Source organism: Mesorhizobium sp. B4-1-1, from assembly GCF_006439375.1.
Classification (GTDB): Bacteria; Pseudomonadota; Alphaproteobacteria; order Rhizobiales; family Rhizobiaceae; genus Mesorhizobium.
Genome location: NZ_VFTH01000020.1, coordinates 1 through 100,964 on the forward strand (window position 1 = coordinate 1; position 100,964 = coordinate 100,964).

105 protein-coding genes, 2 tRNA genes and 1 pseudogene are annotated in these 100,964 nt (G+C 63.1%); 68 read left to right on the plus strand and 40 right to left on the minus strand.

The window, feature by feature from the left end; all coding sequences use genetic code 11:
• The 4 genes from FJW10_RS30535 to FJW10_RS23765 form a co-directional block, all read left to right on the plus strand.
• A partial coding sequence (locus FJW10_RS30535) for a type I secretion C-terminal target domain-containing protein (RefSeq protein ID WP_181177641.1) occupies positions 1-2,145 on the plus strand: 2,145 nt, incomplete at its 5' end.
• A gap of 72 nt (positions 2,146-2,217) precedes the next feature.
• Positions 2,218-2,586, plus strand: a complete 369-nt coding sequence (locus FJW10_RS23755) for a hypothetical protein (RefSeq protein WP_140901870.1) — start codon at positions 2,218-2,220, stop codon at positions 2,584-2,586.
• Positions 2,587-2,882: 296 nt separating this feature from the next.
• The gene (locus FJW10_RS23760) at positions 2,883-3,473 is read left to right on the plus strand and encodes a lytic transglycosylase domain-containing protein (RefSeq protein WP_348639765.1); all 591 of its coding nucleotides are present in this window, start codon (positions 2,883-2,885) and stop codon (positions 3,471-3,473) included.
• Positions 3,474-3,703: 230 nt separating this feature from the next.
• Positions 3,704-4,936 (plus strand): penicillin-binding protein activator, encoded by a 1,233-nt coding sequence (locus FJW10_RS23765; RefSeq protein ID WP_140901871.1) that lies wholly within the window; start codon positions 3,704-3,706, stop codon positions 4,934-4,936.
• 221 nt (positions 4,937-5,157) lie between these two features.
• Here the strand turns inward: FJW10_RS23765 and FJW10_RS23770 are convergent, their stop codons facing one another.
• The 8 genes from FJW10_RS23770 to FJW10_RS23805 all read right to left on the minus strand — a co-directional run bounded on the left by FJW10_RS23770 (position 5,158) and on the right by FJW10_RS23805 (position 12,878).
• On the minus strand, positions 5,158-6,129 hold the full coding sequence (locus tag FJW10_RS23770) for a phosphatase PAP2 family protein (RefSeq protein WP_140901872.1): 972 nt from the start codon (positions 6,127-6,129) through the stop codon (positions 5,158-5,160).
• Positions 6,130-6,302: 173 nt separating this feature from the next.
• Positions 6,303-7,355 carry a phosphatase PAP2 family protein gene (locus tag FJW10_RS23775; protein ID WP_140901873.1) on the minus strand — a complete coding sequence of 351 codons (1,053 nt, stop codon included), beginning with the start codon at positions 7,353-7,355 and terminating at the stop codon, positions 6,303-6,305.
• 31 nt (positions 7,356-7,386) lie between these two features.
• The gene (locus FJW10_RS23780) at positions 7,387-8,364 is read right to left on the minus strand and encodes a phosphatase PAP2 family protein (RefSeq protein WP_140901874.1); all 978 of its coding nucleotides are present in this window, start codon (positions 8,362-8,364) and stop codon (positions 7,387-7,389) included.
• 41 nt (positions 8,365-8,405) lie between these two features.
• Positions 8,406-8,951 (minus strand): prepilin peptidase, encoded by a 546-nt coding sequence (locus FJW10_RS23785; RefSeq protein ID WP_140901875.1) that lies wholly within the window; start codon positions 8,949-8,951, stop codon positions 8,406-8,408.
• Positions 8,948-9,502 (minus strand): tetratricopeptide repeat protein, encoded by a 555-nt coding sequence (locus tag FJW10_RS23790; RefSeq protein ID WP_181177642.1) that lies wholly within the window; start codon positions 9,500-9,502, stop codon positions 8,948-8,950. Before FJW10_RS23790 ends, FJW10_RS23785 begins: the two co-directional genes overlap by 4 nt.
• A 54-nt stretch (positions 9,503-9,556) precedes the next feature.
• On the minus strand, positions 9,557-10,513 hold the full coding sequence (locus FJW10_RS23795) for a type II secretion system F family protein (RefSeq protein WP_181177643.1): 957 nt from the start codon (positions 10,511-10,513) through the stop codon (positions 9,557-9,559).
• 8 nt (positions 10,514-10,521) lie between these two features.
• Positions 10,522-11,493 carry a type II secretion system F family protein gene (locus FJW10_RS23800; RefSeq protein ID WP_140901876.1) on the minus strand — a complete coding sequence of 324 codons (972 nt, stop codon included), beginning with the start codon at positions 11,491-11,493 and terminating at the stop codon, positions 10,522-10,524.
• Complete coding sequence (locus FJW10_RS23805; protein ID WP_140901877.1) at positions 11,493-12,878, minus strand: CpaF family protein; 1,386 nt, start codon at positions 12,876-12,878, stop codon at positions 11,493-11,495. Before FJW10_RS23805 ends, FJW10_RS23800 begins: the two co-directional genes overlap by 1 nt.
• A 494-nt stretch (positions 12,879-13,372) precedes the next feature.
• Between FJW10_RS23805 and FJW10_RS23810 the strand changes: the two genes are divergently transcribed.
• The 10 genes from FJW10_RS23810 (at position 13,373) to FJW10_RS23855 (ending at position 21,479) form a co-directional block, all read left to right on the plus strand.
• The gene (locus FJW10_RS23810; protein WP_140901878.1) at positions 13,373-13,579 is read left to right on the plus strand and encodes a Flp family type IVb pilin; all 207 of its coding nucleotides are present in this window, start codon (positions 13,373-13,375) and stop codon (positions 13,577-13,579) included.
• A gap of 110 nt (positions 13,580-13,689) precedes the next feature.
• Positions 13,690-14,700, plus strand: a complete 1,011-nt coding sequence (gene cpaB / locus FJW10_RS23815) for a Flp pilus assembly protein CpaB (protein WP_140901879.1) — start codon at positions 13,690-13,692, stop codon at positions 14,698-14,700.
• 51 nt (positions 14,701-14,751) lie between these two features.
• Complete coding sequence (locus tag FJW10_RS23820; protein ID WP_140901880.1) at positions 14,752-16,197, plus strand: type II and III secretion system protein family protein; 1,446 nt, start codon at positions 14,752-14,754, stop codon at positions 16,195-16,197.
• On the plus strand, positions 16,184-16,483 hold the full coding sequence (locus FJW10_RS23825; protein WP_246674357.1) for a hypothetical protein: 300 nt from the start codon (positions 16,184-16,186) through the stop codon (positions 16,481-16,483). The genes FJW10_RS23820 and FJW10_RS23825 overlap by 14 nt, the downstream gene beginning before the upstream one ends.
• Before the next feature lie 65 nt (positions 16,484-16,548).
• Complete coding sequence (locus FJW10_RS23830; protein ID WP_181177644.1) at positions 16,549-18,060, plus strand: pilus assembly protein TadG-related protein; 1,512 nt, start codon at positions 16,549-16,551, stop codon at positions 18,058-18,060.
• A 4-nt stretch (positions 18,061-18,064) separates the two neighbouring features.
• Entirely contained in the window at positions 18,065-18,562 is a 498-nt protein-coding gene (locus FJW10_RS30540; protein ID WP_181177645.1) for a TadE/TadG family type IV pilus assembly protein, read from the plus strand.
• Positions 18,556-19,206, plus strand: a complete 651-nt coding sequence (locus FJW10_RS23840) for a TadE/TadG family type IV pilus assembly protein (protein WP_140901882.1) — start codon at positions 18,556-18,558, stop codon at positions 19,204-19,206. Before FJW10_RS30540 ends, FJW10_RS23840 begins: the two co-directional genes overlap by 7 nt.
• Entirely contained in the window at positions 19,203-20,366 is a 1,164-nt protein-coding gene (locus FJW10_RS23845; protein ID WP_140860265.1) for an AAA family ATPase, read from the plus strand. Before FJW10_RS23840 ends, FJW10_RS23845 begins: the two co-directional genes overlap by 4 nt.
• Positions 20,353-20,922 (plus strand): L,D-transpeptidase, encoded by a 570-nt coding sequence (locus FJW10_RS23850; RefSeq protein ID WP_140901883.1) that lies wholly within the window; start codon positions 20,353-20,355, stop codon positions 20,920-20,922. The genes FJW10_RS23845 and FJW10_RS23850 overlap by 14 nt, the downstream gene beginning before the upstream one ends.
• Positions 20,919-21,479 carry a hypothetical protein gene (locus FJW10_RS23855; protein WP_140901884.1) on the plus strand — a complete coding sequence of 187 codons (561 nt, stop codon included), beginning with the start codon at positions 20,919-20,921 and terminating at the stop codon, positions 21,477-21,479. Before FJW10_RS23850 ends, FJW10_RS23855 begins: the two co-directional genes overlap by 4 nt.
• 5 nt (positions 21,480-21,484) lie before the next feature.
• Here the strand turns inward: FJW10_RS23855 and FJW10_RS23860 are convergent, their stop codons facing one another.
• Positions 21,485-22,018, minus strand: coding sequence for a hypothetical protein (locus FJW10_RS23860; RefSeq protein WP_140901885.1), 534 nt, complete (start codon positions 22,016-22,018; stop codon positions 21,485-21,487).
• 205 nt (positions 22,019-22,223) lie between these two features.
• Between FJW10_RS23860 and FJW10_RS23865 the strand changes: the two genes are divergently transcribed.
• Together FJW10_RS23865 and FJW10_RS23870 are read left to right on the plus strand one after the other, a co-directional pair.
• Complete coding sequence (locus tag FJW10_RS23865) at positions 22,224-22,925, plus strand: thermonuclease family protein (RefSeq protein ID WP_246674358.1); 702 nt, start codon at positions 22,224-22,226, stop codon at positions 22,923-22,925.
• A 255-nt stretch (positions 22,926-23,180) separates the two neighbouring features.
• Positions 23,181-23,927 (plus strand): GGDEF domain-containing protein, encoded by a 747-nt coding sequence (locus FJW10_RS23870; RefSeq protein WP_246674359.1) that lies wholly within the window; start codon positions 23,181-23,183, stop codon positions 23,925-23,927.
• 46 nt (positions 23,928-23,973) lie between these two features.
• On the opposite strand, the gene FJW10_RS23875 is transcribed toward FJW10_RS23870, so the two are convergent.
• Positions 23,974-24,048: transfer RNA gene (locus tag FJW10_RS23875), tRNA-Thr, on the minus strand.
• Positions 24,049-24,270: 222 nt separating this feature from the next.
• On the opposite strand from FJW10_RS23875, the gene FJW10_RS23880 reads away from it, so the two are divergent.
• The 10 genes from FJW10_RS23880 (at position 24,271) to FJW10_RS23925 (ending at position 30,446) form a co-directional block, all read left to right on the plus strand.
• Positions 24,271-24,471 (plus strand): hypothetical protein, encoded by a 201-nt coding sequence (locus FJW10_RS23880; RefSeq protein WP_140901886.1) that lies wholly within the window; start codon positions 24,271-24,273, stop codon positions 24,469-24,471.
• A gap of 139 nt (positions 24,472-24,610) precedes the next feature.
• The gene (murA, locus tag FJW10_RS23885; RefSeq protein WP_140835593.1) at positions 24,611-25,903 is read left to right on the plus strand and encodes a UDP-N-acetylglucosamine 1-carboxyvinyltransferase; all 1,293 of its coding nucleotides are present in this window, start codon (positions 24,611-24,613) and stop codon (positions 25,901-25,903) included.
• 92 nt (positions 25,904-25,995) lie between these two features.
• Positions 25,996-26,430, plus strand: a complete 435-nt coding sequence (locus tag FJW10_RS23890; protein ID WP_140901887.1) for a DUF2948 family protein — start codon at positions 25,996-25,998, stop codon at positions 26,428-26,430.
• A 7-nt stretch (positions 26,431-26,437) separates the two neighbouring features.
• Entirely contained in the window at positions 26,438-27,730 is a 1,293-nt protein-coding gene (gene hisD / locus FJW10_RS23895) for a histidinol dehydrogenase (RefSeq protein ID WP_140901888.1), read from the plus strand.
• 2 nt (positions 27,731-27,732) lie between these two features.
• Complete coding sequence (locus FJW10_RS23900; RefSeq protein ID WP_140648026.1) at positions 27,733-28,218, plus strand: UPF0262 family protein; 486 nt, start codon at positions 27,733-27,735, stop codon at positions 28,216-28,218.
• Between the two features lie 157 nt (positions 28,219-28,375).
• Positions 28,376-28,825: a low molecular weight phosphatase family protein gene (locus FJW10_RS23905; RefSeq protein ID WP_140901889.1), complete on the plus strand. Its 450-nt coding sequence runs from the start codon at positions 28,376-28,378 to the stop codon at positions 28,823-28,825.
• A 190-nt stretch (positions 28,826-29,015) separates the two neighbouring features.
• A complete protein-coding gene (infA, locus tag FJW10_RS23910; protein WP_006200926.1) occupies positions 29,016-29,234 on the plus strand; it encodes a translation initiation factor IF-1 in 219 nt (72 codons plus the stop codon).
• Positions 29,235-29,361: 127 nt separating this feature from the next.
• A complete protein-coding gene (locus FJW10_RS23915; RefSeq protein ID WP_140679459.1) occupies positions 29,362-29,988 on the plus strand; it encodes a Maf-like protein in 627 nt (208 codons plus the stop codon).
• A complete protein-coding gene (gene yacG, locus FJW10_RS23920; protein ID WP_140659616.1) occupies positions 29,985-30,206 on the plus strand; it encodes a DNA gyrase inhibitor YacG in 222 nt (73 codons plus the stop codon). The genes FJW10_RS23915 and yacG overlap by 4 nt, the downstream gene beginning before the upstream one ends.
• A 164-nt stretch (positions 30,207-30,370) precedes the next feature.
• Positions 30,371-30,446: transfer RNA gene (locus FJW10_RS23925), tRNA-Phe, on the plus strand.
• Positions 30,447-30,543: 97 nt separating this feature from the next.
• On the opposite strand, the gene FJW10_RS23930 is transcribed toward FJW10_RS23925, so the two are convergent.
• The 17 genes from FJW10_RS23930 to FJW10_RS24020 form a co-directional block, all read right to left on the minus strand.
• Positions 30,544-31,404, minus strand: coding sequence for an SDR family NAD(P)-dependent oxidoreductase (locus FJW10_RS23930; RefSeq protein ID WP_140901890.1), 861 nt, complete (start codon positions 31,402-31,404; stop codon positions 30,544-30,546).
• 516 nt (positions 31,405-31,920) lie between these two features.
• Positions 31,921-32,250 carry an ATP-binding protein gene (locus tag FJW10_RS23940; RefSeq protein ID WP_281405141.1) on the minus strand — a complete coding sequence of 110 codons (330 nt, stop codon included), beginning with the start codon at positions 32,248-32,250 and terminating at the stop codon, positions 31,921-31,923.
• 102 nt (positions 32,251-32,352) lie between these two features.
• On the minus strand, positions 32,353-33,096 hold the full coding sequence (locus tag FJW10_RS30870) for a HAMP domain-containing sensor histidine kinase (RefSeq protein WP_246674360.1): 744 nt from the start codon (positions 33,094-33,096) through the stop codon (positions 32,353-32,355).
• 37 nt (positions 33,097-33,133) lie between these two features.
• Complete coding sequence (locus FJW10_RS23955; RefSeq protein WP_140901893.1) at positions 33,134-33,901, minus strand: SDR family NAD(P)-dependent oxidoreductase; 768 nt, start codon at positions 33,899-33,901, stop codon at positions 33,134-33,136.
• A complete protein-coding gene (locus FJW10_RS23960; RefSeq protein ID WP_140901894.1) occupies positions 33,898-34,863 on the minus strand; it encodes a sugar kinase in 966 nt (321 codons plus the stop codon). Before FJW10_RS23960 ends, FJW10_RS23955 begins: the two co-directional genes overlap by 4 nt.
• A gap of 21 nt (positions 34,864-34,884) precedes the next feature.
• On the minus strand, positions 34,885-35,871 hold the full coding sequence (locus FJW10_RS23965; RefSeq protein ID WP_140901895.1) for an ABC transporter permease: 987 nt from the start codon (positions 35,869-35,871) through the stop codon (positions 34,885-34,887).
• Positions 35,868-36,899: an ABC transporter permease gene (locus tag FJW10_RS23970; protein WP_140901896.1), complete on the minus strand. Its 1,032-nt coding sequence runs from the start codon at positions 36,897-36,899 to the stop codon at positions 35,868-35,870. Before FJW10_RS23970 ends, FJW10_RS23965 begins: the two co-directional genes overlap by 4 nt.
• Positions 36,896-38,422 carry a sugar ABC transporter ATP-binding protein gene (locus tag FJW10_RS23975; protein WP_181177647.1) on the minus strand — a complete coding sequence of 509 codons (1,527 nt, stop codon included), beginning with the start codon at positions 38,420-38,422 and terminating at the stop codon, positions 36,896-36,898. The genes FJW10_RS23970 and FJW10_RS23975 overlap by 4 nt, the downstream gene beginning before the upstream one ends.
• A gap of 68 nt (positions 38,423-38,490) precedes the next feature.
• Entirely contained in the window at positions 38,491-39,492 is a 1,002-nt protein-coding gene (locus FJW10_RS23980; RefSeq protein WP_210239821.1) for a sugar ABC transporter substrate-binding protein, read from the minus strand.
• Positions 39,493-39,554: 62 nt separating this feature from the next.
• Entirely contained in the window at positions 39,555-40,214 is a 660-nt protein-coding gene (locus tag FJW10_RS23985) for an L-fuculose-phosphate aldolase (RefSeq protein WP_140901897.1), read from the minus strand.
• A 27-nt stretch (positions 40,215-40,241) separates the two neighbouring features.
• On the minus strand, positions 40,242-41,018 hold the full coding sequence (locus tag FJW10_RS23990) for an SDR family oxidoreductase (protein ID WP_140901898.1): 777 nt from the start codon (positions 41,016-41,018) through the stop codon (positions 40,242-40,244).
• A gap of 199 nt (positions 41,019-41,217) precedes the next feature.
• The gene (locus FJW10_RS23995) at positions 41,218-42,054 is read right to left on the minus strand and encodes a GntR family transcriptional regulator (protein ID WP_140835697.1); all 837 of its coding nucleotides are present in this window, start codon (positions 42,052-42,054) and stop codon (positions 41,218-41,220) included.
• 68 nt (positions 42,055-42,122) lie between these two features.
• Positions 42,123-43,367 carry an MFS transporter gene (locus FJW10_RS24000; protein ID WP_140901899.1) on the minus strand — a complete coding sequence of 415 codons (1,245 nt, stop codon included), beginning with the start codon at positions 43,365-43,367 and terminating at the stop codon, positions 42,123-42,125.
• Entirely contained in the window at positions 43,364-43,816 is a 453-nt protein-coding gene (locus FJW10_RS24005) for a MaoC family dehydratase (protein ID WP_140532069.1), read from the minus strand. The genes FJW10_RS24000 and FJW10_RS24005 overlap by 4 nt, the downstream gene beginning before the upstream one ends.
• Positions 43,813-44,253, minus strand: a complete 441-nt coding sequence (locus FJW10_RS24010) for a zinc ribbon domain-containing protein (RefSeq protein ID WP_140901900.1) — start codon at positions 44,251-44,253, stop codon at positions 43,813-43,815. Before FJW10_RS24010 ends, FJW10_RS24005 begins: the two co-directional genes overlap by 4 nt.
• Positions 44,253-45,404: a thiolase family protein gene (locus FJW10_RS24015; RefSeq protein ID WP_140901901.1), complete on the minus strand. Its 1,152-nt coding sequence runs from the start codon at positions 45,402-45,404 to the stop codon at positions 44,253-44,255. Before FJW10_RS24015 ends, FJW10_RS24010 begins: the two co-directional genes overlap by 1 nt.
• The gene (locus tag FJW10_RS24020; RefSeq protein ID WP_140901902.1) at positions 45,401-47,347 is read right to left on the minus strand and encodes an acetoacetate--CoA ligase; all 1,947 of its coding nucleotides are present in this window, start codon (positions 47,345-47,347) and stop codon (positions 45,401-45,403) included. The genes FJW10_RS24015 and FJW10_RS24020 overlap by 4 nt, the downstream gene beginning before the upstream one ends.
• A gap of 130 nt (positions 47,348-47,477) precedes the next feature.
• Here FJW10_RS24020 and FJW10_RS24025 point away from each other — a divergent pair, with 130 nt between their 5' ends.
• Complete coding sequence (locus FJW10_RS24025; protein WP_140901903.1) at positions 47,478-48,653, plus strand: acetyl-CoA C-acetyltransferase; 1,176 nt, start codon at positions 47,478-47,480, stop codon at positions 48,651-48,653.
• 409 nt (positions 48,654-49,062) lie between these two features.
• Here the strand turns inward: FJW10_RS24025 and FJW10_RS24030 are convergent, their stop codons facing one another.
• On the minus strand, positions 49,063-50,667 hold the full coding sequence (locus FJW10_RS24030; RefSeq protein ID WP_140901904.1) for an FAD-dependent oxidoreductase: 1,605 nt from the start codon (positions 50,665-50,667) through the stop codon (positions 49,063-49,065).
• A gap of 153 nt (positions 50,668-50,820) precedes the next feature.
• Between FJW10_RS24030 and FJW10_RS24035 the strand changes: the two genes are divergently transcribed.
• The 4 genes from FJW10_RS24035 to FJW10_RS24050 are packed head-to-tail and all read left to right on the plus strand — an operon-like array spanning position 50,821 to position 54,700.
• Positions 50,821-51,357, plus strand: coding sequence for a cupin domain-containing protein (locus tag FJW10_RS24035; protein ID WP_140835704.1), 537 nt, complete (start codon positions 50,821-50,823; stop codon positions 51,355-51,357).
• Between the two features lie 9 nt (positions 51,358-51,366).
• Positions 51,367-52,161, plus strand: a complete 795-nt coding sequence (locus FJW10_RS24040) for an aspartate dehydrogenase (protein ID WP_140901905.1) — start codon at positions 51,367-51,369, stop codon at positions 52,159-52,161.
• Complete coding sequence (locus FJW10_RS24045) at positions 52,158-52,964, plus strand: alpha/beta hydrolase (RefSeq protein WP_140901906.1); 807 nt, start codon at positions 52,158-52,160, stop codon at positions 52,962-52,964. Before FJW10_RS24040 ends, FJW10_RS24045 begins: the two co-directional genes overlap by 4 nt.
• On the plus strand, positions 52,961-54,700 hold the full coding sequence (locus FJW10_RS24050; RefSeq protein WP_140901907.1) for a cobalamin-dependent protein: 1,740 nt from the start codon (positions 52,961-52,963) through the stop codon (positions 54,698-54,700). Before FJW10_RS24045 ends, FJW10_RS24050 begins: the two co-directional genes overlap by 4 nt.
• A 41-nt stretch (positions 54,701-54,741) precedes the next feature.
• On the opposite strand, the gene FJW10_RS24055 is transcribed toward FJW10_RS24050, so the two are convergent.
• Entirely contained in the window at positions 54,742-55,488 is a 747-nt protein-coding gene (locus FJW10_RS24055; RefSeq protein WP_140835752.1) for an SDR family oxidoreductase, read from the minus strand.
• Between the two features lie 102 nt (positions 55,489-55,590).
• Here FJW10_RS24055 and FJW10_RS24060 point away from each other — a divergent pair, with 102 nt between their 5' ends.
• The 7 genes from FJW10_RS24060 to FJW10_RS24090 all read left to right on the plus strand — a co-directional run bounded on the left by FJW10_RS24060 (position 55,591) and on the right by FJW10_RS24090 (position 61,811).
• Positions 55,591-56,562 (plus strand): thiamine pyrophosphate-dependent dehydrogenase E1 component subunit alpha, encoded by a 972-nt coding sequence (locus FJW10_RS24060; protein WP_140901908.1) that lies wholly within the window; start codon positions 55,591-55,593, stop codon positions 56,560-56,562.
• 1 nt (position 56,563) lies between these two features.
• Positions 56,564-57,538: an alpha-ketoacid dehydrogenase subunit beta gene (locus tag FJW10_RS24065; RefSeq protein WP_140835709.1), complete on the plus strand. Its 975-nt coding sequence runs from the start codon at positions 56,564-56,566 to the stop codon at positions 57,536-57,538.
• A gap of 12 nt (positions 57,539-57,550) precedes the next feature.
• Complete coding sequence (locus tag FJW10_RS24070; RefSeq protein WP_140901909.1) at positions 57,551-58,828, plus strand: acetoin dehydrogenase dihydrolipoyllysine-residue acetyltransferase subunit; 1,278 nt, start codon at positions 57,551-57,553, stop codon at positions 58,826-58,828.
• Positions 58,829-58,919: 91 nt separating this feature from the next.
• The gene (locus tag FJW10_RS24075) at positions 58,920-59,243 is read left to right on the plus strand and encodes an NIPSNAP family protein (protein WP_140786079.1); all 324 of its coding nucleotides are present in this window, start codon (positions 58,920-58,922) and stop codon (positions 59,241-59,243) included.
• 1 nt (position 59,244) lies between these two features.
• Entirely contained in the window at positions 59,245-60,111 is an 867-nt protein-coding gene (locus FJW10_RS24080; protein WP_140901910.1) for a hypothetical protein, read from the plus strand.
• A complete protein-coding gene (locus FJW10_RS24085; protein ID WP_140901911.1) occupies positions 60,057-61,037 on the plus strand; it encodes a 3-hydroxyacyl-CoA dehydrogenase NAD-binding domain-containing protein in 981 nt (326 codons plus the stop codon). Before FJW10_RS24080 ends, FJW10_RS24085 begins: the two co-directional genes overlap by 55 nt.
• Before the next feature lie 24 nt (positions 61,038-61,061).
• Positions 61,062-61,811, plus strand: a complete 750-nt coding sequence (locus tag FJW10_RS24090; protein WP_140901912.1) for an SDR family oxidoreductase — start codon at positions 61,062-61,064, stop codon at positions 61,809-61,811.
• A 20-nt stretch (positions 61,812-61,831) separates the two neighbouring features.
• On the opposite strand, the gene FJW10_RS24095 is transcribed toward FJW10_RS24090, so the two are convergent.
• Positions 61,832-62,593: an NAD(P)-binding domain-containing protein gene (locus FJW10_RS24095; RefSeq protein ID WP_140901913.1), complete on the minus strand. Its 762-nt coding sequence runs from the start codon at positions 62,591-62,593 to the stop codon at positions 61,832-61,834.
• A 104-nt stretch (positions 62,594-62,697) separates the two neighbouring features.
• Between FJW10_RS24095 and FJW10_RS24100 the strand changes: the two genes are divergently transcribed.
• From FJW10_RS24100 to FJW10_RS24155, 12 genes are all read left to right on the plus strand, one after another.
• On the plus strand, positions 62,698-63,471 hold the full coding sequence (locus tag FJW10_RS24100) for a GntR family transcriptional regulator (protein WP_140901914.1): 774 nt from the start codon (positions 62,698-62,700) through the stop codon (positions 63,469-63,471).
• 140 nt (positions 63,472-63,611) lie between these two features.
• A complete protein-coding gene (locus FJW10_RS24105; RefSeq protein ID WP_140901915.1) occupies positions 63,612-64,724 on the plus strand; it encodes a branched-chain amino acid ABC transporter substrate-binding protein in 1,113 nt (370 codons plus the stop codon).
• A 139-nt stretch (positions 64,725-64,863) separates the two neighbouring features.
• Positions 64,864-65,814: a branched-chain amino acid ABC transporter permease gene (locus FJW10_RS24110; RefSeq protein WP_246674361.1), complete on the plus strand. Its 951-nt coding sequence runs from the start codon at positions 64,864-64,866 to the stop codon at positions 65,812-65,814.
• Positions 65,814-66,809, plus strand: coding sequence for a branched-chain amino acid ABC transporter permease (locus FJW10_RS24115; RefSeq protein ID WP_140901916.1), 996 nt, complete (start codon positions 65,814-65,816; stop codon positions 66,807-66,809). The genes FJW10_RS24110 and FJW10_RS24115 overlap by 1 nt, the downstream gene beginning before the upstream one ends.
• Positions 66,806-67,636, plus strand: a complete 831-nt coding sequence (locus FJW10_RS24120) for an ABC transporter ATP-binding protein (protein WP_140901917.1) — start codon at positions 66,806-66,808, stop codon at positions 67,634-67,636. The genes FJW10_RS24115 and FJW10_RS24120 overlap by 4 nt, the downstream gene beginning before the upstream one ends.
• Entirely contained in the window at positions 67,560-68,309 is a 750-nt protein-coding gene (locus tag FJW10_RS24125; RefSeq protein WP_140901918.1) for an ABC transporter ATP-binding protein, read from the plus strand. The genes FJW10_RS24120 and FJW10_RS24125 overlap by 77 nt, the downstream gene beginning before the upstream one ends.
• Positions 68,302-69,591: an FAD-dependent oxidoreductase gene (locus FJW10_RS24130; protein WP_140901919.1), complete on the plus strand. Its 1,290-nt coding sequence runs from the start codon at positions 68,302-68,304 to the stop codon at positions 69,589-69,591. Before FJW10_RS24125 ends, FJW10_RS24130 begins: the two co-directional genes overlap by 8 nt.
• Positions 69,592-69,880: 289 nt before the next feature.
• Positions 69,881-71,062, plus strand: coding sequence for a substrate-binding protein (locus FJW10_RS24135; protein ID WP_140901920.1), 1,182 nt, complete (start codon positions 69,881-69,883; stop codon positions 71,060-71,062).
• 4 nt (positions 71,063-71,066) lie between these two features.
• Positions 71,067-71,825 carry an ABC transporter ATP-binding protein gene (locus FJW10_RS24140; protein ID WP_210239823.1) on the plus strand — a complete coding sequence of 253 codons (759 nt, stop codon included), beginning with the start codon at positions 71,067-71,069 and terminating at the stop codon, positions 71,823-71,825.
• Complete coding sequence (locus tag FJW10_RS24145) at positions 71,825-72,532, plus strand: ABC transporter ATP-binding protein (RefSeq protein WP_140901921.1); 708 nt, start codon at positions 71,825-71,827, stop codon at positions 72,530-72,532. Before FJW10_RS24140 ends, FJW10_RS24145 begins: the two co-directional genes overlap by 1 nt.
• Before the next feature lie 7 nt (positions 72,533-72,539).
• Positions 72,540-73,394: a branched-chain amino acid ABC transporter permease gene (locus FJW10_RS24150; protein WP_140901922.1), complete on the plus strand. Its 855-nt coding sequence runs from the start codon at positions 72,540-72,542 to the stop codon at positions 73,392-73,394.
• Positions 73,391-74,374, plus strand: a complete 984-nt coding sequence (locus FJW10_RS24155) for a branched-chain amino acid ABC transporter permease (protein ID WP_140901923.1) — start codon at positions 73,391-73,393, stop codon at positions 74,372-74,374. The genes FJW10_RS24150 and FJW10_RS24155 overlap by 4 nt, the downstream gene beginning before the upstream one ends.
• 40 nt (positions 74,375-74,414) lie before the next feature.
• Here FJW10_RS24155 and FJW10_RS24160 read toward each other — a convergent pair whose 3' ends face one another.
• Both FJW10_RS24160 and FJW10_RS24165 read right to left on the minus strand, forming a co-directional pair.
• Entirely contained in the window at positions 74,415-75,230 is an 816-nt protein-coding gene (locus tag FJW10_RS24160; RefSeq protein ID WP_140901924.1) for an SDR family NAD(P)-dependent oxidoreductase, read from the minus strand.
• A 79-nt stretch (positions 75,231-75,309) separates the two neighbouring features.
• The gene (locus FJW10_RS24165) at positions 75,310-76,152 is read right to left on the minus strand and encodes an NAD(P)-dependent oxidoreductase (RefSeq protein WP_140901925.1); all 843 of its coding nucleotides are present in this window, start codon (positions 76,150-76,152) and stop codon (positions 75,310-75,312) included.
• Positions 76,153-76,432: 280 nt separating this feature from the next.
• Here FJW10_RS24165 and FJW10_RS24170 point away from each other — a divergent pair, with 280 nt between their 5' ends.
• The 3 genes from FJW10_RS24170 to FJW10_RS24180 all read left to right on the plus strand — a co-directional run bounded on the left by FJW10_RS24170 (position 76,433) and on the right by FJW10_RS24180 (position 78,968).
• Positions 76,433-77,077 (plus strand): isochorismatase family cysteine hydrolase, encoded by a 645-nt coding sequence (locus tag FJW10_RS24170; protein ID WP_140835726.1) that lies wholly within the window; start codon positions 76,433-76,435, stop codon positions 77,075-77,077.
• A 49-nt stretch (positions 77,078-77,126) separates the two neighbouring features.
• Entirely contained in the window at positions 77,127-77,663 is a 537-nt protein-coding gene (locus tag FJW10_RS24175) for a MarR family transcriptional regulator (protein ID WP_140901926.1), read from the plus strand.
• A gap of 105 nt (positions 77,664-77,768) precedes the next feature.
• Positions 77,769-78,968 (plus strand): amidohydrolase family protein, encoded by a 1,200-nt coding sequence (locus FJW10_RS24180; protein WP_140901927.1) that lies wholly within the window; start codon positions 77,769-77,771, stop codon positions 78,966-78,968.
• A gap of 122 nt (positions 78,969-79,090) precedes the next feature.
• Here FJW10_RS24180 and FJW10_RS24185 read toward each other — a convergent pair whose 3' ends face one another.
• Positions 79,091-79,675 (minus strand): amino acid synthesis family protein, encoded by a 585-nt coding sequence (locus tag FJW10_RS24185; RefSeq protein WP_140835729.1) that lies wholly within the window; start codon positions 79,673-79,675, stop codon positions 79,091-79,093.
• A complete protein-coding gene (locus FJW10_RS24190) occupies positions 79,672-80,256 on the minus strand; it encodes an amino acid synthesis family protein (RefSeq protein ID WP_140901928.1) in 585 nt (194 codons plus the stop codon). The genes FJW10_RS24185 and FJW10_RS24190 overlap by 4 nt, the downstream gene beginning before the upstream one ends.
• Positions 80,257-80,487: 231 nt before the next feature.
• On the opposite strand from FJW10_RS24190, the gene FJW10_RS24195 reads away from it, so the two are divergent.
• The 10 genes and pseudogenes from FJW10_RS24195 to FJW10_RS30550 all read left to right on the plus strand — a co-directional run bounded on the left by FJW10_RS24195 (position 80,488) and on the right by FJW10_RS30550 (position 92,756).
• Positions 80,488-81,492 (plus strand): BMP family ABC transporter substrate-binding protein, encoded by a 1,005-nt coding sequence (locus FJW10_RS24195; protein WP_140901929.1) that lies wholly within the window; start codon positions 80,488-80,490, stop codon positions 81,490-81,492.
• A gap of 196 nt (positions 81,493-81,688) precedes the next feature.
• Positions 81,689-83,224 (plus strand): ABC transporter ATP-binding protein, encoded by a 1,536-nt coding sequence (locus FJW10_RS24200; RefSeq protein ID WP_181177649.1) that lies wholly within the window; start codon positions 81,689-81,691, stop codon positions 83,222-83,224.
• Positions 83,221-84,261: an ABC transporter permease gene (locus FJW10_RS24205; protein WP_140901930.1), complete on the plus strand. Its 1,041-nt coding sequence runs from the start codon at positions 83,221-83,223 to the stop codon at positions 84,259-84,261. The genes FJW10_RS24200 and FJW10_RS24205 overlap by 4 nt, the downstream gene beginning before the upstream one ends.
• A complete protein-coding gene (locus FJW10_RS24210; protein WP_140901931.1) occupies positions 84,249-85,238 on the plus strand; it encodes an ABC transporter permease in 990 nt (329 codons plus the stop codon). The genes FJW10_RS24205 and FJW10_RS24210 overlap by 13 nt, the downstream gene beginning before the upstream one ends.
• Before the next feature lie 15 nt (positions 85,239-85,253).
• Entirely contained in the window at positions 85,254-86,267 is a 1,014-nt protein-coding gene (locus FJW10_RS24215; protein WP_140835734.1) for a nucleoside hydrolase, read from the plus strand.
• Entirely contained in the window at positions 86,264-87,208 is a 945-nt protein-coding gene (locus FJW10_RS24220; RefSeq protein ID WP_140901932.1) for a nucleoside hydrolase, read from the plus strand. Before FJW10_RS24215 ends, FJW10_RS24220 begins: the two co-directional genes overlap by 4 nt.
• Before the next feature lie 1,243 nt (positions 87,209-88,451).
• The gene (locus FJW10_RS24230) at positions 88,452-90,773 is read left to right on the plus strand and encodes a mechanosensitive ion channel domain-containing protein (protein WP_246674362.1); all 2,322 of its coding nucleotides are present in this window, start codon (positions 88,452-88,454) and stop codon (positions 90,771-90,773) included.
• Between the two features lie 107 nt (positions 90,774-90,880).
• Positions 90,881-91,179 (plus strand): annotated as a pseudogene (locus FJW10_RS30545) (IS481 family transposase); the annotation flags it as partial.
• Positions 91,180-91,377: 198 nt separating this feature from the next.
• On the plus strand, positions 91,378-92,328 hold the full coding sequence (locus tag FJW10_RS24240) for a DUF5996 family protein (protein ID WP_140901949.1): 951 nt from the start codon (positions 91,378-91,380) through the stop codon (positions 92,326-92,328).
• A 77-nt stretch (positions 92,329-92,405) separates the two neighbouring features.
• The gene (locus FJW10_RS30550; protein WP_181177651.1) at positions 92,406-92,756 is read left to right on the plus strand and encodes a hypothetical protein; all 351 of its coding nucleotides are present in this window, start codon (positions 92,406-92,408) and stop codon (positions 92,754-92,756) included.
• Between the two features lie 124 nt (positions 92,757-92,880).
• On the opposite strand, the gene FJW10_RS24245 is transcribed toward FJW10_RS30550, so the two are convergent.
• Both FJW10_RS24245 and FJW10_RS24250 read right to left on the minus strand, forming a co-directional pair.
• Complete coding sequence (locus tag FJW10_RS24245) at positions 92,881-93,462, minus strand: nucleoside 2-deoxyribosyltransferase (protein ID WP_140901936.1); 582 nt, start codon at positions 93,460-93,462, stop codon at positions 92,881-92,883.
• A 354-nt stretch (positions 93,463-93,816) separates the two neighbouring features.
• Positions 93,817-94,254, minus strand: coding sequence for a transcriptional repressor (locus FJW10_RS24250; protein ID WP_140835740.1), 438 nt, complete (start codon positions 94,252-94,254; stop codon positions 93,817-93,819).
• Between the two features lie 109 nt (positions 94,255-94,363).
• On the opposite strand from FJW10_RS24250, the gene FJW10_RS24255 reads away from it, so the two are divergent.
• From FJW10_RS24255 to FJW10_RS24265, 3 genes are read left to right on the plus strand one after another with little or no spacing between them, the layout of a single operon-like run.
• Entirely contained in the window at positions 94,364-95,245 is an 882-nt protein-coding gene (locus FJW10_RS24255) for a zinc ABC transporter substrate-binding protein (RefSeq protein WP_140901937.1), read from the plus strand.
• Entirely contained in the window at positions 95,242-96,036 is a 795-nt protein-coding gene (locus FJW10_RS24260) for an ABC transporter ATP-binding protein (protein ID WP_140860665.1), read from the plus strand. The genes FJW10_RS24255 and FJW10_RS24260 overlap by 4 nt, the downstream gene beginning before the upstream one ends.
• Positions 96,020-96,823 (plus strand): metal ABC transporter permease, encoded by an 804-nt coding sequence (locus FJW10_RS24265; protein ID WP_210239825.1) that lies wholly within the window; start codon positions 96,020-96,022, stop codon positions 96,821-96,823. The genes FJW10_RS24260 and FJW10_RS24265 overlap by 17 nt, the downstream gene beginning before the upstream one ends.
• 102 nt (positions 96,824-96,925) lie before the next feature.
• Here the strand turns inward: FJW10_RS24265 and FJW10_RS24270 are convergent, their stop codons facing one another.
• Both FJW10_RS24270 and FJW10_RS24275 read right to left on the minus strand, forming a co-directional pair.
• Entirely contained in the window at positions 96,926-97,630 is a 705-nt protein-coding gene (locus tag FJW10_RS24270) for a hypothetical protein (RefSeq protein ID WP_140901938.1), read from the minus strand.
• A 76-nt stretch (positions 97,631-97,706) separates the two neighbouring features.
• Positions 97,707-98,351, minus strand: a complete 645-nt coding sequence (locus FJW10_RS24275; RefSeq protein WP_348639766.1) for a HupE/UreJ family protein — start codon at positions 98,349-98,351, stop codon at positions 97,707-97,709.
• A 13-nt stretch (positions 98,352-98,364) separates the two neighbouring features.
• Between FJW10_RS24275 and FJW10_RS24280 the strand changes: the two genes are divergently transcribed.
• Both FJW10_RS24280 and FJW10_RS24285 read left to right on the plus strand, forming a co-directional pair.
• Positions 98,365-98,544 carry a hypothetical protein gene (locus tag FJW10_RS24280; protein ID WP_140901939.1) on the plus strand — a complete coding sequence of 60 codons (180 nt, stop codon included), beginning with the start codon at positions 98,365-98,367 and terminating at the stop codon, positions 98,542-98,544.
• A 703-nt stretch (positions 98,545-99,247) separates the two neighbouring features.
• Positions 99,248-99,733: a hypothetical protein gene (locus FJW10_RS24285; RefSeq protein WP_140901940.1), complete on the plus strand. Its 486-nt coding sequence runs from the start codon at positions 99,248-99,250 to the stop codon at positions 99,731-99,733.
• Here the strand turns inward: FJW10_RS24285 and FJW10_RS31000 are convergent.
• Together FJW10_RS31000 and FJW10_RS30560 are read right to left on the minus strand one after the other, a co-directional pair.
• Complete coding sequence (locus tag FJW10_RS31000; RefSeq protein ID WP_181177652.1) at positions 99,718-100,110, minus strand: hypothetical protein; 393 nt, start codon at positions 100,108-100,110, stop codon at positions 99,718-99,720. The genes FJW10_RS24285 and FJW10_RS31000 overlap by 16 nt on opposite strands.
• 135 nt (positions 100,111-100,245) lie before the next feature.
• A partial coding sequence (locus FJW10_RS30560; protein ID WP_210239826.1) for a hypothetical protein occupies positions 100,246-100,964 on the minus strand: 719 nt, incomplete at its 5' end.

The window sequence follows — 100,964 nt, forward strand, 5'->3', positions numbered from 1 at the left end:
ACGGTGCGCGTCACCGACGACAAGGGCGCCTGGGACGACCAGCAGGTCAGCGTCGTCATCCACGGCACCAACGATGTACCGACGATCACCGGGGACACCGGTAATCCTGGTGGCGCCAACGATGTGGTGTACGAAGCCGGCCTGCCGGCAGGCTCCAAGGTCGGTCCGACTACCATCGAGGTTGGCGGCACATTCAAGATTTCCGATCCGGACGGCCTGAGCGACGTTGCATCCGTCACCATCAAGGGCACGACCATCCTCATCGCCAACCTGGGCAACAACAATGTAATCAATGGCGATCACGGCACACTCACGATCACGAGTTACAATGCGTCAACCGGGGTTGCGACCTACGTCTATGACCTGACGTCCGCAACCACCGATGTGCCCAACGTTACGGAAACCGACGTCTTCGGGCTAACGGTTACCGACAAGGCCGGCGCCAACGCGTCGGCTGCGATCACCATTGAGATTGTCGACGACGTGCCGATAGCAGTCTCGCCGGACTATGCTTTGCTGGCCAATGGCGCAGGCAATCTGGTTACATTCAACCTCGATCCCGATCAAACCCTGTCCAACAACTATGGGGCGGACGGCCCGGGCACGGTCAGATTCGATGCGTCCCTCAACAACACCGATAGCGGCCTGACCTCGGGCGGTGTGCACATTATCTACACGGTGTCGGGGGACGGCCATATCCTGACGGGAACGGCCAACGGCGCAAGTGTGTTCACGGTCACGCTCGACCCCCAGAATGTGCAATATTCCGTTGACATGAATGGCACGGTCGACAGCTTTACTAACGTCGATTTCAGCGGAAATGGCTATTCATTCGTCGGCGGCAACAACGATTGGACAGGTTTCGTTCCGGCAGGAGATTCCGTCTCCAATCCGATCAACAACAACAGTTCCGACCTTCTGCTGACAGCAATCGGTGGTTCGGTCAACACCAGTTCGGTCGCAGGCGGTGTCGCCGATGGTGCCTCTGTCGGGTCGGGGGAAACGTTCCGTGTCGACTTTGTTACGGATTTGAGGAACGGGTCAGGCTCGGGCTACCTGTTCGACCAACACTACAACACCAATGGCTCGTCGGCCGTGTTCACGGCGACGAACGGATCGAAAATCCAGTTGTTGGCCTACGACGACCACGACACGAACAACAACCTCGTTGGGGAAACCACTCCCGCCGACAGGTCGCTGGACGCGATCACTCAAGTCATCGTCGGCTTTGGCACCGAAACCTTCACATTCACATCGAGCGGCAGTCACACAGTCGGCGGGCATCTATACACCGTCACGTTCAATGCCGATGGAACAGTTGCGGTCGACGGCGTTTATGGAACAAGTGGCGCTCACGCTGTCGGAACCACGATTGCGGTCACGACCGCGAATGGCTTCAACAGCATCGAGTACCACTATCTGTCTGGCGACACGTTCAAGATCGGTGACTTTGGTACGGCCGTTCAATCGAGCGATCCTGTCAGTTTCGGCCTGCCGGTCCAGATTGTAGACGGAGACGGTGATACGGCTGCAAGTTCGATCGGCATCACACTGACCGGGACCGGAACTCAGGATCATTCGACCGATCTCGTGGGCGCTTCCCACACCTACACGTCGACATTGGCCCTGCCCAACATCATCGGGTCCAACTACGATGACATTCTAAATGGCGACGGCTCCGCCAATGCGCTGTACGGCGGCGTCGGCAACGACACGATCAACGGCAATGCCGGCAATGACACGCTGATCGGCGGCGCCGGCAACGACACGCTCATCGGCGGGGCGGGCAACGACCTTCTCATCGGCGGCGCGGGGGCAGACACGCTTACGGGTGGTACCGGCGCCGATACGTTCAAGCTCGATCACCTCGATTTGAACATCAAGGATCTCATCACCGACTACAACAAAGCGGAGGGAGATCAGATCGACCTGACCGCGTTGTTCGACAAAGCCGCCGCCGGCAACATCGCGGACTATGTGCATTACGACACCGGCACCAAGACGCTGAGCGTTGACACGGACGGTACGGGCAATGCCGCCAATTTCGTGGATGTCGCCGTACTGCAGAATGGACCGGCCACGACCGGCACGATCAACATTCTCTATGACGACGCGAACCATCAACAGCACACCGCCACGATTTAGCGCTTATGCGTCACCACGCTTCCATGCTATGCATTAGCGAACCATGAATTCGCAATTCGAAGAGAGGCTTACATGAGACATTCCGCAAGGTTGCTGGCTTCGGCCACGGCGCTGCTCGTGGCCGGGTCGACGGGCTTCGCCGCTGACATCATCGGCGAGCCGGCGGTGAATTATTGCCGCACCGTCGGCACCTCGGACCTGGTGCTGACCGACAACATGGTCGAGCTCAAGGACCATGTGGTGAAGCTGATGGACGAATCGGTCGCCGTCGCCAACAGCCCGGAATGGATCAACTCGTCGCGTCCCGCCTTCGTCTGGGCGTCGGAAGCCAAGGTCGCCTGCGGCATGGCCTATGGCTACCTCAAGACGAACTACAAGGACGAAGACACGCTCAACAAATGCGAGTGCTTCCACGACCGCATGGTCGAGTACATGCACTGAGCTGACGGGCAAACGGACGCCGGCTGGCTGCGATGGTGGCCGACGGAAAATTGCCGAAGGCGATCGCGCTGGGCCGCGTCGCCGTTTCACGGAAACGGCGAAGCGATCTATCTGCTTGTTTTGACGCAATTCCGAACGGAAAACCGCTACGCACTTTTCCTGGAGTTGCTCTGGCGGTCGCCTTGCTTGGTCTCGGTCAAACATCTGTCCACGCCAACTGGCTGGAACGGCCGCAGCCGCCGGGGGCGCAGCCAGCGCACTGCGACGCGGCGCCGGAGCGGACCCGCGAGACATTCGTGGCATTCGCCACGTGCCAGGCGTCACTCTACGGCCTCAAGCCGGTGCTGGCGCATGCGGTGATGGAGATCGAAAGCGGGTTCGATCCCGGCGTGCGCGGCGCCGACGGCGAAGTCGGCCTTATGCAGGTCATGCCGGCAACGGCGCGGATGCTCGGCTTTCGCGGTTCGCTCGACGAGCTTGGCGAGCCCGCCACCAACATCGCGCTCGGCGTCAAATATCTGGCGCAGGCAAACAGGCTCGCCGCGGGCGATCTTTGCACCACTGTGATGAAATACCGGGCCGGGCACGGGGAGACCCGCTTCTCGGTCCGCTCGGTCAACTACTGCCAGCGCGCACGCGCGATCCTGGCGCGGGAAGGCCTCGATGTGGCCGGGCCGCTGCCGGTGGCGACGATCGGATCCTCCGACGTCTCGACGACCGGCTTCTCCGGCGCTTCCATGGACGGCGCGGTCACCGGCCAGGAGAAACGCGTCTGCGTGCGCCGATCGTTCGTGCCCGGGCCGCGCTACATGAAATGCGCCGAGTATCGCAGCCCGGCGCAAGCAAGCGCGATCCAGGCGCTGAGAGCGCGGCTCTTCGATGGCTAAACCATGACGCAGGAATCACGGGACGGCCAAGCAAGCAAGACGGTAAGGTCGGTTGAAGACAGACCGGCGTAAATACCTGGCGGCACATGGGTGGAAGCATCATGAAAGTTGAGCGGCACGATCCGGACCTGAAGCGCGCCGCGCCGAAGCGGATCGTTGCGGCGCGCTTCAGGTCTTTGTCAGATGCATGTCGTCTCCCCAAAACCGGGACCACTTTTGGGCGACATGCATTGGGGGCGATCGCTCTCGGGCTCGTCGCGGCGCTATGCGGATGCCAGTCCAAGAGCGGCGCGTCGGATGTGCTCGATCCATCGGCGATCGCGGCACCCGCGGGCCAGGCTGGCACTCCGGCGGCGCCCGCCCAGCAGGCAAGCGGTCAAACCTTGGCCAACGCGACCTCGGGCGGTCCGACCTCGGCCGCCGCCGCCAAAGCCCAGCTGACGCTCGGCGTGGGACCGACCAAGGTGGCCATGCTGCTGCCGCTTTCGGCCCCCGGCAGCACGGGCGAGAACGGCCGGAAGATGTATGACGGCGCGCGGCTGGCGATGGCCGATCTCGGCGACAAGCTTTTGACGCTGACGATCGAGGATACCCGCGGCGACAGCGGCTACGCCAAGGACCTCGCGGTGAAGGCGATCACGTCGGGCACCGCAAAGGTCGTCATCGGGCCGTCCGAGCTCGCGGCGGCGCAGCACCTTGCCAAGCTCTCCGGCTCGAAGCGGCCGCCAGTGCTGGCGCTGGCCGACAATTTCGCCGGCGGCCCCGGCGTCTATTCGGTAAGGCTCAGCGAAGCCGACAGCGCTGCGGCGGGCGCGGCGGCGATCGCGAGCAAGGGCGCCAGGAAATTCGTGCTGCTGGTGCCTTCGGGCGCGGATTCGAGCCCCATCGAATCCCGTGTCGCCAACGCGCTCAGCATCTATGGCGCCACGCTTGCCGTGACGCTGCCCTATTCGGCGACGGATGGCGGCGCCAAGGTGGTGTCAGACATGGGTTCGCTGGTCGAGGCGCCCGACGCCGTGGTCGTCGCCTGCGGCGACGGCAGCCCTATCGCCGTACTCGCCGCGCTGAAGGCAAAAGGCATTCCCGGCAAGGCGGTGACGCTGATCGGCACCGACCGCTGGCTCGAGCGGCCGATGGATCCGCTCTACGAGGGCGCCTATATCGCGACGCTCGACGAGGGCGAGACCGGGCCGATCGCCGACCGCTTCAAGGCGACCTACAACTACCAGCCGGACGTCAACGTGGCCTATGCCTACGACATGGTGGCGCTGAGCGCGGGCATAGCGAGCTCGGCCGGCCCCGACGGCTTCAGCAAGCAGGTGCTGGAGAACGCGACCGGCTTCCGCGGCTCGACCGGCCTGTTCCGCTTCCGCGCCGACGGCTCGAGCCAAAGGTCGATGCCGTTCTTCAAGGTGGAAAAGGGCCAGCTGAAGCTGGTGGAGAAGCAGACGTCGGGGTTTTGACTGACTTGGGCTCTGGGGGTGTCGTTGAATATTCTTAGAAAGCTTTTCGCCTTAGTTGCGATAGCCGCGGTAGTGGCAGGTGCGGTGGCCGTCATCGAACGCTTGGTATTTGTCTCGCCAAAGCCGGGCATGTCGAGCGAACCGCCACAGAAGAAGCCGGTGCCCCAACGCAGATGGCGTCTGACTTAGTTGAACAGCAGAGCCCTGCGACTTCCAGTGGTCTAAGATCGCGCCGACTTGAGTTCTCTCAAGGTGCCCATTTCGCCGCCGACCCAACGGATAAAGCTGATCGAGATGACGGCTATGATGGCCCCGCCAATGACGTCCATGAAATGGTGGCCACCTTCTGGAACGGTGGCAGCAATCATCGCAACATTGACCAGCACCGCCGGCCAGAAAAGAAATGTGCGTCGAAGGGCAAAGACGATCAGAATGCCGAGGGACGTGTGAAATGACGGGAAGGAAACCAGCCCGATCACCTTGCGCATGGTGAATTCGAAGGGGGCCAGCGTGCGAAGCTGGTGAAGGGTTTCCAAGTGGGCAAACCCACCAATTGCCGTGAAATGGCTATAAGACGACGCCTGCGGCTGGTAATAAGAATAGGCTCCGGCAGTCGGGACCAGCATTGACATTGTAGTAGTCATGAACAGGGCCACGACCAGGATGGCGGCGAATTCGAAGAATCGAGCCCGGCCCCTCATCGAGGCATGGAATATCAGCACCAGCGGCACCTGGTAGAGGACAGAGGCATAGCTGGCCACAAGAACCGAGGCCAACAACGGCGGCGAATTCGCCGCCTCGACCACGGCCGGCCAGTTAAAGCCAATCGACCGGTCCATTGCGGCCATGGCTCCATCCATCAGCGGACGCTGCGTAGCGGCGGCGAGAAACATGTACAGGCCATTGGCAGGCTGAAAGACGAAGAACAGCATCAGGAAGATGCCGACGCTCTCCAGCCCCTCCGATACTCTCGTCACTGCATCTCCAAGCGCACCAGTCGTGCGGCGCATACCCAGATAGAGCAGCTTGGACAGGCCGAAAAACATCGCGCCCAAAGCGATGCCACGCGCCGCGCCTGCCGCAATTCCGGGCGCGAGGTAAATAGCGGATCGTTGCAACAGGATGGCGTCCGAAAGTGCGAACAGGCCGATGGTGGCGACTATCACCACCAAGTATCGACTGTATGCGCTCATCAAGACCACTCCCCCGAGTGGTGGAAATTACTACCGAATTTTCCTGAAAGCGTAAACATAGCCGCCTGGCGCCTAGGTTCGTTTCAACGGGAGATGGTTGAGGGACCGGCCTGGTCGGCAAAATGCGATCCGTCCGCGCTGTGCCCCGCAAATAGCGGGCCACGCCGTATCGACTAGCCGACCTTGCTTGCTGCTTTGACTATGGGCTGGGTGTTTGCAAGCCGTCCAGCGAGTATCCAAATCATCGGGGTTCCCAGCATGGAAGCGTAGCCATCAACTGCATAGTGCCAGGCGAGATGGACGGCACCTAGTTGAATTGCGATCAGGAACCCGATGCTGGCCCAGCGGACCACGCTGCCGAAGCGCCAGAGGTAAATAGCGTTCAGCGTAACCACTGCGACATGCAACGAAGGAAAAGCAGAAATGCCGCCACCTAGGCGCGGGCCATCAAGTGCGGCGTTGGCGAGAAGCATTCCTTGTGCGTTGAGAGCCCACACCGGATAGACACCGTTGATTGTCTGAAGGTAATCCATCAGTGGTGAGAAGGTATCATCGCTGTAGAAGGGCATAATGAAGGCAGGGCCGACGGAAGCAAACATGGTCGCCGCGACATTTCCCAGAAGCACCCAAGTCAGAACAAACGCTACCAGATACTGAGAACGAAGGCGCTTATCGCCTGTCGAGAAGGTGACGCAAAACAGCACGACGAACATCACCACAAACCAAAGATTGTAGCAAAAATTTAAGGTAAAGGTCAGCGGCCCGGCGCCAAGCAAGGGGTGCAATATCCTCCATGCGTCTTGGCCTCCATGGATCATCCTGTCTACGACGATGATCGTCGAGTCGGCATAGAAGGGCACTATTCTACTGATGCCGGCCTTTAAGCTACTGAACAGAGAAAAGAATACCGGCAGTGTAGCAGCAACCGGCACGCCTATGACGAGCCGATCGCGCAAATCGGTCTCCGACAGGCGATGGAGCAGAGCAGGAAACAACTGCTCCGGCCGTTGAAGCATGACGCGCACGCCGATGATGGAAAAGTAGATAAGCGCAACTCCGAACCCGAATAGCAAGAATGGTTTGCTATAAATTCGAGGATTGACTGGAATTTGCCAATAGCTCGCGGCAAAAGCCACCGCCAATACATAGGTCGCCATCGTCAGGAAGAACGGCCGATTAGCCTGCCAGGCCGCCGAACGAGCAAATGCAAGGCCGACCATCCGCATCACTCTGCACCGTCAAATCGCATATCTGATGCTAACTCGACACAGCAGGCTGTCTGACTTCGGCCACCGGCCCGGCGCTTACGGCGCGCATGGCGGCAATGGAAACCAAAGCGATCACCGCTCCGGCCAGCACATCCGCAAAATGGTGGCCGCCTTCCGGGACCGTGGCGAGGATCATAATCGCATTGATAGCGGCCACCGGCAAAAACAGGATCGAGCGCCGCAAATTGTAGGTGATGAGGATGCCGAGCGCGGTGTGAAAGGAAGGAAAGCTGGTAAGCCCTATCGTGTTGCCAATCGCAAATGTGAATGGCGTCGAACCACGCAGTTGCGCGAGGGTCGAAAGATGAGCGAGACCTCCGACGCCGGTAAAATGGCTGAAAATACCGTGATCGGGCGCATGGAAGGAATATGCGCCCGCGGCGGGGACGGCCAGCATCAGAGCGCCTGTCATAAGGCCCGAAACCGCAATCAGGGCCACCAATTCCAGCATCCGCTCACGCCCACCCCCGATCGAATGCACCAGGAAGGCTATTGGAACCTGGTAGGCAAGGGCGGCGTAGCAGAAGACCATTACGGCCGCCACCGATGGCACCATGTTGGCAAGCTCGACAGCTCGGATCCAATTGAAGCCGACCGCGGCATCGAACGAAGCCAGGTAGGCGTCCATCAGCGGACGCGTTGTGTTCGCCGCGAGATACATAAACAGGAAACTCGCCACCGAAAGCGGTATGAAGAGCATAAGAAAGGTACCTGTGGTTTCCATGGAGCCGACAGTGCGCACCAAAAAGGTTTGCATGGCGCGTGGGAACTTGGACCGCCGCATTTCCACGATCCGCGCGGCCGCAAAGAAGAACGCCACCAGAGGCACGGCTTTCAACAGATAGAGCCAGTTGGACGGGCTGAATGTCACATCTGATCGTGGGAGCATGACGAGATCGGCTGCCACAAAGATCGCCGTCACGAAAACAATGACTGCCACGTAGCGATGGGACACTGACTGTTTCATCCCGATTCACCGTTTGCCTCATGCAGCGGACTTAAGCAGCGTTAATTGAGCTGCTCCAAAATTCCGGAACTGCTTGCCACCACAATAGCGTGGTACATTTGTAGGGCTAACGTGCAGATGGCAGCTGCGGATATCGGCACGCCAAACGGCACGACACCCTTGCGGTCCATATGCTGCACATAGTGGCGGAACATGCCGACCGGCATCAGGAAGGGATTCTTGACCAAAGCGGTCGTGCCGATCGCGAAAACCAGCAGCAACACAGCAAACACGAAGAGGTTGCTTCCGCCAATCAGCAGCGGCGCAACGCTCATCAGCTTGACGTCGCCTGCGCCAATCTTATGCAGAAGCCAGAACGGAAAAAGCGCAAGGAACAGAGCTAAACCGCCAAACGTACTGATGCCCATTTCCAACCATGAGTGAGCTTGCAAGGACTGGAATTGCAAAGCTCCGAGACCAAGGCAAAGCAAAAGCAGCACATCGCGATTTGTGATCCGCTGCGTGGAAAAATCGATCCAGGCGGTGCGACCGAGCAAAAGAATTGCTAGTCCCTTGAAGACAAGGGAAGCGGTCAGCAAAAGACTCATGACCGCTCTATGTTCCGGACGCTGGATGACAGCAGCTTCAAATTGTTGGCCACGGTCGGATCGTTCGGCGCCAGCTCGTAGGCCTTGAGGAAATTGCTGCGCGCCTCCTGCAGCTTGCCGCGCAGCAGGTATGAGTAACCGAGATTGTTGTAATATTCCGGCGTCGCGCCAAGCAGCCGATAGGCCCGGCCATAGGCCATGTCCGCCAGATCGAAGCGTCTTATACGGTCGCAGGATGCGGCGAGACCAAGCCAGGCGACGCCATCATTGGGCGCCAGTCGCGTAGCCTTGTAGAACAAAGCGCCGGCATTGCCGTAGTTTTCTGAGCGGAACTGGGTCTTGGCCTCGGTGATCGCCTGGTCCGAGGCGTAGTAATCGACGTCGCTGATCGTTTTCAGTCCATCGAAGGTGTCGCCAAAGGCGGTGTAGTCGCCTTTCGCGGGCTCGTTGGTGCGCACGACGCCGGTGCTGTTACTGTCAGTCGACTGGCAACCGGCAAGCAGGACCAGCAGCATGCTGGCTGCGGCGGCGAGGCGCATCGGCTTTATCATTTTGTGCCCCAAGGAGTCCTCCGACTCAATTTTAGAAGATAATCATATGACGGATCAGAAGAAAATGCCCTTCATGCGAATGATCACCGGCAGCATAATGATCATCAGCACCACCGGGAAAATGCAGAGGCCAAGCGGGATCGTCATCTTGACGGGCAAGGAGTTGGCACGTTCTTCCGCTTGCAGGATCCGCTGATCGCGCATCTCGGCGCTGTAAACGCGCAGCGCGTCGGTGAGACTGGTGCCCAACTCTTCCGATTGCCGGAACAGAACCGCCAACGCCTTCGCTTCGTCCAGTCCGATGCGATCGGCGAGCTCACGCAATGCCTCGCGCAACGGCTTACCCGCCCGCAATTGCAGGTTCATGATCGAAAGCTGGATGCCCAGCCATTTGTGCGTGCCCGCCAGTTCCTGGCTAACCCGCTCGACCGCCGCCTCCAAGCTCATGCCGGCGTCGGCGCAGGTTATCATCATGTCCATGAAGTCTGGAAACGAGCGACGGTAAACCTGCTTTTGAGCATTCTCGAAGCGATCGAGCATGATGCTCGGTATGACGATGCAGCCTAGGCCGATCAGGCCTGCACCGGCGAAAGCGAAGAAGCCTGGAAGTCGCGGTGGCAAAACCTTCGACAGGAGAGCATACATAAGCAGAAAGCCAATGGCGACGGCTCCCAGCCGGCAAAGCGTGTAGATGAGCGGGGCGCTCGCGCCATAAAAACCGGCACGAAAGAGCTTGGCCTCGAGAGCGTCAGGCTCGTTACGCTCCTTCTCCATGGATCTGAAGTAGGCTTCGACGGGCTTTTGCGCCGCGGCCCGGACGAGATGGTCCTGTCCCAAGATCGAGCGGCGATCCACGGACCCATCGCCGACGAGACTGTCAGTCACCAGCCTGCGCGTCTGCATCGCGGGCAGGAAAACCAGCGCGGCGAACAGGAACAAGGTCACCGCTGCCACGAAGACGGCGAGCGACACCAGAAAGGTCAGGTCGTTCGTGTTCGAAAGCAGGTTCATGGCCGTTCCTAGAAATCGAAAGTGACCATGCGATACATGATGTAAACGCCGAGCAGTGCCCAGAGCCCGAATGACAGGAACACCGGCAGGATCAACGGGTTACCCCAGATCTTGCCATAATAGGACGGCGCCACGAGCATCAGGATCAGAAACATAAAGGGAGGAAACAGCGAGATGATCCATGCCGATACACGACCCTCGGACGAGAGAGCCCTGATCTTCAATCCGAGTTTCCGCCTTTCGCGCAGCACGGATGACAGGTTCGCGAGGATCTCGGTGAGGTTACCGCCTGTCTTGGTCTGGATCGAGAGCGAAACCGACAGCAGGTGCAACCCCTCGAAGCCGACCCGTTCCGACAATTTCCGCACCGCCTGCTCCATGCTTAGCCCGAAGGTGATCTCGTCGGCGACGATGCCGAATTCCGTGCCGAGCGGATCGGGCATTTCGCGTCCGACGAGACCGATTGCGACCGAAGCCGGGTGGCCGGCGCGGAGCGAACGGACGATCATGTCGAGCGCGTCGGGCAATTGCCCGGCGAACTTCGATATCCGTTTTTTGCAGGCCCGGCGCAGGACAAGTAGCGGCAATGCCAAGCCCACCCCCAGGAAAATGAGGAAAGCCGCCGGCGTTGAGATACCAATCAGCAACCAGAGAAGCAGCGCCAGCCCTAGACCGGCGAGAGCGAACGACAGCGCGAAAGTCATCGGGTTTCCGGTTATGCCAGACCGGGTGTAGAGCCGGTTCAACCAGATAAAGCCGAACGCGAAGTCTCCTGAACCAGTCAGGCCGCGTTCGCGCAGCAGGCTTTGCAGGGTCTGCTCCGCAGGCGCCTCGTCGGCGAGGCGGCGAAGCCGGTGATTGACGGCGAACCGCTGCGAGCGCCGGCGCGTGAGAGAGAGGTAGAATGCCTCGCCGGCAAGGATAACGGAGGCGGCCGCGACCACATAGATGAAATAGAGTAGTGCCTGCCCCGTCAGCATTACAGTGCCACCTGCGGATTGAAGGCATCCTTGGCGAAATGCAGGCCGAGCGTCGCGGCCTCAGTGGCAAAGCGCGGGCGAACGCCGGTGGCGCGAAAATCGCCGATGATGGTGCCATCGGCGGCGACGTCGCGCCTGACATAATGATAGATTTCCTGCAGCTGCACGACATTGCCTTCCATGCCGGTGATCTCTGAGACGGAGACGACGCGCCGTCCGCCATCGGAGAGGCGCTGCGTCTGCACGATGATGTCGATGGCCGAAGCGATCTGCGCGCGGATCGATTCATGCGTCATCGGCAACCCGGCCATGCCGACCATCTGCTCCAGGCGCGAGATGGCATCACGCGGCGTGTTGGCGTGGATGGTGGTCATCGAGCCTTCATGGCCGGTGTTCATGGCCTGCAGCATGTCGAAGGCTTCCTCGCCGCGCACCTCGCCGACGATGATGCGGTCGGGACGCATGCGCAACGCATTCTTCACCAACTCGCGCTGGCGGATCTCGCCTTTGCCCTCGACATTGGGCGGGCGCGTTTCCAGCCGGCCGACATGCGGCTGCTGCAGCTGCAGTTCCGCCGCGTCCTCGATGGTGACCAGGCGCTCCCTCGACGGGATGTAGCTCGACAGGGCGTTGAGCAGGGTGGTCTTGCCGCTGCCCGTGCCGCCCGAAACCAGGATCGACTTGCGCGCCTGCACAGCGATCCGCAGCATATCGATCATCGGCTGGCGGATCGAATTGAACGCCATCAAGCGTTCCAATGAATAAGGATTCTTCGAGAATTTGCGGATCGAGACCAGCGGGCCGTCGATCGAAACGGGCCGCACGGCGATGTTGACGCGCGATCCGTCGTCGAGGCGCGCATCCGCCATCGGTGAGGATTCATCGACGCGACGGCCGATATTCGACACGATCTTGTTGATGATCCGCAGCAGATGCGCTTCGTCGCGAAAGCGGATCGAGGTTTGCTCGATCATGCCGCGACGTTCGATGAACACCCGCTCATGGGTGTTGATCATAATGTCGGTAATCGAGTCATCCTTGAGCAGTGGTTCGATCGGACCGAGGCCCAGCATTTCGTCGGCCGTGTCGCTGGTCAGCTGATCGAGCTCGCGGGCATTCAAAGGCACGTTTCGGCCCCGCACGAATTCGCGCACGATCGGCCGGATCTCGTTCAGGATTTCATCCTTGGACGCGCTTTCCAGCGCCGTCAGGTTGAAACGATCGATGAGATGGCGATGCAGCTCGACCTTCAAGGTCAGGAAGTCGAGACCTTGCGGCTCGACATCCGCCGCCGCGCTCACGACTGTTCCGTTCGCGGCAGCGACCACGGGCGCTACCTGCTGCGCCCGTTGCTCACCCTGCCCTTTTATGAAGCGACCCAACATGCCCCCGCCCCTTTTTATTTCCCCAGGCTCGAAACTAAGCGTTAACCACGAGGGGCACAAGCGGCCGCGAGGCAAAGTGCGCGCATTACTTGAGACATAGTTAAGAAAACGGCCGTGAGCCCACTTGACTATTTCCGACTTGCCTTTCGTGCCCAGACTAAGGTCCTAAGACCTTTGCCACAGGGCAGAAACCAAAGTCGCTAACCCCTTAGATATAATGAATTATGCCGCACTTCTAATTCGACCGCAATGAGGCTCGAGCGCGGCGCAATTGTGAATGAATGGTTAAGATGGATTGAAAAGCGAGGCGAATCAAGCCTTTGTCATAATTGAAGCGATCGCGAATCGAGTATTGAAAGGTTAAGCTTCCGTTAATCCGTTTGACACTGCTTTTTCGCACGACCTAGGATTGAACGTGACGGGGGATGCTTGGGTATGGGGTTCATCCTTAGCTCTGTCTCGTCGGGTTCAAACCTCCAAAGGGAGAAATTGGCATGAAGAAGCTCATGACGATGGCCCGGCAGTTCCGCGACGACGATAACGGCGCTGCTATGGTCGAATATTCTATTCTGATCGGCATCATCACGGCAGCGGTGATCACGTTCATCATCGCGGTTGGCGTGTATGTCACCGCCGCCTGGAGCACGCTATGCAGCAATCTCGCGACCGACACCATCAACGGCGCGAATATGAGCTGCTAAGCTAGACAGGGCTAGGCCCAGGGATGCCCTGGGCCTAGCCGAACTGACATTGCAATCTCGGGCTGAGCCCGAATTGCAAACGCCGAGGCGGGGTCCAAGGGGTTTGGGAAATGCGCGCCAATACACTCATTATGATCGTGCTCGCCGGTATATTCGGCGTGCTGGCAGTCGTGCTTGTCAACATCTGGCTGGCGGGGCAGCGCAACGCCTTGGCCAATGGCGTTCAGGCGAGTACCGTCGTGGTCGCGGCAGTGCCCTTGAAATTCGGCGACGCGCTGAGCGCAGACAAATTGCGCGAAATTGCATGGCCGGCCGGAGCGGTGCCGGCAGGGGCCTTCAAGACCGTCAAGGAAGCGATGGCCGGCAATGGCGCGCGACAGGCGCTGCAATCCATCAGCACCAATGAACCTGTTTTGGCCGCCAAGATCACCGGCCCGGGCCAGCGCGCTACGCTGTCGGCGGTGCTTGCCGAAGGCATGAAAGCAGTTTCAATCCGCGTCAACGACGTGCTCGGCGTCGCGGGCTTTGTTTTCCCGGGCGACAGGGTCGACGTGCTTCTGACCCAGAAAGTTCGTGGCGACGACGGCGCCGACAGGAGTTTCGTCGATGTGCTGCTGCAGGGCGTGAAAGTGCTCGCTGTCGACCAGGTCGCCGACGAGGCCAAGGACAACCCGCAAGTCGTGAAAGCAGTCACGGTCGAAGTCAGCACCAAGGACGCCCAGAAGCTGACGCTCGCGGCGGACGCCGGCCAGTTGTCGCTGGCGCTTCGCCAGGCTGCCGGCAGCAAGGGTGAGGCGAATGAGAGGGTCACGCTCGCGGATCTGACCGGCGAGACGCCGGACGATGTCGCCAAGCGCCAGGCCGAGCTCGACAGGCAGGCTGCCGAGGAAGCCGCGCGCAAGCAAGCCGACGAGAGGATCGATGGGCTGGCCAAGGCGGTTGAACGGGTCGGCAGTCAACTCGACCAGATAAGCAAGACAAAGCCCGCTCCGGCAGTCGCCACGCCGCAACCGGTGAAGGAAGTGGTCAAATACGTCCAGCCGGAGCCGCCCAAGCTGGCGACGATCGGGGTGTTCCGTGGTATCAAGCTGGAATCATACGAAGTGCCGCGACAAGACTGACGAGGGTCGGTGCGGCGAAGGCTGCCGTGGGCAGCAGCGGGGAGACGGGGAATGAAGGGGCTTTGGATCAGGATAGCGGCGGCCGCGCTATCCGTGTTGGGCGTATCGGCGATCTTCGGCCATCCGGCTACAGCGGCTGACCGCTTCATCGACGTGTCGAGCCCGTCGCTGCATCGCGTGTTCGTGCCCGTTTCCCAATCCGCCACGATTCAGGTGAACGCTACCTTGGGCGACATCGTCGTCGGCGACGAAAAGATCGCCGACGCACAGCCGATGACCGACAAGACGCTCTACATCATCGGCAAGAGCGTCGGCACCACCACCGTCAATCTGTTTTCCGAGGACAAGCGCTCGCTCGGCGCCATCCAGATCGAGGTCGGCCAGGACGTCAGCGACATGGCGGTAGCCATTCGTCAGGTGGCGCCCAAGGCGCGGATCGAGATCGGTTCCATCAACGGCAAGGTTCGCCTGAGCGGCCATGTCAAGGACGCTGCGACGCTGGCATCCATCGTGGAAGTCACGCAGCAATACGGGCCTGACTCCATCATCAACGCCGTGACGATCGACGACAGCGAACAGGTCAATCTTTCTGTGCGCATCCTCGAGGCCAAGCGCAATGCCGGTCGCGATCTTGGTGTCTCATTCAAAAGTACGAATAGCAGGGGCACTACCCGGGTCGGGACAGGCATCGGCACGGTAGATAAGGACGGAGCCGAACTGGGCGCGGGTGATCTGGTTTCGGGGCTTCTGTCCAATACCAACCCGTTCGCGGCGCTCATCACCCGCATCATCGACAACAACATCAAGGTCGACCTGATCATCGAGGCGCTCGAGGCAAAGGGCGTCGTTCGCACGCTCGCTGAACCGAACCTCACCACGGTTTCCGGCGAAACGGCCAGTTTCAATGCCGGCGGCGAAGTGCCGGTGCGCAGCGTCAACGCGCAAGGCGAAGTCGAGATCGTCTTCAAGCAATTCGGCGTCAATCTGAACTTCACGCCGGTGGTGCTGGACGACGGCAAGATCCACATCAAGCTGGCGCCGGAAGTCAGCGACCTGACGGGCTTCACCGCTGCCGGCGACCCGATCTTCACCAATCGCAAACTGTCGACGGCGGTCAACCTGCGCGACGGCCAGAGCTTTGCGGTCGGCGGCCTGCTTTCCAGCAAGAACACCATACAGCAAGATCAGGTGCCCTGGCTCGGCCAGGTGCCAATCGTCGGCGCACTTTTCAAGAATTCGAGCACGCAGAAGGAAGAGACCGAACTGGTCGTCATCGTCACGCCGCATCTCGTGCGGCCGGTGCGGCCCGGCGAGCAACTGGCGACGCCGTTCGATAAGACGAAGCCTGCCAACGATCCGGAGCTGATGCTGCTCGGCCAGCTCGAAGTCAACAAGGACATGATCCGCATGTACGAGCATGGCGACGGCGTCATCGGGCCTTACGGCCACATGCTGGATGTGAAATCGAAGGACAAGCTGCTCTATGTCAAAAAGTAAGCTCCTGCTCGTCCTTCTCGGCACCAGCCTGCTCGCGGGCTGCGCGGCCGACTATCTGCACAATTACGACACGATGACGCTGGCTGCCGGCGACTCGCAGAAAGCAAATCAGTTGCTGCAGACGGTCGACCCGTACAACCCGGCTTCGAACAACACGAAGATCGAAGGCGACGGTGCGCGGTCCGTCGCCGTCGTTCAGAAATACAAATATCCGGCGTCGGCGTCGGGACCGGCGGCGAGCACGACGGCCAATGCCGGCCCATCGGTTGCGACCGGAGCGAACTGAGAAGAAGGATGCGGCGCGTCGGGCGCGCGAGGACGCCCGGCACGAATGGAACAGAGAGTAAGATCATGTTGAGGACCATTCGTGAATTCTGGAACGATCAGCGCGGCATAGCGATGATCCTCGTTGCCATCATGCTGCCGGTGCTTATCGGATTTGCACTGCTGGCCGTCGACATGAGCCGCGCTACCGGGCTGCACAGCGATCTGCAAAAAGGGGTCGACGCGCTTGCGCTGGCCGGCGCGGCGGAACTCGATGGAAGGGCGGACAGCATCACGCGCGCCAACAACGCCATCAATAATCTGATCGCCAACAGAACGCTCTTTTCAACGGCTGGCAGCCATCAGATAGCGCGCGCCGACGTCACCGTGACGTATCTGACCGGGATACCCACCAGCGATAGCACGGCGCTTGGCGCCAACGGTGTTGACGCGAACAGCATCAACTGGGCGAGCACCGACCCCACGGCTGTCAGCCTTGTCGTCGTGACGCTCAACGCCGCAGGTGCCGGTAACTTCGAAACCTTCTTTCCTGTAAGCATGTCAAGCCGCAGCACGATGGACATCCGGCCGCAGGCCGTCGCGGGCTTCAAGCAGTCGATCTGCGAAACGGTCCCGCTCTTCATGTGCAACCCGTTCGAGACGACGACGCCGGGGACCAGCAAGACCATCCAGCAGGCTTTCGCTTCCGGGGACACATATGGCCGGGAGTTTCGCGTTCTGAAGGCTGGCAATAACCCAGGTCCCGGTAATTTCGGGCTGCTCGACAACAACCTGACATCACTGCGCGATGCCATTGCGATGGGTACGGCGGGAACCTGCTATAGTCGCGATGCGCTCACGACGAAGACCGGTGTCACTCTGGGCCAGGTCAACACCGGTCTGAATACGCGCTTCGCCATCTACAGCAACTCGTTGAACAAGCAGGACAAGAATTTCGCATACCGGCCTTCGGTCAATGTTCGGAAGGGCCAGAAGAGCAACGCGTGCAATAAATATTCTCCGGTCACCGATGGATCGGCGCTGCCCCTTCCCGACGGCGCGAGATATGGCGTCGACGCCCCCGGAATGTCGGACAAGATCACCGCGCAAAGCTTTTGGAGCGCCTATTGGCTCGCCAATCACAAATCGGCTTATTCGGCGCCCGTGCCGGCCAAGACCAACCCGACCGGAAACACCGGTGCCCCAGCATCACGCTATGACGTCTACAGATATGAGATCGATCATGGTCTGGTCGCAGATCAATCGCAGAACCCGACAAAAGAAGTCGGCACGCCGCAATGTTATAAGGGCACCCAAGCACCGACCGACAGTCCCGATCGCCGTCTGCTCAATATGGCAATCATCGACTGCATCGCCAATACAGATAAGATCAATGGCCACAGCCAAATCAGGCCGGATGGCTACGCCAGCGTTTTCGTCAACACTCCGATCGCAAAGCAGGATAACACCAAAGACGACGAGGACTCGTCGGCCGGCGAGAAACCGATCAGCCTGGAGATCGTCGATGTCGACGGCGCATTTGCCAACAACACTCTTGTCGACAAGGCGTTTCGGAACGAAGCGCAGCTTTACCGGTAGAGCCATGCTGACCGCGCTCAGACAAATCCTCCACCGGTTCAAGCGCGACGACGGCGGGGCTGTCCTGGTGGAGATGACCCTTGTGACGCCTTTCGTGTTGCTATTGTCAGCCGGCGTCTTCGAATTCGGGAACATCCTGAACACACGCATGCTTCTCGACGCCGGCGTCAGGGACGCGGCTCGCTATATGGCGCGATGCAGCAGCGATTGGAACACTTGCTCCGGGTATGCAACAAATCTTGCCGTGAATGGAGCCATAACCGGCGGCAGTGCAAGAGTTCCAGGGTGGACCATCGGACAGGTCACAATCACCAAGGCATTGTCCATTCCGGCGATGGATCCCGCTACAGGCACTGAGCTCTATCTCAGTCCCACCAGCAACGTCGAAGTCGTGCAGGTCAGCACGACATTTCCGTACGCAAATCTCGGGCTGTGGTCCTATCTCGGCTTCGGTCAACTCAATCTGACCGTATTCCATCAGGAGCGCATCTTCGGATGGTGATACCGCGGCGCAAGTTCTGGGCGGCGGAGTCCGGTGCCGCAATGGTCGAAGCAGCGATAGTCATGCCGCTGCTGCTGACCCTCCTGCTCGGCTTCGTAGACTTCGGCTACGCCTTCTACCAATGGAATGCGGCCGACAAGGCAGTGCAAGCCGGAGCGAGGCTGGCGCAGATTTCCAGTCCCGTTGCCAGCGGGCTTTTGCTCGAGGCAAGAACGCCCAGCAACTCGCTGGATGTAGGTAAGGCAGTTCCCGCGAACGCGCTTGATTCCACCACGTACAATTACATTTGCAACGCGGATGGCGCGGGAACTGTAACCTGTCGATGCGGCGCGAATGCCACTTGTAAGGATACGACTGCAGATCCAGACGCCTTCAACTTCATTTTTAGCGGTGGGGGCGGACGGGCCGGGATGCAGACATTCCTGCCAATGCTCGAGAAATCCGAGGTGCAAATCCAGTATCAGGCATCCGGCCTTGGTTACTGGACCCGGCCCAACGGCGCCGTTCCGACCATCACGGTCAGCATCGTCGGCCATCAATTCCAATTCTTCTTCCTGGCCGGGTTGCTCGGGTTCAACAACATCACCATGCCCTCGATGCTGAGCACGGTCACGGGCGAAGACATCAAGAGTACGTTCCCATGAACGCCATCGACACCAGAGTCCTCCCCACAAAACGCAAGCAGGTGGCGCTGTTTTCCGCCGATGCTAATTTCAAGCGCGACGTCACCACGCGGCTCGATGCGCTGGCGATTTACGACGTCAAGGTCTCGGACGCGGCGGAGTTCCTCAAAGGGCCGCCTGTCGACAGCCGGCCCGGCATCATCATCCTCGATCTCGGCAATGGCGAGCTGCTCGGCAATGCGGCGATCGTCGAGGCGCGCGCGGCCTGGGCCTCGGTGCCGCTGATCGCGATCTCCGACGAGCTCACCTCCGAGCAGACGCGGGTCCTGGTGCGCATGAACGCGTCGGACTGGCTGCACAAGCCGCTCGACGCCAAGGAGCTGCTCAACGCCGTCACCTTCCACGACACCGGCAGCCAGGGCACCAAGAGCCGCATCATCACCTTCATCGCCGCCAGCGGCGGCGCCGGCGCCACCACGCTGGCGATCTCGGCGGCCGAGCACCTTGCCTCGAAATCGGCCGAGCGCGCGGCTTCGACCTGCCTCGTCGACCTCGACTTCCAGAGCGCCAATTGCGGCGCCTATCTCAACCAGTTCAACCAGTTCGATCTCTCCGGCATCATCGGCCAGCCGGACCGGCTCGACGTCGAGCTGATGGACGTCATCAAGCTGTCGCGGCCGTCCGGCCTCACGCTCTACTCCTTCGAACGGCCGCAGCTGCCGTTCGAGCCGCACGGTTCCGACTTCGTCTTCAGGCTGCTCGACCTCGTCGCCTACCGCTTCGACGACATCGTCATCGACCTGCCCAATATCGAGACGCCGTGGCACGATTCGGTGTTGCGCACGAGCGACGAGATATTCATCGTCTTCGAGCTCAACGTCGCCTCGCTGCGGCAAGGCAAGCGGCTCTACAAGAAGATCCGCGAATTGCGCGGCAACAAGGTCAGCATCACGCTGGTCGCCAACAAGCACAAGCGCAAATGGTTCGGCAACCACTTCTCGCGCAGCGAGCTGGAGAAGATCTTCAAGGCGCCGCACATCAAGTCGCTGGCGCTGGACAACGCGCTTCTGGCCGACGCGCTGAACCGCGCCATCCTGCCTTCCGAGGTGGACGGGCGCGCGCGCTTCAACAAGGATTTGAAACGCATGTTCAAGGAACGGCTGGACAATGCCCAGCGCTAGCCGCTTCACTGCCGCGCACCTAGCCGGTGCCTTTGTGGCCGGCCTGGTGCTGGTGTCGGCTTGCGGTTTGGCGCAGGCCGGATCGCCGCCGCTGCCGGCCATGGGCCCCAGCCTGCGCAAGGCGGTCGCCTTTGAGACCGGCGAGCAGCCCGGCACGATCGTCATCCGCAGACAAGAGAAGGCGCTCTACCTGGTGACGGGCCAAGGCCAGGCGCTGCGCTACCAGATCAGCGTCGGCCGCGACGGCTTCGGCTGGACCGGAACGGTGAAGGTTGCGTCCAAGACCGAATGGCCGCAATGGCGTCCGCCCAAGGAAATGCGCGCGCGCCAGCCGGAACTGCCGGCGATGGTGCCGGCCGGTCCCTACAATCCGCTCGGCGCCCGGGCGCTTTATCTGTCGCGCGACGGGCGCGACACGCTCTATCGCATCCATGGCACCAACGATCCCAAGGGCGTCGGTTTCGACGGCACGTCCGGATGCTTCCGGCTGACGAACACCGATGTGATCGATCTATTCAAGCGCGTCGCGGTGGGCGCAAAGGTGGTGGTTGAATGACGATGATCAGCGAGCCGGACGCTCCGGCAATCGAACTCAGTCACCGGGAAGCGGCTCCGGGAAAGCCCAGCCGGGCCAAGATGATCGGTGTCCTCGCGGTGGGCGCCGCGCTCGTCACCGTCGTCAACGTGACGGCCGCCGTTTATCTCTATCGCGGCGTCAGCGACCTCAAGACGATGGAGGCGCGGCTGGAACAGCTTGGTCAGTTCGAGCAGCGGATCGGCGCCCGCATCGACACCGTCAACAACGGTTTCCAGAGCCGGTTCGAGACGCTGGACCGTCAGTTGCAGGCGAATTTCGGCCAGATCAACGGCAATATCGCCAAGCTGGAGCAAGGCCAGCCCGTCGCCGCCAGCGAGCCGGCGCCTGGCGCGCCGGAGCCGGCCCTATTCGACAACACCACGGTGGCGGATGCTTCCGCGGCCGACGAAAGCGGAGGCGATGCCGCCGACGCACGGCCCTCGTTCAAAAGGAAGGTCGCGCCTCCGGGGCCTAACCCGTCCTACCAGCGCATCCAGCAGCCCGACGGCAAGGTCTATTACAAGAAGATCAACTGAGCAGGTTACAGATCGCGCTGCAGCGCAAGCATACGGACCGAGCGTGCTTCGGCGCGCTGTCTCGCCTCGCGCAGGAAAGCGACGTGACAATAGGCGCAGGCCGCGAGACCGAGGCACAGCACCAGGCAATTCTGGACGCTGAAATCGAGCATAAGCGAAAAGCGCCAGCCGTTCGGTACGGTGAAGGCGGCAATGGTGCTTGCCGTCTCGGCATGGCTGCTGAGCGCCATCATCTTGCCCGCAAAGAGCAGCGCGGCATGATTGGCGAGGAAGAAGCCGGCGGACCTTTTTGCCTGGCAAATCATCCAGCAGGCGCCCGCCGCAAAGACGATGATGGCAGCATCGAGCGCCATCGACCCGCCAAGATAGAGATTTATCTGCTGCCAGAACATGGTCGAGAACGGGCGCAGCTCCAGCCAGGCATGCCACACAGCGGGGCTGGCCGGATAGAAGCCGAGAAGCATTGCTGCCGCTCGCTCCGCCGCCAGCAGAAGCAGCATCAGGGCCGGAAAGGCAAAAAGCAGTATCGGCTTGCGCATCGTGTCATCCCCTCGACATCCGATCACCGATTCTAGGCCGCATTGGTTGCGCGACACTTAACGCAACGCCTTGCTTTTCAAGGATTGTAGCTCGTGTCTAATGTATGATCCGGTTCAACGGGGGTGGCGCCGTGTCGACACGAGCTAACGGGTTGGGCTTGGGCGGCATCATCGACAGCCGCCGCGACCCCGCGGGGTTTCGCGCGTGAGCCAGGCGAATCCGCCCGGCCGCCCGTTGCTGGCGTCCGCGCTCGGCGGTCTCGGGCTGCTCGCAGGCATGGCCCTGATCGCCGAGGGCGGGCGCCGGCTGCCGCCCGCTTCGATCGCATCGGCTCAGGGCGCCGGTGACCTGAAGCCGGCCTCCCATGCCCCGATCCATGACGCGCCAGGCCAGCCGGCGCGCAAGATCGCCGAAGATCTCATTGCGCCGCCGCCGCTCGACCCATCGCGGATCGAACGCATCGAACCGCGTCCTCCGCTTGGCGAACTCGGGCTTGCGCTGCGACCAAAGACGCCGATGCCGCGGGATTGGCGCGAGACCCTGCTTTTCGGTCCGGTTGCGATCTCCTCGGCGGTCTTCGAAGCCATGGGACGCACGGTCGCCATCAGCGGGACGGTCGACATAGATCCGCACAGGACCTGCACATTCGACGACACCGCCTGGCCCTGCGGTGAGCGGGCGCGGGCCGTCTTCAACGCCTGGCTGCGCGGCCGGGCGCTCAAATGCCTGCTGCCGCCAGACGCCGACCGTTTCGCCATCGCGGCGCCGTGCGCACTTGGCAAGCAGGATGTCGGCGCCTGGCTGGTTTCAAACGGCTGGGCGATGGCCGCGCCGACCGGCATTTACGGCAAGGCGGAGGTGGTGGCGAGAAACGCCCGGATGGGCATTTTCGGCCCACCGCAATAACGCGACAGCGGGAAGTCAGTGGCCAGTTCTCCTCGCGGACTTGCGTGAAAGCAGAATGGTCAGAGCGGTTCAGCAATTCTAAAAACCTGGGCCGACGACCGGGCCGGTCATCAGCCGCGGGCCGCAGCCGCTGGCGCGCCGGATTCAGCGCTTGCCCATGGAGAAGATGCCGATTTGCATCAAATTGTACGCTTTCCTCACACCGAAATCGTAACCGGACTCCTGTAAACGATGCGTCGAACAGGAGATTGGCACTTGACCACGAAAACACCGACCGCGCCGGTTCAAACGTGGAAGCACCTCATCTTGCTGGCCGTGCTTGGCACTGCCGCCTGCGTCGCGCTTTCGCTCGGGTTGAACTACCTGCTGCTTTTCAGCGACAGCCTCACACCATTCGGCCGCGGGGCCGTTACGGCAATCGTCGTGCCGATCGTCATCGGTCTGCCGTTGTTTGCCCTCACCGGCTGGCAACAGATCGAGATGCGCCGCTACCGGCAGGAACTCACCAGGTCCGGCACCTATGACCAGTTGACCGGCTGCCTGAACGGCAAGGTGTTCACCTCGATGGTCGACAGGAGGGCGGCGAGACCGGTGGGCCCGCGCTCGGGCGCCTTTCTGGTCATCCATCCGCAACATCTGACGTCGATCAACCTGCGCTTCGGTCTCGAATGGGGCGACGAGGCCTTGCGGCTGATTGCATCGGCCATCCGAGCCGCGGTGCGCAAGGACGATCTGATCGGCCGGATCGGAACCTCGATGTTCGGCGTCTTCCTGCCGGGCGCGAGCGAAGAGGACGCCAAGGACGTGGGCGAGCGCATTCGCGGCACGGTCGGCGAGATCTATTTCGCGCCGAAAGGCGACAAGGACGTGCTTGCGATCAGTGTCGGCGGGGTCATTTTCGAGCGTGAGCTGGATTTCGAGGACATGTTCCGCTTCGCGGAGGAAGGCATGGCCGAGGCCTCGGACGAAGCCGGCCTGCGGTTGTCGCACGTCACCAACTGAGCCGGCGCAATCGCCCGACAGGCTCACTTCGATGTTCTGGAAAATCTGGTGCTGCGAGAGAGGATTGAACTCTCGACCTCTCCCTTACCAAGGGAGTGCTCTACCACTGAGCTACCGCAGCCTGCGATGGCGGCTTCTGCCATATCGAACCGGTAAGCGCAAGGCCAAGAAAAACCCAAAGCGTCGCATATAATTCCCGCCAGCAATTATGCGGTTTGGGGCAGCATGCACGGCTGATCCATGGCGTGAAACCGGCTCTCGGGCCGCTTCCATGACATGGGCGCATTAAAATGCTAGCCATTGCGGAATCGCCGCCGGCTGACCACCGGCCAGGGATCAGACGATGAACGACAAGGCAAATCCACCGAAAAAGGGCGACGGCGAGCGCAAGGACCGGCTGGCCGAGGCGCTGCGCGCCAATCTGCAGAAGCGCAAGGCGCAGACGCGATCACGACGCGCCAGCGACGCTGACAAGCAGCGCGCCCGCGACGCGGATCTAAGGTCCGAAGGATTGCCGGCTGCTGGAAAAATGCACAAGGGCTGACCAAATCAGCCATACTGGCCGGTCACAGTTGGTCCGGTTTCAAGAAAATCCTATTTCTTGAACCAAGCCGGCCAATGGTCTAAGCCGGGCGCATCAACCGATTGAAACCGGCCTGTTCTGGCCGAGGGGACGTTTTCTCATGGATCGCATCAGAATTGTCGGCGGCAACGAGCTGGCCGGCACCATTCCGATCTCGGGCGCCAAGAATGCGGCATTGCCGCTGATGATCGCCTCGCTGCTCACCGACGATACGCTGACGCTCGAAAACGTGCCGCATCTGGCCGATGTCGAGCAGTTGATCCGCATCCTCGGCAATCACGGCGTCGACTACTCGGTCAACGGCCGGCGCGAAAAGCAGCAGGAAGGCTATTCGCGCACGATCAATTTTTCGGCCCGCAACATCGTCGACACCACCGCGCCTTATGAACTTGTTTCGAAGATGCGCGCTTCCTTCTGGGTGATCGGACCGTTGCTTGCCCGCATGGGCGAGGCCAAGGTGTCGCTGCCCGGCGGCTGCGCCATCGGCACGCGCCCGGTCGACCTGTTCCTCGAGGGGCTGCAGGTTCTCGGCGCGGAGCTCGACGTCGACAATGGCTATGTCATGGCCAAGACCAGGAACGGCCGCCTGATCGGCAATCGCTACGTGTTTCCCAAGGTGTCGGTCGGCGCTACCCATGTGCTGGTGATGGCGGCCTCGCTCGCCAAGGGCGAGACGGTGCTGGAGAACGCCGCCTGCGAGCCGGAAATCGTCAATCTCGCCGAATGCCTGATCGCCATGGGCGCCAAGATCCACGGCGCCGGCACCTCGACCATCACCATCCACGGCGTCGAAGCGCTGTCGGGCGCCCGCGTGCGCGTCATCCCCGACCGCATCGAGACCGGCACCTACGCCATGGCCGTCGCCATGACCGGCGGCGACGTGATGCTCGCCGGCGCCCGTCCAGACCTGTTGCAGACCGCGCTCGATGTTCTTGTCGAGACCGGCGCGGAGATCACGCCGACCAATGAGGGAATCCGCGTCAAGCGCAACGGCGCCGGCATTGCGCCGGTCGACGTCACGACCGCCCCCTTCCCCGCCTTCCCGACCGACCTGCAGGCGCAGTTCATGGGCCTGATGACGATGGCCAAGGGCAAGTCGCGCATCACCGAGACGATTTTCGAGAACCGCTTCATGCATGTGCAGGAGCTCGCCCGGTTGGGCGCCCACATCACGCTTTCCGGCCAGACGGCGATCGTCGACGGTGTCGCCAAGCTCAAGGGCGCGCCCGTGATGGCGACCGACCTGCGCGCCTCGGTGTCGCTGGTGATCGCCGGCCTTGCCGCCGAGGGCGAGACCACGGTCAATCGCGTCTACCACCTCGACCGCGGCTTCGAGCGGCTGGAAGAGAAGCTTTCCGGCTGCGGCGCGGTGATCGAGCGGATTTCGGGCTGACGCCTACCGGCATCTGCCTCGGGCGAGTTGCACCGGCGGGAAAGACCGCATAACAGAGGGCTGAATTATCAACCTCCAGGTGCGCATTCGGCATGGCAGCTCTCAAGCTCATCGCGCTCGACGAACAGGATCTGAGCATCGTTTCGGCGCATGTCCAGGACGCCGTCATGAAGGTCTCCGACCTTGAATATCTGCCGGCGGCCAAGCGCTTCGTGCTGACCATGAACCGCTTCGTCTGGGAAGCGAAATCCGGCCTGTTCCGCCAGCACAATGAACGGCGCCAGAGCGTTCTGCATTTCGATCGCGTACTCGGCGCCAAGACCAGCGGCATTGCGCGCGACAAGCCGGCCGAGGTGCTGTCGCTGCTGGCGATCAGCTTCATCGCCATCAGCAAGCCGGCCGGCATCGTCGAACTGGTGTTTGCGGGCGGCGGCACCATCATGCTCGACGTCGAATGCGTCGAGGCACGGCTTGCCGATGTCGGCGGCTCCTGGGAAGCCACCTCGCGACCCGTGCACAGAGGCTAAAAGCGCAATGGCGATTACGCTCCGACAGCAGGACGCCGATTTCGAGCAACGCTTTTCGGCCTTCCTCACCACCAAGCGCGAGGTGTCCGCCGACGTCGAGGCCGTGGTGCGCGGCATCATCGAGCGCGTGCGCGCCGAAGGCGACAAGGCGTTGATAGACTACACGCTGAAGTTCGACAAAGCCGATCTCAACGCGCTCGGCATCGCCGTCTCGAAGGACGACATCGCCAAGGCCTATGAGGCGGCCGATCCGGCGACCGTCGAGGCGCTCAAATTCGCGCGTGAGCGTGTCCGTTCGCATCACGAGCGGCAGAAGCCCAAGGACGACCGCTATACGGATGCCGCCGGCGTCGAGCTCGGCTCGCGCTGGACGGCTATCGAAGCTGTCGGCCTTTACGTGCCGGGCGGCACGGCGAGCTATCCGAGCTCGGTGCTGATGAACGCGGTGCCGGCCAAGGTCGCCGGCGTCGAGCGCATCGTCATCGTCGTGCCGGCCTCGGGCGGCGTCATCAATCCGCTGGTGCTGGTGGCCGCCGACCTTGCCGGCGTTTCCGAGATCTACCGCGTCGGCGGCGCGCAGGCCGTTGCGGCCCTTGCCCACGGCACCGAAACGATCAGGCCGGTGGCCAAGATCGTCGGTCCGGGCAATGCCTATGTCGCGGCAGCCAAGCGCCAAGTGTTCGGCACCGTCGGCATCGACATGATCGCCGGGCCGTCGGAAGTGCTGGTGGTGGCCGACGCCGACAACGATCCGGACTGGATCGCGGCCGACCTTCTGGCGCAGGCCGAGCACGACATATCGGCGCAGTCGATCCTGATCACGGACAACGCCGAATTCGGCAAGGCGGTGGAGCAGGCGGTCGAACGCCAGCTCAAGGTGCTGCCGCGCGCCGAGACAGCGGCCGCGAGCTGGCGCGATTTCGGCGCGGTGATCCTGGTACCGACGCTGGAAGCCTCGCTGCCGCTGGTCGACAGGATCGCGGCCGAGCATGTCGAGCTCGCTTTCAACGATGCCGAGGGTTTCTTTTCCAGGCTGCGCAACGCGGGCGCCGTGTTCATCGGCCGCCATACGCCGGAGGTCATCGGCGACTATGTCGGCGGCTCCAACCACGTTTTGCCGACGGCACGCTCGGCCCGTTTCTCGTCGGGTCTGTCCGTGCTCGATTTCGTCAAGCGCACCTCGATCCTGAAGCTCGGGCCGGATCAACTCAAGGCGCTGGCGCCCGCCGCGATCGCGCTTGCCAAGGCGGAAGGCCTCGATGCCCATGCCCGCTCCGCCGCGATCAGGTTGAACATGTAGCGATGTCCGGCCACGACCAAATCCGCGACAGGCTGATCGACGTCGAGCTCGACGAATCGATCGGACGTTCGACGCCTGACGTCGAGCACGAGCGGGCCGTGGCGATCTTCGACCTCATCGAGGAGAACAGGTTTCGGCCGATCAATGATGACGGCGCCGGTCCGTACAGGCTGAAGCTTTCGCTGGCCGAGTCACGCCTGGTCTTCGCCGTCAGCCGTGAAAACGGCGCCGAGGTGGTCACCCACATCCTGTCGCTGACGCCGCTGAGGCGCATCGTCAAGGATTACTACCTGATCTGCGAAAGCTATTACGAGGCCATCCGCTCCTCGACGCCGAGTCACATCGAGGCGATCGACATGGGCCGGCGTGGCCTGCACAATGAGGGCTCGCAGACGCTGATGGACCGGCTCGCCGGCAAGATCGAGATCGACTTCGACACGGCGCGCCGGCTGTTCACGCTGGTCTGCGTGCTGCACTGGCGAGGCTAGATCAGGATGATGTTTCGTTGAAACACCGTCCTGATCCAGCTCTTTGTCGGAGCATGATCTTTTCCGAAAACCGGTTCCCACTTTTCGGGATCATGCTCTTTTGTTGGAGCATGATCTTTTCCAAAAACCGGTTCCCACTTTTTGGGACCATCCTCTAGTGGCCGCCCTGTCTCACTCGATCCTGTTCCTGTGCGGCATGAACGCCGTGCGCTCGCCGATCGCGGAACAGTTGGCGCGCCGCATGCTTCCCGCCACCACCTTCGTCGCTTCCGCCGGCGTGCGCGCCGGCGAGCGCGATCCGTTCGTCGACGCGGTGCTTGCCGAAGAGGGCCTGTCGCTCGGCGAGCGCCAGCCCAGGACGCTGGAGGAGCTGGAAGACGACTATTTCGACCTGATCGTCACGCTGGCGCCGGAAGCGCATCATGCGGCCCTCGAGCTCACCCGATCGCTCGCCGTCGAGGTCGAATACTGGCCGATGCCCGACCCGACCGACACCGGCGGCACGCGCGAGCACATCATGGCCGCCTATCGCGACGTGCGCGAGCGGCTGAAAACCCGCATAAGTCGACGTTTTGCGGCACCGGGGGCTGAAAGCGCCCCGGATTAAGCTTGTTCACAAGCGGATGATTATCATATAGGTTCCGCGCAAATTCCGGTTGGAGTCGGATGATTTCAGGTCTGTTCGACCTGAAATCATCCGACTCCAGATCAAGAGCATGATGTCGTCCGAAAACCGCTTCACACTTTTCGGCATCACGCTCTAGGCGCCGGAACGCCCATCCAAGCAAAGGTATAGAATGCCGAAGGAAGAAGTCCTCGAGTTTCCAGGTGTGGTCACCGAACTGCTGCCCAATGCGATGTTCCGCGTGAAACTCGAAAACGAACACGAAATCATCGCCCACACGGCCGGCCGCATGCGCAAGAACCGCATCCGCGTGCTGACCGGCGACAAGGTCCTGGTCGAGATGACGCCTTACGACCTGACCAAGGGCCGCATCACCTACCGTTTCAAGTAACAGTCCGCGCGAAGCTAGAGCCGGATGATTTCAGGTCTGTTCGACCTGAAATCATCCGGCTCCAAATCAAAGAGTGGAGCATGATGTCGCCCGAAAACCGCTTCAAACTTTTCGGCATCATGCTCACATGAGCATCCTGCAGAAGCTCGTGCTTGCCTCGGGTTCGCCGCGCCGCATCGAATTGCTGCAGCAGGCCGGCATCGAGCCGGACCGGGTGCTGCCCGCCGATGTCGACGAGACGCCGCTGCGCGCCGAGCATCCACGCTCGCTGGCCAAGCGCCTTTGCAAGGACAAGGCCGAGAAGGCGCTGGCCTCGCTGAAGAGCGAGGAGGACTATGCACCCGCCTTCATCCTCGCCGCCGACACGGTGGTGGCGGTCGGGCGGCGCATCCTGCCCAAGGCCGAGACGATCGACGACGCCATCAACTGCCTCGGCCTGCTTTCCGGCCGCTCGCACCGAGTCTATTCCGGCATCTGCCTGATCACGCCCGGCGGCAAGCTGCGCCAGCGGCTGGTGGAGACCAGGGTGCGCTTCAAGCGGCTGCCGCGCGAGGAGATCGACGCCTATGTCGCCTCGGGCGAATGGCGCGGCAAGGCCGGCGGCTATGCCGTGCAGGGCCTGGCCGGCTCGTTCGTCGTCAAGCTGGTCGGCTCCTACACCAATGTGGTCGGCCTGCCGCTCTACGAGAGCGTGGCGCTGCTTTCGGGCGAGGGCTTCAAGGCGCACCAGAACTGGCACGCTTCGCGCTCATGAGTCCGGACGACAAGGTCACGCCGCTGAGGCCGAAGCGGCCCTGCCCCGAATGCGGCAAACCCTCGGCGCGCGAGCACTACCCGTTCTGCTCGGCGCGCTGCAAGGACATCGACCTCAATCGCTGGCTGAAGGGGGCCTATGTCATCCCCGTCCGCGACGGCGAAGAGGAAGAAGAGGACAGCCCGAAGCCGGGCCCGACGCCCAAGGACGAGCCGTGAGCGCAGCCGGCGACAGGCCGTTTCCCGGCGATTTTTCTTTCCTGACGAAATCAACACCTAGGCGCTGGACAGGCAGGATTCCCGTGCTATAACCCACGCGCTTTCAAGGGGCGCCGCCGGCGCCTTCGCGAAACCCGGCAGGCGCATTCCGTTAGCCGGCACAGGCCCAGATAGCTCAGTTGGTAGAGCAGCGGACTGAAAATCCGCGTGTCGGTGGTTCGAATCCGCCTCTGGGCACCATAAATTTCCAAGTGAAATCAGTCCGTTACGGAAACGCACGGGACCTAGTCAGACTTAAGTTCCTGGGCCTCTCCTCGCATGAAATGTTACCAGCAGTTCAGGCGGTAATGTTGGCGCTGTCGCCCCCCGTCACATCATATGTCGCTCCCGAAACCATGTAAGCGTTGTCGCTGGCGAGAAAGACCACCGCCGGAGCAACGGATTCGGGAGGAAGCCAAGGCACCCCAAGCGGCGATTTGGCGGTGAGCTTTTGCCTTGCTTCGGCTTCCAGCTTCTCCAACGGCTCGGCATTGGTCAGATCATCGATCGCTTGTGCATAGCGCTGGCGGTGGCGCGTGAGCGGCGTATCGATGAGACCCGGAATGACGGCGTTGACGGTGATCCCGTATTGACCGAGCTCCAAGGCCGCGGACTTCATCAGGCCGATGATGCCCCATTTCGAGGCCGAATAGGCCGCCCCATACTTCGTGCCGTGCTGGCCTTGGGTCGACGAGGTGACAATGATGCGACCGCCGCCATTCTTGACGAGATAGGGCGCGACCGCGCGGATTGCGTTGCAGGTGCCCGTCAGATTGACGTCGATCTGATCATGCCAGTCGGCGTCTTCCATCTCCAGGATAGGCTTGAAAGCCTGGATTCCCGCGTTGGCAAATAAGATGTCGATCTTGCCGAAGGTTTCGGCTGTCCACGCGGCGGCCTCGCGCAAAGCAGTGATGTCCCGCTGGTCGAGCTGGCGAGCGCCCCATCTGCCTCCCGCCGCCTCAACGAGCCGTCCAGTTTCATGCAAATCCGAGATTGTGGCGGGCTTCACCTCCAGCGTCTTGCTGATCGGGCCTGCGATATCGATGCCTACGACCGTCGCGCCCTCGCCTGCGAAAGCGATTGCCGTCGCCCTTCCAATGCCCCGCGCAGCTCCTGTGACGATGGCAACCTTGTTCTCCAGTCGCTTCGATGACATGGGCGGCCTGTTCCTTCTTGGTATATGGCCGATATCTTCCTATTTTGATGCCTTCTCGGCAAACTCAACGGTAGGCAGACATCGGTAAACGAACCCTCACCTGAGGAGACTGGCTCCCCACCTCCGGCAAGCAGGAAAGCTCCATAACCCAAGAGGAATTCGCCAAGAAACTCGTTGTCAGCCGAGCTTTGAAAGAAGCCGATCCATCCAGGTCGGGACATTGAAGAAGATATGATTTGCGGGCGTCAAGACACGTCATCCAGTCTCCATTTGCCGACGTAATTCTTAGAGGAGCAAAGTTCGAGGCTAGAACTTGAACCCACCGATGGTCATGCCTCCGTCAACGATCAACATTTGCCCCGAGTAGATAGCTTGACGCACTTGAGTTCAACCAAACGGCGGCTTGTGCGATGTCACTTGGCTTGCCGCCTCGCTTGGCGGGATCGCGGGTCGTCTGCGCGACGAAGGACAATGAGCCCAGCGATCGGATCACATCGTTTATTGCGTTACAGTTAATCAAGACGAGATGACCTGGCTGCTCGGCAACCGGATCCTGGCGATCAGCCCCGTTGGCCGCCTGTTGATCAATTCGAGCGTCCCCTCATGCCCCTCAACAATCTCCTTCACGATGGAGAGCCCGAGCCCGACGTTCCCGAAGCGGTTCGATCGCGACGGGTCGAGACGGACGAAGGGCTCGATCACGCTCTGTAGCCGGTCTTTGGGAATACCCGGCCCATCGTCCATGACGTCGACGGTGACGACCTCGCCTCCCACCGATGCGGTGATCAGAACGGATGAGCCGAAGTGCATCCCGTTCTCCACAAGATTGGTCAGTGCCCGGGTGATCGCGTTGGGCCGGCGTTTCGTCCGAGCGCCTAATTTTCTTAGTGAAGCGGCAGCGTGATGGTAGCCACGAGGCCCCTTTCCCGCCGGTTGGCAAGAGTTACGTCACCGCCGTGACTCCTTGCCACCGCCCTGGCGCTGGCAAGGCCAAGGCCGGTGCCGCCGGTCGCCCGGTTGCGTGATGCTTCCAGACGGTAGAATGGTTCGAACACCTTCTCCAGTTCCGGCACTGGAATGCCCGGTCCATTGTCCGCCACTTCGATCAGGATCCGGTTGTCCAGGCGTCGCAATTGCACGCGCGCCATCGGCATAACGCACTGCATTCTCGACAAGGTTGACGAGCAGCGCTCTCAGCCCCGCAACGTCGGCGTTAACCGTCAGCTCGTCGCCAGGTAACACCGCAACGTCCGCGCCGCGATCCGCCATCTCGTCGACCACGCTTTCGACCAGTGTTCGCAACTCCAGACATTGTCTGCGACCTGGATTGCCGGCATCACGACCAAATGCAAGCGCGCCGCGAATGCGGCTGTTCATTTCCTTGATCTCCGCCTCAGCTGCCGATTTCATGTCGGAAGGGACGTTCTCCAGCAGCAGCGTCAGACGCATCAAGGGCGTGCGCAGATCGTGCGCGATCGCGGCGACCATAGTGGTGCGATCCTTGACATAAAGTTTGAGCCGCGCCTGCACATTGTTGAACGCGACCACCGCTGCGGCGATCTCCGGCGGCCCGTCGATATCGGCAAGCGGCGGCACGGTGGGATCACGCCCGAGGCGCTCCGTTGCTTCTGAGCTGTCATGATGACAAACAAGGAAGAGCCCGTAGGGGCTACGCTGCTGGTCGTTGATCACGACGTGGGGATACGTTCATTGCCAACTCAGCGAGCGGTCAGTGATAGTAAATGCCGCCGTCGACGTTGAGCGCCTGGCCGGTGACAAAGGCCGAGAGATCGGAGGCGAAGAACAGCGCCGGGCCTATGATATCCTCCGGCGCGCCGAGGCGCTTCAGCGCGGCGACGTCCTCCCAGTGGCGGATGGCGGCTTCGCTGCCCAGATTGTTCTTGCCCATTTCGGTCAGGATGATGCCGGGGCAGATCGCGTTGACGGTGACCCCGTCCATGCCGACTTCCTGCGCCAGCACCCTGGTCAGCGTGATCACCACCGCCTTGGTCGCTGCGTAATGGCCTTGCGTCGGCACGCCCTGTCGGCCGGCGATCGAGGCGATGTTGATCACCCTGCCCGATTTCCTGGCACGCATATGCGGCAGCACGGCCTGACACATCATCAACACGCCCTTGGCGTTGATGTCGAAATGCGCGTCCCAGTTTGCCTCGTCGAGATCCTGGAGCAGGCTGGGCTTGAGAATGCCGGCATTGTTGACCAGCACGTCGATGCTACCCGCAGCCTTGAGCAGCGCCTGCGCGGTCGCTTCGATATCCTTCTTCTTGCTGACGTCCATCGTGTAGACATAGGCCTTGCGGCCGGCCGCCTCGATCTCGCCCTTGGTGACGTCGAGCTCCGCCGCCTGCGAGGGCAGATCGGTGATGGCGACGTCGAAGCCCGCTTCGGCGAGCCCCTTGGCGAGCGCCCTGCCGATGCCGCGGCTGGCGCCGGTGACGAGAGCCGTCTTGCCCTTGGCCTCAGGAAGAATGGTCATGCTGCTTCCACCTTTGATGTCTTGACCGGGAGCGAATTCATCGCCGCGATCGTATCGTCGAATGAAACGAGTTTGCCGTCGGAGCCAAGCCCCATCGCCACCTTGGCGGCGACGGCGCTGGCAAAGCGCGCGGACTGCTTGAGGTTCCAGCCCTTGACGATGCCGACGATGATGCCGGCGGTGAAGGAATCGCCGCAGCCCGTGGTATCGAAGACCTCGACTTCGAAGGCCGGCAGATGAAAATCCTCGCCGTGCTCGGGCGAGACATAGACGCCGCCGGCGCCAAGCGTGATGATACAGTTCTTCACGCCTCTCGCCTTGAAGAAGGCGGCGACGCGGGCCGGATCGCGGTCATGCGCCATCTCGCCGGCCTCGTCGATGCTGGGCACGAAATAGTCGATATAGGGAAGGCACGGCTCGACCAGCTTCCAGGTCTCCGGCGTCGCCTGGATGAGGTCGAAAGTGGTGACGCGGCCCAACTCCTTGGCGCGCTTCAGCAGCCTGACGGTCGGCCCGCCGTCGAAACGTTTCAGCAGTCCGGTGCCGCCGACATGGACGACGCTCGCATCGAGCGCGGCGTCGAGATCGGCATCGGCGACATCGAACAAGGTGGCGGTGCCCGGCACGTGCAACGCGGGCCGCTCGCCGTTTGGCCGCACCGGCAGGATGGTGGAAGAAGTCTGGACGCTGCCGTCGCGGCGGACAAGGCTCGTCTCCAGCCCATATTTCTGAAGTTTGGCCAGGAACCAGTCGCCCATGTCGTCGGTGCCGAGCGTGGTGACAGCCCGGGTCTTCAGCCCGAGGATGGCGCAGTCCATCCCAGTCGCGCCGGCCGTGCCGGCGACAGTCATGCGGATCTCCTCGATATAGTCGGCGTGGCCGCCTTCGGGGATGCGCGAAACCGGCCGTCCCAGGATGTCGAGGACGTAGAAGCCGATCGAGCTGACGTCGAATTGTGGCATGGCTGACTTGACCTTTCGAACTCAATGGGCGGCGCGGCGCAGGCCGAAGCTCGCGGCCAGCACCAGGAAGACGAGCACGCCGATGCCGACCTGCTGCCAGTAGAAATTCCAGCCGACGAGCAGCAGCCCGTTCTTGACGATGGCGAGCAGCAACACGCCGAGCAGCGTGCCGATGACCGAGGGCTTGCGTTCGCGGCTGAGCGTCGTGCCTATGAAAGTGGCGCCGATCGCGTCGAGCAGGAAGGCATTGCCCGACAGCGGCACGTAGGACTTCACCGTCGCGGACAACAATATACCTGTGACGCCGGCAAGCAGCGCGCACAGCACATGCACCATCGACAATTCGCGCGGCACGCGGATGCCGGAATACCAGGCGACGCCGGGCTGGGCGCCCATGGCCTGGACATAGCGCCCGAAGACCGAGCGATGCAGCAGGAGATGGACCGCGACCGCCAGGACGATCAGCACGATGACCGGCGTCGGTATTCCGAACAAAGCGGTGCGGGCAATGGCGTTGAACTGGTCTGCTGCATAGCCGCTTGTGAGGTAGATGGGCTGGCCGCCGCTGGTGGCGAGCTGCTGCGTGCTCTGGCCGATGAAGAGCACGCCGAGCGTCGCCAGGAAGGGGCTGATGTTGAGCCTGGTGATGAGGATCGCATTCAGCACGCCGACGATCAGCGCGGCGCCGAGTCCGCCGGCGACGCCGACCACGCCGCTGTAGCCGGCGGCGAGAAGCATGACGAAGATCATACTCGCCATGTCGACGGACACGCCGACGGAGAGATCAATGCCGCCCGACGAGATGACGATGGTCAGCCCCAGCGCCACGATCGCCAGCATGACGACGTTGTTGACCAGCACGTTGAAAAGGTTGGCCGGCGTCAGGAAGGTCGGGCTCGCCACCGAAAAGAAGATGACGATGGCCGCGAAGGCAATGAGCACGCTGTATTTGGCGAGGAAGCCGGGCAGGCTCACCTTGGCGGAGTTGTCGTTGGCAGAGACGCTCATCGCGAACCCTCCGAACCGCGGGCAAAGGATGTGATGGCCACCACCAGCAGGATCAGCGCGCCCTGCACCCCGTTGACCCAGTAGCTGGAGACGTTGAGCAGTTGGAAACCGTTGGCCAGAAGGCCGATGAACAGAACGCTGAGCAGCGTGCCGCCCATGGTCGGCACGAAGCGGCGGGAAAAGACCGTGCCGAGCAGTGCCGCCGCCAGCACCGACAGAAGCAGCTCGCCGGAACCGGGTGTGCTGGCCGACAGGCGAGAGACGGTGAGGATGCTCGCCACAGCAGCACAGAAGCCGCTCAGCACATAGGTGAAGGACACGTAGAACGGCACGCTGAGACCGGCCGCGCGCGCCGCCTCGGGATGGCCGCCGACAGCGTAGAGCCTGAGCCCGAACGACGTGCCATGAACGACCGCGATCATGATCGCTGAGAAGACGATCAATGCCCAGGCAAGCGCGGAGATGCCGAGGAAGCTCCCCGAAACCAGCACGCCGAGCAGCGGGGAGGATGCGCCGACGACCGTGTTCTGGGTGAGCGTGAGTTCCATGCCGGCGGCGACATTGAGCACGGCAAGCGTCGCAAGCAGCGGCAGGATACCGAGCCCGACCACGGCAAGGGCGTTCAGCGCGCCGACCGCCATGCCGACGGCGATGGCAGCGAGCACCGAAAGGAAGTCGCCATAACCCATCGACAAAAGTGTCGCGTAGACGGCGGCGCAGAGCCCCATATTGGCGGCGATCGACAGGTCGATGCCGCCTTCGGTGACATCGGAGCCGCCGCCGATGATGACGGCCGTCATGCCATAGGCGAGCACGCCCAAGATCGCCGACTGCTCGATGACGTTGATCAGGTTGAAGGTCGAGGTGAAGCCCGGCGCGAAGATGACGAAATAGGCCATGATCGCAGCGAAGGCGGCGATCGCGCCAAGCCGCACGACCAGCGCGCCGAAGCGCCGGCCCGCGCTCTTTGCGGCGGCTTGTTTTTCGTCGGACACGCCGACTTCGGTGTGAAGAACAGTCGCGCTCATACGGTCGCTCCATCGGTGTTCGAGCGCGCACCGGACGAAGCCGCCAGCAGCGCGTCGCTGTTCATCGCAGGACCGGAGAAGCTGCCGGCAAGCCGACCGCGATAGACGACCAGAACGCGGTCACAGACGCCGACCAGCTCCAGCAGGTCGGAGGACAGAAGCAGGATCGCCGCTCCCTCGCCCGCCAGGCGGTTCAACAGATTGTAGATCTCGACCTTGGCGCCGACATCGACGGCGACCGTCGGTTCGTCCAGCACATAGACCCGCGACTGGCAGCTCAGCCATTTGGCCAAAGCCACCTTCTGCTGGTTGCCGCCGGAGAGCTCGCGCACCAGCGCGTCGCGATGCGGCGTCTTGATCGACAGTTCCTTGATCAGGCCGTCGACCGCCTTGTTCTCCAAGCCACGGCTGACCATGCCGCTTCGCGAATAGCGGCGCAGGCTGGCCAGCGAGATATTCTCGCGCACCGACAGTCCGAGCGCCACGCCATGCGCGCGGCGGTCTTCCGGCAGCATGGCGATGCCGTCGCGCACGGCCTTGACCGGCGTCGACAGCGCAAGCTCCCTGCCCTCGACCTTGACCTGGCCGCCATCGGCGGTCTTGAGGCCGAACAGGCACTGGACGATTTCCTTGGCGCCGGAGCCCAGCAGGCCGGTTAGGCCGACGATCTCGCCGGCGCGAACGTTGAAGCCGATATTCTCGAAACTGCCACCGAGGCGAAGGTTGGAAACCTCCAGCACCGGCGCGCCAAGCTCGACTGAGCGCTTCGGAAACATCTCGCCGACATCCCGGGCGATCATCATCGAGATGATCTCGTCGATCGGTGTCTGGCGCGGATCGACCGTGCCGACATCCGTGCCGTTACGCATCACGGTGACGCAGTCGCAGAGCTTCTCGATCTCCTGCATATAATGGGAGATGAAGACCACGGCGATGCCGTCGTCGCGCAACCGGCGCAGCACGTCGAACAGGCTATCGACCTCGCGTTTGACCAATGCCGCCGTCGGCTCGTCGAGCACCAGCACCGATGCCTTTTGCGCCAGCGCGCGGGTGATCTGGACGACCTTCTGCTGCGCGGTGGTCAGGTCTTTCACCAGCGTACCCGACGGCAGTTCCATGCCGAAGAAGCGCTTCAACAGGTCCGCAGCCTTGCGCTCCATGGCGCGGCGGCTGACGAACGGACCGAGGCCGATCTCGTGGCCGAGGAAGACAGCTTCGCCGACGGTCGCGGTTGGCACCAGGAGCCTGTCCTGGTGGATGAAATGCACGCCGAACTTTTCGACCGAAGCCGGCGTGAGCGAGGTGATGGCCTCGCCGTTGATGAGAATAGTGCCGCTGTCCGGCTTGATGATGCCGGCCAGCACCTTGATGATGGTCGACTTGCCGGCGCCGTTCTGGCCAACAAGGCCGAGGATCGAGCCGCGCGCGATCTCGAGGTTCGCGTTCTCCAGCGCGCGCACCGGACCGAACCGCTTCGATATGCCCGTCATCGACACAGCAATGTCACGCTTTGCTGGCTGCATGGCCGTCAACCTCGATTGAATTTGGCGGGCAGCCGCAACGCCTTGGCTGCCCGTTGTTTCGTTCCGCTCTATTTAACGCCTGCCTTTTCGGCGGCGTCGAGGAACGGCTTTCCTTTTTCGGCGGCATTTTCCTTGTTGATCAGCACCGCGGGAACGAAGGTGAAGGGCGGCACCTTCTGGCCGGCCAGATACTTCGCGACGTTGTCGACCGAGGTCTTGCCGATCTCATAGGGCTGCTGCGCCGCGACCGCGCCGGCCGACGATTTCGGGTCCATCACCATCTTGATGACTTCCGGGCTGCCGTCGATGCCGTAGGTCTTGACCTCGTTGCGGCCGGCAGCCTCGACCGCCTGCGTGGCGCCGATCTGCGGCACGTCCCAGCAGGCCCAGACCGCGCCGATCGAACCCTTCTCGGGCGATTTGGTCAGCATGTCGGTGACGTTGGAATAGGCGCTTTGCACCGTGTTCGGAATGACGTCGCGTAGCTCGGGCTCGACGATCTTCACATCCGGGAACGAGGTCAGCACATATTTCAGCTGGTCGTAGCGGATCTTGCAGACCGGCACGCTGTAGAAGCCGTTGAAGACCAGCACGTTGCCCTTGCCGCCCATATCGGCGACCATCTGCAAGGCGATTTCGGCGCCGATATTGTAGTTGTTGGAGGTGGTGTTGTTGATGGCGTGCGGGGTGGCGGTGTCGACCGTGAACAGCGGGATGCCGGCGTCGCGGATCTTCTGCAGCCACGGGTTCAGCACTTCGAGATTGCCGAGCTGCTCGATGATGGCGTCGGGCTTCTGCGCGATCAGCGTTTGCAGCTGTGCAATCTGCTGCTGGTCCTTGCGGCCGGCGTCGAGGGCGATCACTTCGCCGCCTAGTTCCTTCACACGATCCTGGATGCCGCGAAACGCCATCAGGTCCCAGTAGTGGTCGGTGCCTATTGCCGAGACGCCGATGCGCTTGCCCTTGAGCGACAGCTCCTCGGCGCTCGCGCCGGAGACGGCGGCAAGGCTGCAAGCCGCCGCCAGCCCCAGGGCGAGCGCCTTGACGAGGCCTTTCATTGATCTGGTCATTTCATTTCCTCCCTTGTTGATCGCTCCGGGCCTTCCGGAGGATTCTGCCTGATGGCCGCCGCTCAGGCAGCGGCCTCGTTGTCGCGCAGGCCGTAGCTCGCCATGCGCTTGATGACGTTTTCGATCTCCTCGTCGGACAGCAACGGCGGCTCTCCGATCTGCAGGGCGCCGTGATACTGGCGCGCCAACGTCTCGACCTCGACGGCAAGCCACATGGCCTGAGCGAGGCTCGATCCGACTGCGATCATGCCGTGCTGGGCAAGCAGGCAGGCCTTGCGGTCGCGCAGCGCCTCCACCGCATGCGCCGAAAGCTCCGCCGTGCCGAAGGTGGCGTAAGGCGCGCAGCGTATGTCGCTGCCGCCGGCGACCGCGACCATGTAATGGATCGCCGGTATTTTCCTGCCCATGATGGCGATCGTGGTGCAGTAGGTCGGATGCGCGTGGACGACGGCGTTGACCTCGGGCCGCGCCTTCATGATGTCGAAATGGAAGCGCCATTCGCTCGACGGCGGCAGGCGGCCGTCGACCTCGCCGTCCCAGCCCATAAAGACGATGTCTTCCGGCTGCAGCGTGTCGTAGGGGGTGCTGGTCGGCGAGATCAGCATGCCGTCGCCATGGCGACAGCTGACGTTGCCGGATGTGCCCTGGTTGATGCCAAGTGCGTTCATCTGGATGCAGGCGTCGATGATTGCCTGGCGCTCCTCTCGGTCCGAAACGGTCATGCGATATTCCAATCCTTGCTCAATCCGTCACCAGGCCGTGTAACCGCCGTCGATCGACAGGATCGCGCCGGTGACGTAGCTCGACGCCGGCGACGCCAGGAACAGGATCGCCGAGGCGATCTCCTGCGGTGTGCCCAAGCGCCCCATCGGCGTCATGTCGATCCAGGTGTTGAAGAGTTCGGGACGCTCGCGCATCTTCAGCGTCATCTCGGTGCCGACGTAACCCGGAGCCAGCGCGTTGACGCGCACTCCCGATTTCGCCCATTCGACGGCGAGCGCCTTGGTCATCATGTGCACGGCGCCTTTGCTCACCATGTAGGACGGCGCGGTCTGCGGACGGTTGATGATCAGGCCCGACATCGAGCCGAGATTGACGATCGAACCCTTGTTGCGGGCGACCATCGAGCGGCCGAAGGCGCGCGAGGCCCAGTAGACGCCGTTGACGTTGACATCCATCACCAGGCGCCATTCCTCGTCCGGGGTGTCGAGCGCGGTGTTGAGGCGCGCGATGCCGGCGCTGTTGACCAGGACATCGACCTTGCCGAAGTCCGCGACGATCGCGGTTGCCATCGCCTCTACCGCCTGTGGATCCGTGACATCGAGCACGCGGCCATCGACGCTTGCGACACCGGCCGTCGTGAGCGCCTCGGCAGCGGCTTTCAGCCCGTCCGCATTCATGTCGAGCAGGACGATACTCGCGCCGCAAGTCCCGAGCGCCTTGGCCGCCTCGAGACCGATCCCGCTGGCGCCGCCGGTGACGACGGCAACCTCGCCTGTCAGGTCGAATTGCGACTGGTAATCCATGCACGTCCTCCATCAGGACGAACTTGAGCGCGGGCAAAATACCACCCTCGCCGCCGAAGCAGCGCCGCAAGCCGACCGGTCCTGATAATGCCTCCGGGTCAGGCTCCTCCCGACCCCATGACAGGGACGTTACAGAAGCTTCCTGGGTCCGTCAATCTGGTAATAACCAGAAAAGGGAATCTTTTTGGACGAGCGCAATTCAGGTGCGATCGACGCCGTTCACGGTCGCCGACGGCTGCTCCACCGCCATGTGGATGCGGGCCACGGAGGAGTTGTAGAAGGCCTCGTAATATTCGAGCGCGGCGCCGTCGGCGTCATAGGCGATCGACTCGATCTCGATCAGCGGCGTGTTGGCGGCGACACCCATCTCATCGGCCTCTTCCTTGGTCGGAAGTGCGGCGCGCAGCCAGCGGTCGGCGCGCTTCACGGTCAGGCCGAAGACGGCGCGGATGGTGCCGAAGATCGACTGGTTTTCCGACAGGATGTTCTCCAGCCCCGGCACCCGATGTCCCGGCAGGCTGATGCGCGTCATGGTGATCGGCGAGCCATCGGTCATGTAGACGCGGCTGATGCGGACCACGCTGCCATTGGCGGGAATGCCGAAGACCTTGGACTCCTTCTCGCTCGGCGGACAGCGGTAGATTTCCAGCGTGCGGGTCGAGACCTTGTGGCCCTTGGCGGTCAGGTCGTCGAACACGCCGAGGTTGGCGGTCATGAAGTCGACATGCTCGCGCGGTGCCGCGACGAACATACCCTTGCGCGGCATCTTGATGATACGGCCTTCGTTGGACAGCGAGCCGATCGCCGCGCGCACCACGGGACGCGACACGCTGAAGAATTCGCAAAGCGCCTGCTCAGAGGGAATGCGCGAATTGGCGGCAAGCAACCCGGTGTTGATCGCTTCCTCGACCTGGTTGCGCAACTGCACCCAAAGCGGGGCCGCCTCGTCGCGGTTGAGCTGAACCTTTGAGCCGATCGAGCGGAAAGCCTCGGCCGCCTCGGCATCTTCCTGATCGTAACGAGGACGCCCGCGCATTCTGGTTGCTTGTTGCATTCGGTCCTGCCGCAATTCATTGCCGCGACTCAACGAGCGGCGGCGCCTCCCTAGCGGAGACCTGCGGCCATTTTCACGCTCTCCGGCAAGTTTCGCAACCATAGCATCGCGGCAGCCCCCAGAAGCGGCCCGGGAACCAGCAGCAGGAAGGCCCAGCGCCAGCCACCGATGAAGTCGGCGAAGCGCGGCGTCAGCCAGATGGCGAGCACCGTCAGCGCGAAACCCAGTCCAAGCTGCACCGACAGCGCGGTGCCGACGAAGCGGCGGTCGGCAAGCTCGGTGACGGCTGCGGAGAACTGCGCCGAATCGCCAATGACCGAAACGCCCCAGACGACGGCCACCAACATGAAGAGCCAGAGTGGGCCGGTGAAGAGAAAGCCCATCAGCAGTGCGCAGCCGCCCGAGACGAGCATCATGCCGGCGGTGGTGATGGTGCGGCCGATACGGTCGGACAGATAGCCACCGAGCAGGCAGCCGAGGATGCCGGAGGCCACGACAAGGAAGGTCGAGAGCGAGGCGGTAGCGGCGGTTCCGATCACCTGCGCCTCGAAAGCGGCGCGCGTATAGGCAAGCAGCCACGCCCACATGGCGTAAAGCTCCCACATATGGCCGAGATAGCCGAGATTGGCGAGCAGCAGCGGCTTTTCGCGAAACACCTGGCCGATGCGCGAGGGCTCGAAGACGGCCTTGCCGAAGGGGTACGGCCCTTCTTTGGCGAACAGCAGGAAGAGCGACGCGCCCGCCGCCGTCGCCACGCTGGCGGCGGCGACCACCGGACGCCAGTCGAGCGCGGTCGAGACGGCGCGGAAGAGATGCGGCAGCGCCGAGCCGACAGTCAGCGCGCCGATGACCGCGCCTAGCGCCAGCCCCCGGTCGCGCGTGAACCAGGTGGCGACGAGCTTCAGCGCCGGCGGATAGACGCCGGCAAGCGCGGCGCCGGTGACGATGCGCGCGGCGATCACGCCGCCCGGTCCGGGATGAAGCAGCAGCGTCGCGTTGGCTAAAGCGGCGACAAGGGCCGCGGCCGCCATGAGGCGGCTGAGCCGCACAAGATCGGGAAGATTGACCAGGCTCGCCGCCAGCGCGCCGATCACGAAGCCGACCTGAACGCCATTGGTCAGCCATGCTTCGGCGCTCGCGCCCAGTGCGAGTTCCTGCTTCAGCTCAGGAAGTATCGCGGTCGCCGAAAACCAGGTGGTCAGCGAAAGGACGACCGCCAGGCAAAGCAGCGACAGCACGCGCCAACGCTCGCTGTCGGCCGCCATGCCAAGCCGGCCGCCCCCGACCGTGCTCATGCGCCTTGCAGCGGTACGGTGAACACCGTGGCCGTGCCGGTGAGGCAAAGCTCGCCCTGGCCGTTGCGCACGCTGGTCTCGATCTTGCAGATCGGCTTGTCGGGCCGCACGTCCTTGACCTCCACGCGTCCGGTGATCTCCTCATCGACGCCGACAGCCTTGACGAACTTCCAGGCCACTTCGAGAAACACGGTTCCAGGTCCGGGCAGATCCTCCGCCACCAGCGCATTGAGGATGCCGGAAGTGACGCCGCCCTGGACGATCAGCTTGCCGAACACCGACTTCTCGGCCAGCGCGCGGTCGTAATGCAGCGGGTTGCGGTCGCCGGTGATGTCGGTGAAGGCTTCGATGTCACTCATGCGCGTGCGCCGCGTGCGCTCGGCAAAGGCGCCGACCTGCGGGCGGCCCTTCACGACACCCACCCAACCGTCTTTCGTCTCGGTGCTCATTTCGGCTTCTCCTCTGCTCTGGGTTCGATTGGTTTGAAGGCAGGCAGGACGCGACCGCCGATGGCTGTCGGCGCAAGCCGCAGTATGTCTCCGACATGTAGCGGCCGTGTGCCGGCCAGGATGAAGCTCAGCATCGTCGGGCCTTCGGCCAGTTCGACCAGGCCGACCACGTAAGGTGCCGCGGGCAGCCAGCCGGGATGGCCGGGCTTATGCATCTCGGAAAAGGATTTGAGCTGCCCCCTGCCCGATGCGTCTTTCCAGACCAGCCGCCTGCTCCAGCAGTGCGGACAGATCGGCCGCGGATAGAAGACGGCCTTGCCGCAATCCTCGCAGCGTTGAATCGTCAACCGGCCTTCGGCCGCGGCATCCCAGAACGGCCGGGTGAGCGCGGTGATGGTCGGGCCGGCGGTCTTGAGCGTGTTGAGATCGACGGACATCAGGCGGCTCCCAGCACGAGTGCGGTCGCTTCGCTCATCGTCGCGCCATTGCCGGTGACCAGCGCGAGCCCGGCTTTGCCGATCTGGCGTTCGCCCGCCTCGCCGCGCAGTTGGCGCACCGCCTCGACGACGTGCGTCATGCCGCCGGCAAGGTCCGGCTGGCCGAAACCCAGCTGGCCGCCATGCGTGTTCAGCGGCATGTCGCCCTTGTGTGATAGATCGCGACCGCGCAGCCAGGCGCCGAATTCGCCCGGCGCGCAGAGGCCGGCATCCTCGATCGTTGTGGCGACCATGATGGTGTAGCAGTCATAGAGCGAGAGAAGGTCCATTCGGTCGGCATTGGTACCAGACTGCGCGAAGGCTCGCGCCATGGCGCTCTTCAGCGGGCCGGAGGTGAGGCTGGGCGCCTGGCTGACGGCCCGGTGCGTGACCTTCTCGCCGGCACCGAGCAGATGGACGGGCGGCTTGGACAATGACCGCGCGCGTTCGGCCGAAGTGACGACGACCGCCTCGCCGCCGGCGACCGGCATGACGATTTCGAGAAGGTGCAGCGGCGAGGCGATCATGGGCGAGGCGAGCACCGCTTCCACATCCGCCGGCTTGCCGAAGAAGATGGCGTCGGGATTGGACTGCGCATTGGCGCGCGCCGCCGCCGCGATCACGGCGAAATCCCGTGCCGTCGAGCCATATCCCGCCATGTGCGCCTGCATCAGCAGCGCGTAGGAAATGTTGGCGCCCGAGGCGCCGAACGGCACATCGAACTCGCGGATCGGATTGCGGTTGGGCGAGCGGGGCGCCGCCGCCTCGCGGTTGTTGGCGAGCACGCACAGAACCGCCTCGCACATGCCGGCCTCGATAGCTGCGGCCGCCCGCCAGACCATGCCGGCGCCGGATGCGCCGCCGAGATCGACGACGTTGGCCATGGTCGGAGCGAGACCCAGATATTCGGCGATGGTCGCCGGGACATGTTGCGGCGTCTCGCCGACCTGCGGCCCGACCAGCAGCCCATCGATGGCTCTCGGCTCCAGCCCCGCGTCGAGGACCGCCAGGCGCGAGACCGCGGCAATCATCTCCAGCGTCGTCACGCCGCTGGTCAAACGTTGCGGCTTCAACTCGCCGATGCCGACGATCGCTCCCCTCGACCGGCTCATGCCGCCTTGCTCCGGTCGAGCGCACGATATTCCTCGAGACATGCCGGATTGGCGAGCGAGGCCATGTTCTTGACCGGCTTGCCTTCGAGCGTGGTGCGGGCCGCGCCCTCCACCCGCTTGCCGTTCAGCGTGTAGGGCACGGCCTGCACCGCATGGATGCGGTGCGGCACGTGGCGCGGCGATGCGCCTTCGCGGATCGCCCTGCGGATTTGCGCGGCAAGCTCCGAGGTCAGCGCATACCCATCATTGAGCTTGACGCAGAGCACGATCTCTTCGTCACCTTCGACGGGCGCGCCAAAAACCAGGCAATCCTCGATCTCGGCAAAGTCTTCGCAGGCCGCGTAGATTTCGGCCGTGCCGATGCGCACGCCACCGGGCTTCAGCGTCGTATCGGAGCGGCCATGGATGATGCCCGAGCCATAGGCGGTCATCTCGGCGACGTCGCCATGTGTCCAGATCTCCGGGCGCGCGGCGAAATAGGTGGCGTGATAGCGCGCCTCGCCATCCTTGCCCCAGAAGGTCAGCGGCATCGACGGGAACGGCTCGGTGCAGACGAGATCGCCCTGGCGGCCAATGATGGGCGCATTGCTCTCGTCCATCACGCCGACCGCGAGGCCGAGCCCTTTCACGGTCAACTCGCCGCGCCGCACCGGGTGAAGGGGCGAGCCAAGCAGGAAGCAGCCAATGATCTCGGTGCCACCCGAGATCGAGGCGAAGATCATATCCTTTTTCACATGCTCGTAGGCCCAGTCGAACTGACCAGGGGAGACGGGCGCGCCGGCCGACAGCAGAGACCGCAGCGACGAGAGATCGAACAAGTGGCCCGGCGCGTAGCCTTCGGCGGCGAGTGTGGCCAAATATTTCGGGCTGGTGCCGAAATGCGTGACGCGGGCACGCTCGGCCATCGTCCAGAGCGGACTGGGATCGAGCCCGTCGCCCGATTTCAGGATCGGCGCGCCGTCATAGAGCACCACTGTCGCGTGGCAGGCGAGGCCCGAGATCAGCCAGTGGTACATCATCCAGGCGGTGTTGGTGTACCAGCTCATGACGTCGCCGGGGCGAACATCGCCATGCAGCAGATGCTCCTTCAGATGCTGGAGCAGCACGCCGCCGGCTCGGTGGACGATCGCCTTCGGCGCGCCCGTCGTGCCGGAGGTGTAGAGCACATAGGCCGGATGGTCGAAGGGCACGCGCTCGAAGCTGAGCGGAGCGTCGCCGCCGAAATCGTCGAACGAAATGCAATCCGCCGCGCAGCTTGGCCTGGGACCCGGTTCGCCGGTCAGCACCAGCGTCGTCACACTCGGCATCGCGGCGACGATCTCCGCCAGCCTGCCGGAGATGTCGTGCTCCTTGCCCGCATAGCGGTAGCGAGGTGCGGCGAACAGCACCTTGACGCCGATCTGGCCGAGGCGGTCTACGATCGCGGCGGCGCCGAAATCCGGCGAGCAGGACGACCAGACAGCGCCGACGGAAAGCGTCGCCAGCAATGCGACGAGACCTTCAACGCGATTGGGCAGGATGCCGCCGACACAATCGCCCTTGGCGATACCGGCCGCGCGCAGGCCGTCGGCCATTCTAGCCACGAGCCGGCGCAATTCGGCAAGCGTGATGGTCCGGAAATGGCCGCTCTCGTCGGCCTCGATCACTGCGACCCTCTCGCCGTCGCCACACAGCAGGTTTTCCGCGAGGTTGAGCGAAGCGTCCGGCAGGAATCGGCTCCTGGTCATCGGCGCATTGTCGTCGCGCAGGAAGGAGATGGCGCCCGGTTCGCCGATGACCCCGGCGAAATCCCACACCGCGCGCCAGAACGCGCCAGGATCGCCGATCGACCAGCGATGCAGCGTCTCGTAGTCGCGCGGGTCGAAGCCGTTGGCTATCGAAAAGCGCGCAAGGTTGGACGATTGGAACGCGGCCGGCGCCGGCGTCCAAAGCACGGATGACATGGATTCCTCCCGCAACGCAGGCCCGGCTCGATGCCGCGGCCTTGCCTGCCGATGCGTTTCAGATTATTGGTTATAACCAGAATGTCAAGCTGCGATCGTGGACACGCCGTTCGCGTGTAGAGGACTGGAAATGGATGCTGTTTATATCGCCGCCGCGAAGCGGACGCCCATCGGCAAGCTGAACGGCGCGTTCGCCAGCCTTTCGGCGGCGGAGCTGGGGGCACAGCTTATCCAGGCGATGCTGGCGGAAACGCAGTTCGCCCCCGATGCCGTCAGTGAGGTGATCATGGGCCAGGTGCTGACTGGCGGCGCCGGACAGAATCCGGCGCGACAGGCCGCGCTCAAGGCAGGCCTTCCAGTCAGCGTCCCCGCCATGACGGTGAACAAGGTATGCGGTGCCGGCCAAAAGTCGATCCATCTCGCCGCCCAGGCCGTTCGCTGTGGCGACGCCGATTGCGTGATTGCCGGCGGGCAGGATTCGATGACATCGGCGCCGCATGTCATTCACGGCGCCCGCGCCGGCATCCGGATGGGCGACCGTACCGTCAAGGATTCCATGATCACCGACGGACTGTGGGACGCCTTCCATCAGGTGCATATGGGCGTGACCGCCGAGTCGCTGGCGCAGCGCTACCAGATCACCCGCGAAGAGCAGGACCGTTTCGCGCTGCGCTCGCAGGAGAAGGCTGACGCCGCCATCCAGACGGGCCGATTCGACGAAGAGATCGTCACGGTCTCGATAAAGGCCAGGCAGGGCGATCTCGTCATCGACCGCGACGAGCATCCCAATCCCGCCACCACCATGGAAGGCCTCGGCCGGCTGAGGCCGGTCTTCGATACGGCGGGAACGATCACGGCCGGCAACTCCTCCGGTCTCAACGACGGTGCCGCGGCGGTGCTGGTGACGTCGGAAGCGCGGATGAAGGAACTTGGTCTGACGCCCCTCGCGCGTATCGCGTCTTATGCTTCCGCCGGTGTCGAGCCGATGAACATGGGGCTCGGTCCCGTCGCTGCTTCACGTCTGGCGTTGGAGAAGGCGGGATGGCAGGCCTGCGACCTCGACGTGATGGAGGTCAACGAGGCTTTTGCCGCCCAGGCCATCGCCGTCAATCGCGAGATGGGCTGGAACGAGGACATCATCAACATGAGCGGCGGCGCCATCGCGCTAGGACATCCGCTGGCCGGTTCCGGCTGCCGCATCGTGGTGACACTGCTCTACGAGATGATCCGCCGCGATGCGCGCAAAGGATTGGCATCGCTCTGCATCGGCGGCGGACAAGGAGTGGCAATCTGCCTTGAGCGGTGAGCTCGACACTCTGAGCAGTAATTGCCTGAGGGAATTGGGCAATGGGCCTGGCCACGACAGCTTTGGGTCAACGATAGAGCTCAAGACTACGGCCAACATTGGGCGCAAAGCTGACGCCATTCCTTACGCCCATGCCTCCCGGAATTGTCACCCGTCCGCTGGTTCAAATCGTCACTGCGACACTGGGCCTGTCGCCTGGTTCGGCAGGAGTGGCGGCCATAGTCACCACCGGAGTCCGGAATGTATCGCGATCGAGTTGCTTAATCAGCGTACTTTCTTCGGACGTCCGCGGCGACTTGGCGAGCGGGTGCGCGCTGCAAACGGGGAACCGTCATTTTGAGATCGTATTCGCCGGCAAGGGTCGGTTGGCTAGATCGCCAGCCCATCCTCAGGGCGTTTCGCTCCGCGGTCATCGATTCTGGTGCAGGATCGTTTCAGCGGCGATGAAGCCCCAGGTCAGATTTGGGCCGAGGGTGGTGCCGGCGCCCACGGCGCGCGTGCCGATCGGGTTGGCCATGGCAAGACCGGCCGCGTAAAGACCAGGAATGATCGAACCGTCCGGCCTCAGGACCTGCGCCCGCTCATTGGTGCGGGCTCCCCCCTTGGTTCCGAGTATAGAACGATTGAGCGTCATGCCGACGTAGGGCGGCTTGTCGATGGGCTTCAGCCGATTTTTAGGGCCGTGCGCTTTGTATTCCTCCCAGCCGTTCTCACCGCGCCGGAAATCCTCATCGCGTCCCTTCGCGCAAAAGCTGTTCCAGCGGGCAATCGTCTCCTCGAGAGCCGATGCCGGTAATCCCAGCTTTGCAGCGAGGCCGCCGATCGTGTCGGCTTTCTTGATCCATTGCCGCTCGTAGGACGCATACCAGCGGAAGGGCAGAGACGTCCTCAGGAAGCGGTGATCGCCGACCAGATAGCAGGGCAGGTTCACCGGCGTGCCGTCCGGCCCGCGCGCGTCGATCGCCTCGCCGATATTGAAATCGTTCTCGCTGACGAAGCGTCTGCCATCGCGGCTGACGACGATCGAATGCGGTTCGGCCTGGAAGGTCATGGGCAGGCCATGCGGCTTGCCCTGGTAGCGCGTCGGCAGACAGGGATAGACATTCGCCTGGTCCATACGATCCAACTCCGCGCCGACGGAAGCGGCAAGCTTCTGGCCGTCGCCCTCGTTGGTGGGAGGACTGCCGATACGATCCAGGGCGCCAGGGAAATGGCGTGCCCGCATCTCGGCATCCCATTCGAAGCCGCCGGTCGCGATGACCACGCCGCGTCGGGCAAGAAGCTTCGTCCGCTGACCCTCGCGCTCCACCTCGGCGCCGGTCACGCGGGAGTCCGGATCCTGGATCAGACCCACGGCGCGGGTTTCCAGCCAAAAGGTGACGCCCGCATCGAGGCATCCCCTGATCAGCCCGGTCATGAGAGCCGTGCCTTGTCCGCCGGAATTCGTCAGCTTTCGCCAAAGCAGCTTCGGCCAGAGCCTGAGGCCGGCGCGTATGGGGTGATGATAAAGATCGCTATCGACGATCTCCTGGTAGCTGAAACTGTGCGGCAAGGTGGAGGGACGCAAGCGCGCCGCGAATTTGCCCAGGATGCGTCGGCTGAGCGGCAGCGGCGAGACCATGCGGCCGAAAAGCTTGCCGCCAGGCGCCTCGGCGAAGGGGTCCGGCTCGTTGACCAGACGGAAATCCAGAGGCGTGCTGCCGGAAAGGAAACGCAGCATATCGGGAGCCGCTCTGACGAAAGCGCTCCAGAGCGCATCCTCCTTCCGCGCCCAATCCCGGGGAGACACGGCGCGCAGATAGGTCAGCGCATCGTCCCGGCTGTCGGCGACGCCGGCATCCGCGGCCAGGTGATTGGCGGGTATCCAGACGCCCGCGCCGGACATGGCCGAGGTGCCACCCAGCCATCCGCTCTTTTCGATCACCAGCACTTTGAGGCTGCCCTTGGCCGCTCTCAATGCCGCCGCGCAGGCCGCCGAACCGGAACCGATAACCAGAACATCGAATTCGCCCATCGGCGTCCCCCAGACTGTCACCGCGACGTCACTATAGGTGCGGGAAATTAAATCTGTCTACTATTGTGTCGACACTTTTTGCATTATACGTTCCGTTGGTGAGCGGCATGCACCCGCACGATAATCTCAAGCCCCTTTTCGACAGGCAGAGCCATGGATGATACTCACCTTCCGCCAGCTCCATCCGGCATTCATATCTCCGGGTCCGAAACGCGCGAAAGCTACTGGCAGCCGGTGCCGGCGAACGGCCATATCGACGTGGCGCTAGCACCCCACATCGTCGGCATGGAGCACCCGTTCGCGCTTGGCACGCAGTCTGTGGCGCCCGGCGGCTATGTGCGCGAGCATACGCATGAGCGCAATGAGGAAGCGATCTATGTGATCGAAGGCCACGGCCGCGCCGTCGTCGACGGCAAGGAGTATCCTCTAGGCCCCGACAGCGTGGTGTTCCTGCCGAAGAATGTCAGGCACATGTTCATCAACGATGGCGAAACGCAGCTTCGCTGGCTCTGGCTGATCGTGCCCAACGGGCTCGAAGACTTCTTCCGCCTCATCGGCAAGCCGCGCAAGCTGGGCGACCGCGTACCCGCCAACTTCCCACGCCCCGAAAACGTGCTGGAGATCGAGCGCAGGACCGTCTTCGGCGCCGATCTCACCGACAAGTTCGATCCCGTGAGCCGCGGCTCCTGAAGACGCCGAATGACGACGCTCGGCCTCATCGGCTACGGAGCCATCGCGCGTGACCTCGTCTCGGCCTTTCCGCCCGACGCGGTCGATTGGCTGGTGTTGCTGCGCGAAGGCGCCGGTCCCGAACTGCCGGCGAATGTCAGAGCGGTCACCAAGGTCGAGCGACTGATCGAGGCGAGGCCGCGGGCTGTGGTCGAGGCCGCGGGCCAGGCGGCAGTGGCGACCTATATACCTGCCTTGCTCGAAGCCGGAATACCAACCGTCGTGGCATCGGTCGGCGCGCTTGCCGATGCCACGCTTCACGCCCGCATCGCCACCGCCGGCCGCAGCGGCGGCGCGCGGCTCATGCTGCCGGCGGGAGCGCTGGGCGGCCTCGATTATCTGCGTGCGATAGCGGCCCTTCCCGACGCGCGGGTACGCTATACCTCGCGCAAGCCGCCGGCGGCCTGGGAAGCCGAGCTCGCCGCGCGTGGTCTATCGGCCGAGCGCGATGCCGTGACGCTCTTCGAGGGGTCCCCCGCCGAAGCGGCATCCGCCTATCCCAAGAACCTCAATGCGGCCTTCGCCGTGGCGCTGGCCGTGGGCGCCGAAAGGGTCACCGTGCGGGTTGTCGTCGACCCGAAGGCGACCGGCAACAGCCATGAAATCGAGGCCGAGAGCGCTGCCGGCACCGCCTTCTTCAGCATGGTCAACGCGCCCTCGCCCGGCAATCCGAAGACTTCGGCACTGACCGCGCTGAGCCTCGTCGCCGCGCTGCGCGATCTGCTCGACACCGACCCGCCCGAGACGGGAGGCCGCCGACGATGACCTTCTTCGTCGCCGCCGATGGCTGCCGCATCCACTACGAAACGTTCGGGGCGAAGGGGCCGCGCCTCGTCCTCATCCCGGGACTAGGCGGCGACGGACGATTCTGGTCCGGCGTCGTGCGCCTGCTCGAGGCTGATTACCAACTCATAGTCACCGATCATCGCGGCGCGGGCCGCAGCGACCGCCCCGACGGCCCTTACTCCGTTCCGCTCATCGCCGGCGATGTCGCGGGCCTGCTGGCGCAGACGGGCGGGCCGGCACATGTCGTCGGGCATTCCACAGGCGGCGCCGTCGCCCAGAGACTTGCTCTCGACCATGCGGATCTCGGGGTGAGCTACACGATCAGCAGTTCCTGGGGGCGCGCCGACAGCCGCTTCCGCGCCCTCTTCACCGCGCGTGCCGAACTGCTCGAGGCAGGCATGGCCGAGACCTACCAGCGCCTCACCCATGCGCTGTGCCACGAGGCTTCCTACTTGGCGATCCATTTCGCCGAGCTCGAGATGGCGGTCACCACCGCCTCACGGACCCTCGCCCCGCTGCATGTCGCCGCGGCGCGCCTGCGCATGCTGCTCGACCATGATTGCCTCGATGACCTCGCCGGGGTTGTCGCTCCGGTGCAAGTAATCGCCGCCACGGGCGATGTGCTGATCCTGCCCGCCCTGACGCAGGCCATCGCCGAGGCGATACCGGGCGCCCGATACGCATCCGTCGACGGCGCGCATTTCCATCCCCTCGCCAGGCCAGAGGGCGTTGCCGCTGTCATCCGCCGTTTCATCACCGAAGCCGAGCAGCAGATATCATGACCGCCGACATCGTCCCCGTTCTCACCGATCCGCGTCTCAAGCCGGGCTCAGACCTGCTCGCCGAGGGGCGAACCATGGCGCGCGACTGGGGGCTCGGGAGCTGCCGTTTCCTCACCGAAACCGGCATGCCGTCCGAAGCCGCTTGGAAACGCAAGGCGGCAGCGGAAAGGCGCGTCATGCAGCATGCTCACATCGGCTTCCGCAGCGTCGACCGGACCATCGCGGCGATCGGCGAAGTGCATGAGCAATGCCGCAGGGCGGGGGTGACGGTCGATCGCTTCGGCATCACGCTGGACTGGTCGATGGGCTATCCGCAGGCCATGCGCGCCAAGGCCGCGCGCGGCACGGGCATCGTGCTGACCGGTCCGGAGGATTTCGCGCGCATCACCAATGCCGCTTCCGCGGCCGCGCATTTTGGGGACTTCATGCTCGGCCTGCCGGGCGCGGTCGAAAACACCCGCGCCGCGATCGCGGCCGGGGCGACGGCCATCGGCAATCTCGGGCAGTATTTCACCTTCCGGCTGCCCTACTGGGACGACGACGTGGCGACCACCGAAGCGACCGTCACCGCGCTTGGCCTGATCGCCGCGCAAGATGCGGAGATCCTTGTCCATTCGAATCTTGACGACGGATTCGCCGGGCTTTTCATCGACATGGCCTGCGCGCTGGGCATGGTGCTGGTGGAAAAGCACATTGTCGAGACGCTGATCGGCGCAAGAATCGCGCATTGCTACGGCCATCACTTCAGCGACCCGCTTTCTCGCACCGCCTTCCACGCGGCACTCGTGCGGGTCACCGACACGCCGGGCACCATGATCTTCGGCAACACCGTCTCCTACCAGTCGAGCCCTGCCGGTAACTATGCCAGCCTGGCGAGCTATCTGATGGCCGACATACTCGCCATGGGGCGCTGGCCTTCGGGCCATGCGATCAATCCCGTGCCGGTGACGGAGAACCAGCGCATTCCCGACGTCGACGAGATCATCGACGCGCAGACATTCGCCCACAGGCTGACGCTGCACGCGCCTTTCTACGACCCGGTCTTCGATTGGGCCAAGACCGAGGCGATGGCCGACGTGCTCGTCGAAGGCGGACGGCGTTTTGCCGATGCCGCTCTCGCCGGCCTCGCAGAACGAGAGGTCGATGTGGACGATCCTGCCGCGCTGATGCTGGCTATCCGGCGCATCGGCCCAAAACGCCTGGAAGCGCTTTTCGGCCCGGGCGCGACCGGTCCGCGTGGGCGTGTGCCGCTGATCCATGCCGAATGGGCGCGAGAGCTCAACCACAAGGCGGCAACCTGGGTGGCGGGCCAGAAGCGGATGGAGGCGGCAAGAAACCTGACCGTCTGCATCGGCACCACTGATGTGCATGAGCACGGCAAGTATCTGGTCGAACAGGCGCTCGAAGGCCTTGGTATCGCCATCGCCGACGCCGGCGTCGCTGTTGACCCGGAAGCGCTCGTCACTCGTGCCGCCGAAACCGGCGCGGACGCCATCGCCGTCAGCACCTACAACGGCGTCGCGCTGCGCTACGCGCAGGCTCTGAAGGCCGCGATGACGGCGCGCGGACTTTCCTTGCCGGTGCTGATCGGCGGACGGCTGAACGAGGTGCCGAAGGATTCGAATTCGGGCCTGCCGGTCGACGTGACCAAGGATATTTCCGACCTGGGCTGCCTGCCTTGCGCCGATCTCGACGAGATGCTTGCCGCTCTTCGCTCCATCCCGCCTGTCGCCTGATGTCGCGAGCAGGGCGCCGCCGTTATGTGACGGACGCCTGCTTACCAGGCGGTCATGCCGCCGTCGACCGTCAGGATCGAGCCGGTCGCGAAAGAGGATTCATCGCTGGCGAGCCACAGGATCGCATTGGCGATTTCGACCGGCTGCGCCACTCGGTTCATAGGCGAACGGGCGTTCAGGGCCGCGACAAACCCCGCGGGATCGGGATGTGTCTCCAACATGCTGTCGAAATAGCTCGACCAGGTCACGCCCGGCGCCACGGCGTTGACGCGGATGTTTTCGCCGGCATGGTCGAGCGCCATGGCCCGCGTCAGCGCCGCTACGCCGCCTTTCGAGGCGACGTAGGCGGCCCGGTCGGCAAGCCCGACATTGGCGACATTGGAGGCGGTGTTCACGATCACCCCGCCGCCGCCCCCGGACATGACGGGAATGGCATGTTTGGAGCACAGAAAGACGCCCTTCAAATTGACCGCCATCAGCGCGTCCCAATCCGCGGCGGCGGTCGTGACGACCGAACCGCGTATGCCATAGCCGGCGTTGTTGACCAGGATATCGATCCGGCCAAACGCTTCCCGGGCGCGATCCACCATAGCCGTGACGGAAGCCTCGTCGGAGACGTCGGCTTCCAGTGCCAGGGCGCGGGCTCTGGCCGCCACTTCGCGGACCCGCGACCCGTCGCGGTCCACCGCAAGGATGCGCGCGCCCTCCCTTGCGAACAGTTCCATGACGGCCGCGCCAATGCCTGCACCGGCCCCCGTGACGATCGCCGCCTTGTCCTTCAAGCGCATGTCCGCCTCCCCTTTTCCAAACTTGTTTCGTCGCATCTTGCAGAAGCGCTTGCAAAGTGTCGACACTTTTGTATTTAATTTCAGCGCAACTGGGAATAGCCCGTGAAGAACACTCCGTCGGTCGAACAGCATTTGGAGATATATCGCCGGATGCTGCTGGTGCGGCACCTCGAGGAAAGACTGGGGGTGCTCCACAAGGAAGGGCGCACACGCGGTCCTATCCATCGGTGCGACGGCCAGGAGGCCGTGGGCGTTGCGGCTACGGCTGTTCTGGAGCCCGGTGACAAAGTTGCCACCACCCATCGCGGCCATGCCGTCTATATCGGCAAGGGTATGGCCATGCGCCCAGTGGTGGCCGAGATATTCGGCAGGACGACGGGCGCATGTGGCGGACGTGCCGGCCATATGCTGGTGGCCGATGCCGAAAAGGGCGTGATCGGTGGCAACGCGATCGTCGGAGCCGGTATCCCTGCCGCTGCCGGCATGGCGCTGTCGATGCAGATCCTGGGGACGGGCAACGTCGCCATGTGCGTCTTCGGCGACGGCGCCGCCCAGACGGGCATCTGCCACGAGGCGATGAACATGGCCGGTCTTTGGAAGCTGCCGGTCGTCTTCGTGCTCGAGCACAACCAGTTCGGCCTAACCGTTCCTTCCGAAGTGCAGTCGCCGGTCGCGGATCTGTCGATCCGCGCCGCCGGCTACGCGATGCCGGCCGAAATCGTCGACGGCAACGACGCGGTCGCCGTCTATCGCGCCGTGTCGGCGATGGCGGAGCGAGCGAGGCGCGGCGAAGGTCCCGGCATGGTCGAATGCAAGACCTACCGCGTCGAAGGTTTCTCGACGTCCGACATGGGCGGTTACCAGAGGCCAGAGGATATAGCGGCCTGGAAAGCGCGCGACCCCCTGATCGTCTCCCGCAAGGCGTTGCTGGACGATGTCGGGGAAGCACGGCTCGCCACAATCGAAGCCGCGGCCAAGGCCGAGACTGACGAGGCGTTCGAGACCGCCCTTTCCGATCCGATGCCGGAGTTCCTGGTCGACGAAGCCTGCAATCCTTACAGCGAGGCGCACTGACATGGCGATGATGCGATACGCCGAGGCACTCAACGCCGCGCTGCGCGAGGAGATGCAGGCCGATCCTTCCGTCTTCCTGTTCGGCGAGGACATCGGCCGCTATGGCGGCGTGTTCAAGGTGACAAAGGGGCTGATGGAGGAATTCGGTCAAACGCGTGTGCGCGACACGCCGATATCCGAACAGGCGCTGACCGCGATGGCAGTGACCGCCGCCATGACCGGCACCCGGCCGGTGCTGGAAATCATGTATGCGGATTTCGTGCCGCTCACGCTCGATTCGCTGGTCAACCAAGCCTCAATTTACAATTACATCTGGAACGGCCAGGTGAAGATGCCCTTCGTGCTGCGCACCCAGGGCGGTGGCGGCGCCGGCGCCGGCGCGCAACATTCCAAGGCACTCGATTCGATGCTTGCCCATATACCTGGCATCAAGGTCGTCGCGCCTGCGACCCCCGCCGATGCCAAGGGCATGCTGAAGGCCGCGATCCGCGACGATCAGCCGGTCGTCTTCCTGGAGCACAAGCTGCTCTACAATGTTCGCGGCGAGGTTCCGGAAGGCGACGTGACCGTACCGCTCGGCAAAGCGGCAACCGTGCGCGAGGGCGGCGACATCTCGATCTTCGCCACTTCCAAGATGGTGGTGGAAGCGGCAAAGGCGGCCGATCTTCTCGCCACGGACGGCGTATCCGCCGAGATCGTCGACCTCAGGTCGCTGCGCCCGCTCGACGTCAATACCATCGTCGCCTCGATCGCCAAAACGCACCATGCGGTGGTAGTCAACGAGGGCTGGCGCTTTTGCGGCTACGCCGCCGAGCTTTCGGCAACGATCATGGATCATGCTTTCGACGAACTGGACGCGCCGGTCGCGCGCGTCACGCTGCCGGACATGCCGATCCCCTATTCCGAGCCTCTCGAAACGGCGATGCTGCCGAGCGCTGAGAAGATCCGCGCCGCTGCGCTGAAGATTTTGAAGTGACGGAGGCGGCAGATGGCAACCCATCCGATCAGCATCGACAGCGCAGGCGGCGAGTATATGGAAGCCGTGCTGGTGATTGCCTGGGCGGCCAAATCCGGTGACCCGGTCAAGGCCGGCGATCTCATCGTCACCGTCGAGACGGCCAAGGCGGCGACCGAAATCGAGGCCGATCGAGATGGCTGGCTTGCCGATATCTACTTCACCGAGGGGCAGGAGGCGCCGGTCGGCGCCGTGCTCGGCACCATCGCGGACGAAAAACCGATGGCGGGCCAAGCGGCTCCAGCCACAACGGCAGCGACGACCGATCCCCTCCCGGTAACCGACGCCCCTCAGCCCGCCCGCCAGTCCGGCACCCGTGCGATCGCAAGCCCGCTTGCCCGCCGGCTTGCGGGGGCCGCGGGGTTGGACCTGTCGACCGTAGCGGGGACCGGTCCAAGGGGACGCATCAAGAAGCGCGACATTGACGCCGCGCTCGCCACGCGTTCGGATCGGTCCGGCGGCATCCAGGCGGAGCCGGCCGCGGCCCCGGCATCGCCGGTCGCCACGCCGGCGACAGCGCGACAAACGACGCCGGCGGTCCTCCTCCACGGCTTCGGAGCGGACCGTTCCGTTTGGCGGCAGGTCGTGCCTTTGCTCGAACCAGGTGTTGCGACGGTCAGCCTCGACCTGCCCGGCCACGGCGCGGAGGCCGCGCGGCCGGCAAGGAGCATCGAGGAGATCGCCTTCGCCCTTTCCGATCGACTGGAGGCCATGGGCGTCTGGGACGTCCATCTCGTCGGCCATTCCCTGGGCGGGGCGGCCGCTCTTGCGCTCACCCGGCTCGGCCGCCTCACCGTGCGCTCCGTGACCCTTCTCGCGCCGGCCGGCCTCGGCCCCGAGATCAATGCCGGCTTCATCGCCGGGCTTGCGCGCGCGACCACAGTCCAGGCGCTCGAGCGCTGGCTGGCGGTCATGGTGAGCGATCCGCGAATCCTGCCGGCCGGCTACGCCCAGGCGGCGCTGAGGCAGATGGAAAAAAACGGCAATAGGAATGCGCTGGCCTCAATGGCGGAAGCACTGTTCCCGGATGGAACGCAAGGCTTCGACCTGACGCCCGCTCTCGCCGAACTTGGCGTGCCGACACGGCTCGTGTGGGGCAAGCTCGACCGCGTGGCACCTGCCGCTCATGCGGCCCGCGCGCCCGGCTTCGCCGCCGTTCACCTGCTCGACGGCGTTGGCCACGTACCGCAGGTCGAAGCGCCGGCACTGACGGCCAGGCTTATCGCGGAGACGGTACGAAGTTGCGGTTGATACGACCCGCGCTCGGCGCGCCGGCGATGCCGAGCCGGACAACTTTTCTGGCCCCACGGGGCCGGAACAGGAATCAAAAGGAGTGACCGAGATGATCTTCGACCACCGCACTTACACCGCCAGCCCGAACAAGCTGTCCCATTTCCTCAAGCTCTACGAGGATGTCGGCCTGCCCATGCAGCGGCATTATCTGGGAGAGCCTTTCGGCTTCTTCCAGACCCACATAGGCGATCTCTCGCGGACCGTGCACTTGTGGAAATACGAAAGCCTTGCCGACCGTGAGGAGCGTCGCGACCGCATGGAAGCCGACCCGGAATGGCAAGCCTATCGGCGCAAGGTGATCGAGACCGACTACCTCCTCGACATGCGCAACCAGATCCTGAAGCCGGTTTCGTTCTTCAACCCGGGCAAGTGACATGCAGCTCGTTTTCTCGGCCGAGGGCAAGGCCTGGCCTATCCAACTGAACGGCGACGCTCTGCGCACCCGCCGCTCGCTGCTGGCCGCCCTGCCCCTGCGTTTGCAACTGCACACGCCCAAGATCGCCGGCAGCCATATCTACTGGCACGCGCCCTTCGTCGAGGACGTGGAGGGTGCGACCCATGTGCTCGACGCCAAGGCCGGGGCCTTCATCTACTGGCCGGTGCGGCAGTTCCTGGAGATCACCTTCGCGCCGCTCCAGGCCGAGACGGCGGAGATCACCGTGCTCGGCCATCTCGATGCGCCGATCGAGGGCATCGCGGAGCTCGCCGCGGTGCTCAAGCGGGAACAGGGACGCCGCGTCATCGACGGAACCCTGGCGCTGGCCGACGGAGGGACTGAGGAGGCCCCGCCGGCATCGACGCTTCCACACGACATCGTGGCGGGACGCAAGGTGATCTGGGACCGCATGCCCGACGACATAGCCCGTATCACCGCTTCGCGGGCCATCATGCATCCCGCCGGACCGGTCTTCACGGCGGAGGCGGAGGCGCGCGTCCTGCACGAACTGCTCTGGTGGATCCGTTCTGAGCGAGGGAGCGTCAACGAGGCGGTGCTGCGCCAGACGGCGGCACTTGCGCTGAACAAGGCGGCGACACGGCTGCGAGACTTCTGCCATCTCGAGGAAACGCCATCGCTGCTGTTCCGCCTCGAGAGGGCGATGGAGGAGCAAGTGCCATTCGACCCCCTTATCAACGAGGCGATCCTCGTCGCCGGCCGTATCGGCGCCTGGCTCGACCTGCTCATCCCATGGAACGACCTCAACGAGGCGTTTCGTGCCGCGCTCGATGGCAGAAGGGCCTGAAAGTGGAGAGACTGACCATCGGCATCGTCGGGTTCGGCGTCATCGGGCAGCGCTGGGCAGCTTGCTTTGCCCATGCCGGTCACGACGTGCGCGTATATGATCCGGCGGAGCGGCGGGAGACGGTCCTCCACGAAGCGCTGTCGGCGCTTGCGACAGACCTGGACGGCTTGAAGGGTCCCGCGCCCGCGCCGGGGGCGATCAGGCTTTTCCCGACGATGGCCGAGACGCTCGAAGGCGTCGACTTCGTGCAGGAGAACGGTCCGGAAGACCTGTCGCTCAAACGGCGGCTGCTTGCCGAGATCGAAAACCATATCGGCGACGAGGTCATCGTTGCTTCTTCCTCCTCCGCGCTGCTCGTCTCCGATATCCAGGCCGAGTGCCGTGTGCCCGGCCGCATCGTGCTTGGTCATCCGTTCAACCCGGCGCATCTGATGCCGCTCGTCGAGATCGTCGGCGGCAAGGCGACCGATCCGCGGGCAATCGCGCGGGCGCGCGCCGTCTACGAAGCTGTCGGCAAGAAGCCCGTTACGCTCAACCGGGAAGTGACGGGCCATATCGCCCTGCGCCTGATGGGCGCGATGTGGCGCGAAGCCATAGCTTTGGTGCGCGACGGCGTCGCGTCGGTCGAGGATATCGATCGGGCCTTCATGTACGGACCGGGACCGAAATGGACGTTGCAGGGCTCATTCATTTCCAACAGCCTCAATGCCGACGGCATCGAGGACTTCCTGCGCAAATACGGTCCCACCTATCAAGCCATCTGGGACACGCTGCTCGACGCCAAGCTCGACGCTGACACGATCCGGGCGATTTCGGCGTCGACGGGCGCGGCGACGCATGGCCGCGGCTCCGAGGAACTCAGGGCAGCGCGGGAGGCCGGGCTGGTCGGCATCCTGAGGACGGTCGCCGAACATGGCGCGCTTTGATCATATGAGCTTGGGAGAACGCGCATGGACTATCGCACCGCCCTCGTCACCGGAGCCTCCAAAGGCATCGGCGCGGCGATCGTTGAGAGCCTCGTGGCGGAAGGGCTGACGGTTTATGCGTTGGCGCGCAGCAACGACGCGCTGCTTGCCTTGCGGGAGCGGCTTGGGCCGCGGGTCAAGCCCGTTGCAACCGACGTTCGCGATGGCGAAACGATCATGTCCGCGCTGGGCGCCGCCGAAGTCGACGTTCTGGTCAACAATGCCGGTGGCCTGGCGACCGTCCGCCCCTTGCATGAACAAAGCGCCGAAGAGACGGCGGAGGTGGTGGAATTGAACCTCACCGCGCCGCTGCAACTCATCCGCCTTCTCCTGCCCGGCATGATCGCGCGCAAGCGCGGCCACATCTTCACCCTGACCAGCACGGCGGCGAGCGGTATCTTTGCCGGCACGACAGCCTATGGCGCGGCAAAGGCCGGCCTGTCGCAAGCGGGCCGCATCCTGCGCTTCGATCTTGCGGGCACCGGCGTGAGGCTGACAGAGATCGCGCCTGGACGCGTCGAGACGGATTTCTACCTCAATGCCTTTGACGGAGACCGTGAAGGCCTGCGCAAGCGCATGTATTGCGAGCAACGGCCGTTGTACCCGGCCGACGTTGCCGCCGCGCTTGTTTCAGCGTTGAGGATGCCTGACCATGTCGACATCACGGAATTGACCATCGCGCCGAGCGAACAGGCGACCGGGGGCCAGAAATACCCGCCGCCGCCGCTACGATGAACGGCCCGGCATCGCCGCTTCTATGTATCGGCAGGCCCGCCGGTCAGCTTCGCGAGAACCGCCATGCAGGCCTCCTCCCAGGCCGTCGGCACTTCGCGCGCCGAGAGAACCTGCAGTCCCCGCTCGGTGATCCCACCGGGCGTCACCAATTCCTGCAGCATCCGCTCCATCGGGTCTCCCTTTTCGGCGATCAGTCGCCCAGCCGCTACGAAGGTCCTTGCCGCCAGCCGGCGAGCCGCCGCGGGATCGAGGCCTTGGGCGCTCGACCATTCCGCCGTCCTGCGTATGAGGTCCTGTGCCCAGCCGTAGACCGCGGCACTGACCGTCGCGACCTCAAAATCCCTCTCGCTGGAAAGTGCTATCGAAGGGCCTAGCCGGTCCAGCACCGCCCTCGCCTGCTCCAGGTCGGGATAGTAGACTGTCGGACTGGCCCCGATCTCGGAAGCGGTGAGCGGCATGGCGCGAACGATACGCGCTGGCGCGACATCCAGACTGGCCAGCGGCACGCCGGCGCAAACCGATATTAGGGTCTGCCCCATGCGCCACGGCAAGCCTCTGACCGCCTCCGGCGCATGGATGGGCCGCACCGAGAGCAGGACGACATCGGAAACCTCAACGAGTTCCCGATTGTCGGCTGCGAGTCGAAAGCCGTGCTGGGCCGCAAGGGTCGCGGCCTTGCCGCGTGGAGACAGGACGATTGCCGCCGGATCCAACCCGGATCGCAGGAACCCGGTCAACATGGAAGCCGCCAGATGCCCGACGCCAAGAATGCCAACGATCATTTCCTTCTCCCCGAAGCGCCGCTTGCCATTCGTATGAACTTGCGAAAGAAAGGTGAGCCGCAAAGTGTCGACACGAACTGCAGACAAATCCGATTGGAACTTTCATGACCGAACGAGTTGAGGGCGACGCTGGCGGCGACCAGCCTGCTGTGAACGAGGCCGAAACGCGACGCAGCGCCGATAGCAGCGAACGTGCCTATCTCACGATCCGCAAGCATCTCGTCGAGTTCACGCTCAAGCCCGGCGAGCGCATCAATGAGGTCCAGCTTTCGCGCAGCCTGGGTGTTTCGCGCACGCCAATCCGCGAGGCGTTGAACCGGCTCGCCTCCGAGGGCTTCGTTTCGCTCACGCCCAATCGCGGCTTCTTCGTAAGAAGCCTCAGCACCGAGGGCCTGCTCGATCTCTATGAGCTGCGCTCCATCATCGAATGCGCCGCTTTCAAACTGATGTGCGAGCGCGCTGAAGACCGCGACATCGACCGGCTGCGAGAATATTGGGAGGCGATCGTCGACGGCTATCGAGACCAGCCGGCAGATATCATCCTGGCTGAGGACGAAGGCTTCCACCTGCTCATCGCCGAGCTCTCGGGAAATCCCGAACTCGTCGGCCAGCTCGCCTCCATCAATGCGCGCATCCGCTTCATCCGCCGTATCCAGATCGAGCACCCTTCCCACGACAAGGCGCAAGTCACCTTCCACTCGGGCATCGTCGCCGCCGCCGTCAAACGAGATGCCGAGGAAGGCATGAAACTGTTGCGCGAACATATCGAAATGACCGTCTCCGCCACGCAGCAGGCGCTCAAGGACGCGCTGCTCAAGGTTTTTGCGCCCGACAATGCCGCCGATTTAAAGCGTCGCCGAAAGGTCCGCGATACCTGATCGGTATCTGACCACAAGATTGAACGCAATAGTGTCGACACTTTCTTGACTGCCACTCCTTTGTCTGCTTCGATGCGCTGGCAAAGAGGGAGAAGACCGGAACGGCCGCCCTCACGTGACAGCAGCTAAGGGGAACCTTCATGAGAAAAATTACCGCCGCACTCCTTCTCGGCGCCTCACTCTTCGCGCTACCCGCCATGGCGGAGCAGATAACCGTCGGCATGGCCGCGCCGCTTTCCGGCCCGCAGGCGTATTTCGGCAACACCTGGCACAATGGCTTCAAGCTCTATGTCGACAAACTGAACGCGAATGGCGGCGTCAACGGCGTCACCATTGCCTACGACCAGCAGGACGATAAAGCCGACCCGCGCGAGGGAACGCTCGTCGCGCAGAAGTTCTGCGACAACGACAAGGTCGTGCTCGGGCTTGTGAATTTCAATTCCGGCGTTGCCCAGTCAACGCTGCCGATCTACGAGGACTGCTCGCTGCCGACCATGACCTTCGGCTCGAACCCGTCGCTGACCAAACAGGGGTACAAGTTCATGGTGCGCCCGGTCGCCAACGACTTGGCGGGCGCGCTGTTGCCAGCCGAATACGCCCTGGGCAAGCTTGGCGCGAAGACCGCCGTCATCGTCAACGACAAGCAGGTTTTCGGACAGGGGATTTCCGAGATATTCGCCAAGAATTTCGAAGCGGGCGGCGGCAAGGTCCTCGACACCTTGGCCGTGGCGCCGACCGACGTCGACTTCACCGCCGTGCTGGCCCAGATCAAGACCAAAAAGCCGGATGCGATCTATCTTGGCGCCGTGATGCCGCAGCTTGCGCTGTTCGCCAAGCAGATGCACGAACAGGGCATAACCGGGACGCTGATGGTGCCGGACGGCGGCTATACCCCGGACCTTATCAAGCAGGCCGGCGAGGCCAACGTCCAGGGTACGCTTGTCGCCATCCAGGTCCCGCCGATGGATGCCTCGCCCGAGATCGCGGATTTCGCCAAGCTCTATAAGGCCAAGTATGGCGAGGATGCCGGGCCATATTCGATCTACGGCTATGTGCAGGGCCAAATCCTCGAGCAGGTGCTCAAGACGACCAAGGGTCTTACGCGCGAGGACATGAACGCCGCACTGCATGTGGTCAAGGTCAAGACCGCGGTGGGCGAACTGGAGTTCGACGACACCGGCGAACTCAAAGTGGCCCCGTCCTACCTCTATAAGGTCGAGGGCTCGGACTTCAAACTCGCCGGCCAGAAATAGGCATGCGCTGGAGTCGCTCGCCTCGGCGGCGGTCTCCCTGTTTGCTTGCGGCCGCGCTCCACAGAAGTGCGGCCGTGTCGATTGTTCCTTTCCCCGGCTCCGCCAGGCGCGCGGAACCTAGTTCAAAGGATGCCGGCCCATGCTGGGAAGCCTCATCCAACAAACAGTCAATGCCCTGACGATCGGCTCGATCTACGCGCTGATCGCGCTGGGTTACACGATGGTCTACGGTGTGTTGCGCATGATCAATTTCGCCCATGGCGAAATGTTCATGCTCGGCGCCTATGTGGCGTTTCTGGTGCTCAGCATGCTGCTCGGCACTGTCGGCGTCGCCGGCGCGATCGCGCTCACCGCGGCCTTCGTCATCGCCATCTTCCTGGTGGGCGTCATCGGCGTCGGCATCGAAAGGGCCGCCTACAAGCCCTTGAGGAATTCCACCCGGCTTGCGCCGATGCTCTCCTCGCTCGGCGTATCGCTCTCGCTGGTCACCGGCATCCAGATCCTTGCCGGCCCACAGCCCGTCGCCTTCCCGAGCTTCTTTCCAGTCGTCCGATACCAGGTGCTTGGCGGCACTATCACCTCCATGCAGATCGGCATCCTGATCGCGGCCTTCGCGCTGATGTTCGGGCTGCAATTTCTCGTCAACCGCAGCCGCATCGGCATTATCGTCCGGGCCGTATCGGAAAGCCGCCCGACGGCCCAGCTCCTGGGCATAAACGTCAACGGCGCGATCTCGATGGTGTTCTTCGTCGGGCCGCTGCTGGGCGCGGCGGGAGGCATCCTCTACGCCAGCTATTACGGCATCATGACGCCGACCATGGGCGCCGTCATCGGGCTGAAGGCCTTCACCGCCGCGATCCTCGGCGGCATCGGCTCCATTCCCGGCGCCATGTTGGGCGCCTTCATCCTGGCCTTCGTCGAGGTTGGCGGCACGGCGCTGCTGCCCGTGATCACGCATGGCATGCTCGGCACCGAATACCGCGACGTGCTCTCCTTCGCGATCCTCATACTCGTGCTTCTGATCCGCCCCGCCGGCATACTGGGCGAGGCGGTGTCCGAGGAAAGCATCGTGTACAAGAGGGAGTTCTGATGTCCGTTGCCGAAACCCTCGCCGCAGCCAAGCCGCATTCGGGCCGGGCCATTTCATTCCTCGTTTTTGCTATTGCGATCGCACTGATCGTGGCGACGCCCTTCCTGCCCAACTACTATGTCCGCGTCATCAACAGCCTGCTGATCTACATTCTGCTCGGCATCGGGCTCAACATCGTGATCGGCTACACCGGCCTGCTCGATCTGGGCTTCGTCGCCTTCTACGCGGTGGGCGCATACAGCTACGCGCTACTTGCCAGCCCGCAACTCGACCTGCATTGGCCTTTCTTGGCGATACTCCTGGTCGCAGCCTGCCTCGGCGCGGTCACCGGCATACTGCTCGGCATACCGGTGCTCCGATTGCGCGGCGACTATCTCGCCATCGTCACGCTCGGTTTCGGCGAGATTATCCGCATCATCATCAACAATCTCGACTGGCTCACGGGCGGTCCCAAGGGGATACCGCGCCTCGACAAGGCCTCGATCCTCGGCATTCAAGTTGCCCGTCCGATCGATTTCTTCTGGCTGCTGCTCATCATCGTGCTCGTGGCCGGCGTGCTGGTCTGGCGTCTGGAGCGTTCCATCCTCGGCAAGGCCTGGGCCTCTATCCGCGAGGATCAGGACGCCGCGCGCGGCATCGGCATAAACACCACAAACGCCAAGCTTGCCGCCTTCGCCACGTCCGCGACGATCGGCTCGATCGCTGGAGCGATCTTCGCCGCCTCCCAGCGCTTCGTCAGCCCCGAGAGCTTCACGCTGCAGGAATCGGTGCTGATTGTGCTGATGATCGTGGTCGGCGGCATCGGCAACATTCTGGGCATCGTCGCGGGCGCGACGATCCTGATGCTCTTGCCGGAGGTGCTGCGCGAGTTCGCCGAATGGCGCATCCTCTTCCTCGGTCTTTTGATGATCGTCCTGATCATCGTGCGCCCGGCAGGCATCGTCCCGCGCAGCTTCGGGCCGGACAAGCTCATCCGGAGGCTTTTCGGCAAATGACCCTCGTCTTCGACAAGCTGCGGAAGCAATATGGGCAGGTCGTCGCCATCGACGACGTGACGACCTCCTTCGCCCCCGGGCTCATCCACGGCGTGATCGGACCGAATGGCGCCGGCAAGTCGACGCTCATCAACATGACCGCCGGCTCCTACAGCGTTTCCTCAGGATCGATCGTTCTCGACGGCAAGCGCCTCGACACGCTGAAGAAATACCAGATCGCGAATTCCAGAGTGGCCCGCACCTACCAGAACATCCGCCTCTTCGACCAGATGACGGTGCTCGAGAATCTGGAAGTGTGCTTCTATCCGGCCGATGTCGGCGGCACCTGGAAGGAAGTGGTGTGGCCGCCCTATGCATCGGCCAGACGTGAAAAGCGACACGAGAAATGCATGGACATCCTGCGTTTCTTCGACCTGCAGGGCTATGCGGGGGTTGACGCAGGAAGCCTTCCCTACGGTCGCCAGCGCATGCTGGAAATCGCCCGCGCCCTGGTGTGCGAACCGCGTGTGCTGCTGCTCGACGAACCAGCCGCTGGTCTCAACCACCACGAGACGGCGGAACTGACCGCAAAGCTAGCCGCCCAGCGCGTGCCCGACCGGATCACGATCGTCGTGGAGCACGACATGGATCTGGTCATGAAGCTTTGCGACAACATCATCGTCATGCATCACGGCAAGCTGCTCTTTCAGGGCACGCCCGCCGAGGTCCAGGCGAGCCCCGACGTCCAACTCGCCTATCTGGGAACCGCCAATGACATTGACGAAATCCGGGCCGCTGCTCAGGATCGCCGGGCTCAGCTCGGGATACGGGCGCGTCGGCGTTCTTGAAAACATCGACATCGAGGTCGATCCGAACGAGATCGTCGTCGTGCTCGGTCCGAACGGCGCGGGTAAGACGACGTTGCTCAATTCCATTTCCGGCGTCGCGCGGCCGAGCGCTGGCTCGATTACCTTCGAGGGCCGCGACATCACCGGCATGCGTCCGGAACAGGTCGTGCGCCTCGGCATCACCCACTGCCCGGAAGGCCGCCAAATCTTCCAGCGTCTGACGGTCGAGGAAAACCTTGTCGCCGCTCACATCCGCCGAGCGGGCAGGAGCTTTGAGACGTTGCGCGCCGAGGCGTTCGATCTCTTCCCGGTGCTCAAGGAGCGCCGCAACAGCATGGCGAGCCGCATGTCGGGCGGACAGCAGCAGATGCTGGCAATCGGCCGCGCGCTGATGGCCGAACCTAAGCTGCTGATGCTCGACGAGCCGTCCCTTGGCCTCGCCCCTAAGATCGTCCACCAGATATTCCGCATCATCCTGGACCTGTCGCGCAACGGCATCTCCATCCTGCTCGTCGAGCAGAACGTCCAGCTCGCGCTGGAATGCGGCGACTACGCCTATCTTCTGAACACAGGCAAGGTGAAGCTTCACGGGCCGGCACAGGAGATAGCCAAGCACTCCGCGCTCAGCGAGCATTACCTTGGCGGCGCCAACGAGACCATCCTTCATGTTTGAGGTCGACTGGAAGACGCCGCATCTGTGGCGAAAGACCGCGATGTCGCGACAGACGGCGCCTGCGCTCGAAGGCGACGTGAAAACCGACGTGCTGGTTGTCGGCGGCGGCTTCACCGGCATGGCCGCGGCGCTTGGCGCGCGCGACAGCGGGGTCGACGTCGTCCTGCTCGAAGGCAACGAGATCGGATCGGCCGCCTCCGGCCGCAACAACGGCCTTGTCATCTCGCATCATTCGAAGGCATCACCTTCGGAATTCGAGGCTGTCTACGGCAAGACCGTCGGCACGCGCTACAACCGCATGGTGGCGGATGCCGCCGGCGTCGCCTTCGGTCTGATGCAGCGCTTCAATATCGATGCCCATCAGGTTCAGGAAGGCTGGATCCAGCCCGCCCACACCGAGGCGACCCTTGCCCGCGCCCGTCATTTCCACGACGAGTGGAAAGCCTTCGGCGCGGACGTGTCCTGGCTTGATCGCGCAGAAGTCAGCGCTCGCATCGGCAGCCCCTATCTCGGCGGTTGGATGGTCCACAATTCGGGCCACGTCAATCCGTTCGCCATGACAATCGGTCTTGCGGCCGCCCTGGAACGCGAAGGCGTGACCATCCATGAGAACTCCCGAGCGACCAGGATCGAACGTCTACACGGCGGCTGGCGCGTCTTCACCGGATCGGGAAGCGTCAGTGCGCCTCAGGTGATCCTCGCGACCAACGCGCTGACCGGCGACATCTGGCCGGGTCTGAAGAAGACGCTGGTGCCCTTCAAGGTGTTCCAGGCAGCGACCGGTCCGCTGTCCGATGAATTGCGCACCAGAATTCTTGTCGGCAACCCAGCCGTATCCGACATGCGCCAGGACCTCCGATACTTCCATTACGACCGTGACAACCGGCTTGTCAGCGGGGGCACGCATACATTCTGGTTGAATGAGGCCGATCGCGGCCGCGCCAAGGTCTCGCGTATGCTCGGCAAGGCATTCCAGGCCTTCAGCGGCGAGCCCGAGATGATGGAGTACTGGCACGGCACCTTCGCGGTGGTGCCCGACCGCAGGCCTCGCCTCTATCGGTTGGCTCCGGGCCTCGTGTTCGGCGGCGTATATTCGGGGCGCGGCGTGGCGCTTTCGTTGTCGCTCGGCCAGGAGATCGGCCGGTGGGCGGCGGGCCGCCGCACCGACGAGCAGATGTCGTTGCCGGTGACTAGCATGAGGCCGATTCCGCTCCACCCGATCGCGGTGCAGGTCGCCAACCGGATACATGCCTGGAACCGCTTTCGGGACCGCCGCTTTTGATAACGGTTGGAGGATGGAAGGTGCTGGCCTTGCCTATCTGCCGCTCAGTCACCTTTCTCGGACGCTTTATCAGTCGATTCGCTCACGATGAGATCTGGCCACGTTGGCGCTCGACCATCGTTCCCGCGCGATTGACAGATTGTTAGATCACCCATAATCTCGTTTGAACACAAACAAACTGCCGGCCAATGGGGAGCCGGCACGAAGCGTCGCGGACCGTGTGGCGCGGACAGGAGACATAGCCGCCGGCTGGTTGGCGGGTGGGCATCCAGAATCGGGAGGAAACGACATGCATCCGAATTCGAAAATCTCGCGCCGCAAAGTGCTGTTGACCGGCGCTGCCGGTGCCCTGGCCGGCCTCGCCATGCCCCACGTCGCGCGCGCTGCCGACGATCCCATCAAGGTGGGCATCCTGCAACCCTTCTCTGGCGGCCTCGAGGTACTCGGCCAGCAGGGGTTTCAGGGCGCCGAAATGGCGCTTCTGGAGGCTAACGAGGCAGGGGGCGTGCTGAACGGTCGCATGTTCGAGATCGTCAAGGCGGACGACCGCACCGATCCCAAGACGGCGGTCGAGCGCACCAGCGAACTGATCCGCAGAGACAAGGTCACAGCCATCATCGGCCCTGTCACCAGCGCCAACCGCGACGCCATGCTGCCGACCATTGAGCGCTACAAGACGCCGCTGCTGTACGCCACCGACTATGAAGGCGGCGTGTGCAGTCCCTACGTCGCCTGTTACAGCGCGCTGCCGGCGCATTGGGTGAACCCGCTTGTGCCCTATGCGGTCGAGAACCTGGGTAACGCCTTCTACCTCATCGGCAGCGACTATGTCTGGCCGCAGAAGATGAACAAGGCCTTCCGTGAGGAGATCGAGAAGGCGAAGGCGAAGGTCGTCGGTGAGGAGTATACCCCTTGGGGCGCCAAGGACTACGCCGCCACGCTGCGCAAGGTCGAGAGCTCGGGCAGCGACGTGGTGGTCATCACCATCGTTGGCGCCGACGCCATCACCTTTGTCAAGCAGTTCGCCGCCGCCGGACTGCAGAGCAAGATCAAGATCATCTTCTTTGGCTTCAACGAGAATTACGTCGCCGGCCTCTCGCAGGCGGAATCGAACGGTATCGTCGCGCCATCGAACTTCATCGCCAATCTCGACAAGCCGGAAGCCAAGGCCTTCGTCGAGCGCTTCCATGCGCGCTACGGCGCGAATTCGGTGGTCTCCAACACCACCGACGCGCATTACACGCTCACCCGTTTCTTCATCGAGGGCATTAAGAAGGCGGGCTCCGACGACAGGCAGAAGATCCTGGCCTCGATGGTCGGGCAGTCGCTGATGTCCGGCAATGGCGAGGTGGATCTGCGCGCCTCAGACCGTCACGCCGACCTCAACGTGCTGATCGTCCAGGTCGACAATGGCCAGCTCAAGGTGCTCAAGGATCTCGGCCGCATCGTCGCGCCAAGCCAGTGCGGCTGACGCTGTGACCGAACCGAACGGCCCCATCCTGCAACTTGCGGGCATCACCAAGCGCTTTGGCGGGCTTGTCGTCCTCGACGGGCTCAACCTGACGCTGCCCAAGGGCGCCATGCAGTGCATCCTGGGGCCGAACGGCTGCGGCAAGACCACGCTCTTCAACGTCGTCACCGGCGAATTCCCACCCGATGGCGGCGAGGTCAGGCTCGGCGGACGCAACGTCGTCGGCCTGTCGCCGCATCGCATCTCGCGGCTCGGCGTGGCACGCAAGTTCCAGGTCCCGGGCGTCTATCCCGAACTCAGCGTCGCCGAGAACATCGAGATCCCGCTTGCCGCCGGAGCCGGCCGCTACGGTCCGCTTTCGCTGCTCGGCTACCGTCCCGACGCCGCCCGCCGCGACCGGCTCCTCGACCTTTGCGGCCTGGCCGGTAAGGCCGGCGAGAAGGTCGCAGAGATCGCCCACGGCGAGAAGCAGAGGCTGGAGATCGCCATGCTGGTTGCCCGCGACGCCGAGCTTATTTTGCTGGACGAGCCGACCGCCGGAATGTCCGGCGCCGAGACCAGCGCTGTGGCAAGCCTGATCCGGCGCCTGCGCGACGAGGAAGGCAAGTCGATCCTGGTCATCGAGCACGACATGAATTTCGTGCGCCAGCTCGAATGCCCGATCATCGTCATGGTCCGCGGCAAGGTCGTCGCCGAGGGCCGCTATGAAGAGGTCAGCCGCGACCCGCGCGTTATCGAGTCCTATCTCGGGAAACGTCATTGATGCTTACGGTCGAAGACCTCGTTGCCGGCTATCCATCCGGCGGCAGCGTGCTGAAGGGCGTTACCTTCGATATCGCCAAGGGCGAGGTTGTCGCCCTTCTCGGCCGCAACGGCATGGGCAAGACCACGCTGATGCGTACGCTTGCTGGTCAGCTTGCCACACAGGGCGGAAGCTTTCGCCTGGATGGCCGCGATCTCGGTGGTTCTCCATCCTACGCCATAGCCAACGCCGGCATCGGCTATGTTCCACAGGGACGCGAGATCTTCAGGGATTTCACCGTCGAGGAGAACCTGCTGATGGGCGTGCTCGGTAAGCGGCACCTGCCCAAGCGGCTGCCGGGCGACATATACGATTTCTTCCCCATCCTTGGTGAGCGGCGCAAGCAGAAGGCCGGCACCATGTCGGGCGGCCAGCAGCAGCAGCTTGCCATCATGCGCTGCCTCGTCGGCCAGCCCAAGCTGGTGCTGCTCGACGAGCCGTCCGAGGGCATCCAGCCTTCCATCGTTGACGAGATCGGCCGCACCTTGCGGACCATCGCCCGCTCCACCGGGCTGACCATCCTGGTGGTCGAGCAGAATCTCGATTTCGTCGAGGCCTTGGCAGGGCGCGCGCTGTTCATGGAAAACGGCGTCATCGCCGACCGCGCCGACCGTATCGGCGAACTGCGCGACAAGCCCGAACTCGTCCATCGCTACCTGTCAATCTGAGGTTGCCATGGAAGCGACAATCGCCCTTTTGCTCGACACCGCGAATTTTACTCTTGCCCTGCTGCTGGTGACGCTGGGGCTCGTCGTCATCTTCGGTTTGATGAACGTCATCAACATGGCCCATGGCGAGTTCTTCCTGATCGGCGCCTACGTCGTCGTCGCGGTCAGCAATGCCACGGGGTCGTTCTGGCTGGGCCTGTTGCTGGCGCCCGCGGCGCTGGCCGTCGTCGGCCTGCTGGTCGAATGGTTGATCATACGCCACATCTACCATCGCTTCATCGACACCATCCTTGCCACCTGGGGCCTATCCCTGGTGATCAAGCAAGGCGTCGTCGTGCTGTTCGGGCCGGGAGCCCAGAGCGTTCCGAATCCGCTTCCCGCTGCCGTGGATGTGCTGGGCGTCCACTATCCCGCCTACCGGCTCTTCATCATGGCGCTCTCGGCCGCGCTGGCGCTCGCCACCTACTATCTGTTCTTCAGGACAAAGCTTGGGCTGCAGATACGTGGCGTCATCGCCAACCGCGCGATGGCTGCCTCGCTGGGCATAAACACGCGGCGCATTGATCGTGCCACCTTCGCTGTCGGCTCGGCGCTGGCCGGTTTCGCCGGCGCGGTCATGGCGCCGATCATGAGCGTCGACCCGCAGATGGGCGTAGGCTTCCTCATTCCATCCTTCCTCTCGGTGCTGGTCGGCGGCGTCAACTCGCTGGTCGGCGCCCTCATCGGCTCCGGTGTGATCGGTGGCGCCACCACCCTCTTTTCCACAGGCATTTCGCAGGCCGACGCCCAAATCCTGGTGTTCCTGCTCGCCATGATCATTATCCGTTTCTTGCCCAACGGCATCACCGGAGGCCGCAAATGACCCGCCCCGCGCGTCTTGGCCTTGGCCTCACAATGCTCGCCTGGGCAGGACTCGCGCTAGCCCCGCTCGTGCTGGACGACTGGAATATCGGCCAGCTCACGCAGTACGTCACATACGGCATCTTCGCGCTCAGCCTCGGGCTGATCTGGGGACAGGCCGGCATATTGTGCTTCGGACAAGCCATCTTCTTCGGCGTCGGCGCCTATTCAATGGCGCTGGTGACGCTGGGCAAGCTATCCTGGCTAGGCGACAGCCAGTGGACGGGCATCGCGCTCGCCCTGCTGCTGCCCATGCTGGTCGCTGCCGTGCTCGGCTGGATACTGTTTCAGGGCCGCGCCCTGTCGGGCGCGCATCTTGCCATCGTCACGCTCTGCGCCGCTGTGGTGTGTGAGATCGCGGCGCGACGCTGGGAGTTCATCGGCGGCTTCAATGGCCTGTTCGGCGTGCCGCCGCTGTCGTGGCCAAACGGCGATCCACTATCCACCAACGCCACCTATTTCTTCATTGGCGGCGCGGCGCTCCTCGCCTATTTGTTGTCGTTGTGGATCGGGCGCTCGCCGCTGGGCACGGTGCTCGCGGGCATTCGCAACGACGAGCGCCGCACGCTGCATTTCGGCTACGACGTGCGGCTGCACAAAATCTTCGTGTTCACCGTCTCAGGGGCCATGGCCGGCCTCGCCGGTGGCCTGTTCACCACGCAGTTCGGATTCGTTTCGCCGCCGTTGGTCGGATTCGCCCTCTCTACCGAAGTATTGATCTGGGTGGCCGTCGGCGGGCGTTCCGTGCTGATGGGCGCGTTCCTCGGCGCGCTCGCCGTCCGCGGCACGGAGAACGCCATGTCGGCAAGCCTCGACCAGTACTGGCTGATCGCACTCGGCGCGTTGTTCATCGTCGTGGTCGTGGTGCTGCCACAGGGGCTGTTCGGCAAGCTGCTCGCGCTCGCGCCGCCCCGGAGACTGCACCAGGGCGGGGCGAAATAGGTCTGCCGCCAAACTCGCAAAGGCGGCCCGGCCGAGCGGTTCAGCGCGTGCGCCGCAGGTCCGGGAAGGCGGCGGCCTCGGGCGCATTGGCCCAACTTTGCAAGGTCTGTCCACCGTCGATCAGCCAGTCGACCCCGGTGACATGGCGGGCGTCGTCGGAAGCGAGGAAGGCGACCGCAGCCGCCACGTCCTCGGGCTGGCCGATGCGCCGGAGCGGAATGCGGTCGGCAAAGCGCTGCACGCCGGCCAGATATTGCGCCTTGTCGGCGGCCGGAACGCCCAGCGTGGTCTCGATGACGCCCGGGCAGATGGCGTTGACGCGGATGCCATACGGCGCCACGTCGAGCGCGGCGACACGCGTCAAGCCGACCACGCCGTGCTTGGTCGAGGCATAGCCAGCCCCGCCGGCAAGCACGTCCCATCCCGCCATCGACGAACCCATGTTGACGATCGAGCCTTCGACGCCGCCGGCAATCATCGCCTTCACCGAAGCCTTCAGCACCAGGAACATCGAACGCAGGTTGATGCGCACGATGTTGTCCCAGTCTTCGGTGGGCAATTCGTGGACTGGGGCCACCTTGCCCGAGATACCGGCGTTGTTGAACACCGCGTCCAGCCTGCCGAAGGCTTTTACGACCCTGGCTACTGCCTCGTTGGCCGCCGCCTCGTCGGACACGTCGGCGGTGATGGCAATGGCGCCGTTGCCGATCGACGAGGCGATGTCCTCGGCGCGCTTGGCGTCGAGGTCCACGATCGCGAGCTTGGCGCCCTCCTGGGCGAAACGGCGAGCCGCGGCGCTGCCGATGGCGCCACCACCACCGGTCAGCAGCACGGCCTTGTCGATAAAACGGGTCATCGTGTTTCCTCCTGTGTTATCAAGGCAATTCCAGGAAAGACGGAAGCGGCTCCCGTCCGGAATTGCGACAACCAAAGAACTAGTTGCTGCTGTAGGCGCGCCACGAATGGCGCGGCTCGAAGCCCAGCGTCTCGCGGGCATAGCTGTTGTCGATCACGGACGCGTAGCCTTCGAGCGGTTGCTTGACTGGAACGGATGGGAAGGCGCTCTTCAGCAAATCGGCCGTCAGCGTTTCCGAATAGGTGTCGGCGGCACTGATGAAGGTGCGCAGATGTTCCTCTCCTTGCCAGGCCAGGGCTTTGAGGAATGCGTCGGCCGCGTCGCGCGCGTCGAGATAACCCCACAGGTCCCAGCCGGCGTCCTGCGTGCGCCGGCGTGGTCCGACGGTCTGAAAGAAGCTTTCCGGCGTCTGGATCCAGGGCATGCGCAGGCTCACCGCCGAAAAAGCGCCTCGTCGCACCGCCGCCTCAACAACCTCCTCGCCCAGCCATTTCGACAGGCCGTAGGCGTCCTGCGCGCCGATCGGATGGTTCTGGTCTATCGGCAGGTAAGCGGGTGGCGTCAGCTTTTGCGCGAAGGGATAGCCGAGCACGGAAAAGGACGAGGCGTAGATGAAGCGCGCGGCCCCCGAAAGCGCGGCCGCCTCGACCACATTGTAGGCTGCCGCCATGTTTGTGCGGAACACTTCGGCGGCGGCCCTGCCGGTCGGGCGCGGAATAGCCGCGACATGAACGACGGCCTCGGCGTCGCGGACGATCTGCAGGACAAGGCCGAGATCGGTGAGGTCGGCGCTGACATGCCTCCAGCCGCCGCGCGCGGGCGGCGCAAGGTCCACGCCGAGCACGTCGTGGCCGGCGGCCACGAAAGCCTCCGCCACGTGGTGCCCCAGCAAACCGCTCGATCCCGTGACGATGACAGTCATGTCCTGCTCCTTTTCATGACCGGGCGGGGTCATGTCGCAAATATCGTTGATGGTCAAACAATCGGTCTCTCCAAACCACGCCGCTGTCAACGGCTTTTTCGGTGGTCGCGGTCGGCGAATCCGGCGTCGCGCCAACTCTTCGGTCCTTTGGAATTCCTGGATCGGTGTTTCCCACGCTCGTCATTCATCATGCCGGGGCAAAGCATCCGGAAGGATTGACTTCGGATCGTGCAGGGTTTTGTATGACCACCAACAATCAATGGTTGCCGGGAAATTTGCCATGTCCTTGGATACGTTTTCATCGCATCGACAGGAAGCTGGCGTCGCCATCGACTCCGGGCGCGCGGCGGTCGTCGTGGTCGACATGATCAACGATTTCTGCAAGCCGGGCGGCGCCATGGTGCTGCCGGGCTACGAGACGCTGGTCGGGCCACAGCTTGCCGTCATCGAGGCCGCACGGGCGTCCGGCGTGCCGGTCATCTGGGTGCATGACGTCCACCGAGTCAATGTGCGCCAGGATCGCGAATGGCTGAAACGCACGCCGCACTGCGTGGAAGGCACCTGGGGCGTCGAGATCATCGACGACCTCGGCGCGCGCGCCGACGAGATCCACGTCATCAAGCGTCGCTATTCCTCCTTCTTCCAGACCGATCTCGACCTGACGCTGAAGGATCTCAAGGTCGACCAGATTATCGTCTTCGGCGTGGTCACCAACATTTGCGTGCGTTCGACCGTTCACGACGCCTTCTTCAACGGCTACGAGGTCGTGGTGCCGAGCGACTGCTGCGCGGCCACCGGCCCGCGCGAGCAGGAGAGCTCGCTTTACGACATCGCCACCCATTTTGGCGTAGTCAGCGACTCGGCCAGCGTCGTGAGGGCTTTGCGGGAAGGCGTCTTCGTGGAAAACGCCAGCGTCGCAGCATGACCGCTCCGGTGCCGGCGACAACAGGCTTGCCAGGAGTTCAAGCATCCCAATGACGGTGATCGAACAAACGAAGCGGACCAAGCGCAAGGCCGCGCAGGACAAACGGCTGAGCCGCGAGGAGGCGCTCGCCCGCTATGCCGCGACCGGATACGATCTCGATCTGCACCCGGCCCACATCGTGCGCCGCGCCCATCAGCGGGCGACGCTCTGCTTCCAGCAGGAGATGGCCGGCGAGGACCTGTCCCCGACCCAGTTCGCGGCGCTGGCGACCGTGCTGCGTCACGGCGAGGTGTCCCAGAACCATCTCGGGCGGCTGACGGCGATGGATCCGTCCACCATCAGTCTCGTGGTGCGCAAGCTTTTGAAGCAGGGGCTCGTCAAGCGCAACGCTTCCAAGACCGACCAGCGGCTGGCCATCATCACGCTGACGGACGACGGCGTGCGCTACACGCTCGATCGCCTGGACCGCAGCGTCGAAGTGGGCCGGCAGCTTCTGGCGCCGCTCTCCAAGGCTGAGCAGGCCACGCTGTTGCAATTGCTCCAGCGCATCAGCCGTGACGACACAGGCGACACGGCGGCCAAATGACCTACTGATCCCAAACTCAGAACGCAGCAAAACAGCGGGCGTCGCTGGACCTTTCAGCGGCGGGATGTCCTCCCTTGTCCGCGCCGAACAGAAGGAATCTGCCTGATGTCCTCGGACTCCCAAGCCATGACCACTGCCGGGAAGACCGTCATCCGCAATATCGGCCTGATGCTGAGCGGCGATATCGCTCGCCCGGTCCTCGACGCCGACACCATTGTGGTCGTGGACGGCCGCATCGCCGCGGTCGGCAAGCAGGGCGGCGTCGAGACAAGTGAGGCGACGAAGATCATCGATGCGCAAGGCTGCGTCGTCACCCCCGGCCTGATCGACAACCACGTCCATCCCGTTGCCGGCGACTGGACCCCGCGCCAGAACCAGCTCGGCTGGATAGACTCGACGCTCCACGGCGGCGTCACCACCATCATCTCGGCCGGCGAGGCGCACTATCCCGGCCGCCCTCGCGACATCGTCGGCGTCAAGGCGCTCGGCATCGCCGCGCAGCGCAGCTTCTCGAATTTCCGGCCCAGCGGCATGAAAATCCTTGCCGGCGCTCCGGTGCTGGAGCCGGGCATGACCGAGAACGACTTCCGCGAACTCGCCGAGGCGGGCGTGACGCTGATCGGCGAGGTCGGGCTCGGCGGCGTGAAGGACGGCCCGACGGGCCGCCAGATGATCGCCTGGGCGCGCAAGTACGGCATGACCTCGATGACCCATACGGGCGGTCCTTCGATCCCCGGTTCGGGCCGCATCGGCGCCGAGGTGGTGCTCGAGGTGGATGCCGACGTCGTGGCGCATATCAATGGAGGCCCCACCGCCCTGCCCGACGACGAGATCCGCCGTATCTGTGAGGAAGGCGCCCGCGCACTCGAGATCGTCCACAACGGCAACCTGCGCACCGGCCTATTCGTGCTCGGCATCGCCAAGCAGCGCAACGAGCTCGACCGCGTCATCCTCGGCACCGACGGTCCCGCCGGCTCGGGCGTGCAGCCGCTCGGCATCCTGCGCACCATCTGCCACCTGGCGTCGCTGGGCGGGTTGCCCACGGAGGTGGTCTTCTGCTTTGCCACCGGCAACACAGCGCGCGTGCGCAACCTCACCGACCGCGGCGTCATCGAGGTGGGCCGTGCCGCCGACCTCGTCTTCATGGACCAGGCTGCCGGCGGCATCGGCAAGGATTTTCTGGAAAGCCTGGCGCTCGGCAACCTCCCTGGCATCGGCATGATCATGATCGATGGCGAAGTGCGCACCGCGCGCAGCCGGAACACGCCGCCTGCCATCCGCGTGCCCGAGATCGTCGCGGCCTGATCCGCGAGCTCTGCTCAAAGCAGGAAAAGCGGCCCTCAATGGCATTTGAGGGCCGCTTTCCTTTGGCTTGGTCCTATTGGGATCCGGCGGGAGCCGCCAGTCGCCGGCGGCGCCGGTTCGGTTCAGATCAGCCCGTCTTTGCCGACGACCCGTTCCTTGGTCAGCCCGCCGACGCGCGGATGCGGCCGGCCCGAATCTGTGACGGCGATCGCCACGACGATCTCGTCGTCGCGCGGCGCGTCCGGCACACGCACTTCCATGCCGTCGAAATGGCTGCGCACCTTGGCGGCATCCTTGTGGCCTAGCGGGATGTCCAGCGGCACGCCGAGCCCGCCCCGCTTCTTCGACGAGGGGATGAGCGCCGCGCCCGTGCCGAGCACGTCACGGAACGGCGCGCCGAGCTTCGGATGCAGGATGGCGGCGGCGTGTTCCAGCTCGCCATCGGCGCCGACGGCGGCGGCCTTGCCGAAGCTCTCGATCTGGTCGCCGGGAATGCCGAGCGCCGCCACGGCGCGCTTCGGCAGGATGTCGCCAAGCTCGGCGCCGATGTCGCTCAGCACGGACAGATCGTCCACATAGCGCCCGGCGAACGGGTTGCGAATGACGGCGACCGCCGCGGCGCGACGCGTCGGCGGATTGACCGGCTTGCCACCTTCCACGCGCGTTTCTTCGATGATGGTTACAATTCGACGGATCTCGACACTCATCTCAGGCCGTCCTCTCCCTTGATGTCCTTGGCTTCCAGCCCACCGGCGCGGGCATGCACGCGCGGCCCGGTCGTCATGGCCAGCACCAGCAGCAACTCGTTGGCACGGGGAGCGTCGTTGATGCCGACTTCGATAGCGTCGAAATGGCTGCGTACGTAGGAGGCATTGATATGCGTGACCGGAATGTCGATGCGCGTGCCTGGGCCGCCCACCTTCTTGGTCGACGGCACGATGGCCTTGGCGCCGCCTAGCAATTCGCGCATCGCGTAGCCGCCCGGGTTGTGCCAGAGCGCGCCGTGTTCGAGCTCGCCGCCGCTGCCGACGATGGCCCCCTTGCCGTAGCCTTCGATCTTCGAAGCATCGCTGCCGAGCGCCTTGAGCAAGCGCTCCGCCATCTCAAGCCCGAGCGGCTTGAGGTCGTCCATGAAATCGGTGATCTCTTCCACGTAACGCCCGGCGAACGGATTCTCGATCACCGCCAGCACCGCGGCGCGCTTGACCGGCTCGTCCCGCGCAGGTCCCCCTTCATGAAAAATCTCCTCGACCTGTACTACAAACTTCCTGACGATCGGCTTCGGCATCAGCTACTCCCGGCTACCACATCGCGAAATTGTTAGAGTATCAACAATTATCGATCTGACCGCTTTGTCAAGTCGTCTCGGTCCGTGGTTCGCAAACAACCGGGTCGGACATCGCACGGCACCAGATTGACAGGACATTAGACCACTCATAAGGTCATATGATCACCAACAAGTTTTCCGGCACCCCTTGCGGGGACGGCACTTGGGGCGACCTTCAACCAGGGGACTGCTATGAAAAACATCCTTTCGACGTGCATTATCGCCGGCGCGGCGCTCGCGGCCTCGGTCAGCCTTGCCTGCGCGGAAACCAAGGTGTCCGTGGCGGCCATCTCCGGCTACTTCGCCCAAGGCTTCGGCGTTTCCATCGTCAACGGCCTCAACAAGGCCAAGTCCGATTTCGGCATCGACCTCAAGCTGGTCGACACGGGCAACCGCGCGCTCGACTATGAGGAACAGTTCGCCAACCTGGCGAAGGACGGCAAGTACGACCTGATCTTCGTCATGGGCTGGGAACTCGTCGACGCGCTGCAGAAGGCGAGCGCGGCCTATCCGAACCAGCGCTTCGTCTTCATTGACGGCGTACTCGACAGCGACAAGATGATCTACGCCAACTTCGCCGAGGAGCAGGGCTCCTTCGTCGCCGGCGCGCTCGCCGGCATGATCGAGGCCAAGGGCAGCGCCTTCGACAAAATCGGCGACGGCAAGGCCATCGGTTTTGTCGGCGGCCGCGACATCCCGGTCATCCGCAACTTCCTCGGCGGCTATGAGCAGGGCGCGAAATACGCCGCTCCCGAGGTCACCGTGAAGCCCGTCTTCGCCGGCACCTTCGATGATCCGGCCAAGGGCAGCGAACTGACCCAGGCGCTCTACAATGAAGGCGCCGATATTGTCTACAACGTCGCCGGCCCGACGGGCGAAGGCGTCATGCAGGCCAGCGCCGCGGCCGACAAATACTCTATCGGCGTCGACATCGATATGTGCTCCTCGGCGCCCGGCAACGTGCTTGCCTCGATGCTCAAGCGCGGCGACATCGCCGTCTACAGCCTGATCAAGGATGAAGTCGAAGGCCACAAGCTGGCCGCCGGCACGCGCACCTTCGATCTCGCTTCGGGCGGCGTTGAGGTGAAGGTCTGCGACGACATAGCGCCGAATATCCCCGAGGAGATCAAGTCCAAGCTCGACGAGATCAAGAAGGGCATCGTCGAGGGCTCGATCAAGATTGCCAAGGCCAAGTAAGGTTTGAGCGTGGCCGGAGGCTGATCCGCCTCCGGTTCCTTTGCATCCGTTTTTCGCGTGGGCCGGTTCGCTGGCTCAATCGACTTGTTTCCAGACGGAAAGCCGCTACACGCTTTTGCTGGAATTGCCTTGGAGCAGTGAAGCTTCCGTGTCCGACGTGTCACTCTCCCCGGCATCAGTCACACCGGCGGCTACCGTGGAGACGGCCGTCGAACTGATTGGCATCACGAAGCGTTTCAACGCCTTCGTCGCCAACGACAACGTCTCCATTGCCGTGCGCGGTGGCGAGATCCACGCCATCATCGGCGAGAACGGCGCTGGCAAGACCACCCTGATGAACGTCCTGTTCGGCCTGCTGCAGCCCGACGAGGGCACGATCCGCATCAACGGCAGGGACATGCTCATGGCCGATCCGGCCGCCGCTATCGGCGCGGGGCTCGGCATGGTGCACCAGCACTTCAAGCTGGTCCCTTCCCTCTCCGTGGCGGACAATGTCTTCCTCGGAATGGAAATCCGCCGCAACGGGCTGATCGACCACGCCGCACAGATCGAGAAGACGCGCGAGCTTTCCGAGCGCTTCGGCCTGAGGGTCGATCCGACGGAGCGCGTCTCACTGCTGTCGGTCGGCATCGAGCAGCGCATCGAGATCCTCAAGGTGCTGGCGCGTGGCGCGCGCACCATCATCCTGGACGAGCCGACCGCGGTGCTGACGCCACAGGAGAGCCGTGAGCTATTCCAGACTCTGCGCGGGTTCGTCGCCGGCGGCATGACCGTCATCTTCATCTCCCATCACCTCGAGGAGGTGATGGAGGTTTCCGACACCGTCACCGTGCTGCGCCACGGCAAGCATGTCGCGACGCGTCCGACGGCCGAGCTTACCAAGACCGATCTGGTGCGCATGATGGTCGGGCGCGACGTCAGCTTCGAGCGGCGCCGTCGCGACAAGAGGGCCGGCGAGGTGGTGCTCGACGTCAAGAATTTGTGGGCGCGCGACGACCGCCGGCTACCGGCGCTGCGCGACGCGAGCTTCATCGTGCGTGCCGGCGAGATCGTCGGCATCGCCGGCGTTGCCGGCAACGGCCAGACCGAGCTCGCCGAAGTGCTCGCCGGTCTGCGCCCCGCCAGCCATGGATCTGCCCTTCTGAAGGGCCGCGACCTGACCGCGCTGTCGCCGGCGCGGATCCGCGAGACGGGCCTCGCCCATGTTCCGGGCGATCGCATGGCGCGCGGCGTCGATGGCGGCGCATCGATATCGGCGAACCTGTTGATGGGTCGCCAGTCCAAGGCGCCATGGTCGCGTCACGGCGTCCTCGACTGGAAGGCGGCGGCCGGCCATGCCGTCGACATGATCAAGCGCTTCGACATCCGCGCGCGCGGCCCGGCGGACACCGTCAAGCGGCTGTCCGGTGGCAACATCCAGAAGGTCGTGCTGGCGCGTGAATTCACCAACGATTCGGATTTCCTGCTCATCGACCAGCCGACGCGCGGCGTCGACATCGGCGCCCAGGAATCCATCCACGACGAGATCATGCGCCAGCGCGCCGCGGGCCGCGCCGTTCTCGTCATATCGGTGCAGCTCGATGAGCTCCTTACGCTCGCTGATCGTATCCTGGTCATGTTCAACGGCCGGATCATGGGCGAGGTCGAGGGCGATGGAGCCGACGGCGAAAGGATAGGCATGATGATGGCAGGTGTCGAAGCCGAGCCGGCGACAGACGGAGCGGCATCATGAGTGACCGGTTGCGTGCCGTTTACGGACAGGTTCTCGCCGTCCTTTTCGCCCTCGCCATCGGCGCCGTGATCATCATCCTGGTGGATGAGAGTCCTGTGAAGGTGTTCATGACGCTGCTGCGCGGCGCCTTCGGCGACCAGTCCAAGGTCGCCGGCACACTTCTGCAGACCACGCCCATCCTGATCTGCGGTGTCGCCGCCTGCATCGGCCTTCGCGGCGGCATGTTCAACGTCGGCATCGAGGGACAGCTTTTCCTCGGCGGTTTCGCCGCCGCCTGGGTGGGCTTCGACCTGCCGCTGCCGGCCGGCATCCACATGCTGGTGGGCCTGCTGGTGGCGACTCTCGCGGGCGCCGCCTGGGTGTCCATCCCGGCCTTCTTCCGCGCCCGCTACAACACCAATGAGGTGGTCTCCACCATCCTGTCGAACTATGTCGCGGTGCTGCTGACCTCCTACTTCACCATCTTCCTGTTCAAGCGGCCCGGCGGCTGGTCGGAGACGCCACCTGTCCTGCCTACGGCCTACCTGCCAGAGCTGTTCTCGTTCTCGCGCCTCAACTGGGGCCTCATCATCGGGCTGGCGCTGGCGCTCTTCTTCGCCTGGTTCTTCCGCTACACCAGCAAGGGCTACTCGATCTCGATGGTCGGCTCGGCGCCGAAATTCGCTGAATATGGCGGCGTCGACGTCAAACGGCAGGGCTTCCTCGTCCTGCTTGCCTCGGGCGCGGTCGGTGGCCTCGCCGGCGGTGTCGAGACGCTCGGCGTGCATCACCGTTTCATGGAGGGCTTCGCACCCGGCTTCGGTTTCGACGGCCTGATCGCGGCCCTCCTTGCCAACGGCTCGCCCATCGCCACCATCGTCACGGCGCTGTTCTTCGGCGCGCTGCGCAGCGGCTCGCTGCTGCTCGAGGTCGAGACGACAGCGTCGCGCGAGATCATCACGGTCATCCAGGCCCTCATCATCCTCAGCGTATCCGCGCAGGTGCTGATGAAGCGCCGCGGCGACAGCACGGCGGGAGAGCGTCGATGGAAATTCTAGACAAGCTCCTCAACGTCGCGCTCCTGGTCGCGACGCTCAGGACCACCGCGCCGATCCTGCTGGTGGGCCTCGGCGGCTCCTTCACCACCAAGGCGGGCATCTTCAACATCGGCCTCGAAGGCCAGATGCTGGTCGGCGCCTTCTTCGCCGTGCTCGGTTCCATCTGGTCCGGTTCGGCCGTTGTCGGCGTGCTGTGCGGCGTGGCGGCGGCACTCGTCTTCGCCCTCATCTTCGCGCTTCTGGTCGTCACCTTCCGCGCCAACGAGGTGGTGGTGGGCCTTGCGCTCAACATCCTCGCCGGCGGCATGACCATCTCGCTGATGAAGGCGATCTTCGGCACCCGCGGCTCGATCGTCGGCCACGGCATCGTCGGCCTGCCCAAGGTGCAGATCCCATGGGCCCGCGAACTGCTGGGGTCATGGGCGCCGCTGATCTCCGGCTACACGCCGATGGTCTACGTCGCCTTCATCACGGTGCCGCTGCTGGTGCTGTTCTACAAGCGCACCAAGCTCGGCCTCTACATCCGCGTCGTCGGTGAAAAGCCCGAAGCGGCCGAGGCGCTGGGCATCTCCATCACCCGGGTGCGCTACATCGCCTCGCTGCTCTGCGGCCTGCTCGCGGGCCTTGCCGGCGCGCACCTGTCGCTGGGCTACATCACCATGTTCACCGAGAACATGTCGTCGGGGCGCGGCTTCATGGCCGTGGCGATCCTGATCTTCTCCAACGGCGATCCGCTGAAGGTGCTGGGCGGCTGCCTGCTGTTCGGCTTCGCCGATGCCTTCTCGCTCAGGCTGCAGACCTTCGGCTTCCCGTCATACCTCATCCTGACCGTGCCCTATGTGGTCGCGCTGGTGGCGCTGTTCGCGCTCTCCTATCGCGGCCGGCCGCGCATCATCCGCGAGACGTTCGACAGCATGAGGAAGCTGCTCTCGGTCGAGAACAGGCCGACGGAAAACGACAACACCCTCCCAAGGTAAGGACGCAACACGCATATGGAACGCATAATCCTCGACGTGGATTCAGCGGGCGACGACATCCTCGCCGTGCTGTTTGCCGCAGCCAGCCCGCACGTCAAGCTGGAGGCGGTCACCACGGTCACCGGCGCTGCCGGGCCGATCGAGCAGGTCACGAACGTGGTGCTCAACACGCTCACGCTCGCCGGCCGCGACGACATCCCGGTGCATGCCGGCGCCTGGCGGCCGATCGTCGGCCACGCCAAGGCCGACATGGAAGCGCCCGTGCATTTCGAGAAGCGGCTGACCGCGCGCTTCGGCGAGCGGCTGAAGAAGTTCAATCCGCCGGCCCCGACGCCGAAGCGCCAAGCGACGCCTGGCCATGCCGTCGACTTTATCATCGACACCGTGATGGCCGATCCGGGCGAGGTCACGCTCGTCACAACCGGCCCGCTCACCAATGCCGCCATGGCCTTCCTGCAGGAGCCTCGGCTCGCGGGTGCGCTGAAGCGGCTGCTGGTGCTCGGCGGCACCTTCCAGACGCCCGGCAACATGACGCCAGTCACCGAGTACAATGTCTGGGCCGATCCGGAGGCCTCGCGCATCGTGCTGAACGCCGAGGTCGACAAGATCCTCGTGCCGCTCGACATCTGCGAGGACAACCGCGTCGCCACCTCGATGATGACGCGCGACGACATTGCAGGCATGCAGGCGGTGGCCAAGAACAACCCTGTCGTCGACATGATCGCCGAGGTGTTCCCGATCTATATCGACATCTGGCGCGAGTTCTTCGGGCTCGTCGGCTTCCCGCTCGATGACGTCATCACCGTCGCGCTCGCCTTCGATCCCGGCCTCGCCACGCTTACCGAACCGCTGTTCGTCGACGTGCTGACCGAGGGCCGCGTGGCGCGCGGGCAGACGGTCGCCTATCGCGGCTTCCAGATCCTGCCCGGCGGCGGGCCGAAGACCACCCGCATCGGCACCGACCTCGACGGCCGCCGCTTCCTGAAGGTCTTCAAAGATACCCTTGCCCGCTACGAGCGGACCGCATGACGAGCCAGACCATGACCCCTACGCCTATCCTCTTCGATTGCGACCCCGGCCACGACGACGCCATTGCGCTCGTTATGGCGCATCGCTCGCCGGCCGTCGAATTGCTCGGCGTCACCACCACATGCGGCAACGCCGAGATCGAAAAGACCACCGCCAACGCGCTGCGCATCCTCGAATATATAGGCGCCGGCGCTGTTCCGGTGGCCGCCGGCTGCCACCGGCCTTTGGCGCGCCCGCTGGTGCTGGGGACCGCCGACGGCCCAAGCGGCCTGGAAGGCTCGCCCTACCTGCCCCAGGCGACCATCAAGCCGGTCAAGCAGCACGCGGTGGACTTCCTGGCGGAAAAGCTGCTGTCGCGCGCCGAGCCGACCGTCGTGGTCGCCACCGGCCCGCTCTGCAACATCGGCCTGCTGCTGCTCAAGCATCCGCAGGTCGTGCCCAAGATCAAGCAACTCATCTGGATGGGCGGCGTCTTCTACCGCAAGAGCGAGATCATCACGCCGACCGAATTCAACGCTTTCTGCGACCCGGAAGCGCTGCGGATCGTGCTCGATTCCAGCGTGCCGATCACCATGGTCGGCCTTGACGTCACCATGCAGGTTCTGGTCGAGAAGCCGCAATATGCCGAGCTCGCCAAGATCGACACCCCGCTCGGCAAGCTGGTCAACGACTGGCTGCTGTTCTACGAGAAGCTGCACCGCAACTCGATGGGCGTCGGCGGCGCCATGCACGATCCGCTGGCGCTGGCGCTGGTGATCGACCCGACCCTCGTCAGGACGCGGCCGGCGCATATCGGCGTCGATCTCAGCGGCAGCTACACGTTTGGCGCCACCGTCGCCGACTTCTGGAGCGAGCGTGGTCTGAAGGACAACGCGCTGATCGCCAACGAGGTCGATTCCGACCGCTTCTTCAAGCTGATGTTCGATCTACTGAGGGATTGATCCAAAGAGCGCCGTGATCTCGGCGCTCTTCTTCTCCTGCCACTAAACCACTTCCGGCAGACATGCTGCCTGATCGGGGCGTCCCGCCGGTGGTGTCCTGCCAGAAGGACCGTGCAGCGCCTGGCAGCCGGCATGGTCCTTCTGGCGAAGATTAGCCGGCGCGACGGCGAGCTTGATGCGAACCTCGTCTCGCCCGCCGAATTGGCGGCCCGCCGAGAATGTCGAAGGAGGCTTGCCATACGACTGGTCAGCAAAACGTCGCAAGAGATTCCTAACTGACCGATCGCGTCAATCTGTTGGCTGGAAGCCCGATCGCGATCGGGCTTCCAGCCGCGTCAGAATTGGTCGCGGACGCTTCTGCGCGGCGCCTTCAAGGTGGAAAACCATAGTCAATATCATGTATAATCATCGGGGTTTTCGGTTTTGCAATGGATGCTAGTGGCGCCAAAATGCACTTAATCCCGGTGTGCCTGCGAAATTCCCGACAAAGTGGAACATCATCAAATGTTAACATGCACCGATAAGTGTGAAGTTTCGTTAGGAACATATGGGAAAACCCGAAAGCTCTCCTTACAATCTCACCGATTGTATCAGTCTGGCAATCTAAACTGATTAGAACCGAGCAGATTCCGCACGTTATTAGCCTGTAGGGTAGGGGTTAAGGGGCAGCATAGGAACGACAGGAGGTCGCAGACATGCGTGCAATCTTGACATCGACCGCTTTTGCTTTGGCCATGGCTCTGACTAGCATGCCCATCGACCGGGCTTCGGCCCAGGATCTTGAACTCCATCTTGACAACGGCCGCCCGAAAATCAGGCTTCGCGATGACTGCGACCCGAGCCGCGAAGATTGCCGTGACCGCCGTCAAGGCAGTGGTGATCGCTGGGCGGGACGGCGTGAATGTACACCCGAACGGGCGCTGGACAAGGCCGACAGGATGGGCGTCCGGCGGGCCCGCATCGACCATGTAGGGCGCCGCAGCATCGAAGTCCGTGGCCGCTCGCGTGATGGCGAACGTGTAAGCGTGCGGTTCGATCGCACGGACGGCCGCTGCCCCACATTGGACTAGGCGCGACATGGCGACCTGAGCGCGTCCCAAGGAGCGGAGCGTTCACCACACTCAATGAAGGTATCACCCCCGTCAGGGCTCGCCCTGCATTAATACCAATGCGAAGAGGTGGCTACCTATGTTTGAGGCAGCGGCAGCGCGCCCCGACCGGTCGATTTTTGCTTGGGCTAGCCGTGCGAACTCTGATTTCTCTCTTGTTGTTTCTACTTCTCTCGGGGGCACCAGGCTTCGCCCAACCGGCCGCACAAGGAGGTCCAAAGCCCGGCGAGCCGAGCGCGGAGGTCGAAGCGCTCATCGGCATCCTGGAGAATGATCAGGCGCGGCACCGCCTGATCGACAGATTGCGCGCCGCAGCCGCTGACGACCATCGGCCGGCCGCCGAGGTCGCGCCTGAAACGACGATTGCACAGGAGGTCGCCGCGTATACAAGGGACGCGGCAGAGAGCGCTTCGGGCCTGATCAAAACAGTCGCCGGCCTCGTCGAGAGAATTGGCGGTGTCTTTTCCGGAGGCGTCTCGATCGATGTGCAGAGTCTCTGGAGCGCTGTACGCAACAGCGCCCTCGTCGTGGTGCTCACCTTCGCCGTGTACCTCGTGCTGAGGCTCGCCTTTGGACGGTTCCAGCGCGCATTCGCCAGTGCCGCGACACGTGGAGGCAGGTTCGAGCGGTTCGGCTTCATCGGGTTGTCCGCGCTGGCCGATGCACTCACCGTGCTCGCGGCCTGGGCAATCGGTTCGGTGTCTTCGCTGTCTGCATTCGTTATCGACCAGGCAGGCCAGGCGGAGATGAACCGGGCGCTGTTCCTGAACGCCTTCCTGGTCATCGAGTTCATCAAGGTCCTTGCGCGCACGCTGCTTGCCCCCAGGTGGCCAGCGCTGCGAATCTGGACATTGAACGATACAACGGCAGCATACTGGTATTTCTGGCTGAGCCGCTTCGTCGGCGTGGTCGGCTACACGATGTTCTTCCTCGCGCCGATCGTTGCGATCAACGCTTCGGAAGACGCCGCGCAAGTGATCCGCGTGGTCGTGATGTTTGCGGCGCTGGTGCTGGCTCTGATTGTCATCCTGCAGAATCGCGATCCGGTGCGGCGATGGCTGCTGCGCCGCAGCGAGACCCGCCGAACCGACATTCTGGGCAGGTTCCTGGCCGGTCTCGCGAGATTTTGGCATGTCATGGTGATCGGATACCTGGTCCTTGTCTTTGTTCTGTGGCTCGCGGCTCCCGCAATGGCCCTGCCCTTCGTCCTCGCGGCCACTATCCAGTCGATCGTCGCGGTGGCCATAGGCGTTCTGCTGACAGGCGTTATCGCGCGGGTCGCCGGGGCGGGGATAAGCCTGCCCGCCGAAGTCAGCGGGCGGCTTCCGTTGCTCGAACGGCGCCTCAATGCCTTTGTTCCCAATGTGCTCAGGGCCGTTCGCGTCCTGGTCGCCGGGGTTGTGTTGCTGGTCATCGCCCAGTTCTGGCGAGCGGCAAACATTGTCGGGTGGCTGTCGAGCGAAGTCGGCCAGCGCTTCGCCGTTTCAATCGTTTCCGCGATGCTGATACTGCTGGCCGGCGGCCTGATCTATCTCGCCGTCCAGTCGTGGGTTGAGTATCGCCTCAATCCGAATTACGGCCATGTTCCCTCCCCACGCGAACGGACGCTTCTCTCCCTGTTCCGCAACGCCTTTGTGGTTGCGCTGGGCGTCCTCATTGTCATGCTGGTCCTGTCCGAGTTTGGCGTGAACATCGGGCCACTGCTTGCCGGCGCCGGCGTTGTCGGCCTTGCTGTCGGCTTCGGAGCGCAAAAGCTGGTGCAAGACATCATCACCGGCGCCTTCATACAGTTCGAGAACGCGATGAACGAAGGCGATGTTGTAACGGCAGGAGGGATTACCGGCACCGTCGAACGGCTGACTATCCGGTCCGTGTCGCTGCGCACGCTCGACGGCGCCTATCACCTCATCCCGTTCTCGTCCGTCGAGGCCGTGACAAATTTCATGAAGGGCTTCAGCTATCACGTCGCATCGATCGGCGTGGACTATGGGGCGAGCATACCAGAGGTGAAGCAGGCGATGCACGACGCCTTCGACAGACTGAAGGAGGCCGGATTCGCGGGCGACATCATCGGTGACCTCGAGATGCACGGCGTAACCGAGTTCGCCGACTCCGCCGTTCTGGTTCGGGCCCGCATCAAGACCAAGCCCGGCAAGCATTTCGCCTTGGGTCGCACCTACAATGAGATCATCAAGGAGATTTTCGACGAGCGCGGCATCGAAATACCTTTCCCCCATGTCACGTTTTACATGGGCGGCGAAGACAAGCAGGGCAAATCACCGCCGCCGCGCGTCAAGCAGCGGCATCCCAAGCCAACGCCGACGGCGGGAAAACCCAAGCGCGGCGCATCGACAAGCGCGGCGCTGGCCAAGCCGTCCAAACGCCAGCGCAAGACCAGAGTCCGCCAGGACGGTCCACCCGACCAGACCGTTGTCTCACCCGATGACGGCATCTGAGGGTGCCACTATGCCTTCTTATGCGATTTTCGAAGCACAAATGACGAACATTTCGGACTTGCAGCCCTTCAGCCTACCTCAGCAAGGCGGTCGGTACCGCAGGGCGAAGGAAGCTGTCCAAGCGCTACGGGATGGACCCGAAGGCCGTTGCCAAGCGGAAGGGTCGGACTTGGTCGCCGATCTGCCGACTGGACCCACAGCTCCATGGTATTTCGAGGCTGGCTGAGGTCGAAGGCGACAAGCAGCTCAAGAAGAAGTTCAAGGCCTATCCGATCGGCTGCTTCCATATCGACATTGCCGAGGTGCAAACCGCCGAAGGCAACGCTACCTGTTCGTGGCCAACGATCGCACCGGCAAGTTCGCCTATGCCGAACTCCACACGCGGGCAACAAAAATGATCGCAGCCGACGCCAGCGGCATGCATCATGCTCGTCCAGTGGAAAGACTAACCGGGTCAATGGCTGAGAGTCGTGGCATGTTGGTCGGTCACGAATATCGACCATCGCTCCGAGCCCGGGTGGTCTGGCCAATATGCAGGCACCCTCCCTATAGTGCGCGTCTATCGCAGCCTGCAATCAATCGCATCGAACCCAGGAAAGAACCCATGTCGTCTGCCACGAAATCGGAACGCTGGCCGGATCTCCCTTTCGCCGCCTGGAAGGACACATATGAAACCCTCCACCTTTGGACCCAGATCGTCGGCAATATCCGCCTCATGCGCGAGCCGTGGTTGAACCATTCGTGGCATGTGCCTCTCTATGTGACGGTTCGCGGCCTGACGACCTCGCCGATTCCCATGGGTGGGCGAGCACTCCAAATGGATTTCGATTTCATAGACCATCTGCTGTGGCTGAGGACCAGCGATGGTCACATCCGGCAAATCATGCTCGCGCCAAAGACAGTGGCGGAGTTCTACGACGAAGTGATGGTCGCACTCGACGGGCTAGGGCTCACGACACCGATCTTTGGCCGCCCGTCCGAGATCGCCAACGGTATCGCGTTCGAGCAAGACCGTGTCCACGCCTCCTACGATCACGACTATGCCAACCGCTTCTGGCGCATCCTGCTCTCCACACACGAGGTCTTTTCACGATTTCGCACCGGTTTCCTGGGCAAGGTCAGCCCCGTGCATTTCTTCTGGGGCGGCTTCGACCTAGCGGTCACGCGCTTTTCGGGCAAGCGGGCGCCGCTGCATCCGGGCGGCATTGCGCACTTGCCCGATGCCATCACCCGGGAAGCCTATTCGCATGAGGTGAGCAGCGCCGGGTTTTGGCCAGGCGGCGGCCTCATCGACTACGCAGCCTTCTATTCCTATGCCTATCCCTCCCCGGAAGGCTACGCCTCCGCGGCGGTCCAGCCGCAACAAGCATTCTTCTCCAAGGCGTTCGGTGAATTCCTCTTGCCCTACGACGAGGTACGTCAGGCGGAAAACCCGGAAGCCATGCTCATGTCGTTTCTGCAGAGCACTTACGATGCGGCGGCCGATTTCGGCAAATGGGACCGCGACGCGCTCGAATGTCCTGTCGGCGAGCCCTGCCGGCCACGCCCGCTGTAGATAGATAGCAGGGCGGCTCGAGTTGAACCTTGGATCCTCACGTCGAAAGGCCGCTGTCGTCCTTGGTTAGCGGAATTATGGAGTCTGTGGTCGTCAATGATGATCGCAACCCCGGCGGCGCGCCACGCACCCCTTTCCCAGCCGAGCCTGCCGGAGACTTCACGCGTGCGCTCATCCAGGTTCTGTCGCCGGACGATACGGAACGGGCGATCGAGCATGCGTGCAGAAGCCTGCGGCCGGGCGATGTGATCTACATCACTGGAAGCGGGATCATCGAGTACGACCGGTTGAGCCCCGCGGCCGGCGTCTATCTCAATTTGACATCGATGAACCTCTATCCCGGAGGAACCGCCTATACGATCTCCGAGCATTTTGCATGGCTGACGAAAGCGGGGCTGCGTCGATACCGCGCGTACCGCCTTGCTTAGCTCGTTGATGCAGTTGGCCTGTGTGGACCGATCGGCCATTCGCTCGGCTGCGGACCTTCCCCAGGCAATGCAACGCTCATCGTCTAAAGGGTCGTCCCACACGGGTTCTCCGATTCAGTAGAGGCTATTTGATTCGCCTGAACCAGTTGGCAGCGAGCTCGACGCACCTTTCGAAATATTCGAGCGCGGCATAGATATCCGTCGGATTGGTGTGACCGGATACGAGAACCCCGGTTGATCGCGCTACGGCGCTGGCCATCATGAGATTGTCGATCATATCGTGCTCTTCAACCTGCATGCCTTGAGGGTCTTCGCGATCGCCGGTGTCGCGAATTGTTATCTTGCCATCCCAAAAGCCAACGACGCGCCCAGCGAAAAGTCTTCCATCGTTTGAATATGCGAAAATCGGCTTGTTCTGCGCGCGCATGTATCCCATTTCGAAAGCCGATCCGGCATCCATGCTCGGGCCGTGATAAGGGGTCATGTTGACGATGGCGGCATCGCATTCGTTCATGGCCGTTTCCATGGTGTCATAGGCATAGAGACCCTGTTCAAACCTCGACAGCGGCCTGTCATATTTGATGACATCTGTTGGATAAAGACCAACGAGCCCATGCTTGGAACATATCTCTTTCTTTTTTTCCCCTAGTTCGAAAGATTTTGCCGAGAACACATCGGGGCCGGCGAGATATATTTTGGCATTCATTTTTTTCACCTGTCTTGATATCTAATGTGGATGGACGCCTGTGGCGTATCTTTATCGCGGAAGAGCGCCCACTTTCGTTGCCGGGGTTCGAAAAAACGGGCGGAATCGATCGTCTCAATCATGAAACAATTTGCCGAGGCTCCTACAAGTGCTTCCGGCGATGTTGGTGGGTGCGCCCATAGTCCAGACTCGGGTCCGTGCAAACCGAAACAGAAATCTGGCGCCCCGAGAACAGAGTTGGATCGATCAGATAGGCGATCACGCAAGGGTCGTGGAGCCAGGGCCCTGAAAATTTTAACTCACCGATTGCCCTGCCGTTGGCACTGCCCGTTATTGCCGCCCTAACTTTGGGTTTTAATGTTCGTCAGCGGAGCTAGAGGCACTGCAACTGGCGCAGCGCACCTTGAGTTCGATGGCGACAGCCTCGACCTGCAAGGCTTCTTGCCTCGCCCAGGCCTCAAGCAGCCGATCGACTGTCCCGTCGTGGTGCTCGACAACTGTTCCACAGCCATCGCAAATCGCGAGAATCGTTGTTTGCCCACGATGGAGATGGACATCGGTGCACCGGACGAACGCATTGATGCTCTCAACCTTGTGGACGATGCCGCATTGAATAAGGCTGTTGACCGCCCGGTATATCTGCACGGGTGATTTGATCCCGTAAGGCTTCAGTTTTCTCAAAATCTCGTATGCGCCGATCGGCTTGCGCGCCTTCGCTATAGTCTCCAGGACCAGTGCCTGGTTTTTCGTCAGACCGCTGAAGGTCTGACCGGCCGAGAGCGGATCGAGCATCAAATCACATTTCTGTTATGTGATAACATCGCTTTCTCATTGACCAATGTAATAACATAACCTACCCAGTGGTCAATCGGGTTGAATCGGACTGCAAAAGGAGAAAGACATGCGTTCCTTTCCTTTCACGGCGGCGCTGTTGCTCGCGGCGGCACTGCTCGCAGGCGGCGGTGCTCGCGCCGAAGATAAGGTGAACATCGTCGCGGCCGAGAATTTCTATGGCGATCTCGCCCATCAGATCGGCGGCAGCCACGTCGCGGTGACCAGCATTCTTGCCAATCCCGATGACGATCCGCATCTGTTCGAGACCAGCCCCTCGACGGCGCGCACGATCGCCGACGCCAAGATCGTCATCTACAACGGCGCGGATTACGATCCGTGGATGGACAAGCTTCTATCAGCCTCCACCAACGCGCAGCGCACGACCATCGTGGCCGCGGATCTGATCGGCAAGAAGTCGGGCGACAACCCGCATTTGTGGTACAATCCAGCGACGCTGCCCGCGATCGCCAAGCAACTCTCCGCCGACCTTTCAAAGCTCGACCCCGCCAATGCAGCGCACTATCAGGCCAACCTGGCGAAGTTTCAGTCGTCGTTGGATGCAATCAACAAGCAGATCGACGACGTCAAGAAGGCCTATAGCGGAACCGAGGTCACCGCGACGGAGCCGGTGTTCGGCTATATGGCCGATGCCCTCGGCCTCAAGATGCTGAACTACGATTTTCAGGTCACGATGATGAACGATGCCGAGCCGAGCCCGACGCAGGTGGCGGCATTCGAGAACAGCCTCAAGGACGGATCGGCCAAGATCCTCTTCTACAATTCGCAGGTGACGGACGAAGCGACGACGCGCCTCCTCGACATTGCCAAGCAGAACAAGGTCACCGTCATAGGCGTAACCGAGACGGAACCCGCCGGCAAGACGATCCAGTCGTGGTTCGGCGGCCAGATCAGTGACGTGCAGAAGGCCCTGGCCGCCCGCACACAATGAATGTCATCGCCTTCGACAGGGTCACATTGACCTATGGGGGACGCCGGGTTCTTACCGACGTCTCCTTTTCCATTCCACAGGGTGCGTTCGTGGGGCTGCTTGGCGCCAATGGGGCGGGCAAGACAACGATGCTGCGCGCGGTCCTGGGGCTTTTCCGTCCGGCCAGCGGAACGATTTCCGTCCTTGGCCGGCCGCCGACACGCGGCAATCCCGCCATAGGCTATATGCCGCAGGCGCGCCGCACCGTGACCCATGCGGGCATCAGCGGCTTCGATCTCGTCGTCACGGCGGCGGGCGGCCATCGTTGGCGCTGGCCGGCGGCGTCGGCGCTCGAGAAGGACGCGGCATGGAAAGCGCTTGAAGAGGTCGGCGCGGCCGATATCGCCAGGAGGCCGTTCGCGGAGCTGTCGGGGGGCGAGCGGCAGCGAATCCTCATCGCCCAGTCGCTGATCGGCGACCCCAAGCTGCTGCTGCTCGACGAGCCGCTGATCAGCCTGGACGCCGCGCATCAGCGCACCATCATCGAACTCGTCCATGAGGTCGGCGAGCGGCTGGGTATCGCCGTCATTTTCTGCTCGCACGAGATCAACCCCTTGCTGCGCGCCGTCGATGCCGTCCTCTATCTCGGGAACGGCAACGCCGCGATCGGGAGCGTCGACGAGGTCATCAACGGTCCGGTCCTGTCGAGGCTTTATGGAACGCACATCAACGTGGTGCGGGTAGGCGGACGCATCTTCGTGATGGCCGACGACGTTGAACTGGAGGGCGCCGCGCATGTTCACGATGTTTGACTACGAATTCATGCGCAATGCCTTCGCCGCATGCACGGTCGTTGCCATCGTGACCGGGGCGGTAGGATATTTCCTCGTGCTGCGAGGCCAGACCTTCGCAGGACATGCGCTGGCTCATGTCGGATTTCCCGGCGCAACGGGCGCCGGCCTGCTCGGCCTGTCGCCGTTCTTCGGGTTGACTATCTTCACCGTGCTGGCCGGCATCGGCATCGGCCTTCTGGGCGAAAGAGCGCATCGCGACGTCGCGATCGGCATCGTGCTGACCCTTTCGCTCGGTCTCGGCTTGCTTTTCCTGCATTTCTACACGGCTTTCGCGTCCCAGGCGACGAATGTCCTGTTCGGAAATGTGCTCGGCATCAGTTTCCGGACGGTCATCATCCTTGCAGCTCTGTCCGTGGCGATCCTGGTCAGCTTGACCGTCATTTCCAGACCCTTGCTCTTCGCCAGCCTGCAGCCTGAGCTGGCGGAGGCAAAGGGCGTGAACCTCGATCTGGTTTCGACATTGTTCATGATCATTGTCGCCGTGACGACGGCTGAAGCCACCCAAATCGTCGGCGTACTTCTCGTCTTCGCGCTGATGGTCGCCCCGGCGGCAACGACGCTGCGCGTGACCCGCGGTGTGCTGCGGGGTATCGTCGTTTCGGTCGCGCTTGCGGTCGTCATCGCCTGGAGCAGCCTGTGGCTTGCTTTCCTGACCGACTGGCCGACGAGTTTCTGGATCACGTCGCTGGGCGCGGCCGCCTATCTGGTCGCCGGTCTCATCCAGCGTTTGAAAGCGGGGCAATGATTTCCCGGTGCACGGCTGAAAGCGTCGAACACCAGAGTAGTCAGCCTGCAGCCCGGCTTGATCGGCTACGCGTTCGGAGGTTTTTCTAGGCCGCGACCCCGTTCACGGCATCAGCTTGCGTTCGCCCTGCCTCAAGGGGTCGCGCGGCCGGGTAAATTGCTGAACAGGAGCCTCGTAGCGGTATTTCCCAGTGCCCAATCCATCGGCTGGAGCAGCCGCCGATGGTTGGGGCATGGTTGTTGGAGGTTTGGTGGCGATCGCCGTTCCTCCAAGGAGGAGCCCGATCGCGACCAGCCAACTGCCCAGGATGCGTGTGCCGATCGTGTACCACGCAGGCGGGAAAATCCGCCCGATAAGGCCGACGGCGACAACGATCCAAACGGCGATGATCGTCCCCGAGAGCGGTATTCGGAGATCGTTCAACATAGGGTCGGTGAGCTTTGTGACAACGGCCAACAACGCGCCGATGAGACATGCTGCGGCAGGGATTGTCCAAGTTCGGAAACGACCAGAAACGACGAGAACGACGCCGATTATCAGCATCGAAAATGGCGCGGTAAGGAAAGCGTGAGTCGTCGCTCCCCTTACGCCGGCCATCACATCAAGGAATCGATCGTAAAGCAGAGTCCCGACCACCTCGCCCAGCAGCAATGCCACGAGTGTGAGAACTCCAAGCCTCAGGCTTACCAGAGCGGTTGCAACACCCAGTCCGACCAGCGGCAAGACGCGTTCAGGAGAAAGGGCGCTGTTGAGGATCCACCACGACGTCTGCGTCTTTTCCGAAGAGGTCGCAAGTACGCCGATCATGGCAACGCCAGCGATGGCCACGACAGGGCCTGACCATCGAAACAGGAATCGCCACGCCGATCGCTTGGGATATGTTTCAGGCCACAAGGAAATAAACGCCTCCCGCCGCGATCAATCCGCCCAGGCCCTGCGACAACCGTCCGCCGAATGCCTTGCCCAGCAGAAGTCCGAATCCGATACCCAGCAGGTGGATCAAGCCGGTGGCGATGACGAAGCCGATTGCATAGTCGGCCGGGTCGGCTGCATTCGGCAGTTCCGCGCCGTGGGCGTGTCCGTGGCAGATGGCGAACACGGCAATCATAAGCAACGCAACCCATTCCGCCGGCCGCCATGCGCAAGCGATGGCCAGCCCCAGGGCGATGATCGACAGCGCAATGCCAATCTCAACACCGGGCAGCGGGACACCTGCTATTCCGGCAATCCCGCCCACGACCATGATCAGCGGGAATGCAACCGGCAGCGTCCAGATCGAACGCCCACCGATCTGGGCGCCCCACAGTCCTACGGCAAACATGGCCAGGAAATGATCAGGCCCGGTCAGCGGATGTTCGAAGCCGCTGCCAAATCCACCCGTCCCCGATTGAATGATGTGCGCTTGCGCCATCGTGGACCCGGCCGTCAGAGCTGTTGCCGCCGCCGCCATGCCGTATGCAAAGTAGCCAAACCGGATTTGGCTGCTGATGGACGGCAGCTCCGCTTTCTCTTCAAGTGTCTGCGCCACTCACGAACCTGCCATGTTGCAAAACCGGCAAATTGCCATCGATGGAACCATCAAGATAGGACTTTTACGCTCAATGGATTCAGCGAACCAGAAAACGGCTATTTTTGGCGTTGAACTCGAAGCGGAGCGTCAATCGTCAGCGCTGGAGCGTGAGAGCGCAAGGGTGCCGAAGCTGAAAAGAGGAGGCGCTTGAAGTCCCGGTCCCCTCTGGGAGTTCAGTCCGGAGCAGATCTGGCGGGCAGATTGGCCTTCGGAATCGAACACTTGCCGAAAGACGGAGGCGATCAGCTTCGGGCTGGCGCCGCCAGAGCATTCGCGTGATCGAAGTTCACGTGACTGAGGCGTCCACGGTCCTTCGGGACCGCCGTCACTCGCCAGAATTGCCACCATGCCCCCCATGATACTTCCCCGGTGGGGCGCAATGGCGCTGCCATTTACAGACTTCCCCTCTTGGGGCCCTAGCGCGAAGGGCGATGGTCAGCATCGTCTCCGATGCCGCACGGAACAGCGACGGCCGGTGATTACTTTTAAAATAGCTTATACTATAAAACGGTTAGAATTTTAAACAAATTATCCAATTAATACACTGGTAACGCAATAATGTTGAGCGATGCTCTTAGGCTGTTTCGGATAATTATTCGCTAGATTTGTCAATTACGTCCACTGCGTTATGCGCGCAAGATGAGTGCTTGTTATATGGCCGCAATCGCAGAGCTTATGGATATAGTTTAGCCTGCTACTCGATGTGTCTTATCGCCCTTTAGCTTAATACCGCCGGTAAAAACCGATTTAGAAGCTGATCTACGGCACTTTGGAGAGCGTGAATCTCCACTCTGCCTTTGATCCATGCTGAACCGTAGTCGCTTGCTCAAAATCTTGTTCAGGAGGCAATGGACATGACCGATCGCATCACTTCCAGCACTTCTTCTGGAGTCGAGATCCTTTCTTCATTGTCTTCATTGTCTTCATTGTCTTCAGCAGCAGTAATTAACGAGGGCGGCGCAACGCGTTTTGTTGCATCGAGCACCCTTTCGCGACGCGATGCCGCCGGAGGTTCACAAGACGGCCTGAGTCCGATCGCCCATCCGCGCCCAGGCAAGATCGGGATCGTGAATCTCTTCAACGTCGAACGGCATGAGAAAAGCGAGCTCGCTCCGGAGGGCGAGCATAGCAAGATCGGGTGGGGCTATCCCAGCGAAGGCTCGCCTGACTCTCAGTTTTCCGAGGCGTCGTCGACCGGCTTGTTCCCCAGGCCGTTCGATGGGCCTTGCAGTTGTCATTGCAAGAAACCAGCGCAGAAAACCAATAGGAGCGTGCCATGTCCAAGACTTACAAGCATTCTCATTTCCTCCTTTCCACCACGGCGTCAATTGCGTTGCTGACAACTATCACAGCCCAGGCAGGTGGTGGGTTGGGTGGCCTTGGTGGTGCAGTCGGCGGAGCAGTCGGAGGCGTCGGTCATGCAGTAGGCGGTCTCGGTGGCGCGGTTGGCGGCGCGGTGGGTGGTGTCGGCGGCGCTGTAGGTGGCATCGGCGGTGCAGTCGGCGGCGCTGTAGGTGGCATCGGCGGTGCGGTCGGTGGCGCCGTAGGTGGCGTCGGCGGTGCGGTCGGTGGCGCCGTGGGTGGCCTTGGTGCAGTTGGCAGAGCGGCTGGCGGTGTTAGCACAGTGGGCGACCACGGCGTAAGTGCGGTCGGTAAATCGGTGAGCGGCGTGGCGAAGGGTGTTGGCAAGGTAGGCAAGGTCGTTCGCAACGTTCATAAACCCGTGCACAAGACTGTAAAGTCCGCCCGCAAGACCGCTGGCGCCGTCAGCAAGTCTGCGCGCAAATCAGTGGCCAGCCTTGGCAAATCAGCACTTAAGAGCGCAGACTCTGTTAGCAAATCTGCCAGGAAGTCAGTGGCCGGCGTAGTTACGACGGTGGGCGGCGCGGTTGGTGCCCTGAATACTACTGTGAACGGCCCGATCGGCGCTGCAACTGGTACGCTCAGTGGCGCGGTTGGCTCGTTGGCCAGCGCTGTGAATGGCGCAGTCGGTGGTGTCGGTGGTACCGGAGGCACGCTCGGTGGAACGGTCGGTTCTCTCGGGAATGCCGTGAACGGCGCGATCGGTGGAGCCGGTGGTGCCGGCGGTACGCTCGGTGGCGCCGTCGGCGCCCTGGGTAATGCCCTCAATGGTGCGGTCGGTGGTGCCGGTGGCATCGGTGGCTCGCTCGGCGGAACGGTCGGTTCTCTCGGGAATGCCGTGAACGGCGCGATCGGCGGAGCCGGGGGTGCCGGCGGCGCGCTCGGTGGCGCAGTCGGCGCCTTGGGTAATGCGCTCAATGGAGCAGTCGGTGGTGCCGGTGGCATCGGTGGCTCGCTTGGCGGTGCCGCGAACGGCGCGGTTGGCTCGCTGGGTACCGCGCTGAATGGTGCGATCGGCGGTGCCGGTGGTGCGGGCGGCACGCTCGGTGGTGCCGTTGGTGCCCTGGGCAATGCCCTCAATGGCGCGGCCGGCGGAGCCGGTGGTGCCGGCGGTACGCTCGGTGGCACTGTCGGCGCCCTGGGTAATGCGCTCAATGGAGCAGTCGGTGGTGCCGGTGGCATCGGCGGTTCGCTCGGCGGCACGGTCGG

Bases quoted from the DNA above. Each gene is read 5' to 3' on its own strand.
- FJW10_RS23755 (WP_140901870.1), top strand. From the start codon at position 2,218: ATGAGACATTCCGCAAGGTTGCTGGCTTCGGCCACGGCGCTGCTCGTG.
- FJW10_RS23770 (WP_140901872.1), bottom strand. From the start codon at position 6,129: ATGAGCGCATACAGTCGATACTTGGTGGTGATAGTCGCCACCATCGGC.
- FJW10_RS23775 (WP_140901873.1), bottom strand. From the start codon at position 7,355: ATGCGGATGGTCGGCCTTGCATTTGCTCGTTCGGCGGCCTGGCAGGCT.
- FJW10_RS23780 (WP_140901874.1), bottom strand. From the start codon at position 8,364: ATGAAACAGTCAGTGTCCCATCGCTACGTGGCAGTCATTGTTTTCGTG.
- FJW10_RS23785 (WP_140901875.1), bottom strand. From the start codon at position 8,951: ATGAGTCTTTTGCTGACCGCTTCCCTTGTCTTCAAGGGACTAGCAATT.
- FJW10_RS23790 (WP_181177642.1), bottom strand. From the start codon at position 9,502: ATGATAAAGCCGATGCGCCTCGCCGCCGCAGCCAGCATGCTGCTGGTC.
- FJW10_RS23795 (WP_181177643.1), bottom strand. From the start codon at position 10,513: ATGAACCTGCTTTCGAACACGAACGACCTGACCTTTCTGGTGTCGCTC.
- FJW10_RS23800 (WP_140901876.1), bottom strand. From the start codon at position 11,493: ATGCTGACGGGGCAGGCACTACTCTATTTCATCTATGTGGTCGCGGCC.
- FJW10_RS23805 (WP_140901877.1), bottom strand. From the start codon at position 12,878: ATGTTGGGTCGCTTCATAAAAGGGCAGGGTGAGCAACGGGCGCAGCAG.
- FJW10_RS23810 (WP_140901878.1), top strand. From the start codon at position 13,373: ATGAAGAAGCTCATGACGATGGCCCGGCAGTTCCGCGACGACGATAAC.
- cpaB (WP_140901879.1), top strand. From the start codon at position 13,690: ATGCGCGCCAATACACTCATTATGATCGTGCTCGCCGGTATATTCGGC.
- FJW10_RS23820 (WP_140901880.1), top strand. From the start codon at position 14,752: ATGAAGGGGCTTTGGATCAGGATAGCGGCGGCCGCGCTATCCGTGTTG.
- FJW10_RS23825 (WP_246674357.1), top strand. From the start codon at position 16,184: ATGTCAAAAAGTAAGCTCCTGCTCGTCCTTCTCGGCACCAGCCTGCTC.
- FJW10_RS23830 (WP_181177644.1), top strand. From the start codon at position 16,549: ATGTTGAGGACCATTCGTGAATTCTGGAACGATCAGCGCGGCATAGCG.
- FJW10_RS30540 (WP_181177645.1), top strand. From the start codon at position 18,065: ATGCTGACCGCGCTCAGACAAATCCTCCACCGGTTCAAGCGCGACGAC.
- FJW10_RS23840 (WP_140901882.1), top strand. From the start codon at position 18,556: ATGGTGATACCGCGGCGCAAGTTCTGGGCGGCGGAGTCCGGTGCCGCA.
- FJW10_RS23845 (WP_140860265.1), top strand. From the start codon at position 19,203: ATGAACGCCATCGACACCAGAGTCCTCCCCACAAAACGCAAGCAGGTG.
- FJW10_RS23850 (WP_140901883.1), top strand. From the start codon at position 20,353: ATGCCCAGCGCTAGCCGCTTCACTGCCGCGCACCTAGCCGGTGCCTTT.
- FJW10_RS23855 (WP_140901884.1), top strand. From the start codon at position 20,919: ATGACGATGATCAGCGAGCCGGACGCTCCGGCAATCGAACTCAGTCAC.
- FJW10_RS23860 (WP_140901885.1), bottom strand. From the start codon at position 22,018: ATGCGCAAGCCGATACTGCTTTTTGCCTTTCCGGCCCTGATGCTGCTT.
- FJW10_RS23880 (WP_140901886.1), top strand. From the start codon at position 24,271: ATGAACGACAAGGCAAATCCACCGAAAAAGGGCGACGGCGAGCGCAAG.
- murA (WP_140835593.1), top strand. From the start codon at position 24,611: ATGGATCGCATCAGAATTGTCGGCGGCAACGAGCTGGCCGGCACCATT.
- FJW10_RS23890 (WP_140901887.1), top strand. From the start codon at position 25,996: ATGGCAGCTCTCAAGCTCATCGCGCTCGACGAACAGGATCTGAGCATC.
- hisD (WP_140901888.1), top strand. From the start codon at position 26,438: ATGGCGATTACGCTCCGACAGCAGGACGCCGATTTCGAGCAACGCTTT.
- FJW10_RS23900 (WP_140648026.1), top strand. From the start codon at position 27,733: ATGTCCGGCCACGACCAAATCCGCGACAGGCTGATCGACGTCGAGCTC.
- infA (WP_006200926.1), top strand. From the start codon at position 29,016: ATGCCGAAGGAAGAAGTCCTCGAGTTTCCAGGTGTGGTCACCGAACTG.
- FJW10_RS23915 (WP_140679459.1), top strand. From the start codon at position 29,362: ATGAGCATCCTGCAGAAGCTCGTGCTTGCCTCGGGTTCGCCGCGCCGC.
- yacG (WP_140659616.1), top strand. From the start codon at position 29,985: ATGAGTCCGGACGACAAGGTCACGCCGCTGAGGCCGAAGCGGCCCTGC.
- FJW10_RS23930 (WP_140901890.1), bottom strand. From the start codon at position 31,404: ATGTCATCGAAGCGACTGGAGAACAAGGTTGCCATCGTCACAGGAGCT.
- FJW10_RS23955 (WP_140901893.1), bottom strand. From the start codon at position 33,901: ATGACCATTCTTCCTGAGGCCAAGGGCAAGACGGCTCTCGTCACCGGC.
- FJW10_RS23960 (WP_140901894.1), bottom strand. From the start codon at position 34,863: ATGCCACAATTCGACGTCAGCTCGATCGGCTTCTACGTCCTCGACATC.
- FJW10_RS23965 (WP_140901895.1), bottom strand. From the start codon at position 35,871: ATGAGCGTCTCTGCCAACGACAACTCCGCCAAGGTGAGCCTGCCCGGC.
- FJW10_RS23970 (WP_140901896.1), bottom strand. From the start codon at position 36,899: ATGAGCGCGACTGTTCTTCACACCGAAGTCGGCGTGTCCGACGAAAAA.
- FJW10_RS23975 (WP_181177647.1), bottom strand. From the start codon at position 38,422: ATGCAGCCAGCAAAGCGTGACATTGCTGTGTCGATGACGGGCATATCG.
- FJW10_RS23980 (WP_210239821.1), bottom strand. From the start codon at position 39,492: ATGACCAGATCAATGAAAGGCCTCGTCAAGGCGCTCGCCCTGGGGCTG.
- FJW10_RS23985 (WP_140901897.1), bottom strand. From the start codon at position 40,214: ATGACCGTTTCGGACCGAGAGGAGCGCCAGGCAATCATCGACGCCTGC.
- FJW10_RS23990 (WP_140901898.1), bottom strand. From the start codon at position 41,018: ATGGATTACCAGTCGCAATTCGACCTGACAGGCGAGGTTGCCGTCGTC.
- FJW10_RS23995 (WP_140835697.1), bottom strand. From the start codon at position 42,054: ATGCGCGGGCGTCCTCGTTACGATCAGGAAGATGCCGAGGCGGCCGAG.
- FJW10_RS24000 (WP_140901899.1), bottom strand. From the start codon at position 43,367: ATGAGCACGGTCGGGGGCGGCCGGCTTGGCATGGCGGCCGACAGCGAG.
- FJW10_RS24005 (WP_140532069.1), bottom strand. From the start codon at position 43,816: ATGAGCACCGAGACGAAAGACGGTTGGGTGGGTGTCGTGAAGGGCCGC.
- FJW10_RS24010 (WP_140901900.1), bottom strand. From the start codon at position 44,253: ATGTCCGTCGATCTCAACACGCTCAAGACCGCCGGCCCGACCATCACC.
- FJW10_RS24015 (WP_140901901.1), bottom strand. From the start codon at position 45,404: ATGAGCCGGTCGAGGGGAGCGATCGTCGGCATCGGCGAGTTGAAGCCG.
- FJW10_RS24020 (WP_140901902.1), bottom strand. From the start codon at position 47,347: ATGTCATCCGTGCTTTGGACGCCGGCGCCGGCCGCGTTCCAATCGTCC.
- FJW10_RS24025 (WP_140901903.1), top strand. From the start codon at position 47,478: ATGGATGCTGTTTATATCGCCGCCGCGAAGCGGACGCCCATCGGCAAG.
- FJW10_RS24030 (WP_140901904.1), bottom strand. From the start codon at position 50,667: ATGGGCGAATTCGATGTTCTGGTTATCGGTTCCGGTTCGGCGGCCTGC.
- FJW10_RS24035 (WP_140835704.1), top strand. From the start codon at position 50,821: ATGGATGATACTCACCTTCCGCCAGCTCCATCCGGCATTCATATCTCC.
- FJW10_RS24040 (WP_140901905.1), top strand. From the start codon at position 51,367: ATGACGACGCTCGGCCTCATCGGCTACGGAGCCATCGCGCGTGACCTC.
- FJW10_RS24045 (WP_140901906.1), top strand. From the start codon at position 52,158: ATGACCTTCTTCGTCGCCGCCGATGGCTGCCGCATCCACTACGAAACG.
- FJW10_RS24050 (WP_140901907.1), top strand. From the start codon at position 52,961: ATGACCGCCGACATCGTCCCCGTTCTCACCGATCCGCGTCTCAAGCCG.
- FJW10_RS24055 (WP_140835752.1), bottom strand. From the start codon at position 55,488: ATGCGCTTGAAGGACAAGGCGGCGATCGTCACGGGGGCCGGTGCAGGC.
- FJW10_RS24065 (WP_140835709.1), top strand. From the start codon at position 56,564: ATGGCGATGATGCGATACGCCGAGGCACTCAACGCCGCGCTGCGCGAG.
- FJW10_RS24070 (WP_140901909.1), top strand. From the start codon at position 57,551: ATGGCAACCCATCCGATCAGCATCGACAGCGCAGGCGGCGAGTATATG.
- FJW10_RS24075 (WP_140786079.1), top strand. From the start codon at position 58,920: ATGATCTTCGACCACCGCACTTACACCGCCAGCCCGAACAAGCTGTCC.
- FJW10_RS24080 (WP_140901910.1), top strand. From the start codon at position 59,245: ATGCAGCTCGTTTTCTCGGCCGAGGGCAAGGCCTGGCCTATCCAACTG.
- FJW10_RS24085 (WP_140901911.1), top strand. From the start codon at position 60,057: ATGGAACGACCTCAACGAGGCGTTTCGTGCCGCGCTCGATGGCAGAAG.
- FJW10_RS24090 (WP_140901912.1), top strand. From the start codon at position 61,062: ATGGACTATCGCACCGCCCTCGTCACCGGAGCCTCCAAAGGCATCGGC.
- FJW10_RS24095 (WP_140901913.1), bottom strand. From the start codon at position 62,593: ATGATCGTTGGCATTCTTGGCGTCGGGCATCTGGCGGCTTCCATGTTG.
- FJW10_RS24100 (WP_140901914.1), top strand. From the start codon at position 62,698: ATGACCGAACGAGTTGAGGGCGACGCTGGCGGCGACCAGCCTGCTGTG.
- FJW10_RS24105 (WP_140901915.1), top strand. From the start codon at position 63,612: ATGAGAAAAATTACCGCCGCACTCCTTCTCGGCGCCTCACTCTTCGCG.
- FJW10_RS24110 (WP_246674361.1), top strand. From the start codon at position 64,864: ATGCTGGGAAGCCTCATCCAACAAACAGTCAATGCCCTGACGATCGGC.
- FJW10_RS24115 (WP_140901916.1), top strand. From the start codon at position 65,814: ATGTCCGTTGCCGAAACCCTCGCCGCAGCCAAGCCGCATTCGGGCCGG.
- FJW10_RS24120 (WP_140901917.1), top strand. From the start codon at position 66,806: ATGACCCTCGTCTTCGACAAGCTGCGGAAGCAATATGGGCAGGTCGTC.
- FJW10_RS24125 (WP_140901918.1), top strand. From the start codon at position 67,560: ATGACATTGACGAAATCCGGGCCGCTGCTCAGGATCGCCGGGCTCAGC.
- FJW10_RS24130 (WP_140901919.1), top strand. From the start codon at position 68,302: ATGTTTGAGGTCGACTGGAAGACGCCGCATCTGTGGCGAAAGACCGCG.
- FJW10_RS24135 (WP_140901920.1), top strand. From the start codon at position 69,881: ATGCATCCGAATTCGAAAATCTCGCGCCGCAAAGTGCTGTTGACCGGC.
- FJW10_RS24145 (WP_140901921.1), top strand. From the start codon at position 71,825: ATGCTTACGGTCGAAGACCTCGTTGCCGGCTATCCATCCGGCGGCAGC.
- FJW10_RS24150 (WP_140901922.1), top strand. From the start codon at position 72,540: ATGGAAGCGACAATCGCCCTTTTGCTCGACACCGCGAATTTTACTCTT.
- FJW10_RS24155 (WP_140901923.1), top strand. From the start codon at position 73,391: ATGACCCGCCCCGCGCGTCTTGGCCTTGGCCTCACAATGCTCGCCTGG.
- FJW10_RS24160 (WP_140901924.1), bottom strand. From the start codon at position 75,230: ATGACCCGTTTTATCGACAAGGCCGTGCTGCTGACCGGTGGTGGTGGC.
- FJW10_RS24165 (WP_140901925.1), bottom strand. From the start codon at position 76,152: ATGACTGTCATCGTCACGGGATCGAGCGGTTTGCTGGGGCACCACGTG.
- FJW10_RS24170 (WP_140835726.1), top strand. From the start codon at position 76,433: ATGTCCTTGGATACGTTTTCATCGCATCGACAGGAAGCTGGCGTCGCC.
- FJW10_RS24175 (WP_140901926.1), top strand. From the start codon at position 77,127: ATGACGGTGATCGAACAAACGAAGCGGACCAAGCGCAAGGCCGCGCAG.
- FJW10_RS24180 (WP_140901927.1), top strand. From the start codon at position 77,769: ATGTCCTCGGACTCCCAAGCCATGACCACTGCCGGGAAGACCGTCATC.
- FJW10_RS24185 (WP_140835729.1), bottom strand. From the start codon at position 79,675: ATGAGTGTCGAGATCCGTCGAATTGTAACCATCATCGAAGAAACGCGC.
- FJW10_RS24190 (WP_140901928.1), bottom strand. From the start codon at position 80,256: ATGCCGAAGCCGATCGTCAGGAAGTTTGTAGTACAGGTCGAGGAGATT.
- FJW10_RS24195 (WP_140901929.1), top strand. From the start codon at position 80,488: ATGAAAAACATCCTTTCGACGTGCATTATCGCCGGCGCGGCGCTCGCG.
- FJW10_RS24205 (WP_140901930.1), top strand. From the start codon at position 83,221: ATGAGTGACCGGTTGCGTGCCGTTTACGGACAGGTTCTCGCCGTCCTT.
- FJW10_RS24210 (WP_140901931.1), top strand. From the start codon at position 84,249: ATGGAAATTCTAGACAAGCTCCTCAACGTCGCGCTCCTGGTCGCGACG.
- FJW10_RS24215 (WP_140835734.1), top strand. From the start codon at position 85,254: ATGGAACGCATAATCCTCGACGTGGATTCAGCGGGCGACGACATCCTC.
- FJW10_RS24220 (WP_140901932.1), top strand. From the start codon at position 86,264: ATGACGAGCCAGACCATGACCCCTACGCCTATCCTCTTCGATTGCGAC.
- FJW10_RS24240 (WP_140901949.1), top strand. From the start codon at position 91,378: ATGTCGTCTGCCACGAAATCGGAACGCTGGCCGGATCTCCCTTTCGCC.
- FJW10_RS30550 (WP_181177651.1), top strand. From the start codon at position 92,406: ATGGAGTCTGTGGTCGTCAATGATGATCGCAACCCCGGCGGCGCGCCA.
- FJW10_RS24245 (WP_140901936.1), bottom strand. From the start codon at position 93,462: ATGAATGCCAAAATATATCTCGCCGGCCCCGATGTGTTCTCGGCAAAA.
- FJW10_RS24250 (WP_140835740.1), bottom strand. From the start codon at position 94,254: ATGCTCGATCCGCTCTCGGCCGGTCAGACCTTCAGCGGTCTGACGAAA.
- FJW10_RS24255 (WP_140901937.1), top strand. From the start codon at position 94,364: ATGCGTTCCTTTCCTTTCACGGCGGCGCTGTTGCTCGCGGCGGCACTG.
- FJW10_RS24260 (WP_140860665.1), top strand. From the start codon at position 95,242: ATGAATGTCATCGCCTTCGACAGGGTCACATTGACCTATGGGGGACGC.
- FJW10_RS24265 (WP_210239825.1), top strand. From the start codon at position 96,020: ATGTTCACGATGTTTGACTACGAATTCATGCGCAATGCCTTCGCCGCA.
- FJW10_RS24270 (WP_140901938.1), bottom strand. From the start codon at position 97,630: ATGATCGGCGTACTTGCGACCTCTTCGGAAAAGACGCAGACGTCGTGG.
- FJW10_RS24280 (WP_140901939.1), top strand. From the start codon at position 98,365: ATGTTGCAAAACCGGCAAATTGCCATCGATGGAACCATCAAGATAGGA.
- FJW10_RS24285 (WP_140901940.1), top strand. From the start codon at position 99,248: ATGACCGATCGCATCACTTCCAGCACTTCTTCTGGAGTCGAGATCCTT.
- FJW10_RS31000 (WP_181177652.1), bottom strand. From the start codon at position 100,110: ATGAACGTTGCGAACGACCTTGCCTACCTTGCCAACACCCTTCGCCAC.